The organism is Nocardiopsis oceanisediminis (genome assembly GCF_048595525.1).
GTDB lineage: Bacteria > Actinomycetota > Actinomycetes > Streptosporangiales > Streptosporangiaceae > Nocardiopsis_A > Nocardiopsis_A oceanisediminis.
Map to the genome: position 1 here is coordinate 1 of NZ_JAFMZJ010000001.1, position 104,109 is coordinate 104,109.

The 104,109-nt window shown below is 72.3% G+C and carries 143 protein-coding genes, 1 pseudogene and 1 riboswitch; of the genes and pseudogenes, 31 read left to right on the plus strand and 113 right to left on the minus strand.

Features of this window, described 5'->3' with window-relative positions; all coding sequences use genetic code 11:
* The coding region (locus J0910_RS00005; protein ID WP_420156464.1) for a hypothetical protein at positions 1 to 233 on the minus strand (233 nt) is incomplete at its 3' end.
* On the opposite strand from J0910_RS00005, the gene J0910_RS00010 reads away from it, so the two are divergent.
* Positions 223 to 612 carry a hypothetical protein gene (locus J0910_RS00010; RefSeq protein WP_420156465.1) on the plus strand — a complete coding sequence of 130 codons (390 nt, stop codon included), beginning with the start codon at positions 223 to 225 and terminating at the stop codon, positions 610 to 612. The two genes, J0910_RS00005 and J0910_RS00010, sit on opposite strands and share 11 nt — an antisense overlap.
* On the opposite strand, the gene J0910_RS00015 is transcribed toward J0910_RS00010, so the two are convergent.
* From J0910_RS00015 to J0910_RS00170, 32 genes are all read right to left on the minus strand, one after another.
* Positions 571 to 855: a hypothetical protein gene (locus J0910_RS00015; RefSeq protein ID WP_420156466.1), complete on the minus strand. Its 285-nt coding sequence runs from the start codon at positions 853 to 855 to the stop codon at positions 571 to 573. The genes J0910_RS00010 and J0910_RS00015 overlap by 42 nt on opposite strands.
* 146 nt (positions 856 to 1,001) lie before the next feature.
* Positions 1,002 to 1,304, minus strand: coding sequence for an HNH endonuclease (locus tag J0910_RS00020; RefSeq protein WP_420161850.1), 303 nt, complete (start codon positions 1,302 to 1,304; stop codon positions 1,002 to 1,004).
* A 343-nt stretch (positions 1,305 to 1,647) separates the two neighbouring features.
* Positions 1,648 to 1,863: a hypothetical protein gene (locus J0910_RS00025; protein ID WP_420156467.1), complete on the minus strand. Its 216-nt coding sequence runs from the start codon at positions 1,861 to 1,863 to the stop codon at positions 1,648 to 1,650.
* 202 nt (positions 1,864 to 2,065) lie between these two features.
* Positions 2,066 to 2,827 carry a DUF3800 domain-containing protein gene (locus tag J0910_RS00030; RefSeq protein WP_420156468.1) on the minus strand — a complete coding sequence of 254 codons (762 nt, stop codon included), beginning with the start codon at positions 2,825 to 2,827 and terminating at the stop codon, positions 2,066 to 2,068.
* A gap of 85 nt (positions 2,828 to 2,912) precedes the next feature.
* Entirely contained in the window at positions 2,913 to 3,788 is an 876-nt protein-coding gene (locus J0910_RS00035) for a hypothetical protein (RefSeq protein ID WP_420156469.1), read from the minus strand.
* Positions 3,789 to 3,934: 146 nt separating this feature from the next.
* Positions 3,935 to 4,270, minus strand: a complete 336-nt coding sequence (locus tag J0910_RS00040) for a PadR family transcriptional regulator (protein ID WP_420156470.1) — start codon at positions 4,268 to 4,270, stop codon at positions 3,935 to 3,937.
* A gap of 162 nt (positions 4,271 to 4,432) precedes the next feature.
* On the minus strand, positions 4,433 to 5,146 hold the full coding sequence (locus tag J0910_RS00045; RefSeq protein WP_420156471.1) for a hypothetical protein: 714 nt from the start codon (positions 5,144 to 5,146) through the stop codon (positions 4,433 to 4,435).
* 85 nt (positions 5,147 to 5,231) lie between these two features.
* On the minus strand, positions 5,232 to 5,642 hold the full coding sequence (locus J0910_RS00050; RefSeq protein ID WP_420156472.1) for a hypothetical protein: 411 nt from the start codon (positions 5,640 to 5,642) through the stop codon (positions 5,232 to 5,234).
* Positions 5,639 to 5,794 carry a hypothetical protein gene (locus J0910_RS00055; protein ID WP_420156473.1) on the minus strand — a complete coding sequence of 52 codons (156 nt, stop codon included), beginning with the start codon at positions 5,792 to 5,794 and terminating at the stop codon, positions 5,639 to 5,641. Before J0910_RS00055 ends, J0910_RS00050 begins: the two co-directional genes overlap by 4 nt.
* Entirely contained in the window at positions 5,794 to 5,955 is a 162-nt protein-coding gene (locus tag J0910_RS00060; RefSeq protein WP_420156474.1) for a hypothetical protein, read from the minus strand. Before J0910_RS00060 ends, J0910_RS00055 begins: the two co-directional genes overlap by 1 nt.
* Positions 5,942 to 6,268: a hypothetical protein gene (locus tag J0910_RS00065; protein ID WP_420156475.1), complete on the minus strand. Its 327-nt coding sequence runs from the start codon at positions 6,266 to 6,268 to the stop codon at positions 5,942 to 5,944. The genes J0910_RS00060 and J0910_RS00065 overlap by 14 nt, the downstream gene beginning before the upstream one ends.
* Positions 6,265 to 6,810 (minus strand): DUF6248 family natural product biosynthesis protein, encoded by a 546-nt coding sequence (locus tag J0910_RS00070; RefSeq protein WP_420156476.1) that lies wholly within the window; start codon positions 6,808 to 6,810, stop codon positions 6,265 to 6,267. Before J0910_RS00070 ends, J0910_RS00065 begins: the two co-directional genes overlap by 4 nt.
* Positions 6,807 to 7,106, minus strand: a complete 300-nt coding sequence (locus J0910_RS00075) for a hypothetical protein (protein ID WP_420156477.1) — start codon at positions 7,104 to 7,106, stop codon at positions 6,807 to 6,809. The genes J0910_RS00070 and J0910_RS00075 overlap by 4 nt, the downstream gene beginning before the upstream one ends.
* On the minus strand, positions 7,103 to 7,405 hold the full coding sequence (locus tag J0910_RS00080) for a hypothetical protein (RefSeq protein ID WP_420156478.1): 303 nt from the start codon (positions 7,403 to 7,405) through the stop codon (positions 7,103 to 7,105). The genes J0910_RS00075 and J0910_RS00080 overlap by 4 nt, the downstream gene beginning before the upstream one ends.
* 327 nt (positions 7,406 to 7,732) lie before the next feature.
* Positions 7,733 to 8,017: a hypothetical protein gene (locus J0910_RS00085; RefSeq protein WP_420156479.1), complete on the minus strand. Its 285-nt coding sequence runs from the start codon at positions 8,015 to 8,017 to the stop codon at positions 7,733 to 7,735.
* Positions 8,014 to 8,595, minus strand: coding sequence for a hypothetical protein (locus tag J0910_RS00090; RefSeq protein WP_420156480.1), 582 nt, complete (start codon positions 8,593 to 8,595; stop codon positions 8,014 to 8,016). The genes J0910_RS00085 and J0910_RS00090 overlap by 4 nt, the downstream gene beginning before the upstream one ends.
* Entirely contained in the window at positions 8,583 to 8,897 is a 315-nt protein-coding gene (locus tag J0910_RS00095; protein WP_420156481.1) for a hypothetical protein, read from the minus strand. Before J0910_RS00095 ends, J0910_RS00090 begins: the two co-directional genes overlap by 13 nt.
* A 764-nt stretch (positions 8,898 to 9,661) precedes the next feature.
* Positions 9,662 to 10,174 (minus strand): hypothetical protein, encoded by a 513-nt coding sequence (locus J0910_RS00100; protein WP_420156482.1) that lies wholly within the window; start codon positions 10,172 to 10,174, stop codon positions 9,662 to 9,664.
* Positions 10,171 to 10,386: a helix-turn-helix domain-containing protein gene (locus J0910_RS00105; protein WP_420156483.1), complete on the minus strand. Its 216-nt coding sequence runs from the start codon at positions 10,384 to 10,386 to the stop codon at positions 10,171 to 10,173. The genes J0910_RS00100 and J0910_RS00105 overlap by 4 nt, the downstream gene beginning before the upstream one ends.
* Positions 10,386 to 10,982 carry a hypothetical protein gene (locus J0910_RS00110; RefSeq protein WP_420156484.1) on the minus strand — a complete coding sequence of 199 codons (597 nt, stop codon included), beginning with the start codon at positions 10,980 to 10,982 and terminating at the stop codon, positions 10,386 to 10,388. Before J0910_RS00110 ends, J0910_RS00105 begins: the two co-directional genes overlap by 1 nt.
* Positions 10,979 to 11,518 carry a hypothetical protein gene (locus tag J0910_RS00115; protein ID WP_420156485.1) on the minus strand — a complete coding sequence of 180 codons (540 nt, stop codon included), beginning with the start codon at positions 11,516 to 11,518 and terminating at the stop codon, positions 10,979 to 10,981. The genes J0910_RS00110 and J0910_RS00115 overlap by 4 nt, the downstream gene beginning before the upstream one ends.
* Positions 11,518 to 11,775 (minus strand): hypothetical protein, encoded by a 258-nt coding sequence (locus J0910_RS00120; RefSeq protein ID WP_420156486.1) that lies wholly within the window; start codon positions 11,773 to 11,775, stop codon positions 11,518 to 11,520. The genes J0910_RS00115 and J0910_RS00120 overlap by 1 nt, the downstream gene beginning before the upstream one ends.
* A complete protein-coding gene (locus J0910_RS00125; protein ID WP_420156487.1) occupies positions 11,772 to 12,491 on the minus strand; it encodes a hypothetical protein in 720 nt (239 codons plus the stop codon). Before J0910_RS00125 ends, J0910_RS00120 begins: the two co-directional genes overlap by 4 nt.
* Positions 12,492 to 12,639: 148 nt before the next feature.
* The gene (locus J0910_RS00130) at positions 12,640 to 12,888 is read right to left on the minus strand and encodes a hypothetical protein (protein ID WP_420156488.1); all 249 of its coding nucleotides are present in this window, start codon (positions 12,886 to 12,888) and stop codon (positions 12,640 to 12,642) included.
* 1 nt (position 12,889) lies between these two features.
* Entirely contained in the window at positions 12,890 to 13,099 is a 210-nt protein-coding gene (locus J0910_RS00135; protein WP_420156489.1) for a hypothetical protein, read from the minus strand.
* The gene (locus J0910_RS00140) at positions 13,096 to 13,731 is read right to left on the minus strand and encodes a hypothetical protein (RefSeq protein WP_420156490.1); all 636 of its coding nucleotides are present in this window, start codon (positions 13,729 to 13,731) and stop codon (positions 13,096 to 13,098) included. Before J0910_RS00140 ends, J0910_RS00135 begins: the two co-directional genes overlap by 4 nt.
* A gap of 5 nt (positions 13,732 to 13,736) precedes the next feature.
* On the minus strand, positions 13,737 to 14,459 hold the full coding sequence (locus J0910_RS00145; RefSeq protein ID WP_420156491.1) for a Rad52/Rad22 family DNA repair protein: 723 nt from the start codon (positions 14,457 to 14,459) through the stop codon (positions 13,737 to 13,739).
* A 203-nt stretch (positions 14,460 to 14,662) separates the two neighbouring features.
* Positions 14,663 to 14,830, minus strand: a complete 168-nt coding sequence (locus tag J0910_RS00150; RefSeq protein WP_420156492.1) for a hypothetical protein — start codon at positions 14,828 to 14,830, stop codon at positions 14,663 to 14,665.
* On the minus strand, positions 14,827 to 15,339 hold the full coding sequence (locus J0910_RS00155) for a hypothetical protein (protein ID WP_420156493.1): 513 nt from the start codon (positions 15,337 to 15,339) through the stop codon (positions 14,827 to 14,829). The genes J0910_RS00150 and J0910_RS00155 overlap by 4 nt, the downstream gene beginning before the upstream one ends.
* A complete protein-coding gene (locus J0910_RS00160; protein WP_420156494.1) occupies positions 15,339 to 15,572 on the minus strand; it encodes a BldC family transcriptional regulator in 234 nt (77 codons plus the stop codon). The genes J0910_RS00155 and J0910_RS00160 overlap by 1 nt, the downstream gene beginning before the upstream one ends.
* 63 nt (positions 15,573 to 15,635) lie before the next feature.
* Positions 15,636 to 15,920: a helix-turn-helix domain-containing protein gene (locus J0910_RS00165; protein WP_420156495.1), complete on the minus strand. Its 285-nt coding sequence runs from the start codon at positions 15,918 to 15,920 to the stop codon at positions 15,636 to 15,638.
* Positions 15,920 to 16,183 carry a helix-turn-helix domain-containing protein gene (locus tag J0910_RS00170; RefSeq protein ID WP_420156496.1) on the minus strand — a complete coding sequence of 88 codons (264 nt, stop codon included), beginning with the start codon at positions 16,181 to 16,183 and terminating at the stop codon, positions 15,920 to 15,922. The genes J0910_RS00165 and J0910_RS00170 overlap by 1 nt, the downstream gene beginning before the upstream one ends.
* 167 nt (positions 16,184 to 16,350) lie before the next feature.
* Here J0910_RS00170 and J0910_RS00175 point away from each other — a divergent pair, with 167 nt between their 5' ends.
* The 4 genes from J0910_RS00175 to J0910_RS00190 all read left to right on the plus strand — a co-directional run bounded on the left by J0910_RS00175 (position 16,351) and on the right by J0910_RS00190 (position 21,115).
* Complete coding sequence (locus J0910_RS00175; protein WP_420156497.1) at positions 16,351 to 16,782, plus strand: helix-turn-helix domain-containing protein; 432 nt, start codon at positions 16,351 to 16,353, stop codon at positions 16,780 to 16,782.
* An 84-nt stretch (positions 16,783 to 16,866) separates the two neighbouring features.
* Positions 16,867 to 17,733 carry a hypothetical protein gene (locus tag J0910_RS00180; RefSeq protein WP_420156498.1) on the plus strand — a complete coding sequence of 289 codons (867 nt, stop codon included), beginning with the start codon at positions 16,867 to 16,869 and terminating at the stop codon, positions 17,731 to 17,733.
* 62 nt (positions 17,734 to 17,795) lie between these two features.
* Entirely contained in the window at positions 17,796 to 19,568 is a 1,773-nt protein-coding gene (locus J0910_RS00185; RefSeq protein ID WP_420156499.1) for a hypothetical protein, read from the plus strand.
* Between the two features lie 314 nt (positions 19,569 to 19,882).
* Positions 19,883 to 21,115 carry an MFS transporter gene (locus J0910_RS00190; protein ID WP_420156500.1) on the plus strand — a complete coding sequence of 411 codons (1,233 nt, stop codon included), beginning with the start codon at positions 19,883 to 19,885 and terminating at the stop codon, positions 21,113 to 21,115.
* A gap of 61 nt (positions 21,116 to 21,176) precedes the next feature.
* On the opposite strand, the gene J0910_RS00195 is transcribed toward J0910_RS00190, so the two are convergent.
* Both J0910_RS00195 and J0910_RS00200 read right to left on the minus strand, forming a co-directional pair.
* Positions 21,177 to 21,608 carry a hypothetical protein gene (locus J0910_RS00195; protein WP_420156501.1) on the minus strand — a complete coding sequence of 144 codons (432 nt, stop codon included), beginning with the start codon at positions 21,606 to 21,608 and terminating at the stop codon, positions 21,177 to 21,179.
* 29 nt (positions 21,609 to 21,637) lie between these two features.
* A complete protein-coding gene (locus J0910_RS00200) occupies positions 21,638 to 22,183 on the minus strand; it encodes a phytanoyl-CoA dioxygenase family protein (protein WP_420156502.1) in 546 nt (181 codons plus the stop codon).
* Positions 22,184 to 22,446: 263 nt separating this feature from the next.
* Here J0910_RS00200 and J0910_RS00205 point away from each other — a divergent pair, with 263 nt between their 5' ends.
* Entirely contained in the window at positions 22,447 to 23,202 is a 756-nt protein-coding gene (locus tag J0910_RS00205) for a GntR family transcriptional regulator (RefSeq protein WP_420156503.1), read from the plus strand.
* Positions 23,203 to 23,354: 152 nt separating this feature from the next.
* A complete protein-coding gene (locus J0910_RS00210) occupies positions 23,355 to 23,915 on the plus strand; it encodes a hypothetical protein (RefSeq protein WP_420156504.1) in 561 nt (186 codons plus the stop codon).
* A 110-nt stretch (positions 23,916 to 24,025) separates the two neighbouring features.
* On the opposite strand, the gene J0910_RS00215 is transcribed toward J0910_RS00210, so the two are convergent.
* Both J0910_RS00215 and J0910_RS00220 read right to left on the minus strand, forming a co-directional pair.
* Complete coding sequence (locus tag J0910_RS00215; RefSeq protein WP_420156505.1) at positions 24,026 to 24,214, minus strand: DUF397 domain-containing protein; 189 nt, start codon at positions 24,212 to 24,214, stop codon at positions 24,026 to 24,028.
* A gap of 6 nt (positions 24,215 to 24,220) precedes the next feature.
* Positions 24,221 to 25,087: a helix-turn-helix domain-containing protein gene (locus J0910_RS00220; protein WP_420156506.1), complete on the minus strand. Its 867-nt coding sequence runs from the start codon at positions 25,085 to 25,087 to the stop codon at positions 24,221 to 24,223.
* Positions 25,088 to 25,218: 131 nt separating this feature from the next.
* Between J0910_RS00220 and J0910_RS00225 the strand changes: the two genes are divergently transcribed.
* From J0910_RS00225 to J0910_RS00250, 6 genes and pseudogenes are all read left to right on the plus strand, one after another.
* The gene (locus J0910_RS00225; protein WP_420156507.1) at positions 25,219 to 25,614 is read left to right on the plus strand and encodes a hypothetical protein; all 396 of its coding nucleotides are present in this window, start codon (positions 25,219 to 25,221) and stop codon (positions 25,612 to 25,614) included.
* Positions 25,614 to 25,850 (plus strand): hypothetical protein, encoded by a 237-nt coding sequence (locus tag J0910_RS00230; RefSeq protein WP_420156508.1) that lies wholly within the window; start codon positions 25,614 to 25,616, stop codon positions 25,848 to 25,850. Before J0910_RS00225 ends, J0910_RS00230 begins: the two co-directional genes overlap by 1 nt.
* Positions 25,850 to 26,242 (plus strand): hypothetical protein, encoded by a 393-nt coding sequence (locus J0910_RS00235; RefSeq protein WP_420156509.1) that lies wholly within the window; start codon positions 25,850 to 25,852, stop codon positions 26,240 to 26,242. Before J0910_RS00230 ends, J0910_RS00235 begins: the two co-directional genes overlap by 1 nt.
* Positions 26,223 to 26,366 (plus strand): annotated as a pseudogene (locus J0910_RS00240) (helix-turn-helix domain-containing protein); the annotation flags it as partial. The gene J0910_RS00235 and the pseudogene J0910_RS00240, both read left to right, overlap by 20 nt.
* A gap of 33 nt (positions 26,367 to 26,399) precedes the next feature.
* Positions 26,400 to 26,618: a hypothetical protein gene (locus tag J0910_RS00245; RefSeq protein WP_420162123.1), complete on the plus strand. Its 219-nt coding sequence runs from the start codon at positions 26,400 to 26,402 to the stop codon at positions 26,616 to 26,618.
* A complete protein-coding gene (locus tag J0910_RS00250; protein WP_420156510.1) occupies positions 26,618 to 26,866 on the plus strand; it encodes a hypothetical protein in 249 nt (82 codons plus the stop codon). Before J0910_RS00245 ends, J0910_RS00250 begins: the two co-directional genes overlap by 1 nt.
* Before the next feature lie 870 nt (positions 26,867 to 27,736).
* On the opposite strand, the gene J0910_RS00255 is transcribed toward J0910_RS00250, so the two are convergent.
* The 6 genes from J0910_RS00255 to J0910_RS00280 form a co-directional block, all read right to left on the minus strand.
* Positions 27,737 to 27,862, minus strand: coding sequence for a hypothetical protein (locus J0910_RS00255; RefSeq protein ID WP_420156511.1), 126 nt, complete (start codon positions 27,860 to 27,862; stop codon positions 27,737 to 27,739).
* Between the two features lie 203 nt (positions 27,863 to 28,065).
* The gene (locus J0910_RS00260; RefSeq protein WP_420156512.1) at positions 28,066 to 28,305 is read right to left on the minus strand and encodes a hypothetical protein; all 240 of its coding nucleotides are present in this window, start codon (positions 28,303 to 28,305) and stop codon (positions 28,066 to 28,068) included.
* 60 nt (positions 28,306 to 28,365) lie between these two features.
* Positions 28,366 to 28,686 (minus strand): hypothetical protein, encoded by a 321-nt coding sequence (locus J0910_RS00265; RefSeq protein ID WP_420156513.1) that lies wholly within the window; start codon positions 28,684 to 28,686, stop codon positions 28,366 to 28,368.
* 79 nt (positions 28,687 to 28,765) lie between these two features.
* The gene (locus J0910_RS00270) at positions 28,766 to 28,954 is read right to left on the minus strand and encodes a hypothetical protein (RefSeq protein ID WP_420156514.1); all 189 of its coding nucleotides are present in this window, start codon (positions 28,952 to 28,954) and stop codon (positions 28,766 to 28,768) included.
* A gap of 52 nt (positions 28,955 to 29,006) precedes the next feature.
* Positions 29,007 to 29,999, minus strand: a complete 993-nt coding sequence (locus tag J0910_RS00275) for a DUF932 domain-containing protein (RefSeq protein ID WP_420156515.1) — start codon at positions 29,997 to 29,999, stop codon at positions 29,007 to 29,009.
* Positions 30,000 to 30,092: 93 nt separating this feature from the next.
* The gene (locus J0910_RS00280) at positions 30,093 to 30,302 is read right to left on the minus strand and encodes a hypothetical protein (protein WP_420156516.1); all 210 of its coding nucleotides are present in this window, start codon (positions 30,300 to 30,302) and stop codon (positions 30,093 to 30,095) included.
* An 89-nt stretch (positions 30,303 to 30,391) separates the two neighbouring features.
* Here J0910_RS00280 and J0910_RS00285 point away from each other — a divergent pair, with 89 nt between their 5' ends.
* Positions 30,392 to 30,817 carry a hypothetical protein gene (locus J0910_RS00285; protein ID WP_420156517.1) on the plus strand — a complete coding sequence of 142 codons (426 nt, stop codon included), beginning with the start codon at positions 30,392 to 30,394 and terminating at the stop codon, positions 30,815 to 30,817.
* A 55-nt stretch (positions 30,818 to 30,872) separates the two neighbouring features.
* Here the strand turns inward: J0910_RS00285 and J0910_RS00290 are convergent, their stop codons facing one another.
* The 58 genes from J0910_RS00290 to J0910_RS00575 all read right to left on the minus strand — a co-directional run bounded on the left by J0910_RS00290 (position 30,873) and on the right by J0910_RS00575 (position 68,433).
* Positions 30,873 to 31,109, minus strand: a complete 237-nt coding sequence (locus J0910_RS00290) for a hypothetical protein (RefSeq protein WP_420156518.1) — start codon at positions 31,107 to 31,109, stop codon at positions 30,873 to 30,875.
* 11 nt (positions 31,110 to 31,120) lie between these two features.
* Positions 31,121 to 32,050, minus strand: a complete 930-nt coding sequence (locus tag J0910_RS00295) for a peptidoglycan recognition protein family protein (RefSeq protein WP_420156519.1) — start codon at positions 32,048 to 32,050, stop codon at positions 31,121 to 31,123.
* 119 nt (positions 32,051 to 32,169) lie between these two features.
* Positions 32,170 to 32,406 carry a hypothetical protein gene (locus J0910_RS00300; protein ID WP_420156520.1) on the minus strand — a complete coding sequence of 79 codons (237 nt, stop codon included), beginning with the start codon at positions 32,404 to 32,406 and terminating at the stop codon, positions 32,170 to 32,172.
* A complete protein-coding gene (locus J0910_RS00305; protein WP_420156521.1) occupies positions 32,403 to 32,882 on the minus strand; it encodes a hypothetical protein in 480 nt (159 codons plus the stop codon). The genes J0910_RS00300 and J0910_RS00305 overlap by 4 nt, the downstream gene beginning before the upstream one ends.
* An 8-nt stretch (positions 32,883 to 32,890) precedes the next feature.
* Positions 32,891 to 33,166 carry a hypothetical protein gene (locus J0910_RS00310; RefSeq protein ID WP_420156522.1) on the minus strand — a complete coding sequence of 92 codons (276 nt, stop codon included), beginning with the start codon at positions 33,164 to 33,166 and terminating at the stop codon, positions 32,891 to 32,893.
* Positions 33,167 to 33,175: 9 nt separating this feature from the next.
* Positions 33,176 to 33,715, minus strand: a complete 540-nt coding sequence (locus J0910_RS00315) for a hypothetical protein (protein WP_420156523.1) — start codon at positions 33,713 to 33,715, stop codon at positions 33,176 to 33,178.
* A gap of 11 nt (positions 33,716 to 33,726) precedes the next feature.
* Complete coding sequence (locus J0910_RS00320) at positions 33,727 to 34,275, minus strand: hypothetical protein (protein WP_420156524.1); 549 nt, start codon at positions 34,273 to 34,275, stop codon at positions 33,727 to 33,729.
* Positions 34,254 to 34,712 carry a hypothetical protein gene (locus tag J0910_RS00325; protein WP_420156525.1) on the minus strand — a complete coding sequence of 153 codons (459 nt, stop codon included), beginning with the start codon at positions 34,710 to 34,712 and terminating at the stop codon, positions 34,254 to 34,256. The genes J0910_RS00320 and J0910_RS00325 overlap by 22 nt, the downstream gene beginning before the upstream one ends.
* Before the next feature lie 14 nt (positions 34,713 to 34,726).
* A complete protein-coding gene (locus tag J0910_RS00330; protein WP_420156526.1) occupies positions 34,727 to 38,515 on the minus strand; it encodes a carbohydrate binding domain-containing protein in 3,789 nt (1,262 codons plus the stop codon).
* Positions 38,512 to 42,126, minus strand: coding sequence for a phage tail tape measure protein (locus tag J0910_RS00335; RefSeq protein ID WP_420156527.1), 3,615 nt, complete (start codon positions 42,124 to 42,126; stop codon positions 38,512 to 38,514). The genes J0910_RS00330 and J0910_RS00335 overlap by 4 nt, the downstream gene beginning before the upstream one ends.
* Positions 42,127 to 42,145: 19 nt before the next feature.
* Positions 42,146 to 42,409 (minus strand): hypothetical protein, encoded by a 264-nt coding sequence (locus tag J0910_RS00340; protein ID WP_420156528.1) that lies wholly within the window; start codon positions 42,407 to 42,409, stop codon positions 42,146 to 42,148.
* Positions 42,410 to 42,537: 128 nt separating this feature from the next.
* Positions 42,538 to 42,885 (minus strand): hypothetical protein, encoded by a 348-nt coding sequence (locus tag J0910_RS00345; protein ID WP_420156529.1) that lies wholly within the window; start codon positions 42,883 to 42,885, stop codon positions 42,538 to 42,540.
* 76 nt (positions 42,886 to 42,961) lie between these two features.
* A complete protein-coding gene (locus J0910_RS00350; protein WP_420156530.1) occupies positions 42,962 to 43,132 on the minus strand; it encodes a hypothetical protein in 171 nt (56 codons plus the stop codon).
* Positions 43,129 to 43,665, minus strand: coding sequence for a hypothetical protein (locus tag J0910_RS00355; RefSeq protein WP_420156531.1), 537 nt, complete (start codon positions 43,663 to 43,665; stop codon positions 43,129 to 43,131). Before J0910_RS00355 ends, J0910_RS00350 begins: the two co-directional genes overlap by 4 nt.
* The gene (locus tag J0910_RS00360; RefSeq protein ID WP_420156532.1) at positions 43,665 to 44,084 is read right to left on the minus strand and encodes a hypothetical protein; all 420 of its coding nucleotides are present in this window, start codon (positions 44,082 to 44,084) and stop codon (positions 43,665 to 43,667) included. The genes J0910_RS00355 and J0910_RS00360 overlap by 1 nt, the downstream gene beginning before the upstream one ends.
* A 3-nt stretch (positions 44,085 to 44,087) precedes the next feature.
* Positions 44,088 to 44,321: a hypothetical protein gene (locus tag J0910_RS00365; protein ID WP_420156533.1), complete on the minus strand. Its 234-nt coding sequence runs from the start codon at positions 44,319 to 44,321 to the stop codon at positions 44,088 to 44,090.
* Between the two features lie 10 nt (positions 44,322 to 44,331).
* Positions 44,332 to 44,979 carry a hypothetical protein gene (locus J0910_RS00370; RefSeq protein WP_420156534.1) on the minus strand — a complete coding sequence of 216 codons (648 nt, stop codon included), beginning with the start codon at positions 44,977 to 44,979 and terminating at the stop codon, positions 44,332 to 44,334.
* Positions 44,976 to 45,521: a class I SAM-dependent methyltransferase gene (locus J0910_RS00375; RefSeq protein ID WP_420156535.1), complete on the minus strand. Its 546-nt coding sequence runs from the start codon at positions 45,519 to 45,521 to the stop codon at positions 44,976 to 44,978. The genes J0910_RS00370 and J0910_RS00375 overlap by 4 nt, the downstream gene beginning before the upstream one ends.
* Entirely contained in the window at positions 45,487 to 46,002 is a 516-nt protein-coding gene (locus tag J0910_RS00380; RefSeq protein WP_420156536.1) for a hypothetical protein, read from the minus strand. Before J0910_RS00380 ends, J0910_RS00375 begins: the two co-directional genes overlap by 35 nt.
* A complete protein-coding gene (locus J0910_RS00385) occupies positions 45,999 to 46,451 on the minus strand; it encodes a hypothetical protein (RefSeq protein ID WP_420156537.1) in 453 nt (150 codons plus the stop codon). Before J0910_RS00385 ends, J0910_RS00380 begins: the two co-directional genes overlap by 4 nt.
* Positions 46,451 to 47,008, minus strand: coding sequence for a head-tail connector protein (locus tag J0910_RS00390; protein WP_420156538.1), 558 nt, complete (start codon positions 47,006 to 47,008; stop codon positions 46,451 to 46,453). Before J0910_RS00390 ends, J0910_RS00385 begins: the two co-directional genes overlap by 1 nt.
* Positions 47,009 to 47,011: 3 nt before the next feature.
* The gene (locus tag J0910_RS00395; protein ID WP_420156539.1) at positions 47,012 to 47,434 is read right to left on the minus strand and encodes an Lsr2 family DNA-binding protein; all 423 of its coding nucleotides are present in this window, start codon (positions 47,432 to 47,434) and stop codon (positions 47,012 to 47,014) included.
* Between the two features lie 56 nt (positions 47,435 to 47,490).
* Positions 47,491 to 48,936: a phage major capsid protein gene (locus tag J0910_RS00400; protein ID WP_420156540.1), complete on the minus strand. Its 1,446-nt coding sequence runs from the start codon at positions 48,934 to 48,936 to the stop codon at positions 47,491 to 47,493.
* Between the two features lie 66 nt (positions 48,937 to 49,002).
* The gene (locus J0910_RS00405) at positions 49,003 to 49,974 is read right to left on the minus strand and encodes an HK97 family phage prohead protease (RefSeq protein ID WP_420156541.1); all 972 of its coding nucleotides are present in this window, start codon (positions 49,972 to 49,974) and stop codon (positions 49,003 to 49,005) included.
* Complete coding sequence (locus tag J0910_RS00410; protein WP_420156542.1) at positions 49,971 to 51,386, minus strand: phage portal protein; 1,416 nt, start codon at positions 51,384 to 51,386, stop codon at positions 49,971 to 49,973. Before J0910_RS00410 ends, J0910_RS00405 begins: the two co-directional genes overlap by 4 nt.
* Position 51,387: 1 nt before the next feature.
* Positions 51,388 to 52,896, minus strand: a complete 1,509-nt coding sequence (locus J0910_RS00415) for a hypothetical protein (RefSeq protein WP_420156543.1) — start codon at positions 52,894 to 52,896, stop codon at positions 51,388 to 51,390.
* Positions 52,817 to 53,077, minus strand: a complete 261-nt coding sequence (locus J0910_RS00420) for a hypothetical protein (protein WP_420156544.1) — start codon at positions 53,075 to 53,077, stop codon at positions 52,817 to 52,819. The genes J0910_RS00415 and J0910_RS00420 overlap by 80 nt, the downstream gene beginning before the upstream one ends.
* Before the next feature lie 175 nt (positions 53,078 to 53,252).
* Positions 53,253 to 53,555, minus strand: a complete 303-nt coding sequence (locus J0910_RS00425; RefSeq protein WP_420161850.1) for an HNH endonuclease — start codon at positions 53,553 to 53,555, stop codon at positions 53,253 to 53,255.
* Between the two features lie 343 nt (positions 53,556 to 53,898).
* Positions 53,899 to 54,114, minus strand: coding sequence for a hypothetical protein (locus J0910_RS00430; protein WP_420156467.1), 216 nt, complete (start codon positions 54,112 to 54,114; stop codon positions 53,899 to 53,901).
* A gap of 202 nt (positions 54,115 to 54,316) precedes the next feature.
* Positions 54,317 to 55,078: a DUF3800 domain-containing protein gene (locus J0910_RS00435; protein WP_420156468.1), complete on the minus strand. Its 762-nt coding sequence runs from the start codon at positions 55,076 to 55,078 to the stop codon at positions 54,317 to 54,319.
* 336 nt (positions 55,079 to 55,414) lie between these two features.
* The gene (locus tag J0910_RS00440; protein WP_420156545.1) at positions 55,415 to 56,038 is read right to left on the minus strand and encodes a hypothetical protein; all 624 of its coding nucleotides are present in this window, start codon (positions 56,036 to 56,038) and stop codon (positions 55,415 to 55,417) included.
* A 146-nt stretch (positions 56,039 to 56,184) separates the two neighbouring features.
* A complete protein-coding gene (locus tag J0910_RS00445) occupies positions 56,185 to 56,520 on the minus strand; it encodes a PadR family transcriptional regulator (protein ID WP_420156470.1) in 336 nt (111 codons plus the stop codon).
* A gap of 162 nt (positions 56,521 to 56,682) precedes the next feature.
* Positions 56,683 to 57,396 (minus strand): hypothetical protein, encoded by a 714-nt coding sequence (locus tag J0910_RS00450; protein WP_420156471.1) that lies wholly within the window; start codon positions 57,394 to 57,396, stop codon positions 56,683 to 56,685.
* A gap of 85 nt (positions 57,397 to 57,481) precedes the next feature.
* A complete protein-coding gene (locus tag J0910_RS00455) occupies positions 57,482 to 57,892 on the minus strand; it encodes a hypothetical protein (RefSeq protein WP_420156472.1) in 411 nt (136 codons plus the stop codon).
* On the minus strand, positions 57,889 to 58,044 hold the full coding sequence (locus J0910_RS00460; RefSeq protein ID WP_420156473.1) for a hypothetical protein: 156 nt from the start codon (positions 58,042 to 58,044) through the stop codon (positions 57,889 to 57,891). Before J0910_RS00460 ends, J0910_RS00455 begins: the two co-directional genes overlap by 4 nt.
* Entirely contained in the window at positions 58,044 to 58,205 is a 162-nt protein-coding gene (locus J0910_RS00465) for a hypothetical protein (protein ID WP_420156474.1), read from the minus strand. Before J0910_RS00465 ends, J0910_RS00460 begins: the two co-directional genes overlap by 1 nt.
* Positions 58,192 to 58,518: a hypothetical protein gene (locus tag J0910_RS00470; protein ID WP_420156475.1), complete on the minus strand. Its 327-nt coding sequence runs from the start codon at positions 58,516 to 58,518 to the stop codon at positions 58,192 to 58,194. The genes J0910_RS00465 and J0910_RS00470 overlap by 14 nt, the downstream gene beginning before the upstream one ends.
* On the minus strand, positions 58,515 to 59,060 hold the full coding sequence (locus tag J0910_RS00475; RefSeq protein ID WP_420156476.1) for a DUF6248 family natural product biosynthesis protein: 546 nt from the start codon (positions 59,058 to 59,060) through the stop codon (positions 58,515 to 58,517). The genes J0910_RS00470 and J0910_RS00475 overlap by 4 nt, the downstream gene beginning before the upstream one ends.
* Complete coding sequence (locus J0910_RS00480; RefSeq protein WP_420156477.1) at positions 59,057 to 59,356, minus strand: hypothetical protein; 300 nt, start codon at positions 59,354 to 59,356, stop codon at positions 59,057 to 59,059. Before J0910_RS00480 ends, J0910_RS00475 begins: the two co-directional genes overlap by 4 nt.
* Positions 59,353 to 59,655: a hypothetical protein gene (locus tag J0910_RS00485; protein WP_420156478.1), complete on the minus strand. Its 303-nt coding sequence runs from the start codon at positions 59,653 to 59,655 to the stop codon at positions 59,353 to 59,355. Before J0910_RS00485 ends, J0910_RS00480 begins: the two co-directional genes overlap by 4 nt.
* 327 nt (positions 59,656 to 59,982) lie before the next feature.
* Positions 59,983 to 60,267 (minus strand): hypothetical protein, encoded by a 285-nt coding sequence (locus J0910_RS00490; protein ID WP_420156479.1) that lies wholly within the window; start codon positions 60,265 to 60,267, stop codon positions 59,983 to 59,985.
* Positions 60,264 to 60,845, minus strand: a complete 582-nt coding sequence (locus tag J0910_RS00495; protein ID WP_420156480.1) for a hypothetical protein — start codon at positions 60,843 to 60,845, stop codon at positions 60,264 to 60,266. Before J0910_RS00495 ends, J0910_RS00490 begins: the two co-directional genes overlap by 4 nt.
* Complete coding sequence (locus J0910_RS00500) at positions 60,833 to 61,147, minus strand: hypothetical protein (protein ID WP_420156481.1); 315 nt, start codon at positions 61,145 to 61,147, stop codon at positions 60,833 to 60,835. Before J0910_RS00500 ends, J0910_RS00495 begins: the two co-directional genes overlap by 13 nt.
* Positions 61,148 to 61,911: 764 nt before the next feature.
* Complete coding sequence (locus J0910_RS00505) at positions 61,912 to 62,424, minus strand: hypothetical protein (protein ID WP_420156482.1); 513 nt, start codon at positions 62,422 to 62,424, stop codon at positions 61,912 to 61,914.
* Positions 62,421 to 62,636, minus strand: a complete 216-nt coding sequence (locus tag J0910_RS00510; protein WP_420156483.1) for a helix-turn-helix domain-containing protein — start codon at positions 62,634 to 62,636, stop codon at positions 62,421 to 62,423. The genes J0910_RS00505 and J0910_RS00510 overlap by 4 nt, the downstream gene beginning before the upstream one ends.
* Positions 62,636 to 63,232, minus strand: coding sequence for a hypothetical protein (locus J0910_RS00515; RefSeq protein WP_420156484.1), 597 nt, complete (start codon positions 63,230 to 63,232; stop codon positions 62,636 to 62,638). Before J0910_RS00515 ends, J0910_RS00510 begins: the two co-directional genes overlap by 1 nt.
* Positions 63,229 to 63,768, minus strand: a complete 540-nt coding sequence (locus J0910_RS00520; protein WP_420156485.1) for a hypothetical protein — start codon at positions 63,766 to 63,768, stop codon at positions 63,229 to 63,231. Before J0910_RS00520 ends, J0910_RS00515 begins: the two co-directional genes overlap by 4 nt.
* Positions 63,768 to 64,025, minus strand: a complete 258-nt coding sequence (locus J0910_RS00525; RefSeq protein WP_420156486.1) for a hypothetical protein — start codon at positions 64,023 to 64,025, stop codon at positions 63,768 to 63,770. Before J0910_RS00525 ends, J0910_RS00520 begins: the two co-directional genes overlap by 1 nt.
* Positions 64,022 to 64,741 (minus strand): hypothetical protein, encoded by a 720-nt coding sequence (locus J0910_RS00530; protein ID WP_420156487.1) that lies wholly within the window; start codon positions 64,739 to 64,741, stop codon positions 64,022 to 64,024. The genes J0910_RS00525 and J0910_RS00530 overlap by 4 nt, the downstream gene beginning before the upstream one ends.
* A 148-nt stretch (positions 64,742 to 64,889) precedes the next feature.
* On the minus strand, positions 64,890 to 65,138 hold the full coding sequence (locus J0910_RS00535) for a hypothetical protein (RefSeq protein WP_420156488.1): 249 nt from the start codon (positions 65,136 to 65,138) through the stop codon (positions 64,890 to 64,892).
* A gap of 1 nt (position 65,139) precedes the next feature.
* Positions 65,140 to 65,349, minus strand: a complete 210-nt coding sequence (locus tag J0910_RS00540; RefSeq protein WP_420156489.1) for a hypothetical protein — start codon at positions 65,347 to 65,349, stop codon at positions 65,140 to 65,142.
* On the minus strand, positions 65,346 to 65,981 hold the full coding sequence (locus J0910_RS00545) for a hypothetical protein (protein ID WP_420156490.1): 636 nt from the start codon (positions 65,979 to 65,981) through the stop codon (positions 65,346 to 65,348). The genes J0910_RS00540 and J0910_RS00545 overlap by 4 nt, the downstream gene beginning before the upstream one ends.
* A gap of 5 nt (positions 65,982 to 65,986) precedes the next feature.
* Positions 65,987 to 66,709, minus strand: coding sequence for a Rad52/Rad22 family DNA repair protein (locus J0910_RS00550; protein ID WP_420156491.1), 723 nt, complete (start codon positions 66,707 to 66,709; stop codon positions 65,987 to 65,989).
* A 203-nt stretch (positions 66,710 to 66,912) separates the two neighbouring features.
* Complete coding sequence (locus tag J0910_RS00555) at positions 66,913 to 67,080, minus strand: hypothetical protein (RefSeq protein WP_420156492.1); 168 nt, start codon at positions 67,078 to 67,080, stop codon at positions 66,913 to 66,915.
* Positions 67,077 to 67,589, minus strand: a complete 513-nt coding sequence (locus tag J0910_RS00560; protein ID WP_420156493.1) for a hypothetical protein — start codon at positions 67,587 to 67,589, stop codon at positions 67,077 to 67,079. The genes J0910_RS00555 and J0910_RS00560 overlap by 4 nt, the downstream gene beginning before the upstream one ends.
* The gene (locus J0910_RS00565; protein WP_420156494.1) at positions 67,589 to 67,822 is read right to left on the minus strand and encodes a BldC family transcriptional regulator; all 234 of its coding nucleotides are present in this window, start codon (positions 67,820 to 67,822) and stop codon (positions 67,589 to 67,591) included. The genes J0910_RS00560 and J0910_RS00565 overlap by 1 nt, the downstream gene beginning before the upstream one ends.
* 63 nt (positions 67,823 to 67,885) lie before the next feature.
* Positions 67,886 to 68,170 (minus strand): helix-turn-helix domain-containing protein, encoded by a 285-nt coding sequence (locus J0910_RS00570; RefSeq protein WP_420156495.1) that lies wholly within the window; start codon positions 68,168 to 68,170, stop codon positions 67,886 to 67,888.
* Entirely contained in the window at positions 68,170 to 68,433 is a 264-nt protein-coding gene (locus J0910_RS00575; protein ID WP_420156496.1) for a helix-turn-helix domain-containing protein, read from the minus strand. Before J0910_RS00575 ends, J0910_RS00570 begins: the two co-directional genes overlap by 1 nt.
* Positions 68,434 to 68,600: 167 nt before the next feature.
* Here J0910_RS00575 and J0910_RS00580 point away from each other — a divergent pair, with 167 nt between their 5' ends.
* The 3 genes from J0910_RS00580 (at position 68,601) to J0910_RS00590 (ending at position 71,818) form a co-directional block, all read left to right on the plus strand.
* A complete protein-coding gene (locus J0910_RS00580; protein ID WP_420156497.1) occupies positions 68,601 to 69,032 on the plus strand; it encodes a helix-turn-helix domain-containing protein in 432 nt (143 codons plus the stop codon).
* Between the two features lie 84 nt (positions 69,033 to 69,116).
* Positions 69,117 to 69,983: a hypothetical protein gene (locus J0910_RS00585; RefSeq protein ID WP_420156498.1), complete on the plus strand. Its 867-nt coding sequence runs from the start codon at positions 69,117 to 69,119 to the stop codon at positions 69,981 to 69,983.
* Positions 69,984 to 70,045: 62 nt separating this feature from the next.
* Complete coding sequence (locus J0910_RS00590) at positions 70,046 to 71,818, plus strand: hypothetical protein (protein ID WP_420156499.1); 1,773 nt, start codon at positions 70,046 to 70,048, stop codon at positions 71,816 to 71,818.
* Here J0910_RS00590 and J0910_RS00595 read toward each other — a convergent pair.
* Both J0910_RS00595 and J0910_RS00600 read right to left on the minus strand, forming a co-directional pair.
* The gene (locus tag J0910_RS00595; protein WP_420156546.1) at positions 71,778 to 72,851 is read right to left on the minus strand and encodes a ribonucleotide-diphosphate reductase subunit beta; all 1,074 of its coding nucleotides are present in this window, start codon (positions 72,849 to 72,851) and stop codon (positions 71,778 to 71,780) included. The two genes, J0910_RS00590 and J0910_RS00595, sit on opposite strands and share 41 nt — an antisense overlap.
* A gap of 106 nt (positions 72,852 to 72,957) precedes the next feature.
* Positions 72,958 to 75,495, minus strand: a complete 2,538-nt coding sequence (locus J0910_RS00600; protein ID WP_420156547.1) for a ribonucleoside-diphosphate reductase subunit alpha — start codon at positions 75,493 to 75,495, stop codon at positions 72,958 to 72,960.
* 136 nt (positions 75,496 to 75,631) lie between these two features.
* Positions 75,632 to 75,892: riboswitch (cobalamin riboswitch) on the minus strand.
* A gap of 108 nt (positions 75,893 to 76,000) precedes the next feature.
* Here J0910_RS00600 and J0910_RS00605 point away from each other — a divergent pair.
* Positions 76,001 to 76,636, plus strand: coding sequence for an HAD family hydrolase (locus J0910_RS00605; protein WP_420156548.1), 636 nt, complete (start codon positions 76,001 to 76,003; stop codon positions 76,634 to 76,636).
* A gap of 99 nt (positions 76,637 to 76,735) precedes the next feature.
* Here J0910_RS00605 and J0910_RS00610 read toward each other — a convergent pair whose 3' ends face one another.
* The 3 genes from J0910_RS00610 to J0910_RS00620 all read right to left on the minus strand — a co-directional run bounded on the left by J0910_RS00610 (position 76,736) and on the right by J0910_RS00620 (position 80,748).
* Complete coding sequence (locus J0910_RS00610; protein ID WP_420156549.1) at positions 76,736 to 77,287, minus strand: hypothetical protein; 552 nt, start codon at positions 77,285 to 77,287, stop codon at positions 76,736 to 76,738.
* A 36-nt stretch (positions 77,288 to 77,323) separates the two neighbouring features.
* A complete protein-coding gene (locus tag J0910_RS00615) occupies positions 77,324 to 78,973 on the minus strand; it encodes an NYN domain-containing protein (protein ID WP_420156550.1) in 1,650 nt (549 codons plus the stop codon).
* Between the two features lie 101 nt (positions 78,974 to 79,074).
* Positions 79,075 to 80,748, minus strand: a complete 1,674-nt coding sequence (locus J0910_RS00620) for a sigma-70 family RNA polymerase sigma factor (RefSeq protein ID WP_420156551.1) — start codon at positions 80,746 to 80,748, stop codon at positions 79,075 to 79,077.
* 235 nt (positions 80,749 to 80,983) lie between these two features.
* On the opposite strand from J0910_RS00620, the gene J0910_RS00625 reads away from it, so the two are divergent.
* Positions 80,984 to 81,724 carry a hypothetical protein gene (locus J0910_RS00625; RefSeq protein ID WP_420156552.1) on the plus strand — a complete coding sequence of 247 codons (741 nt, stop codon included), beginning with the start codon at positions 80,984 to 80,986 and terminating at the stop codon, positions 81,722 to 81,724.
* A 421-nt stretch (positions 81,725 to 82,145) separates the two neighbouring features.
* Here J0910_RS00625 and J0910_RS00630 read toward each other — a convergent pair whose 3' ends face one another.
* Positions 82,146 to 82,508: a MerR family transcriptional regulator gene (locus tag J0910_RS00630; RefSeq protein WP_420156553.1), complete on the minus strand. Its 363-nt coding sequence runs from the start codon at positions 82,506 to 82,508 to the stop codon at positions 82,146 to 82,148.
* Positions 82,509 to 82,560: 52 nt separating this feature from the next.
* Here J0910_RS00630 and J0910_RS00635 point away from each other — a divergent pair, with 52 nt between their 5' ends.
* The gene (locus J0910_RS00635; protein WP_420156554.1) at positions 82,561 to 83,685 is read left to right on the plus strand and encodes an alkene reductase; all 1,125 of its coding nucleotides are present in this window, start codon (positions 82,561 to 82,563) and stop codon (positions 83,683 to 83,685) included.
* Positions 83,686 to 84,006: 321 nt separating this feature from the next.
* Here J0910_RS00635 and J0910_RS00640 read toward each other — a convergent pair whose 3' ends face one another.
* Both J0910_RS00640 and cutA read right to left on the minus strand, forming a co-directional pair.
* Positions 84,007 to 84,612, minus strand: coding sequence for a hypothetical protein (locus J0910_RS00640; protein WP_420156555.1), 606 nt, complete (start codon positions 84,610 to 84,612; stop codon positions 84,007 to 84,009).
* Entirely contained in the window at positions 84,609 to 84,959 is a 351-nt protein-coding gene (gene cutA, locus J0910_RS00645; RefSeq protein WP_420156556.1) for a divalent-cation tolerance protein CutA, read from the minus strand. The genes J0910_RS00640 and cutA overlap by 4 nt, the downstream gene beginning before the upstream one ends.
* Positions 84,960 to 85,014: 55 nt before the next feature.
* Between cutA and pyrE the strand changes: the two genes are divergently transcribed.
* Complete coding sequence (gene pyrE / locus J0910_RS00650; protein ID WP_420156557.1) at positions 85,015 to 85,548, plus strand: orotate phosphoribosyltransferase; 534 nt, start codon at positions 85,015 to 85,017, stop codon at positions 85,546 to 85,548.
* Between the two features lie 164 nt (positions 85,549 to 85,712).
* Here pyrE and J0910_RS00655 read toward each other — a convergent pair whose 3' ends face one another.
* Positions 85,713 to 86,108: a RodZ domain-containing protein gene (locus J0910_RS00655; RefSeq protein WP_420156558.1), complete on the minus strand. Its 396-nt coding sequence runs from the start codon at positions 86,106 to 86,108 to the stop codon at positions 85,713 to 85,715.
* A gap of 400 nt (positions 86,109 to 86,508) precedes the next feature.
* On the opposite strand from J0910_RS00655, the gene fbaA reads away from it, so the two are divergent.
* The 8 genes from fbaA to J0910_RS00695 all read left to right on the plus strand — a co-directional run bounded on the left by fbaA (position 86,509) and on the right by J0910_RS00695 (position 96,552).
* Complete coding sequence (gene fbaA, locus J0910_RS00660; protein WP_420156559.1) at positions 86,509 to 87,531, plus strand: class II fructose-bisphosphate aldolase; 1,023 nt, start codon at positions 86,509 to 86,511, stop codon at positions 87,529 to 87,531.
* Positions 87,532 to 87,744: 213 nt separating this feature from the next.
* Entirely contained in the window at positions 87,745 to 88,158 is a 414-nt protein-coding gene (locus tag J0910_RS00665) for a DUF3151 domain-containing protein (RefSeq protein WP_420156560.1), read from the plus strand.
* A 215-nt stretch (positions 88,159 to 88,373) separates the two neighbouring features.
* Entirely contained in the window at positions 88,374 to 89,657 is a 1,284-nt protein-coding gene (locus J0910_RS00670; RefSeq protein WP_420156561.1) for an adenylosuccinate synthase, read from the plus strand.
* Between the two features lie 82 nt (positions 89,658 to 89,739).
* Complete coding sequence (gene purD / locus J0910_RS00675) at positions 89,740 to 90,996, plus strand: phosphoribosylamine--glycine ligase (protein WP_420156562.1); 1,257 nt, start codon at positions 89,740 to 89,742, stop codon at positions 90,994 to 90,996.
* 125 nt (positions 90,997 to 91,121) lie between these two features.
* The gene (gene purB, locus J0910_RS00680; RefSeq protein WP_420156563.1) at positions 91,122 to 92,429 is read left to right on the plus strand and encodes an adenylosuccinate lyase; all 1,308 of its coding nucleotides are present in this window, start codon (positions 91,122 to 91,124) and stop codon (positions 92,427 to 92,429) included.
* Positions 92,426 to 93,334 (plus strand): phosphoribosylaminoimidazolesuccinocarboxamide synthase, encoded by a 909-nt coding sequence (locus J0910_RS00685; protein WP_420156564.1) that lies wholly within the window; start codon positions 92,426 to 92,428, stop codon positions 93,332 to 93,334. The genes purB and J0910_RS00685 overlap by 4 nt, the downstream gene beginning before the upstream one ends.
* A 386-nt stretch (positions 93,335 to 93,720) precedes the next feature.
* On the plus strand, positions 93,721 to 95,025 hold the full coding sequence (gene murA / locus J0910_RS00690; RefSeq protein ID WP_420156565.1) for a UDP-N-acetylglucosamine 1-carboxyvinyltransferase: 1,305 nt from the start codon (positions 93,721 to 93,723) through the stop codon (positions 95,023 to 95,025).
* Positions 95,026 to 95,301: 276 nt separating this feature from the next.
* Positions 95,302 to 96,552 (plus strand): transcriptional regulator, encoded by a 1,251-nt coding sequence (locus tag J0910_RS00695; protein ID WP_420161851.1) that lies wholly within the window; start codon positions 95,302 to 95,304, stop codon positions 96,550 to 96,552.
* Between the two features lie 78 nt (positions 96,553 to 96,630).
* On the opposite strand, the gene hisC is transcribed toward J0910_RS00695, so the two are convergent.
* The gene (gene hisC, locus J0910_RS00700; RefSeq protein ID WP_420156566.1) at positions 96,631 to 97,716 is read right to left on the minus strand and encodes a histidinol-phosphate transaminase; all 1,086 of its coding nucleotides are present in this window, start codon (positions 97,714 to 97,716) and stop codon (positions 96,631 to 96,633) included.
* A gap of 109 nt (positions 97,717 to 97,825) precedes the next feature.
* Between hisC and J0910_RS00705 the strand changes: the two genes are divergently transcribed.
* A complete protein-coding gene (locus J0910_RS00705; RefSeq protein WP_420156567.1) occupies positions 97,826 to 98,566 on the plus strand; it encodes a hypothetical protein in 741 nt (246 codons plus the stop codon).
* A gap of 1,388 nt (positions 98,567 to 99,954) precedes the next feature.
* Positions 99,955 to 101,214, plus strand: a complete 1,260-nt coding sequence (locus J0910_RS00710) for an ATP-binding protein (protein WP_474646585.1) — start codon at positions 99,955 to 99,957, stop codon at positions 101,212 to 101,214.
* A gap of 748 nt (positions 101,215 to 101,962) precedes the next feature.
* On the opposite strand, the gene J0910_RS00715 is transcribed toward J0910_RS00710, so the two are convergent.
* Together J0910_RS00715 and J0910_RS00720 are read right to left on the minus strand one after the other, a co-directional pair.
* Positions 101,963 to 102,925 (minus strand): MauE/DoxX family redox-associated membrane protein, encoded by a 963-nt coding sequence (locus J0910_RS00715; protein WP_420156568.1) that lies wholly within the window; start codon positions 102,923 to 102,925, stop codon positions 101,963 to 101,965.
* Between the two features lie 4 nt (positions 102,926 to 102,929).
* Entirely contained in the window at positions 102,930 to 103,883 is a 954-nt protein-coding gene (locus tag J0910_RS00720; protein ID WP_420156569.1) for a hypothetical protein, read from the minus strand.
* Positions 103,884 to 104,109 lie beyond the last annotated feature (226 nt).

Sequence of the window (104,109 nt, forward strand, 5' to 3'; positions counted from 1 at the left end):
CGCGCGCGCCGTACCCGGCTGATGACCTCGCACGGCGCCAGCTCCTTGTCCGGCGCCGAGGTGGTGTAGACGATCTGGGGGTTGGGGCGGGCGGACATGGTCGGCAGCAGCGCCGCCATGTGGTCGTCGCTCAGGTTGTAGGCCTCGTCGAGGATCACCCGGTCCGCGGTCAGGCCGCGGCCGCCGCCCCCGGCGGGTGGTGAACCGGATGCGCTGTCCTGAGTGCAGCTCAATGCCTTCCTCCCCCTTGGACAGCATCACCTGCTTGATCCGGGCCTTCAGCTTCCGTTCCGGTTGACCAGCCGACAGCCGCAGGAAGGCGTCCTTCGCGGTCCTGAACTCGTGCGCCGAGTGGATGATCAGCTGCTCTTCCCACACGAACAGCGCCGCGAGTTCGAGCGCTTCGAGGATGCTGCCCTTGCCGTTCTGCCGGGCCACGATCAGCCCCACCTCGTAGGCCGCCCACTGCCCGTCAGCCCGCTCCCGAGCCCTTCGGTGAGCACCAGCTTCTGCCACGGGTCCAGCACCAGCCCGCACGAAGCCGCGATGTCGATCGCGTCAGCGCCCGCGCTACTCGGCGCCGGCGGCGCCACCCTGATCCGCGGCACCTGAACGCCGAGCAGCCCGGCGCTTGGCGAGGTCGTCGACAATGTCGGCCTCCTCACCGGCGGACAGGGCATCGAGGTCGGCCAAGACCAGGCGGAGCTGCGTCGCCAGCGAGGCGGCTCCGGTCGCCGGCATCGGGGCGGCGGCGCGCCAGCTCGTCGCGCAGCGCCTCCAGCGCCGCGGCCCGGTCGCCCCGGCCACCGCCTCCGGCAGGTCCGCCATGGCCGCCTCCACCTCGGGGATTTTCACGGAGAGAAATGCGGTCAGGGGGCGGCGGGTCAGCCGGCACCTGTCCCCGTCGGAGGCCCCTCCCCCCGGTACGGGGGTGGTCCCGGCCCGGAGGTCAGTGGCGGGTCCGCGGCCCGGGTTCCCCGGGTGCCCGCGGTGCGTGGCGTTCACCAGGTGCGGCTGTTGGCCTGCTCAGGGAAGCGGGTGGTGGTGCGGTTGCCGCGGATCGAGTTGCACCGGCGGTGGGCTTCGCGGTGGTTGCTCGGGTCGAGTGCGAGGTCAGGTCGCAGGCTGAGCGGCATTGCGTGGTCGAGTGTCCATGACATCGGGTGGACGGTTGGCAGTGTGAGGTCGATGGGTCGGCCGCACAGCCAGCAGGTGTTGGAGCCTTCGCGCTTGAGCCTGGCCTTGGCGCGGGCGAGTGGCCGGCCGCTGCGTCCGCGCCGGTAGTTGAGCGAGGGCGAGGCCATGGTGTTCACCTCGCTGGTGGTGTGGGTCGGCGCGGTGCGTGGCCGCCAGCGGTGGTGTGGCGTTGTCGGGGTGGAGGCCGTGCGCGGGGCCGAGGTGGCCGTGTCCGCGTGTGCGCTGGAGCGCTCGGGGTGGAGGCGCGGTGGTGCGGGAGAGCGGGGCGGGCTCGGGCGGGGTGGGGGTGCGGGGCCCTTGTGCGGTGGTCCCGTTCAGGGTGGGCCCTGTCGGTGAGGGGCCCTGCTGCAGGGGAAGCCCCTTGCTCATGTGAGACGCCCGGGGCACATGGTGCGGCCGGGCGTCGAGTACATGAGTGGTGATCTTGAGACGACTGTAGGACACGCATGGTCAAGCGGGCAAGCGTGCGCCGGGGCGGCCGCGGATGCGGCGGGCCCGCATGGCCGCTTCGGTCTCGAACAGCTCGTGGGCGTTCACGTGCCCGAACTGGAGCTGAAGGTGGCCGGCGGCGATCCACCGGTTGAGGGTGCGCAGGGTGACGCCTGCGGCGTCGGCGGCTTCCGCCTTGGTGTACCAACGGCGGCGCGGATCCGGGTGGTCAAGCAACACTCTTCCCCCTGGAATAGGGCTTCACCTGTGGAGACTTGCGAAGTGGACACTCGAGAACCTGTGCCCTTCCCGGTGACCACAGCGCGTAGGACGCTTGTTAGAACAGACTCATACAGGTACCCTAAACACCAAGCGCTGACCCAGGGTGCATGCCTTGGTTAGGCACTTTCCCGCCCCCCAGCAGAGCTGGGGGGCCTTTTTAGTCCCTCAGGACAACGCCAGGGGGAGCCCCGTTCCGCTTGTAGCGGTTGACCACTGCATGGCAGGCGTCCCCGAGTTCACTCCACATCGTCTGAGGGCACACACGTTCGATGGCCTTCCCAGGAGGGATGATCGAGCGGAAAGCCGCGTAGGCCACGAGATCCGCATGCTGCACGAACAGGGAATGGTTGGACTGCCGCGGCATGGGGTCGTCGACCAACATGCGGGCCGGGTTGTTCAGCGACCCGGGACCATACATGCTTCCCGCGGTGAGGTGCCGACGAGCGCGGCGAGACCACCGGCGTACGCGATCGTTCTCCCCCTCATCATGGATGATCATGAACGTGCAGCGTTCATGGTAGCTCGTACGTTCCAGCCTCTGGAGCAGTGTTTCCCAGGCCAGGTCGAAGACTGCAGAGCCGCTCAGGCCGTTGCGCTTATCGACGACTACCGCGAAGGCACGGGCTTTGAGACCGTGCAGTGTCCGCATGTGCGCTCGATAGATCCTCCTTCGCGCTTCGGGGGAGAGCCCGAGGTCTCGTATGGACCCGCCTCCGCGGACGAGGTGGTTGGCCTTCAACTCGTCTCGGAGCAGGACGCCGAAGCGCTCCTTGATCCTGCGCCTGAAGGCCACCAGCTCATCGAACGAGGTCGGCCAGTCGTCAGCATCGACGAGTACGCAACCGAGGGTGTATGTGTGCGAGCCGTTACCGGAGACGGGCCCTGTGTCCCCTGACTCGTCGATGTACGCAAGCAGCATGTGTGGATTTTCTCGTCAACGACCGGTCTTCGCCACCTGAAGACGGTTCCCCGTGGACGACCAGCGTCAACCCTCGCCTCTCCTATCAGTAAGCCCGCTGGGTTTCTTCTGGCGCGTCCCTCGCCAGTCGCACCGTGTGCTGACTGCCCGCATGCCGTTCGTTCTGGCAGTGCTCGCTGTGGCTCATGGCCCCCTCCGGAGGTGCCGATTCACTCACAGCAAGGCACACCGCCCTGCCCGCTGGAGTGCCAGGACGTGAGGAGAGCGGGACCGCCTGACGCAGCCTCAGATGACGACCTGACTCCCCATCAAAGGGAACATCACCCCGGAGTCCTTTTAGCGTTTCCAGAAAATAATTCGCGGCCGCTTTGACAACTCCCACAAAAAACTGATCTTCGACAATCGCCACAAGTTCACTGTTCACGCGAAACCGGAGACGCTGAGAGAGCAGCACCTTATAGGCAAGTTGAGCACATTCCACACTTTCGTTTTCACTCACTTCGCCGTTTGCGTGTCGACGGTCGATGGCGGACACGGAAGCCTCCAACGTGTCCGTGTCATCCCGCAGGGCCTGGAGCCCCTTAAACAACGAGATAATTTCTTCTCTTTTTCGAATTACACGCAACCCCCACAGTGAATACCTCAAACTGCAGAGCGCCACCACCGTCCCCACCGCGCCAGTGATTATTCCGGCCGCAGGCCCCCAGTCATAACCAAGTCGAGAGAACGCAAAGGCGGCAAGCGACGCCGCGATACAGCAAGCATTCACAGCTGCAGCCTTGGCGACCAGCAGCCTAGCATCTGGAATAGCGGATCGAGTGGACTTATAGCAGGGTGCCGACCATGCGAGCCCTAGCGCGAAGCCGCTCCCCTTGATCAGGCGCGTGACAGGAACGGATTCGCTCCCATGTAGAAACTCATGCAACTCGGCGAGCCATTCACGAGACATGTCATCGCGCATCTCCTTTGGAAGACGAAGAACTGCCATCTTCACAAAGAGCCGGGGGACATAATCAAGACGGGCTCGGACTTCATCGCTGACCAGATCTGTACATACCCCTAGCAGTAAACCTCCCACAAGCCCCGCAACGGCGCCTAGGAATACACTCACGCGTGCTTCCCCCTCGGAGCCAGCCAGGACACGGGACCGTCGGCCCATATCTTCTGGTGGAGCTCGGCAAGCCCAAGGCGAGCGCGCTCGGCACCATCCGGGGTCATCGTGTAGAAACGGCGAGCGGGACGCCCTTCGGCCTGTTCGTCGATGTTCTCGAATTCAGCGGCGAGCCACCCCGCCCGCTGGAGGCGAGCGAGGATCGGGTAGAGGGTGCCGCTCGACAAGCCCGTGTCACGCATCAGGTCGAAGCCGTATCGCGGCTTGTCGAGGTCATCGAGGAAGGCTCTAAGGACGGCCGCGGTTGTAGTCGTGATCTTGATGTCGGCCATGTCGTTAGTCTACATAGACCTGAGTCGCAAGTCTACATAGGGCTCTAGAGGCCGCCGCGCACGGAGAAGTCGACGCTGCCGAGCAGATCGCTCTGCCGGTAGACCACCGTCGTCGCCTCGTAGAAGCAGGCGCCCGACCCACCGCGGACGATAGCTGCTGCATCATGAGGCCGTCTTCCTCGCCTGCTGGACGGCGTGTGCGTCGTATTCGTCGACAGTCATGACCCGGTTGCAGTCGGGGTTCTCGCAGCGCACCAGATCCCGGTCGTCCTCGAAGATCAGGGTGCGGCGGTCGCAGCGCGGACAGGGTGCCGGCTTTCGGCGGCCGGGCGGGCGGGCCTTGGCGGCGGCCTGGAGGCGACGCTGCCACCACAGCACGGACAGGCCGAAGGCGGGGCTACCGGGGTGGGCGAGGATGTCGGTCAGGTGGTGGCAGAGCCAGGCGATCACGGTGGTCAGGGCGGAGGCGCCGCGGCCGCGGGCTGGCCGCGGCCCGTAGCCGCAGACCTCGCGCCAGTCGGTTTCGACTTTGCTCAGGTCGCCGTACAGCTCATCGAGCAGGTCGGCGGCCGGGGACGGCGATGGGGCGGTCTTCGTCGAGCGGATGCGCCCGGTGTCGTCGGTGTAGCCGCGGTGCCCGTCGGAGGCGGCGGCGAGGAGCGCGGCGAGGTTGTCCAGGTCGGCGAGCGCGGCCCGTACGGCGCCGGCGCAGCGGCGGCACCACACGGGTTCGCCGGGGACCGGGGTGAGGTCGGGCGGGTCGGGTGCCTCTCCGCGGGTGTGGGGGTCGGCGGCGGCCCATTCGTCGATGGCGTCGGCGTGGGCGTCGCGGGCAGCCCGCCAGTGCCGGTTGCAGGGCCCTGGGCAGTCGGTCATGTAGTACCTCCGTTTTCAGGTAGTCCTTCGCACCGGGCCTCCACGGCGGCTGCGGTAAGCACCGCGAGGGCGATGGGCAGTCCCGTCACGGCCGCCTCCCGCACCGTTTCGGGGCGCGGGCCACGCTCAGGCGGCGCGGGTGGGGGCCGGGGCGGTGCCGTGCCCGCGGTGTCCGTTCGGGGCGGGGCACGAAGGCCCGCCACGCCTTGGGGTCGGGTTCCTGGCGGGGCGGGCGCGGCGGCACCAGGACGAGTTCCGCGCGGCGCCGGTCGTGTGCGGCGGCGAGGTGCCGGGCTGCTTCCAGGTAGGCGCCCCGGACCTGCTGGTAGGCGTCCCGGATCTGCTGCAGGGCCGGGGTGATGGCGGGCCGCACGCCCGCCCCCTCGGCGTCCGCGGAGGGCCCGCCCGGGACGGGTGTCCACCGCATGGCGTCGGCGGAGGTCTCCCGGTCGGCGGCGGCGCGGCCGATCTGGGCGAGGAGGGTGCTGGTGTTCACCGGCCGTCCTCCTGGGGCGGGCGCGGGCCGCCGGACATGACGCCGGCGAGGAGGTAGAGGGCCTCCCAGCGGGTGAACCCGGCGGCCCGCAGCTCGGTGTAGAACTCGTGCAGGCGCACGCAGTCACCGCGGAGCTGGCTGAAGCTGTCCATTACGTGTCCTCCGGTTCGAGGTCGTCGTCTCGGAGCGGGAGCCCGCTGGGGTCTATGCGGTCGACGTCGGCGGCCCGCCAGATCATGGCGTTGGTGCGGTGCTCCCACCCGGCTTCCATGCCGGCATTCAGCCAGCGGACGGTCTGCTCAGGTGTCGGCACGGCCGGGGTCCTTCCTGCGCCGCCAGGCGCCCCACCAGGCCAGGGGTGCGGGCGGTTTGGCCGGCGGTGCGCTGCCGGGAACCGGCACGTCGGGGTCGGGGCCGGTTTCACGGGCGAGGGAGGCGTACCTCCAGACGGGGTTGGCGTAGCCGTAGCGGTCGGCCACCTCGCCGGTGGTCATCGGTTCGGAGACCGGGGCCAGCTCAACGAGGCGGAGTTCGCCACGGCGGCGCACGACCTGGAGAACGTGCGGGGCGCGTTCGCCGGGGGCGACGTAAAGCTCGCCTTCGTACAGGTCGGGTTCGTGGCTCATGAGGCCTCCAGTTCGAAGAGCGGATCCATGTCGGGGCGGGCGGGCGGCCGCCGGGGGCGCACGGCGTCGGCGGGCGCGGCCTTCCGCTTCCAGGGCGGCGGGGGCGCCGGGCCGGTCTTGGGGCAGGGGCACCGGCACACCCATGCGCAAGGCCGCCCATCAGGGCGACGGATCACCTGAGCCAGGGCGCGGCCATCGAAGGCGAGCAGGTGGTCGGTGTTGTCGCAGACGTCGGGGCGCCCCTGCTGGCGGTGGACGCAGATGTCACACCGGTCAGAGAGGCAGTTCCAGCAGGTGCCCTTCTCGCAGTAGGACCACCGCCAGAACCCCCATGGGTAGCCGCGCTCGACGAACCGGTGGTGCGGCGAGAACACGTGCTCGCGCACCCACGCTCCCTCGTCTTCGGACATGGGCGAGAGGTTGGGCACCGGGTCGACGATCCCGAGCAGCAGGCACTTGTGGAGGGTGAGCAGGTCAATGCCGCAGACGACCTCCAGCTCCTTCTCGGTGAGCACGCGCTGCGGGCGTGCGGGCGCGGTCACCGGATCCCCGCCTTGCGCATGCGGCGGCGGAGGCGGCGGAGGCTGCGCAGCGCCGTCCGCCTGGTCCATCCGCGCCCGCACAGTGTTAGCCCTTCCGGCCACGGGTCGGGCTCGGCGAGGTAGCCGTTGAACGACTGGCGTAACGCGCGCCACCGCCGCTCCCGCACACATCTGGCCAGGTAGCGCCCCTCTGAGGCGAGGTGGTGCCGGGCCACATCCCAGCGCCCGCCGCGCACCCCGCGCACGGCCTTGTGGACGGCGGCGAGCACCCCGACGAGGTACACGTCGATCTTCATCGGGTGCCGCCTCCCGTCCAGGCCAGGGCTTCCTTGTCGAAGCCTTCAGGGGCTGCTTGGGTGGCGGGGTCGAAGGTGTGCGCGGCCCGGACGGTGCGCTGGAAGACGTCCCAGGTGCGGCCGAAGTAGCACCAGCCGCCTTCGAGGAGCATCGGGTGAGCCCGGTAAGAGATGGTGAGGCGCCAGTTGAAGATCATCTCCATCACCTCGATGCGCATCGGGCCGATGTCGCGAACGCGCCAGACGAGGGGGACGGCGGTGGAGGTCACGGTGAGCGGGTTTCCGTCAGCGCCGGGCACGGTCAGGGTGTCGTCTTCGTCAAGCTGGTGTCGCAGCTCGAAGCGCAGCCGGGGCGAACACCGGTCGTCTAAGGCGGTCATGGTGTCCTCGCCTTCACAGGTCCGGGATAGGTGGTGAGCATCCGGACACCCTCCAGGCCATCGCATGGTCTACTCCTTCTCCAGGCAGATGCACATCGGTCATGGGGCGCCCGGCCAGGCCGAGGCCGATGAGGTCGGTGATGGCGTCGTCGCCGGTGTGCGGGCGCGCCGGGTAGATCCGGGTGTGTCGGGGGCGCGCACCGCCCCTGCGCGGGGCGGTCGGCGTATCCGGGGGTGGTTCGTGCATCAGCTCTCCTCGTTGTCGTGGCCGCTTGGGCGGAGGCGGGCGCGGATCCCGGCGGCGTAGGCGCGGGCGGTTTGCGGGTCGGCCGGCTGGTGGCCGGGGCGCGGCTGCCAGGTGGTGGTGCGGGCCGCGGTGGGCCGCCATCCGAATCCGGCCAGTTCGGTGAGGACGGCGGCCGCCCACACCTCCGGGTCGGGCCGGTCATCTGTGGCCTGCTCGTCTCGTTCGACCAGGCGGCGGGCGATGAGCGCCACCCCGTCGCGGTGGGCCTGCTCGCGGGCGGTCACGCGGCGCTCCCGGAGGTGGCCGGGCCGCACACCGGGCACGGCACCCGCTCCAGGCCGCCCTCGGAGGTGAGGCGGGTGCGGGTCCGGGTGGTGTCGTTGCAGCGGCCGCACCAAGGGGTGGCCGACGCCAGCGGAGCGGGTTCGACCACCGGCCCCGGCGGTGCTGGGGCGGCGTGTGCGGCGCGGGCCGCGGTGTAGTCCTTGGTGGGCGGGGCCGGGGTCCGGTCTCCTGCGGTGAGGGCGCGGGGGAGGCTGCGGCCATCCGCCAGCGCCCGCAGGTGCTCACGCAGCCGGGGCCCGTAGTCCGCGGCGTCGGGGTCGGCCGGCGGCAGGGCGAGGTCGGCGTTGGCCAGCCGGTCGGCGCGCATCCGCTTCACCCGGGCCCGCAGGTGCGCAGGCTTGAGCCATTCGGTCGACTCGGCGTAGTGGTCGACGACGGCTCGCATCGCGTCGTCGTAGCCGAGGTCGCCGATCGCCTCCATCCAGGCGGCGAGCACGATGGGGTCCGGGCGGCGGCCGTCGAAGGCCGCGGCGCGGGCCAGCACCGCGCCCATCTGCTGTTCGGTCATGCGTGCCATGGGCCGTCCTCCTGGTGGCCGGTCGTGATCTCGCGGGCGGCCGCGGGCGGGGCGGCCGGTTCAGGGTCGCCGAGCGCGAGCCATCCGGCGACACGCTCGGAGGTGGTGGAGCGGGGCGGCGGGGTGCGGCCGCCGGTGGGGGCTCCGCGGTCGTTGTGGGCGCGGCGCATCCAGTTGCGCCAGGTCGCGGGCCAGTCGACCTTGCGCCCGGCCGCGCCCGGCTTGGATTTCCAGTAGTCCAGGAACGCTTCGTGGTCGGCGTCGCCACACGACGGCGCCTTCTCGCGGGCCCAACGCCGCATGTCCTCGGTGACGGGGAAACGCTCGGGGATCCGGGTGCCCTGGTCAGTCCTCTTCGGCTTGCCGTTCGTCGCGCCGGACGCGCCAGCGTCGGCGCTCCCCCCTGCACCCCCAGCAGACGTAGAGGGGTCCTGCTCACCTGAACCATTCAGGGCCGGGTCGGGTCGGGCCGGGGGATTCGGGGCCGAATCGGTCCCCCCATCGGGTACCCGATCGCTTCCTGATTCGGTATCCGATGAGTGTTTCTGCTGGCAGTAGAGGCATGCGGGGTCCGTGACACCTCTGGCTTCGTGCCACCTGCGGTGGTTGCCGATCGCTCCCCCCGATGACTGCCGATCGCGTGCGGCGATCGCCTCCGATCGGGTGGGGTTGTAGTCAGCGAAGTCGTGGAACCGGTATCCGCCCTTCGCCCGCCTCCACAGCCCTGTGGACACCAGCTCCTTCGCCAGCGGCCCGGAGTCTGGGATCAGCCGCGGCAAGGCGTGGTCTGGCACGAACCCTTCGGTGAGGTTCGCGCTCGACCACGCCCCAGCGACGACCCACAGCCCCAGGGCGGCGGCCGATGTCGCCAGCACCTTCGGGTGGGAGTGGAACGAGTCATCTACCTTGAACCACGTCATCAGGCATGGGCCCTTTCGTAGCGGGCCTTGCTGCGCTTCCGTTCAGCGATCAAGCACAGTTCGCAGGGCACCTGAGGCGCCTCCCTTATCTCGGGTTGGTCCGCGCCCGCCGCGGGCTCGGTGGCTCGCCACGGCGGGCGCGGGGTCTATAGGTCGCCGTCGTCGGCGCGGCCGCCGGTGAGGGCAGCGGTCAGTCCGTCGGCGACGGTGTGCAGCTCGTGGCGGATCTCGGAGAGCGTGAGGTCGTCGGCGGCCACGACCCGCCGGGCGTAGGCGGCCCAGTGCCGCAGCGCCGCGGTGAGGCGCGCGGTCTCGATCTGAGTGAGCAGGCCGGCGGTGAGGTTCAGCGTGTGGTCGTCCAGCTCCAGCTCTCCGTCTTCGGTGAGCGTCCCGGCGGCGGTGCGCTGCAGGTACAGGACCCGCATCGCTTCGCGGACGGCGCCTTCCTGGTCGGGGCCGGGCACCTCCAGGTGGGTGATCTTGCACTTGACCCACGCGGAGGCGTCGGAGTCGGCGGCCGGGACGTTCTTGTCGTCGTGCTTCAGCTCGGCGATGGCGAGCATCCGCATCCCGGAGCGGGCGTACAGCCGGGGGACGTGGGGCTCCAGTGCGGCTTCCGCGGCGGCGCCGAGCTTGGAGGCGATCTTGACGGTGGTCACCGGGCGCCTCCCTCGCGGGTGAGGGTCAGGCGGTAGCCCAGCGCCGCGGCGTAGTCGGTGGCGGCGTCCACGTTCGGTGTGGTGTCACCGGCCTCCCACTTGCTGAGGCTCCCGGGGGCGTAGCCGAGCCGGTAGGCCATCTCCTTGAGGGACATGCCGGCGTCGCGCCGGGCTCGGGCCAGCTCGGCGATCAGCGGATGCGGGACGGGCATCAGGAGGCCTCCTTGGTCATGGCGGTGTGCGGGACTGCGGCGGGGTCGTCGATGCTGTCGTCGTCCCATGCCAGCGGTGGCGCCCAGTTGCGGCGGGCGGCCTTGCCGCGGGTGACGGCCGCGCCGGGAGTGGCCAGGGGCCGCCGCATGGACAGCTGGTCGTAGGCCGCGACGATGGCGCGGTGGGTGGGGGCCTGGACGTGGCGGTGCCCGCCCCGGCGGATCTCGGCGATGGTGCTGGAGGCCAGGCCCGTGTGCGCGGCGGCGTCTTGGATGGTCCATCCGAGGGCGGCCAGGGCCTGCAGGCGGCGCGTCGCCCCGATGGCGGGCAGGTAGCCGGCTGACGCCGACCAGGGGTCGGCGGCCAGGATGGCGTCGGCGACGAACGCCTTGACCTGCCGGGCCTTAGGCGACATCAGGTGCTGCACGGTCTCGTCGGCGAGACCGGCGGCGGTTGCGATGGATCGGCGGGTGTGCCCGGCGGCTTCCAGGGCTCGGACGCGGGCGCGGACCTGCTCCAGGTCGCCCCATGGGCTCCAGCGGCCTTCGGCGATCCGGCGGCGCCGGTGCCGGGAGTAGACGGTCTTGGGGTTCATCGCTTGCCCCCTGTCGGCCAGTGGATCTTGTCCAGGACCGCCCGGTGGGCCTGCGGGAGCGCGACGGCGGGGTGGCCGAGGGCGTCCAGGCCCATGAGGCGCAGCCACGTGGCGTCGACCTGGTTGTCGTCACGGATGTCGGCGCCGGTGCGCTGGAAGAGCGCCATGCGCAGGTCGGGTTTGGGGGCGTTTCCGCGGCCGGTGGCGTACTTCTTAAGGCTGCTCGGCGGCACCAGGGCGTAGGGCACCCCGGCCTCGATGAGCATGGTGCGGACGACGCCGTGGACCATCCCGAGGACGGCGGTGGAGGCGGCCCGGACGGGCGGCACGTCTTCGAGGACCGCCAGGTCCACCCACCAGTTCGTGCCACGCGTCCCCTTGGGGCATCCGCCGGCGGCGAGCCGGACGGCGTCCCGGATCTCGCCGAGCCGGGCGTCCCCCTCCAGGTCGGGGGTGACGGTGTAGGTGCGGCCGTCCTTCCATGCGACCCCGGTCCCGGTCACCGATAGGTCGAGGCCGAGCACGCGCGGCGCCATCACCGTTCTCCTTCCGGCTCGTCCGCGGGCGGCGCCCATCCGAGCTGCAGCAGCGCCTCCCGGGTGGCCGGTGGCACGGTGACCTCCGCGTCCTCGATGTCGAGGTCGGTCCGCACAAGCATCAGTTCGAGTACGACCTGGGTCGGCTCGCCGGGCCGGGTTCGGATGTCCGCTCCGGTCGTCGCGGCGGCCACGTCCTGGCCGTCGATCCGGACGGTTCCGCGCCCGGCGCCGGGGAGGGTCATGGAGAACTTCATCGGGCCTGCTCCTTGCGGGTGCGCTGGGCGTCGCGGACGGCGCGCCGGCAGTCGGCGCAGGTCTGCTCGCCGCGGTAGAGGTGCTGGCGGTAGCCGCGCTCGGTGCCATGGGCGATGGGCTTGCGGCGGCGCGTCGAGGCGTATCCGTCGGCCTTCTGCGGCTTGGCGCGGTTGGCTTCGCGGCAGGGCCCGCAGGGGTCTTCGCGGCGCCGGAGGTGGCGCTGGTACCCGGCGTAGGTGCCGCACTCCACCGCGGTCTTCTGCTTCGCCGCCTTGGGCGGGGCCGCGGCGACCGGGGCGGGGCGCAGCGACGCCGGGACCGGGGGCCGCGCCGGGGCCGCCTCGGGCGGGGGCGTCGGGCCGGGGCGGGTAGGCGGCGGGACCGGCCCTCCGGCCGCGGCCCCGGTGACCCCGAGCATGTCCATCACCTCGCGGGCGGCAGCGGCATCGGAGGCGTGGCGCGGGTCGATGCACACGGGGTGGCGGGGGCTGCCGGGCTGGCACGGGCGGGCGCACCCGCACGCGGCGGCGCAGTCGTGGCGGTTGGCCAGGCGGCGCACCATCACTGCGGCTCCGGCCCGTTCCCGGTCGGCGATGGCGAGGGACCGGTCGTCGTCGTAGGTGTGCAGGAGGTGCTGGACGCGGGTCTCGGTGTCGTCCCGCTCTTTTGGTGACGGCCGCGCGGTGGCTCGGCGGATCTGAGATTCGAGGGCCATACCCCCTCCTCGGTGGTGTGGTCGGCGATGTAGGCGACCCGCGCCAGCTCGGCGGTGGTCGGAGAAGGAGGCGGCGGCGGGACCGGCCGAAGCCGTTCGGCCTCCAGGGCCCGCAGGCGGGCATCCAGCTCGTCGGGTTCCTCAGTGCTCACCGGGCCCACCCCGCTCGGATCGCCAGCTGCATGAGGCGGCGGGCGGCGGGATCCCCCTCTGCGACCACGGCGAGCATCAGCGCGTCGAAGTCGTCCTGGCCCTCGGGGTCGATGTCGGCGATGTGCTCGGGGTGGCCGGGGGTGTCCTCGATCAGGCGGGTGCCCAGCCAGGCGCGGCGGGCGCGGGCCGCGCGGCCGCGGAGTGCGATCTCGGCGTCGGCGACGAGGCGGTGCAGGGAGCGCATCTCACCAGGCCTCCTCCGCCGGGGTGCGGGCGGCGCCGCAGTGGCCGCACTCGCGGGAGAGGCGGGTGTTGACGGCGCGCAGCTGGCGGATGTGCCGCCACAGGCCCATGACCTCCAGGTCGCGAGCATCGGCCCGCCGGGCGGCGACGTACCAGGAGGCCCACGCTCCGGCCGCTGCTCCGGCGGCCGCGGCGGCGAGGATGGGGATCATGATGCGCCTCCTTGGGGGAAGGGCCCGGCCGGGGCGGACTCGGGCTCGGCGGGTTCCAGCTCGGCGGGCACCAGCGAGGCGCCGACCTCGGCGAGGGCGCCGGCGTGCCAGGCGTCCAGGACGGCCTGTTCGGCGTCGGCGGCACGGGTGTAGGAGAAGCGGCCCGAGGGGGCGGTGGTAGTGACCTCGGCGAGGGCGACCACTTCGCCCGTGCGGGGGTCGACGACGGTGCCGTCGGCGCTGAGCTGCTTGTCCAGGGCGGCGCGGTAGGCCGGGCGGACGGTGCGGCGCACCAGGTCGGGGCGGTGGGCGGCGATGAGGGCGCGCACTTCCTCGTCGTCCAGGGCGGCCGGGTCCACGGCCTCCACGACCTCGTGGGGGGCGGCGGTCTCGGCGTAGTCGACCAGGGCGGCCTCGTCCCACTCCACGATGCGCGCGCCTGCTCTGATGGAGATCGTTCCGGCGCTGGCACCGCCGGGCAGCAGCACGTCCAGCGACTTCACGCCGAGCTGGGCGCGGAGCCGGGCGAACTCCGGTTCGGCGTCCCGGCGCGCGGCCTCGTACTCGGAAGCGACGCGCTCGGCGAGGATCTTGAGTGCGGCCACGCGGGCCGCTGCGGTGAGTTCGGGCATGGTTGTCACCTCGTGTCGGGTGCTTCGGCGTCGGCGTCCTGGGCGGCCGCGGCCTTCTCCGGGGTCTCGGCGGCGATCTCAGCGAAGCGGGCCTGCAGCGCCTCGCGGACCTGGTCGGCCTCGTCGGTGGGCAGCCCTTCGGCTTCCTCGTCGGCGACGCGCGCCCACAGCCGGTTGAGCTGGTCGGTGCTGGAGGCCCCGGCCACCCGGCCCACCAACGCCTTGACGAGCGCGGCGTCGGGGTCGGTGGCGCCGGGCCCGACCCGGTCGGTGTCGGGCGCCTCAGCGCCGGGCGGCGGGTGGGCGGCCGACCACAGCACCACCGGGGACAGGTCGCCGTCCCGGTACAGCGACAGCCCGAACTGGTCGCCGAGGTTGGCGACGCACCGCTTCAGCGCTTGGGAGACGGCGGTCTTGGCGGCCTGGTCGTGGGCGGCCCCGTAGGCGGGCTGGCGGGCGGCCTCGCCCACCGCGGTGTCGTCGAAGGAGGTCAGGACCCGGCCGTCGGTGGTGCGCACGATGAGCCGCACCTGGGCCCGGTAGGCGACGGTCCACCGGAAGGTGGTGCCGTCTCGCTCCTTGGCCTCGCGGATGCAGGCCAGCTCCAGCGTCTGGTCGGCCCACCCCCCGAACCCGAAGACCCGGGTCAGGGTGCGCCTCACGTCCCACGCCTCCAAGTGGCTGTTCCCTCGGTGGACCTGCACCCGGTCGGCGGCGATACCGCGCATCAGCACCTTGAGCTGAACGTCGGTGAGGGCGTCGGGGCCCGCGTGCGCGTGGGGTGCGGCCGGGCCGGGCCCCCCTTGCCCCGGCCCGGCCGCGGGAAGGGACGCAGGCGGAGTCCTCGGCACTCCCCCCTGGGATGCCTCTCCCGCCTTGGCTCCCGCCGTGGCAGTGCGCGCGGCGGGCGGCTTTGACGTCCCGGACATGGTCAGTGCTCCTTCAGCGATTCGAGGGTGGTCGTCAGGAGGGCCAGCACCCGGGCGGTGTCATCCAGGGCGGCGTGGGTGCGCTCTCGACTCACGGGGGCCGCAACGGTGTCGTCGTCGGGCTCCGGGGCACGGCGGCGGCGCGGGCGCTGCTTGCGGATGGTCTTCATGCCGTGGCCTCCTCGATGCGCACGGTGGCGGTCAGCACCACGTCCACCCCGCCGATGCGCACAGCCACCTGCTGGAAAGCGGTGGTGGGGTCGGTCCGGCCGGTGTCTTGCACCTCGCCGTCCAGGGCGCGGGCCCACCCCGCCAAGGCCTGCTCGCAGCCATTGCGCCACAGCAGCCCGTGAACCCGGCGTGCTTCGGCGTCCACCGACCACTCCGGAGCGGGAAGCCCGGGATGGTCGGCGGCCAGCCGGGCGGCGGTGCGCAGTAGCCGGGCCTGCCGGTCAGCCACCTGCGGCTCGTATGAGGCGGCGGGGGTGCCGGTCACTGCGGCGATGAGTGCGCCGTACTCGCGGGCCGTCTCCGCGGCGGCCTCGGCCTGGCCCCAGTGCCGGTCGGCCTCGGCGTCGGCGGCGGCCGCGCGGTCGGTGCAGTCGGCAGCGCGGGAGGCAGCGCCGTCCCGGCAGTCGCGCAGGTGGTCCACGGTGCGGTCGCTGATCCCGGAGAGCATCACCGCTCACCGCCCGCCTGCTCGACGCTCAGAAGGCGCTCGAACTGGTCGGCGGGGTAGCGGCGGTGGCCTCCCAGCGTGCGGATCGCGGTGAGCTTGCCGGCCTTGGCCCACCGGGTCACCGTCTTGGGGTCCACCCGGAAGATCTGGGCGACCTCGGCAGGGGTGAGAAGGCGGTGCGCTTCGTCGCTAGAGGCGCTGGTGTCGCTGGTGGTGCGGATTACTATGGCCATGGCCCTGTCTCCTTCATGTGCGGGGCCTCGCCCCCGTCCGGGTCGCATCCGGCGGGGGCCTTGTCATGCGCGGCGGGCGCGCAGCGGACGGACCGGAGCCCGGGGGGCGGCAGCTGTGGCGGCCGCGGGGCGGCGGGGGCGGGCGGCCGCCGCGGGGCGCGGCGCAGCGGCGGGCGGGCGAAGCCGCTGCGCGACGATGGCCTCAAGGTCTTCAGGGGTCCAGGCGTAGGACCCGCCGATCAGCCTGACCGGGATCGCCCTGCGCGCGGCCTGCTTCTTCAGCCACGACGGCTTGCACTTCAGCACCTCGGCGGCCTCGTCGGCCCGGTAGACGGTGGGCGCCTCCATCACGCTGCCTCCGCCCCGCCACTGCCCCGGCGCTTCTTGCGCGGCGGGGCCTCCTCGCGTGCCTCCCGCAGCAGGGCCGGATCCACGTCCAGCGCCTGGCAGATGCGGATGTAGACCGGGGCGCTCGGCTCCTGGTGTCCCCGCTCCAAGTTGGTCAAGGTGCCGTCGGCGATGCCCACGGCGGCGGCGACCTCTCTGACGGTCAGGCCCCGCTCTTCACGGAGGCGGCGGGCGGTCGGCCCGCGGAAGCGGTAGGTCTTCATGACTCGATGATACGTAAACGTTCATGCATAGACAAGAACGAGCATGAACGTTCATCTACAATCTGAAGCTGGAAACCTGAACCGCTAGAGTGCATGCACGTTCTGCATACGGTCATGCATCCGCATAGATAGTCATGCAGGAGCATGACTCTGCGTACTATGGCGGCATGCCGACCCCACCTGAGCACGCAGAGCGACTGTTCAGACTCAGCCAGGAAGCCGCTGACGAGCAGGGCAAGACGCTGACCGACATCGCCCGCGAGGCCGACGTCTCTCCCCAGGCCGTCTACAAGTGGCGCAAGGGAAAGAGCGTGCGGGCCAAGACCGACCGGGCCATCAGCCGCGCCTTCGGATGGGAGGCCGGTTCCCGCGAGGCGATCCTGGCCGGCGGGGCCCCCACCCCCCTCCAGGGGGAACACCGGCCCCCGGCGCCGCCGCCCCGGGTCTTCGACGACTCACGCGAACAGGCGATCTGGGACCTGGAGGTACTGAGCGAGGCCGAGAGGCTTCACCTGATCACCGCGCTGCGCCAGCGCGACCAGCTCCTCGGAGAGGTCCGCGGCGACGACCAGGGCCTCGGGAGCGGCGCGGCAGGGTAACGGGCCGGAAAATACCGGCGCGTAGGCATGTAAAAAACCGCGGCCTGGGGGATCATTGCCCCACGGGGTCACAGGAGGGTAGCAATGGTGCTGCTCGTTTCTGCAGCGCTCTGCTGTGCAGTCCTGGCCGCGGTCCTCGTCTTGGCCGCCGTGCTGATGCGCACCAGGCGCCGCCTGGACGAGATGACCGAATACACCGACTACCTGACCGCCCGCATCGAGGCCCTGGAGAAGACCGCTGACGGCGCCTTCGCCGAACGCGAGCGGCGCCGTGTGGAAGCGCTCCTCCCCCCGCCCCGCGCCGAGGTCTCATGCCGGCGCGGTCACCTCGGGGTCATCCGCGGAGGCGGCGCCATCGCCGTGCTCGGCACCGCCGGCGCTTGGGTGCGCGAGACGGTGACGGGCCCGGGGGCCGCCACCGTCGCCACCATCGCCGTCACCGGCGGCGCCGTCGGGGTCCTCTACACCGAGCAGCCCCACGTAACCGAGCCTGCCCCTACCGCGCCGGCCACCTCCCAGGACCCGGCGCCGCCCCCCGCCCCGCGGGTCCCGGTCCGCCAGTCCACCCCGGCCTCGCTCCAGGCCGACGAGCGCATCGACCCCAGCCCCGCCCCTTCCTCCTCGGCTGGCGAAACCGACGCCGCCGAGATCGAGGAGGTCGGCGAAGACGAAGAGCAGGCCGCGGCGCCGCCCAGCCCCTCTTCCCGACCAAGTGAGCAGGAAGGCGAGCGCTCCCCTCAGAGAGGGGGAGCCTCCCCCGAACCCCCGGTCCGGGACGCCTCCCCCGAACCGCCGGCAGAACGCCCCTCCCGGCCGAACCCGGCCCCCGAACCTCCCGGCAGGCAGGATCCGCAGCGGTCCCAGCCCGCCGAGGAGCCCGGCCCAGGATCCCTGGCGCTGCCCAAGGGGCGCGTCCAGGTAGAGCCCTTGGCCGAGGTGTGCCTGCCCTAGGCGCGAAAGCGAACGCCCCCTCCGGATTGGAGGGGGCGCTCACCACCACCGGAAGGATACCCATGCCCTACCCCGAACAGCGATGGTCGAAGAAGGACGGCTCCTACTGGACCGTCCGCTACCTGGCCGCGGACGGGACCTGGCCCCGGGCCAGTCGCGACGAGAATGGCAACCGATGGCGCACCAAGAAGGCCGCCGAGCAGTGGGCGACCGACAAGGAGGCCCGCATCCGCATGGGCCTGGACGAGGAGTCCGCCCCCAGCGTCGCCGAGGCGGCCCGCCGCGCCCGCAAGCAGGAGGGAACCACCCTCGGCACATGGGCCAATGAGTGGTTCCCCAAGCAGGACGTCGGTATCTCCCACCAGAAGGGCCTGCGCACGACCCTGGAGAAGCACCTGCTTCCCCACCAGCCCAGCGGCTCCGGGCCGATGTGGGAGGAGACCTTGATGGACGACATCACCGAGCAGCAGGTCGTGGAGTTCAAGCGCACCAAGCGGGAGGCCGGCTACGCCGAGTCCACGATCCGGGGGTACTGCTCTACCCTCTACACCCTCTTCGCTGACGCGATGCGCGAAGGGGTCGCCACCTCCAACCCGGTCGCGACCAATTCTTCCAACCGCGGCCGGCGCAGCGGCACCGGCAAGAGGAAGGGCACCCGCGGCAAGGAGCGGGTGACCACCGATGCACTCGGCGCCCTGCTGCTGTCCGAGCGCATGGCGCTCCTGAGCGGTCGCGACGAGGAGTTCATCGCCGGAATCACGATGTACAACTCGGGACTCCGGTTCGGGGAGCTGGTCGGCCTGGAGCGGGAGTTCTGCCGCCCCGACGAAGGCACCATCCGGGTGGAGTGGCAGCTGTACGAGTCCGACGGGGACTGGTACCGGCAGGCCCCCAAGGACGACTCCTACCGGGACGTCCACATCCCTCGGTTCGTCGCCGAACTGCTGGAGCGCCAGCTGGCCGCTGTCCCGGACAAGCCGACTGCCGTGTGCGCCTGCCACCGGCCGCCGACTGTCCACCGGTTCCTCGTGGCCGCGCTCAAGCGCCAGGGGAAGTGGGACGAGGAGATGCAGGCCGCGCTCCTAGCCCACCCCAAGGAGCGCTCCCTGGAGGAACTGGGCATCGACGCCGACCTCGCCGAGCGGTTCGACGGGGACTTCATCCGCGGCAGCGCCGCACCGCCCCACCGCGGCGGGGTGTTCGTATTCACCGGCAGGGACGGTTCCCCCCACCACCGGCGCGGCTCCTACAAACCCTGGCTCATCGGGGCAGCCTCCACCGGCCGCTACCCGGGCTCCAAGACCGGGCAGGGCCACGTCCAGGAGGAGCGCCCCGTGCCGCTGCTCGCCGAGCCCTGGCCCGGCATCCCCGTCCGGGGCCGCTCCCCCCGCAAGCGGTCGGAGACCACGTGGGAGCCGATCGCCCCGGGGATCACCCCGCACGGGCTCGCCCGGCACTCCCACAAGCGGGCGATGATCGAGGGCCGTGTCCCGGAGGTTCTCCAGCACGAGCGCCTGGGGCACGAGATGGGCGGTATCGGCGCGGTCTACAGCCAGGTGACCCCCGCGATGGTCGAGGCCCTCCTGGGCCTGCTGACGGCCAACTGGACGGCGTCCCTGGAGGCGCGGGCGAAGATGCACCCGCACTCACCGGTGGCGGTCCTGGACGAACTGCTGGCGCCCTACCGGAAGCAGGGCGCCAGCGGGGAGAACTCCAAGATCATCTCCCAAATCTCTCCCAAAACGGCCCCCACCCCCCTCCGCCGACGGGGGGTGGGGGCCGTGTCTTCTCAGGTCAGTCCCAGTCCAGGCCGCCGCCGGTCTGGTACTCGATGACCCGGGTCTCGAATAAGTACAGCGCCTTTCTCCACCTGCGGAAACGGTTCAACCGCAGGTCGGAGGGGGTGCCTGGTGGAGCCTGACGGCGTCTGAAGGCGCCTGAAGGCGTCTCGCCGCTCCCAAAACGCTCCCAAAACGGGGCCCTCCGGAGACCGCTCCGGAGGGCCCCGTGCTGTGCTGGGGCAGACGGCCTGGGCGAGTGCCCTGCGGCTTCCGGGTCGGCTCCGGAGAGTCTTCTCGTATCCGCCTCCAGCGGCCGTGATCTTGCGGGACAGTGTGACTCCGGGGACTGCTGCGGAGGAGACGCACCGGTGGGGTATGCGAGGCTGCTGGCGACGCCGCGAATCGCCGGGCTGTGGGGGGCGCAGCTGCTCGCGGTGATGGGCGCCCGGCTGTACGCGCTGGCGGTGATGTGGCTGGTCTGGGAGACCACCGGATCGGCGTTTCTCATGGGCCTGGTCGCCGTGCTGGAGTCGGTGCCCTACATCGTGATGGGCGCCGCCGGCCGCGGGGTCCTCACCCGGGTCGCGACGCTGCGGCGCCTGGCCGCGGTGGAGGCGGCGCGCGCCGGGATCGTCGCGTGCCTGCCGCTGCTGTGGGCGCTACCGGAGGCGCGCGTCCCGGGGCTGCTGGCCGTGGCCCTGCTGCTCGGCATCACCGGCGCGGTGTTCGACCCGGTGCTGCCCGGCCTGATGCCCTCGCTGGTCGCCCCGGAGCAGGCCCGGCCGGTGATGGGACTGCTCGACCTGACCGGGCGGCTGGCCCGGATCCTGGGGCCCGGCTCGGCCGGCGCCCTGCTGCTGGTCGTCTCCGAGGTCCACTTCTACTGGATCACCGCAGCCGGGTTCGCGGTCTCGGCGGTGGCGCTCGCGGTGATCGGACGCACCGCAGGAGGCGGGGGGGCGCCCTCCGGCGGAGAGCCGGGGCCCGAGCGGAAGGTCCCTTCGGCGTGGCCGCTGCTGCGCGCCCATCCGGCGGTGGCCTTCGCGGTGTCCCTGCACGGTCTGGGCATCTGGGCGGGCACCGCAGCGGCGATCGGGGTGCCGATCCTGCTGACCGAGGTCTACGGTGCCGGGGCGGGCGCCTACGGGCTGTTCACCGCCGTCACCGCGGCCGGGGCGCTGCTGGGGAACCTGGCCGTGGGCAACGTGAAGATCCGCCTGGCGGGCGGGTTCCTGGGGGTGTACTGCCTGGCGTGGATCGCCGGCGGGGCGGCGCTGGCCGCGATGGGGTTGGCGCCCACGCTCGGGGTGCTGTGGGCGGTGGCGTTCTTGTCCGGAGCGGCCGCGCCGTTCTCCGGGGTCACCCTGCACGCCTGGCTGGCCGAGCGGTTCGGCCAGGCTGAGCGGGTGGCGGTCCTGGCTGCCGACCACATGGTCATCCGGAGCGCAGGCACGGTCGGGATGCTCGTGGTGCCGCTGTATGTGGCCGCGGCGCCGCAGGCGGCGTTCGCCCTGTCGGGGCTGGCGGTCATCGCCACCGCCGGCGTGGGGCTGGTGATGGCGCCGCGTTTGGTCCGGGTCCCGGCGGCGGCGCGGAGCTGAGCACGCAGGGGCGGGCCCGCCTTTTGAGGAGCGGGCCCGCGCAGGGAAGGGGTTCAGGCGATCAGGCGGCGTCGCGGCGCCAGTGCGTCACCTCGACGTTCTCCAGCGGCACGCCCAGCTCGGTGTAGATGCGCTTGTGCATCGCGCCGAACCAGGCGCCCTTGCGCTCGGTGTAGAAGTCCTCGTCGTACCAGGCCACCCCGAGCAGGACGGTGCCGCCGCCCTGGGGGTCGCCGGTCTCGGCCTCGAAGTAGGTGGACTGCCAGTCCCACAGCATCAGCTCTTCGGGGCGGGCGCGCAGCCGCTCGTCGGAGTCGCGCAGCGCCTCGATGACCCGCTTGGCGGTCTTGTGGTCGGGGCAGTAGTAGCGGCAGTCGGAGAAGGCGATGGCGGTCTTGCCGTCGCGGCGGGTCTCGTCGTCGTCCTCGCCGACCAGGACGCGGACGCGGGTCACCGGCTCCACGCCGGGGTCGTACATCGTGAGGGTGGACATTGCGGGGGTTCCTTTCTCTGGGGGGCCGGTCACCGGTCAGCGGCCGGCACGGGGGTGAGGTGGCCGGGGGCGGAGCCGTCGCGCATCCGGCACCCGCCCGGGGCGGCGTAGCGGATGTTCAGACCGACCCGGGGGGTGTCCGTGCGGTTGGGCGGGCTGGTGTGGATCAGCCGGGCGTCCATGAGCAGGCCGTGCCCGGCCTTCACCGGGACGCTCTCCCACCGGGAAGGAGCGGGGGCGTCGATGGTCAGCGGGCGGCCCGGCGCCTCGGCGCGGCGGGTGGGCAGGTAGCCGCCGGTCTGGGAGCCGGGGGCGATGCGCAGGCACCCGGAAGCGGGGGTGGCGTCGGTGAGGGCGAGCCAGACGGTGGCGGCGCGCTGGGGGTCCAGGAGGAGGCGGTCGTTGGTGCCGTCCTGGTGGGGCGGGACCTCCATGTCCGCGCGGGGCGGCTTGGTGATGAGGAAGGTGTTCTCCACGGCGATCCGGGGGCCCAGCAGAGCCCGGGCCGGAGCGGTCACCTCCGGGGAGAGCACCAGGGCGCGGATGGCGGGCAGGTGCTCATGCGGGTTGGACACGACCGGGGATTCCGGATCGAGGCCGCTGATAAGTCGCTGAATGTGATCAGCCTCGGCCCAAGGGCCGAAACGGGCGCACCCGATACGGATGAATTCATCCAGGTCAACGGGGAGGATTTCCGGGCGGGTGACCAATTCACCACCACCAAAGATCACTCTTCGTTAGGTTATGACGTAATCACTGTCACTCGCCGCCCTCCCTACGTCAATAGGTCATGACCTATCCTGGCGGCCACACAATCCCAACCCCGAAGGAGGCGGAAATGACCCGCTGGGAGGAAATCGCCCGCGAACTGCGCAATTCGATCACCAGCGGAGAAATTGCCCCCGGGGACGTGATCCCGCGCGAGGCCGACCTGCAGGAACGCTACGGCGCCTCCCGCATCACCGTCCGCCGGGCCGTCGACGAACTCCAACGCGAAGGCCTGGTCGACAAGATCCGCAAACGCGGCACCGTCGTGCGCGCCCATCCCCCGCGCCACCCGCTCACCCGCTCCCGGCGCGTCTTCCGCGACGAGCTGGGCTACTACTTCGACCCCCTCGCCCAAGGATGGCGCGCCCTGCGCACCCCGACCGTCACCGCGGCGCCGGCCCCCGCCGACGTCGCCCGGATCCTCGGCGTGGACCCGGGAGGCGAGGTGACCGTCCGCTCACGGGTCATGGGCGACCCCGCCACCGGCCAGGCCGCCCAGCTCGCGACCTCCTACCTCGCCCCCGACGCCGTCGCCGAGCTGCCAGTGCTCGCCGCGCCCGACACCGGCCCCGGCGGCATCTACGACCGCATGGAGGAGGCCGGGCACGGGCCGCTGGAGTGGGAGGAGGCGATCACCGCCCGGATGCCCGCGCCCGCCGAGGCCGAGCACCTCGCCCTGGGGCCGGGGATCCCGGTGCTGCGGATCGTCCGCACCACCCGCGGCGCCGACGGCCGCGTCCTGGAGGTCAACGAGACCGTGGTCAGCGCCGGCCGGTTCGAGGTGGGCTACCCCATCGAGCGGGACGCCGGCGCACTACCCGAATAGGCGGCAACCCGCCCGCCCTCAGCGAGAGGCTGCCTCCGCGCCTTGAGGTTGCCCGGGTTTCCGAAAGCGGCCTCATCCGGCATTCCGCCTCGTGTCCGGCACACCACGGCGTAGCCTCCCGGGGACATCCCCCTGACACCGAGGAGGCGCGTATGAAGCGCATCACCGTCCCCGCCGCTGCGGCTCTCGTTCTGTTCTCGGCGGGCTGCTCCGGGGCGGCGTCCGACCCGGAGCAGCCCACCCCGGAGGAGGCGCCGGTCGCTGAGGAAGCCGCAGGCGAGGAGGAGGCCGGCCCCGCGACGGTGGGCCTGGACGGGCCCCACGACTTCGGCGACGGGTTCACTGTCGAGATCACCGATCTTCGCCGGGAGGTCGACCCCGACGGCTTCAACAGCTCGACAGGGGAAGAGGGCGAACTTCCGTATGCGGCGTGGAAGTTCGAGATCACCAACACCAGCGGAGCCCCGCTGCACACTGGGTCCACGACGAGCGCGTGCTTCGTCGGAGACCCCTTGGAGGAGAGCGAGCAACCGGTCCTCGGCGAGTCGGTGAACCCACCGGACACGCTGGCCGACGGCCAGTCGGCGACCTGGGATGCCGACTGCTGGATGGGCGAGGAGGAGTCCCAGCTGCAGTACACGCTGGAGTTCTGGGACGAGGAAGGGGCGGAGCCGACCTACACGGTCACGTTCGCCGGCGAGGTCCCGCAGTGATGCGCACCTGGTGCGGCAGCCGCTAGCATTCTTCTGATGCTCTCCGGAGCACTCAGGTGCGCGTCGGCCCCCTCTCCCCTAGCTGGTGAGGGGGCCGACGTGTTTCCAGGTCAAAGGCGGTTCGCCTTGACGTCGCGGAGGAAGCAGCGCCACTCGGCGGCGGGGAAGGCCAGGTGGCCGTCCTGCCTGTTCTTCGTGTCGCGGATCGCGCCCGCGCCGGCCTCCAGGTCGGCGACTTCGACGCAGTTCTGGTTGCGGTTGCTATAGCTGCTCTTGCGGAACTCAGGTGTGGTGTTCATGGGCCGCTAGTCGCTTTCTTCGGAAATGATCTTTTCAATGAAGGCAGCACTCTGGACGGTGGTCAGGGCAGCCGCCTGGACATCGGCGAAGAGCGCTACGCAGTCGGCGACCTCGTCCGGGTCCTCCTCGAACAAGCCGCTTCCCACCGAGTCGGTGTAGACGATCGGCCGGTCCAGCGGGTCGGGAAACTCAAGGATGCTGATCGGGCTCCCCAGCGCGGCGTGCGCCCCGACGGAGAACGGAAGCACCTGAATGTCGATGTTCGGGAGCTGACCGACACGCAGCAGGTACTGGAACTGCTTGCGCATCACGTCCGCCCCACCGAGCGGGCGGCGCAGTGCGGCCTCGTCGATGATCGCCCACAGTCGCGGGGGCGCTTCGAACCGCGTCAAGATCTCTCGGCGCTCCATACGGGCGTCCACCTGCCGCTGCAGATGCCCCGGTGAAGTGAGCCGGCCTCCACGGAAGACCGCTTCGGCGTACTCCGGTGTCTGCAGCAGACCCGGGATGGTAGCGACCTCATATGTCCGGATCAGGCTCGCTTCAGCCTCGAAGTCAGGCAACGGCTCGGCGCCGAAGATGTCGCGGTACTTCCACCACCAGCCCTTCTGCTTCGCGTCGCGTGCGAGCTGGTGCATTGCTTCGCGGGCGGCGTCGTCCTCGACCCCGTACAGGCTCAGCATCGCGTCCAGGTCGGAGGGCTTGACGGTCTTCAGCTCGCTGGTCTCCACGCGCCCGACCTTCGCGCGGGCCCAGTCCAGCCGGTCAGCAGCCTGCTGGAGCGTGTATCCCGCCTGTTCGCGCAGTTGACGGAGCTGCGCGCCGAGTCGGCGGCGGCGCACCGAGGGGCTGTAGGACTGCGTGCGTGCCATGGGAACCAGTCTAGCCCGGAAGAAAAAAGAGAGAATCCCAGATAGTCTCTTGCAAAGAATGCACATCTGGTCTCATGATGGTGCCCACCTGAGTAGCCCAGCTCTATCGAGAGATTGGGAGAGCATCAAACATGAAAATCGTCAAAGTACGCACATCACGTAGTCGACCCTGCTCGGCGTCGGCTTCCCCGGAGGTGGCCGTGGCCGCACCCCAGGAGTTCGTACTGGCCGATGACGCCCTCTACAGCGATGGCCGCGAGCTGAGCGGGGCCGAGGTCGACACGATCGCCGCCCGGCTTGAGCGGGCCCGGCTGTCCACCTGGTGGCGCGAACTGCGCTTCACCTACCCCCTCGGCTGCCGTGTGCGCTGGGGCCGAGCCCAGCAGGCCACTGTCGTCGGCTACAGCCACGCTCCCGCCGGAACCGGCCCAGCCGAACACCGCCTGCGCGTCCGCACCCGCCGGGGAGACGAGATCCTGCTGCCCGTCAGCGAAGCCGTCCGGCTGCGCGCCTCGGAGGTGGAGTGATGACCGCCCGCTCCGCTGACGCCTCCCGCCAGCTCCTCGACGCCATCTCCGGCGTCCTCACCCCGGCTCCCGCAGCCAACGAGCTGTGGGCACGTGACCGCCTGGTCTCCGACCGGGCCGCGCACGTCGCCTCGGTGCTGGCCATGGCCGACGAGGTGAGCACGGAGGCCCTGACCGCCGGCGTCCGCCAGGCGGCCGCGTACTTCCCCGTCACCTACCGGGAGGCGGCGCTGTGATGATCACCTACACCCCGCCGCCACCGCCGAGCAGCGCCTACCAGCGCTTCGTCGACATCGCCCTGGACCACCGGGACTGGGACATCGGCTACCGCGCCGATGAGACCGGGACCGGCCGCTTCGAGGCACTGCACGGGTCCGGCCTGGCCATCAGCACTCCCGACTTGGGAGCTTTCGCCCTGCTGCTCCGGCTCAGCGACGAGCGGCTGTTGGACCTGGAGGACCCGCCTGCCCGGGTCCGCCCCTACCTCGTCGCCTGGGAGCGCGAGCAGGCCGAGCGCGAGGCCGAGGAGACTGCGGCACTGATGGTCATCGCCCGCCGCCACGGCGAAGCCTCGGACGTCGTCAACGAGGTCGACAGGAGGTGGGCCCGTGAGCGCGCCTTTGCTTAGCGCCAGCGCCGCCGCCGACCTCCTCGGCGTCTCCCCGACCACGATCGCCCGCTGGGTCAACTCAGGGAAGCTGGCGTACATGCGGACCCCCGCGGGTCACCGGCGATTCTCCCTGGAGGTCATCGAACAGCTTCGAGCCCCCGCAGAAGGAGGGGCCGTGTCTTCCTCCGCCGCTCACCACCGCATCATCAGAGCCCCCCACCCCGACATGGTCCAGGTCGAGGCCGACCCCGCCGGCACCGTCCTGATCCCGGCCCCCGGAGTGGAGGTCCTGCTCTCCCCGGGCGGATCCAGTGCGGCCTACCTGGCCCGGCTCAACGACGCCATCGCCGCCGCCCGCGAACTCCTGAACCGCTCTGCTTCGGGGAGGTCCTGATGCCGACCAAGGCCAAGCTCCTTCTTCCTCGGGTCCACCGCCCGGACCCGGTCACCGACCACGCCGACGGCCTCTACGACCGCCTCTCCGAGGCACTGCGCGAACGCGGCCGGACCGTCGCCGACCGGGCCCGGAACCAGAAGGCCGCCGACGAGGCGTTCACCGCGCTGGACAGGCACCTGCGGCGGGGCGGGCAGCTGCCGACCCCGTGGCGGGGGGCGTCCCAGCCTCCCGACCCGCGCCCCTGACCGCCGCGCCCCGGCCACCCGGCCGCTGAGGCCGGGGCGCGGCCACCTCGCCGGGCCGCCCGTTCCCGCCTCCTTCCCTGTACGGGCGGCCCGGCCCCACCGCGGAAGAGCACCCGGGGTGCTGCAGTCCCCCGCCCCACCGGGCCGGGGAGCGCCCCGGGCGGGCCACCGCCACCGCCACCGAAGACCACGGAGACCACAGTGCGCCGGTTTGGGAGACCCGGCGCTCCCGGGCGGTCCGCCTCTGCGTGCGGCGCCGCCGCCGGCCCCTCCCTGTCCCCGGCGGGGAGGGGTCGGCAAGATCGACCAGCATCGACCAGCGAGGAGGAGCATGCGCACCACCAGCGGAATGCCACCGCCTTCGAGGCCCGTTGCGGCCAATCCAGCCGATTCGGTGGCGTGGAGGGAGGCGGGTGTGGTGACGTCGGAGGCACCACCAGGGTGTCCCGCTCGCGCCCTCCCGCTGCCGCTGCTACGGCGTGGTGATCTGCAACCCGTGTAGAGACCCCCGCGCGTCTCTATTCCTATGACCCCGTGAGGCGCGCGGGCCAAGCCCCGGCCGGGGCCGGGCGGCACCGCAGAGGGGCGGTGCCCAGCGGGGCGGACCACCAGGTCCGCCCCGCTTCATCGTGCGGCGTGCTGTGGCGCGCACGCGGACCGGGATAGCGTGCCGGAGGCACCCTGGAAGGGGGCCGGAAGCGCGTGTGCTGCGCCCGCCCCGTCTCGGACGCGGGGCCGGGGTTCTGGCCGCCCGGGGCCGGAGGGGTGTGGCTTCCTCATCGCCCGAAGAGGAGAGGTCGTGCTGCACAGCGTCGGTCTCGGGTGCCGGGGAAGGCCGAAGGCCGCCCCCGGGGCTCGGGGGCGACGCGGTCAGTGCAGCATGGCCTCGACGATGAGGATCGCGATGAGGTGGGCCACGACCCCGAAGGCGACAGCAGCGGCCAGGTTCTCGGCACCGTGGAAGAGACGGATGAGGCGGGCGTAGTACTCGCGCATTTCGACCTCCTGTAAGGGTGACGCAGGCCGCGTGATCCCGGTCCGCGTGCGCGCGCAACCCCGCCCCGGAGCGCAGCGAAGGGGCGGGGTTGCCGAAGGTCGCTGGCGTCTGGCGCGGCGACGCCCCGGGGAAGATGTCACCCTTACCCCCGGGGCGTCTTCCCGCCGGGAGAGGTCGACCATCCCGGCGGGCGCCTTTGAGGCTACCCGGCCGCGCGCAGCTCGGCCCGGTAGGCCGAGGCGTGCATCCGGCGGCCGCGGCGGCGGGCGTCGCGGAGGCACAGCTCCTCGGCGACGTCGGCGGGCGGTTCGCCGTCGTCGTAGCCGGGCTCGACGAACATCCACCGGTCGATGGTCGTGATGCGCAGGCGGCGCCCCAGCAGGGCGCCCGCGTCGACGACCTGCTGCTCGTAGGTCTCCAGGCCGCGGTCCCGGGCGTCCATCGTGGTCTCCTTCCTCGGAAGTGCGGCCCGCCCCGTCCCCTCCTCGGGGCGGGCCGCGGTCTACAGGGTGAGCATGTCGCCGAAGACCGCGCGGGCCTCCGACTCACTCATCTCCTCCCTGGCCTGGCAGCGAGGGCAGGAAGAGGTGTGCAGCTCCTCCACCCGCTCCAACTGGGAGAGCGGGGTGCGGCCCTCGATGATGGCCAGGCAGGCGGCGTAGGCGCGGGCCTCCGCCATAGCGCCCTGCGCGCCGGGGCCCCACTGGGTGGGGTCGGTGCGGTCAGGCCACGACTCCCCGCGCTCGGCGAGGATGGCGGTCAAGTCGTGCCAGGCGGCCGCGGCGAGCTTGGCGATGGCGGTGCGTTCGGTGCGGGTGGACATCTGGGATCTCCTCAGGTGGTGGGGCCCGGGGCGGGAGCGAGTCGGACGGGCCGCATACCCGCCCCGGGCGGTCTTCGGGTCAGCCGCACAGGATGTGCCGGTAGACGGCGTCGATGGTCTTGGCGGCCTGGTCGTCGTCCATCTCGTCCAGGCGGAGCAGCGGCTCCAGGTCGACGTCGGCCCCGGCGGCGCGGGCGTCGGCGGCGGCCTGCAGGTAGGTCGTCCAGGTGGCGGCGGAGCAGCGGGCGGGGCGGTAGCGGACGGACATCGGTGCCTCCGAGAGGTAGGGGCGGGGCCGGGAGCGGGTCCGGCCCCGCCGGTCAGGCAGGGGTGAAGGCGTCGAAGGCGCGGGCCTTGAGGGCATGGGCGGTGCCGGAGGTCAGCACCCGCTCGGCGCGGGCGGAGTCGGCGTCGCCATCGCCCCGCACCGGGGCGACGTGGTCGAGGTACTCGGCGATGGCCTGGTAGCCCGCCCACGCGGTACCTCGGATCGCGGCGTTGGTGTCGGCGTCGGCGAACAGGGCGCCCACCTCGTTCTCCCGGCGGGCGCGGTAGGCGCGGGTGCGGGTGGTGGGGTCGTCGGGCATGGGCCACAGGTCGCGGACGATGTCCATGAACTGGCCGTCCGTCAGGCTGGCGTCGATCATCTTCTCGGCTTCGGTCTGGAAGCTCTCCAGGTAGCGCCAGGTGAGCCCGAGCGCCTGGCGGGCCTCTTCGATTCGGGCGGTCGCCCCGGCGGTGTGCCGGATGGACCAGGAGGCCCGAGCGCCGCGGAGGGCGGCGGCCTGCGTGTTCGCGCACACCACCCGGACCGGGGAGACGATGGTCCGCATGGGGGCGGTCCCGTCGTGGGCGTTCATCGCGGCGATGTACAGGTCGACCTGGTCGACACCGCCGACAGTCATGGTCTCGGGCAGGCGGAGCGTCACGAACACCTCGCGTCCCCGGCGGAGGCTGCCCGCGGTCTCGAAATGCGCGCCGGACTCATCGACCAGCGCGTCGAGGAAGTCAGCCAATGCCTCGTTCTGCACGGGGGTGTAGGCGGAGCCGACGACGCCGAGCACGTCCGGGGCGCCGCTGTCGGGGTGGGTGCGGACGGTCGCGTAGGAGCCAGGGACCTTCAGCTCGCGCCCGCCGACCTCGGTGGTGAGCGGGGTCTTGCGGACGTCCCAGCCGCCGAGCCGGGCGACGCGCATCGCAGTCGCGGCGTCGAAGGTGCCGGGGAGAGTGGTGCCGAGCTTGTGCCAGGCGTCGGTGCGAGCGGTGGCGAAGGCGGCGGAACCGTCGACGAACTGTTCGATCTGGTGGGCCATTGGGGGTCTCCTTCGTTGAAGCGATACCATTATTATACGCGCTAGCGAGTCATTTATTGAGGAAAAGGGGCTAACCTCCAGGTCAGACATCCCTTACTCGGACTTGCGCGGGCGCCCCCGCGGGCGGCGCGACGTCTTGAACGCCTCCACCGTGGAGGCGTACCACCACGGAGTGCGCTCGTCGTACCGCCCGTCCGGCTGCGGCGCCGACCCCCGGGACACCATCTTCCGCCACCCGCCCGGCGTCATCTCCGCCAGGCCGGCGGCCTCCTTCGTCGTCAGCCGGCGCTCTTCGGTGCTCACCTTGACACCTTAGCGCGTCGTTTTTCTGTATCTCCTGACAGGCGGAATTCCCGCGCCTACGCTGGAATCCCCATGTCGAGGAGCCCCCGATGCGCGTTCCGCTCATCCTCGCAGCGGCGGCCGCCCTGCTCATCCCCGCGGCCTCAGCCAGCGCCCTCCCCCACCGACCACCGGCCGCCGAAGACTCCGCGCCCGCGAAGGCCCCGGCCGCCTCTTCGCCCGCGCCGCGTGAGCTGCCGCCCGCAGAGCTGACGGCGACGGCGAAGGTCGCCGCCGAGCAGTACATCCCGTCGGAGCCCGCCCCGGGCGATCCGGCGCCGGACACCTCCTACAGCGAGTGCATGGAGATCTGGCAGGACGATTCCCTGTGCTCCGGCGGCGGCCCCGCCGAGCCGGCCCCGGACCCCCGCGGCGGGGAGGGAATCCCCTCGGTGGACGAGCAGATCGCCCAGTGCATCGCGCAGACCGGGCTGCCGAAGGAGTGCGAGGACAAGATCCGCTACGGCATCCCCTAGAACACGGCGAAGGCGCCCCGCCCTCTCGGGGAGGGCGGGGCGCCGGAAGACCGCATCATCTGGTGTAGGTCGGCTTGGCCTGAGTAAGCCCGGCCGACAGCATCAGCCTCCCCACCACCGGCGATACGTGTTCTTCGACCAGGCGGGCCAGCCCGTAGTAGGCGGCGGTCACCACCACGGTGACGATCTCGGCGAGGGCGCCCTCGGGCAGGTCCAGGCCGATGCGTGCGGCCTGGACGAGCAGGATCCCGACGACCACCGGGACGAGGGTGCGGACGATGGAGTCGTACATGCGGGTTCTCCTCATGTGATGGGCTTGGTCCACAGCAGCGGCCACGTCTTCGCGCCCACGAGGCCGTCGACGCCGCCGGTCTCGTGGCCTTCGCGCACGGCTTCGGCCTGGACGGCGCGGATCGTGCGGGCGAGTCCGGCGTCGTACCGGTCCCCGCGGGCCACCCGCCAGCCGCGCTCCCGGAGCCGGCCCCGGATCCGGCGCACGTGCGGCCGGTCCGCGGGCCAGTACCCGGAGTGGTTCCGCCGGTCCGGCGACTCCGGCCCGAACCAGTGGCCCGAGGCGAGCGGGAAGGCGGGCGCGTCCGGGCCGGTCTCCGGCGGATCGTCCGGGGCACCGGTGAGCCCGATGTGCCCGAGCGTCTGCGGACCGGCGATCCCGTCCACGTCCAGGCCGTGGTCGGCCTGGTACTCGCGCACGATCCGTTCCGTCTGCGGGCCGTAGAACCCGTCGGCGCCGATGGTGTAGCCGCGGTCGCGCAGCGCCCGCTGCAGCTCGGCGATCGCCTCGCCGTACTCGTAGGGCTCCAGGAGCCCATCTCGGTCTTCTCGCCGGTACTCCTGGCCGCCGGTGTCGGGAAGCCCGTCGAGAGGCATGCCGGCGCGCACCCAGGAGTAGAAGGCATCGCCGGGGCAGTCGGTGGAGTAGACGTCGCGGTGTCCGCGGACCGCCAGGCGGCGGCCTGCGCGCCGGTTCGCCTCCTCGTAGAGAGCGCGCACCGTGCGCAGCGCCGCAGCCGAGGGGCGCGCCCGGGAGTAGGAGCCGATCACGCAGATGCCGATCCCGGAGGTGTTGTGACCGGGGGCGTGGGCTCCCTGCACGGTCCACCCGCGGCCCTCGTAAGCGGTTCCGTCTGCGGCGACGAGGAAGTTGTAGCCGACGTCCGACCATCCGCGGGAGTCCATGTGGAAGTCCTGGATGGCGCGGGGCGTCTGGCTCACGGGGCCTTCGGAGTGATGGATCACGACCTCGGTGCGGCGCGACCAGGAGACGTAGGAGCGGGAGCGCGGAGCCCGTGCCCCCCACCTGGCGCGGCTGACGATGGAGACCAAGGTTCCTCCTAGGTGAGGGCGACGACGAGGGTGACGATCCCGCCGACGACGACCGCCACGACGGTGACGATCGCGATGGTGTGGGTGCGCATCGCCTTGAGGTCGTCGGCGGTGACGCACGTGGCGACCCGCTGGTAGAGGTCGCGGATGCGGGACTCGTGGTCGTCCTGGCGGGTCAGCGCCACATCCAGGCGGGTGCGGATCTCCACGAGCAGGTCCCGCGTCTCGCGGTCGGGATCGGTCATGGCGTGGCCACGCCGTCCTCGATGGCCAGCTTCAGCTGGGCGTGGATGACCTTCTTCGCCGAGGTGGCGTTGTGGCGGACCCGGATCGCGACCGGGGTGTCCGGGTGGACGAACAGGGCGTGGTGCTTGGCCCGGTACTGCCCGCCGGGGTTGGGCGCCTCGTGCTCGGTGCAGGTGGTGTCCGGGCCGCCGGCGAGGTTCAGCGGGTCGCGGATGTACTGGTCGCGGACCTCGGTGTAGTCGCCGCCCTCCCAGTGGATCATCGCGGTGAGCGTGCCCCACCCGGTGACGGCCGGCCAGATCAGGGCGGACCGGTCGTCGGGGTAGGTGGAGCATGCCCCGTCGGGCTGACCGGCGTCGTGCATCCCCCAGGGGTCGTAGGATTCGCCAACGTAGGGGAATTTCAGCAGCGTGTAGGCGTCCGGCTGGATCTCCTGGTCGTCGTTGTTGATCAGCGAGCACACGTACAGGGCCACGGCATCTCCTAGGAGATCGGGGACTGGAGGACGGCGACACCGGTCACGAACAGGGCTGAGGAGTCGTCGGCGGTGGTGTCGGTCCACTTCGTGACGCGGACCCCGTGCTCGGTGGTGAGCACGTGCTGTTCGGCGGCGGTGCGGGCGGTCTCCCACGTGTCGGCGTCCAGTTCGGTCTCGCCGATCCGGAACAGGCCGTCGCCGCCGCGGTTCACCGTGACCGGCGTGTGCGGGAGGAACACCTCTGTAGCCCGGTCGAGGGCGTAGCGGTAGGGGTCGATCACCTCGGCTCCTCAGTAGGGCAGGACGATCAGGCGGCGGCGCTGGAACGTGGCCGTCCCGGAGCTGGTGCGGTACTTCATGGTCCAGGTGTTCTCGCCGGGGGTGAGGTCGTCGAAGAACACCGCGTGGCTGCTCTGGTGCCGGCCCTCGGCGCCGGTGGAGTTCGTGAGGGCGCGGACGTCGTTGCCGGCGATGTTGGAGGCGCCGGTGACGTCCACGGTGACCCGGCACGTCGTCGGCTCCGAGTTGCTGGACCGCATCTCGCAGGACCACAGGGCCAGCGCCAGTTCCCCCGTCTGCACGGTGACGGTCGGCCCTTGGGTGGCCAGGTCGTCATATGAGGTGGAGGTGGTGGTCTCCTCGGTGACGATGGTCTGCCGCCGGCCGACGCGCTCGACGATGCGGTGAGCGGAGTCGGTGACGAAGTATCCGCCCTGCTCAGTGGCCTTCGCGGCCGCGCTTTCCAGCAGGTTGTCGCGGAGGTGGGTGTTGAGCTGGGCGGCGGTCAGGACCGACCCGGCGACGAAGGTCATGGGCGCTGTCCACGCCATTGGGAGGCCTCCTAGAACGGGATCACGACGATTCGGCGGGACAGGAATTCCCCGGTGCCGCTGGAGCAGCGGTACTTGGCCGTGAACGTGTTCGACCCGGGGGTGAGCGGCAGGCTCGCCGCGGTGTGCAGGGCGACTCCGGAGCAGACCACTGCGGCCCCTTGCGCGCCGACGATGCCGATGCCGCGGTTGTCGGCCGGGGATATCGCGGTCGCCCCCGCCACCTCGTAGGCCATCCGCGCCGACCCGCTGGTCCCGGTGTTGCTGGCCACCCCGTGGACCATGACCAGGGCGCCCACTCCGGTCTCCACCGTCACCGACGGGCCGAAGGTTTCCAGGTCGGTGTAGCTGGTGGAGGTGGTGGTCTCGGTGACCAGGACCGCGTCCGCCGCGCCGAGGCGTTCCGCGATCTCGTTCGTCCCGGTTACCGCGAAGTGGCCGCCTGCGGTGGTGGCCTTTCCGGCCGCGGTCTCCAGCAGGTTGTCCCGCACGGACGCGTTCCAGGCGGCGGCGGTCAGGGCCGTTCCGGCGACTGCGGTCAGCGGAGCAGACCACGCCACGGTGTCCCCCCTTCCAGGCTGGAGGGCGCACCGCCGGAGGTGATCTCGTGGGCGTGCTCGGCGGCCTCGGCGTACAGCTCGGTGGGTGTCTGGCCGTGCGGGGCCCCGTACCGCACGGCCAGTGGGTGCCCGGCCGGGTACCAGTTCCTCGTCTGCGGGACGGGCCGCTCCGCGAGGGCCTGCCAGATCTCGGCGGCGTCCGGCGGCCACTCCACCGGCGCGACCAGCTGGCAGTTCCCGCACTGGATGACCGTCTGCCGCGGCCGGAGGAGTTCGGCGCCGCCGCAGTAGGGGCGGATGCAGTCGGCGACCCACCGGCCGTGGTTGACGTAGGCCCGCGCCGGTTCGACCGTGAGCTGGCCGGGCGCGGGCGCCCACCGGGCCGGATCCTCACCCGGCGGTGGAATCGGGCGGTGGCCGCGAAGCCGCGCGTTCAAGGCGCTGAACAGTTTCAATGTCCCATCAGCCCTTCGTCGAGAGTGGACTGGTCGAGCACGAAGAGGCGGTCCGGGTCGTCGATCCCGGGCAGGGCGAACACTCCTTCGTCGAAGCCCTTCGTCTCGTCGTCGAAGACCAGCGCGTCCGCGTGCTGCTCACGCACCCGCTCGCACCCGAAGGCGGCCTGGTGGTCGTGGCCGACATCGGCGATGGAGTGCTCGATGCGCTCCACGAAGTGGTCGTGGTCGGTGAAGGTCTCCGGCTCGATGATGCGGACCCGGTCGGACAGGTCCCGGCGCAGGATCTGGTCCATGCGCTGGGTGTGGCCCCTGCCGACGACGGTGATGGTCATGATCGGCAGCCGGTCGGCGCGCTGCCCCAGGATGATCTGGGCGATGTCGGCGACGTCATGCACACCGGCCAGGTCCAGGTCCCCTTCGTAGGAGCGGCGGCCGTGGACGGCGATGGACTGCTCGTCCTCGGCGCGCACCTGCACAGTGCGTACCACCGGTACCGGTGTCGCCCTCAGCCTCAGGCCGCGGATCGTCGCACCGGCGGGCCCGGCCTCCATGCGGATCTCGGTGGACTGGCCGCTGGTGCGGGACAGCGCCACGGTGACTTCCCCGGAGAGGACGACGTAGTCGTAGTCAGCGGGGACGATCAGCTCCTGGTCGGCCGAGGTGATCCGGTGGCCGGCGACCGGGGAGACCGCGTACAGGAAGGGGTCGTCGGCCTGTACCCGGATCGTGCGCTGCTCGGAGGCGGCCAGCGTGAGGACGCCTTCGTCCTCCCACACGACCTCTTGGTAGACGGGCGCGCGTTCGGCGACATCAACCTCGATGGAGTTGACGATGTCCTTCCACCCGATGTCGTATTCGACCGGGCGGGAGAAGACCGGTTCGGCGCCGGTGTCGCGGAAGGCGGCCTGCACGCTCAGCGAGGCCTCGCGCTGGAGCCGGTGGTGCCGGTCGCGGAACACGAAGTCGCCGCTGCTGGAGACGAACGCGAACGCTGCAGGCCCTTCGGCCTCGACGACTTTGGACAGCACGTCGAAGGCGTCACCGTACTCGCCCCACCACCAGCGCAAGGTGGTGGCGCCGGCGTCCAGGTCGCGGCGGTCGGCCGGCCATCCGATCGCGTCCAGCAGCACCCCGATCGCCTCGCCGGTGCGCAGGGACGGGTACAGGCGGGTGGAGATCTTGGCGTTGCGGAGCCGGGCCAGGGTGTCCAGTGCGGTGAACTGCACCGAGCGGGACTCGCGCACCGGGTCCAGCTCGTAGTCGTCCAGGAACCCGCGGAAGAGCGAGTAGATCTTGCCTTGCCAGGTGGCGCGGATCAGCACAGGGCGGCCCGGCCCCACCTGCCCGGCCAGAGACGAGGCCGGGTTGTCCGGAGAGTAGTCGTGCGATCGGTTGTCGATCTCGAACCCGGTCTGGCCTGGAGCGATCGCGGACAGGTTGCGGGCCTGGTCGCGCCCGTAGGAGATGTCGACGGCGGTGCGCAGGCCCAGTACCCGGCCGGTGATGTCCTCGCCTTCGCCGAGCAGCTGTACCACGTCGACATAGACCTGCTCACCGCCCGAGGTCGCTGCGGCGGGCTCGATGCGCAGGTCTCCGGTGGGGGCCGAGGCGGTGAAGGCGACGCCGATCTGCTCCCACTGCTGGCTGCCGGTGGAGGCCGTACCGGTCTCGCCCCCGGCAGCCAGCCGCACCGCGGCACCGCCCGAGGTCACCCATACCCACGCCGATGCCGTGTAGGTCCGCCCCTCGATGAGCCCTGTCAGCTCCCGGAACGCGTACTGGGTGGCGCCGTCCGACCAGGTGATCAGCATCGATGCGTCACCGGAGTAGGCCTGGCCCGTCGACCGCTGGAGGGTCGGGGACTCGTCCGGCTCCGGGATCGGCTGCAGGGAGGCGACGGCGACCGTGATCCCGTGGGCGCGGGCGTAGGTGTGGGCGGCGGTGAAGGTGTGCGTCGTGCTCGTCTCGCTGCTGGTGAGCTGGCGGGTCGCCAAGGAGCCGCCGGTGAAGTCGTTGCTGGACTGCTCGGAGCGTTGGGTGAATCCGGTCGGCGCGGTGATGCTGATCGGCTGCGACCCGGCGGTGGTGTAGGTGACCCGCAGCCGCGGCCGCTGGCTGCTGCTGGCGTTGTACCCGCGGAAGTACCCGTAGTCGTTGCGGTCCCCGGCCGAGGGGCGGCCGGTGGTGATGCCCTTGGCGGTGTTGTCGCGCAGCTCCTCGCCGACCGCCACGGGCAGGTCCACGTACTTCGTCTCGCCCTTGTTCCACGAGTGGCTGCTGCGGTTGAACGTGCCGTCCGTCGACGTGCTGCCGCCGGGCTCGGCGGCGTTGTTGTGGGTGCCGAAACGGGCGGTCAGCCCCGAGCTGAACCAGGAGTGCTCGTTGGAGAGCCGCAGTTCGACACGGTCGATGGCGGAGCCGGCCAGGTCGGACTGGATGGTGGCGTGGTCGAACCCGGCCTTGCCGTACTGCTTGCCGGTGCCGTCGCCCAGCAGGGTGTCTCCCTGGTAGAGCCGTGTGCCGCTGCGCTTCCCGAACCCGTACCAGGACGCGGACCAGACCGCGTCGTAGGTTTTCGTGAACTGCTGAGGCGGCGGGTCCTCGTACTGCGCCGCTGCCCACCGCAGTTCCACATCGTCTGCGTGCGTCGGGGTGATCCCGGGCGTGGGGATCAGCGTGTCGCCGGCGAACGGAGCGAAGCTCGCGACGACCGGGGTGACCGCGCCGTCCGCGCCCTGAACGGCCGCGATGCTCACCACGCTGTTCGCGCCGGTCCCGTGGGTGAACACGTAGTCCGCGGGCTCACTGGAGGCAACCCGCCACCACACCTTCGTGTGCAAGCTGCCGGTGCCTCCCGTGACGGTCTCCAGCAGCGTCCACCCCGACGGGGTGGTCAGGTCGGTGTCGTCGCCGAGGTCGGCGGACTGCACCGCCACGAGCACGTCGCCGTCGGCCACCCCCGCCGGGACCGGGCACGTGAACGACCCCGCCTCGGCGGACTCCGCCGAGGACACGGAACGGATGCTGGCCGGGGTGGGCTCGGGCGGCGCCGGCGGTTCAGGGACCCGTCCCCACCCGTCCAGGCCCGCCTCGAAGTCGCCGAGCCCCAGACCTTCGTCGGTGTCCCAGTCGACGAAGAACTCGTAGGAGGCGCGCCTTTCCGCGCCGTTGGGTTCGGGGCCCGGTCCGGGATCCTCGCCTTCGGGCTCCAGGAGCACGGCGGCCGCCGCCATGCGCCCCGAGCTGGACGAGGAAACCGTGTGCGTGGTGGTGGGCCCGTCAGCGGTGATGGGTTCCTGCGCCGCGGCGGAGATGGTCGCCTGCGTGATGAGGGTGTCCATGGCAGCGGGGAAGGTCGGCTCGGTGCCGGCGGCGCCGGACCAGTGGAACCCGAACCCCACCAGCATGTCGTCGGTGGCCGCCGTCAGGGACGGCATGTCCACGGAGGTGACGCCCTCGGCAGAGGCCACCCCGTGGTCGCGCACTGCGGCCGCCCCGCGCCAGGTCGACAGGATCGCGTGGTGCTGGTGGGAGGCGTTCCACTCCCAGGTGTAGGAGGCCGGTTCGTTGTCGGCGGTGCGCGTGTACAGCCACACGGCGGTGCCGGTACCGATCTGGTGGCGGAACAGCTGCGTCCACCCGGCGGGCGGCGTCAGGGTGTCGGCGTCGTTCGCGCTGAGCCAGGCGAGCACCAGGTCGCCGTCGGCCGTGCCGGAGGGAACGTCCACGGTGACCGAGGCCTGGAACCCGCCCGCGGACGCCGCGGCAACGTGGGTGATCACCGGCGCACCCTCACTGTGCCGCGGGTGACCCGGCCCTTGCGTTCGGCGGCCGACAGCGCCTCTACCACCAGGTCCTCCGCGTGCTTCTTCGAGGTGATGACCGACCCGCGCAGGTCGATGATGATCTGCTGCGGCGGCCGCTCGTAGTCCGCGCGCGTCAGCGGCTCCGGGCGCCCGAGCCGGTTGTCGAGCAGGTTGAGCCCCGGCGACAGCACAGCCCCCTTGTCGGCGATGCTGGCACCCCCGGGCCCCCGGACGGGGTTAGCAGGGCGGTCGCGGCGGACAGGCGCGAACCCGTACCTGTACGGGAACAGGCCGGAGTGGGATCCGCGGGCGCCCCGGCCCACGATGACGCCACGCGATCCGCGGCTCTCGACGTTGACGCCCATCAGTGTTCCGGCGGTGTGGCCGACGCCGGCATGGGTGATGCCGACCTGGAACGGTGACCGGAGGTTGCGCACCCACCCGGGCGGGGCGCCGCCGCGGAAGCTGTGCGTGCTGTACCTGCGGAAGTAGGGGCCGACCCCGCGGATACTGTTCTCGATGGCCCCCATGAACCCCGAGCAGTCGTACCCGCCGGGCCCCGCGCCTCCCCACACATAGGGCTTGCCGTGCTGGGCGCGCGCGAACTTCGCGGCGCGGCGCAGCCGCTGGCTGGCGCTCTCCAGGCCTGCCCACCCGGCGGCCCCGCCGACCATGGACGCGGCGTAGTCGTCGTCGGCCTTGCCGAACCGGTCGAGAACCTTCTTCTTGATCGCCTGGAACGCCCTGTAGGGGATGCCCGCGAAGTCGTCGCCCTTGCCGAACCGGTTGGCCAGGCTGTCGCTCAGGGCGTTCAGCGGCTTGGTGGCCCACTCCTTGACCTTGCCGACGATGGAGTCCCACTTGTCGGACAGCCACCCGACGATGCCGCCGCGGGCGAACCCGGCCTCCTGGGAGAAGGAGGAGAAGGAGGCGGTGGCGTCCCTGGGGGCTTGGCCGAGGCCGAGCGCGTTGGTGCGTTCGGACAGGCGGCGCACCGCCTGGACGCCGCCGGAGTTGCCGACCCGGTTGAGGGCGTGCACGAAGCCGGCGCCCAGGCCGCGGACGACCTCGGGGACCAGGACGCCCTCACCGGACCGCATCGGGGTGAGCACGTCGTCGCGCTTGGCCACCTGGTAGCCCGGGATGACGCCGCCGCGCCGGAATCCCTTGGGGGGGTTCATCGAACCGAGCGTCGACAGGCCCGGGACCTTCTCGGCGATTTTGTTCCACAGCTTGCGGAGACCATCGTTGTAGACGGTCTCGATCAGGAACTTGACGGGGTCCTTCGCGATCTCCTTGAGCTTGTTCCACGCCTTCTTCACACCGTCGCGGGCGCGCTCGAACGCGCTCACGACCTTGGAGCGCAGGGTGTTGATGGCGCTGGAGACGCTGTCGCGCAGCGACCGGGCCCGCGAAACGACCCAGTTCTTTACGGAGTCCCAGATCGCCCGAGCCTTGTCGCGGACGGCGATGAACGCGGACAGCACCTTGATGCGCAGGGTGGTGACGGCGATCAGGGCCAGCAACCGCATCTGGTTGACGCGGGCGACGATCCAGTCCCGCACCACAGCGAAGATCGCCGCAGCCCTGTCCCGAAGCGAGGTGAACCAGCCGATGACCCCGTTGACGAGGTCGGGCACCAGGCTGTTGCCGACGAGCCAGTTGTAGATCCACCGGAACGGGGCGCTGATCGTGGTGATCAGCCCGGTGACGATTCCGGACAGGATCGTCACAGCGCCGTTGAAGATGCCGACGACAGCGGTCCACAGTCCGGAGAAGACGGCCTTGACGCCTTCCCACATCCTCGACCAGTCGCCGGTGAACAGGCCGATGAAAATGTCGAGGAGGCCCGAGATGACCGACAGGGCCCCGGAGAAGATCCCGGTGACCATCTGCCAGGCGCCTGAGACGATGCCGGCGACCATCTGGAAGGCGCCGCGGAAGTTGGCGACCACGACCGTCTGCAGGAAGTCGACGACCGTCATGATCGTGTCGCCGTGCTCTTCCCAGACGCCCTTGATGACCCCGACGGCACCGGAGACGATCTCGGCGATCTGACCGAAGATCTTCTCGAACTTCGGGCGGACCTCGGCGATGAAGTCCATGACCGCGCCGAAGGCACTCAGCGCGGTGGCCTTGATCTTGGGCCAGGTCGCCGACCACCACGCGACCAGGGCCTCCAGGCCGGGGCGGAGGACGCCGTCCCACAGCGCCGACCAGCCGGCCTTGATGGCCTCCCAGGTGGCGACCACACCGGCGCGGAAGGTGTCGGAGCGCTTCCAGGCCATCCAGACCGCGATCCCGAGGGCTGCGATCCCGGCGACGACCGCGGCGACCACGCCCACGACGGGGGTCATGACGCCGGCGATCGCGCCGACCGAGGTGATCAGCATCCCGACGACGATCAGCAGCGGCCCGATCGCCGCAGCGACGATGCCCAGGACAACGCCGATCTTCAGCAGCCACGGGTTCGTCTCGGCCAGCGCCTGCGTCCACTCGGTGACCTTGGAGATGATCGCGGTGGCCCACTCCAGCAGGCCGCTCTCAGCGACCGCGATCGCCAACCCTTCCAGAGCGGACTGCAGCTCCTTGACGCCGCCGTTGAACCCCTCCATCTGCGTGGCGGCGATCTCGGAAGCGGTTCCGCCCGCGTCGCGCAGGTCTCCGGTGAGGGTGCTGAGGGCATCCGCCCCCTGGGACACGAGGGCCTGCATGGCCGGCCCGGCCTCCACGCCGAAGATCGTCATCATGTCGGCCGTCGAGGCCCCGGCGCCTTCGAGCTGGCCGATGATGTCGACCAGCGGCAGGAGCTGGCCCTTGGAGTCGGTGACGCTGACGCCGAGTTCAGCGAGCTTGGAGGTCACCTCGGCGGTCGGTGAAAGCAGGCGGGCGATGGACCCGCGCAGCGCCGTGCCGGCCTCCGACCCCTGGATGCCGGCGTTGCCGAGCAGGCCGATCGCCGCCGAGGTCTCCTCGATGGACAACCCCGCTGAGGCGGCCACGGGGGCGACGTACTTGAACGACTCGCCCAGCATCGACAGGTCGGTGTTCGTCGAGGTGAACGTCTTGGCGAGGATGTCGTTGAGCCGTCCGACCTCGGCGGCCTCCATCCCGTAGCCGGACAGGATGTTGCTCGCGACGTCGGCGGCAGTGCCCAGGTCGACCGCCCCGGCGGCGGCGAGGTTGAGCACACCGGGCAGGGCGTCCATGGTCTCCGAGGCGGAGAACCCCGCCATGGACAGGAACTGCATGCCTTCGGCAGCCTCCGACGCGGAGAACTGGGTGGTGGACCCAAGGTCCTTCGCCATCTCGCGGAGCTGGTCGAACTCGGCGCCGGTCGCGCCGGAGACAGCCTTGACCCGCTGCATGGACGCCTCGAAGTCGCCGGCCGTCGTGATGGCCATGCCGCCGATCGCAGCCAGGGGCGCGGTGACCGAGGCGGTCATCGTCTGGCCGACCCCGCGGACCGCCGACCCGGTGGACTGCATCTTCGTGGCGAAGCCGTCGATGTCCTTGACGGCGTCCCGGACGCCTTTCCCGACGTACTTGGCGAAGATGTTGAAGCCGAGGGAGGTGACAGCCGCCACGGGCCACCTCCCCGCTGGGTCAGCCGTTCTCCGGCTCGTCGTGTTCAGGTATGGCCGGTCTGGGCACGTGCTCGATGCCGTCCGGGAGCTGGTGCCGTTTCTTGGCGTCGGTGTTCACCCGCACGTAGGTCAGCCGCAGCGCACGCAGCTCCTCGACCACTTCGGCGAGCAGTTCCACCTGCTCGGTCCAGTCCGCCAGCGCCCGGCCGCCGGCCCTCACCGCGTAGGTGGCAGAGCCGTGCGGGAGTCGGGAGACCAGGACGTGCAGGCGGCGGATGGTCATGTCGCCGCGGAGGAAGGCGTCGAGCTGGTCCTGATCCCGCGGGTAGTAGCGGGCGAGATCGGCCTCCAGATCCTCGGAGTGCTCGCTGACGAGAGCGGCGAGGACGAGGAGGTCGTCGGGGATGAGGGTCAGGACTCCTTCGAGTCCTGGGACTTTCCCGTCAGGGTCTCCCCGAGGCGGCGGATCGCTTCCTCGAACTCTTCCTCGGTGACGTCGGCGTCCTCCAGGCGCTCCAGCTGCTCCTCGGAGAACCCGACGGTCTCGATGGCGCCCCACAGGTCGCCCTGGGACATGCGCCGCATGAACTTGAAGCGCTTCCAGCGGCGCGGCAGCACCAGTTCCAGGGTCTCGCCATCGCCGAGCGGCATCCGGAACACGATCTGTCGCCCGGTCGCCTCTGCGTCGGCGGTCTCCGCCGCGTCGCCGGTCTCGCCGAGCTTCATACCGGTGATCTCGACGGGCTTCTTGCTGGCCATCAGGGTCTCCTTCGGGTCGGTCGGGTCTTGGGAGCGGGGTGGGGCGGCCGGAGACCCGAAACCGGCCGCCCCACGTTCAGATGTCGGCGCCGTCCATCAGGAGCGACGCCAGGGCCAGCCAGGTGCCGGCCAGGTCGGTGTAGCGCTCCATCAGGCCGCGGTCGGTTTCCGTCTCGGCGGTGCGGAGCAGCCGGGCGGCGGAGCCCAGGGCTTCCTCTCGGGTGGGGATCGGCGCCTCCGTGCTCACCCGGTACCGCCGGCCTTGGCGACCTGGTCGGCGGCCTTGTCGAGGACGGCGTGGATGTTGCGCATGACCTGTGGCTGCTCCTCGGCGAGCGGTTCCAGGAACCAGGAGGCGCCCTGCTGGTTCACCCACACGTCGCGGTTGCCGAACACGGGGTGCCGCCACCCGCCGCCGGCGTGCCGGGTGCGGGAGTCCAGGCCGCGCGGGATCACCGACTGCTCGGCGTCGGGCATCGCGGTGACGATGCGCATCCCGGTCTTGGTGGAGGCGCGGACGCGCACCCCGCGGGCGACCGTGCGGCGCAGCTGCCGCGGCCGGTGCGGGTGCTTGCCAGTGCCGCCGCGGCGCCCCTTGACCGCCAGCGCTTTAGCTTCGCGCTTGACGCGCTGCACACCGGTCTTCGCCGCGCCCCGCAGTTCCCGGCGGAGCTTGGTCGGCAGCGTCTTGTCGACCGCGCGCAGCTGGTCGGCGACCCGGCGGACCTCGCGGCCGACCTCGATCTCCACATCCATGCCGCTGGCACCGGAGGCAGCCATCAGGTGGCCGTGCTCCGGATGATGCCCTCCCGCTGGGCCGGGAAGGTCACGGTGGTCTCCGACAGTTCACCGACCGCGCCGGCCAGCGGCGTGTACTCCAGCAGGATCACGGTCCCGGAGTACTCGGGGTTGGTCTCGGAGACCGGGTCGGAGGTGGGGCGCACGACGACCTGGAACTCGGTCTCGCCGTCCCACAGCGGGTACAGGGTGGCGTCCACCGACGCGGCGTCGAAGTCCTGCTGGAAGTTCAGCTCGAAGTTGTCGTCCTTCAGCCCGTGGGCACGCTCACGGCCGCTCCCGCCGAAGTTCGTGGTGTCGATCTCGTCCTTGCTGAGCGTGACGGTCACGCTGGAGATGTGGTCGGAGAAGTTCACCGAATCAATCTCGATGAAGCAGTTCCTGAGCACGAGCTTCGCCATGGCCTACTCCTCTTCCTTCGCGGCCGCGGCGGCCGACTCCTGGACATGCACAAGCCCCGGGGTTTCCCGGGGCTTGTGGGTCTTCTTCACCGTGCGCTTCGGTGCGGGCGGCGGGTCGGGGGCGACGTGGCCGGCGCGCATCAGCCGTGTCGCGTGGTCGTCTTCGAGGTACACGTGCTCGCCGCGCTTCCGGTCGAGGACCGGCTGCTTGCCGACCACCACGTAGCGCTGTGCCATCTCGTCTCCTTCAGCGGCGTCTCTTCACGGAGTCCTTGGTGACCACGGGCCCGTGCCAGTCGACGTCCAGCGCGGAGGCGTCCTCACCGATGAACGCCGCCGCCCGTCGGGGCGGCAGGACAGTGTCGGGCTTGGTGAGCGAGGGCAGGTCACCGTGCTCCACCAGGCTCGGGACGGTGAACAGGGTCTTGACGCGCATCTGCGCGTAGGCCTGGCTGCCCCGGGTGTCGTCCTGCTTGATCCCGGGCAGGAGCCGGTAGCGGGCGATCAGCTCCGGGAGCAGCGGCACCGGGTGCGCGCAGGCGACCCCCCACCGCGGGCCGTCGAACTCGATCCACGGCGCGCCGGTGGCCAGGGCCATCTCCAGCAGCGGGGCCATCCGGTCCCGAGGCCGGAGCGCGCCGAGGTACAGCCCGATCGGCCGGTTCCCGGCCACCTGGGAGGCGCGGGCGAGCCCGGCCAGCAGGTCCCCGCACACCACCGCGTCGTCCTGGAGGATGACGTGGTGGGAGGCAGCCGGGTCGTAGGCCTCTAGGGCGCGCAGGCACGTATCGGCGACCTGCCCATTGCGGTCCCACACAATCGGAGCCCCCACCTGCTCGGCGAGCAGGGCGGCGTGTTCGCGGCGGTCCGGGTGCGCCATCACGGCGACGCTCACCGCAGGCAGATCGCTCTCAGCTCCCGGGGGGTCGTACTGCGGTACCCCGCGGTCCGGGTGAGCACCTGCCCTCCCAGGCGTTCCACGGCCGCCGCCAGGGCCGGGGTGTGCGCGGCCGCCCGCGGCAGGTGTTCGGAGGGATCCGGGGTCTCCAGGTACAGCAGCGTCGAGCGTCGACACACGACCTCCAGGATTCGGCGCCAGTTCGGCGCGTGGTGCAGTACCGACAGCAGCAGCACGGCGTCGAAGTCGCCGAGCGCGTCGATCTGGTCGGCGTTCATCCGGTGGTTGATGACCGTGATGCGGTCGCTCGCGGCCTTCCGCAGGGGCGGGTGGTCGTCTACCGCGACGACGTGGGCATCGAAGTCCTCGACGAGCCGCACGGCGAAGTACCCGGCGTAGGCGCCCAGATCCAGTACGCGCAACGGGCCGTCTGGGTGGTGGGCCCGTAGGTGGTCGCGGATGGCTTCGTAGCGGGTGCCGCAGTCGCGGTCGGCCTGGCCGACGTCACGCCCGTTGACCCGCTGGGGCTGGTACGGCATCGGCACCTCCCCACTGCCGCCCGATGGCGAGTGACTGCGTCGACCACCACCACTGCGGGGCGAGGCGCGCGTGGATGTCCGGGGCCGGCACACCGGAGGCGGCCGGGCCCACCAGGTCGTAGGAGGCGAGGGCGGGCCACCAGATGACGGTCTCCCAATCGATCAGCCGCGGAGACCCGTCGGCGGCGCGCACGACGTTGCCGACATGCACGTCCCGGTGGTGGAACCCGTGCTCCAGCAGCGCGGCGAGCAGCTCGGTGAGCTGCCCGGCAGGCCGCCACCCGGGGTGGTCGATGGCCACGGGCAGGGTTTCGATCACCAGGCGCCGATCGCCGTCGAAGTCGACCAGCCGCGGGCACGCCCACGGCAGATGCTCATAGATCCACGCCTCCCGGCGGGCGACCATCGGATCGGCGAAGGTCTTGACCGTGTGCTCGGGGCCGGCGTCCACCACCGCCCGGGTGTGGCGCGGGCGGTTCACCTCGCCAGGACCTCGACCAGCAGGTCAGCGCCGAAGTACTCCACCCCGCCCCAGCTGATGACCCCGTAGTGCGACACGCCGGGCACCTGGGCGTACTCAGCGACCACGTCGCCCTCGTGGACCAGCGCTTCCAGGCCCGACTCGACCGCGGCCTTGACCGACAACGCGCCTTCGGAGTCCAGGTAGGCGTCCAGCACCTCCTGGCCCGACTCGTCATGCGCCGCTGAGACGGCGAGCTTGACCAGGAAGTGCATCTTGTGGGAGCCGCCGCGGAACGACTTGTCGTACTCGACGGCGAGGCGGCTGGTCGACGATTCCGGGCCGAGCCCCGGCAGGATCGCGGCCGCCGGCGGGGTGATCGATCCGGGCACCGTAGCGCTCACCCGCAGCCCGCCGATGGCGTCCAGGCGCCCGGCGAGCACGCGGCGAATGCGGCTGATGGAGGCCATCACGCCACCGCCACGACGCGGCGCTGGTAGGGCGCGAGCAGCTGGGAGACGCGGTGGTTCTCCCGCAGGCGGATGAAGCCCATGTCGGCCACCCCCTGGATGCCGAAGGGGGCGTCGCCGAGCTTGAAGACCTCGGCTGCGGTGACCAGCGCGGCCTCTGTGATGGAGGCGGGCACGGCAGCCCACCCCCAGCGGGCGGTCACCTCGACGCGGCCGGAGAACCCGCCGCGGATGCGCCAGAACGGCCACCCTGGTTCACCGTCGACCACACCGCCGAGCGGTTCCAGGGCGAAGTCGCCGTCGGCGAAGGCGGTCCCGTCGATGCTCAGGTCGTCGGTGGTGTGGAAGTCGTCCACCAGCAGCAGCCCCGTGGACAGCGCCTGGAAGGTTCGCGCCTCCGCGGTGTCGGTGCGCTGGAACTGGCGGCCGCAGAACTGGTTCACGGCCCTGCTCGCCGCGGCGAGCGCCCCGTTGAGCGCGGCATCGTCGTCGGTGTCGACGATGTTCAGCCGCTCTTTCAGCTCCTCCAGCGAGCCGTAGGGGTCACCGATCGGCACGGGTCACCAGCCCTCTCCGTGGGCCCGCTTGTAGGCGGCCACCAGATCCTCGGGCAGCTTGCCGCGGGCGGGTACATCCAGCCCTGACGCCTTCGCCCACTCCCGTACTTCCTTCGCCGACGGCTCCACTGCGACCTCTCCGCCGCCGGGCCCGGGGCCCTCCTGCTCGTTCTGGGGCTCCGGCTCGGGATCGGCCTGCTCGACGAAGACCTCGACGGTCCGGCGTTCGCCGGGGTCGGCGGTGGCCCGCTCGATCGCCGGCGCCGCGGCGCCGAGGTAGGGCACCCGCAGCGGCTCGAACATGTGCTCACGCCCGGCCACGATGGGGTCGTCGGCGTTCACCACCGTGTCGCCCCTGCGGATGCGCACCCGGCGGCGGCCGACGTGGATCACCGCGGATGTCCGGGCGACCAGCAGATCACTCATGCCTGTTCCTCTCCTGGGGGCCGGGGCCGACCTCGGCGGGCCGGCCCCGGTTCCGGTCAGGTCGTCGGGTCGACCAGGACGCGGAAGGCGTTGTCGACGAGGATCCGGGAGCTGTTGCGCCAGATCGCGACGATGGCCCGCTGCCCGGTCCATCGCCGGTTGGTCGCCCCGAGCACGTGCGGCTGGAGTTCGACCTGCATCCCCAGTCGGTCCACGATGAGGAACTGGCTGAAGTCGCCGAACAGCAGGACGCGGCCGTCGGTGTCGCCGACGGAGTCCATGGCGGACGCCTCGTGCGCCGCATACCCCAGCAGCTCCGAGGGCTGCCCGGAGGCCAGCCGCACCCACAGGTCACCGCCGTCGGAGCCGGTGGACAGCGCGCGGACGTGGTTGTAGGTCGACTTGTTGGCCAGGAACCGCGCCCGGGAGCGGAATCGCACGGGCAGCTCGGACTCCAGGTTGTACAGGTCGTCCACGTCCAGGGTGCCGGCGGCGCCCATCGGCACCTCCGAGCCCGCCGCCAGGGTGGATGCCACACCGAACGGGTTGTCGCCGGTGCCGTCGCCGACCACGAAGGAGGAGTCCTCCTCGCGCTCCTTGGCGTCCATCAGCAGGCGGCTGAGTTCGCTGCGGAGCTGCGGCCAGTCCTGGTCGATTTCCACTGAGAACTGGACGTCGGCGATGACGCGGGTCGGGCTGACCTCAGGCTGGCCGACGGAGAACGAGTTGTCGCCGGACTCGACCGCCTCGCCCGACCGGGTCACCGTCACACCGCTGGAGGTGATGCCCTGCCAGGTCTTGGAAGTGATCTGCTCGACCCGGGCGATCTGCCGCAGCGGCGAGGTGGACCCGTCGCTCGTCAGCAGCACCGTCGGGTCCAACTGGAACGGCACCGCGAACCCGCCCGCCGGGTCCGGGGACAGCGCCATCGCGCGCTGCTCCTCAGCGGTCCACGTGTGCGGCCCGGCCATGACCGCCTTGCCGAACGCCCTGTCGTAGACGGGGTGGCCGGTGGCGAGGATGCGCCGGGCCAGCCAGGAGTCCTTGCCGTCGACCCGCTCCAGCAGGTCCTCGACGTGCTCGGCGGTGCGCTCCCGCGACTGGCCGGCCACCGTCGGGAACGCGGCCCGCTCGATGGCGCGCTTGGCGTTGTCGCGGACCTTCTGCCGGTACTCCTCCTCGGAGTGCGCCTCCGCGCGGATCTGCCGCTCGTCGTAGATGTCCACCCCGCGGGACTTGATGAACGCGGGCGCGGGGCTGTCTCCGCGCTCGGTGGCCGCGGGCTGCCCCGCGATCTGGCGCAGCCGCTCCCGGCGCGCCTCCATCTCGCGCACCGCGCCGGCGTGGCCGTCCCGCTCCTCGTTGAGGGCGTTCCACTCCTCGCGGGCCTCCGGCGACATCACGGTGCCGGTGAACTCGGCGTCCAGCTCGCCGATCCTGCTGTCGATCTCCTTGATGCGGTCCTTGCGGTCCTCGATGGACCGGGGCTCTTCGGGGCCCATGGCTGCCTCCCCAGGCATGCAAAAACCCCGCGCCTTTCAGGTCGCGGGGTTCGTCGGTCGGCGCCCTCAGTACAGGCGCGGTTCAGGTCCCGGCAGGTACCAGGTCGGGGCCTGGCGGGTGCCGGTGTAGACCGAGTGCGTGCCGGCCGGAGGCGCCGCCGGGGCGGGTGCCTGCTCGGTGGGTTGCGGCTCGTTCGTCTCTTCGGTGTGGCGCTGTTCGGGGGCCTTGTGCCCGTCGGCCGGTTCCGCGTCGTCGTCGCGGTCGCCGGTGGCGGGCGGCGTCGCCTCGTCTTCGGGCGCCTGTTCGACCGCGTCGGCCAATAGGACGGCGCGGGCGAGGTCTCGTCTGGTCTCGGGTTCGTGGATCTTGCCGAGGTCGATGACGGTGGAGCGCACGCCCACCGAGGTGTCCATGTAGGCGGGCCACACGACCGGGCCGACCTCGGGGACCCGCAGCTCCTTCAGGTCGCGCAGGATCAGCTCTTCGTCGGGGACGTCCTCCATCCACGAGCGGAAGAGCGCCTCCATGAGCTGGTCTTCGTCCTTGATCTCCTTGCCGGAGGCGTCGTACCAGCGCTGGCGGACCACACCGAAGCGGAAGCTCATGCCGTTCACGGACTGCGAGGCGATCGCGTCGCGGACGGGTTCGATCAGCCAGTTGTCGTGCAGCCGCCCGACGACGTGGGCGCCGCCCTCCGGCGCCAGCTCCTCATCGGTCTCCTCAGCGATCCGCTCCAGCGACGCGATCGGTATCGACCCGATCAGCGGGTGCCTACCGTGGTCGAACTGGATGCGCGGCGGGTTCTCCCGGAAGCTCTTCTTCATCGCCCCCGGGGAGATCTTCTCCCGGAACCGGCCCTCCCAGGAGTCGACGATGGTCTCCCGGTTGAACACCGCGGCGAACCCGTCCAGCGTCAGCCCGTCCCCGGCCGCATCGCCGTCGTCGGCAGCGCGCAGCGCGAACGGCGCCTCACGCAGAACGTCCTGGTCCGGCGGGACCGCGGCGCGCTCCCGGCGCCTGTTCGTCACCTGGCTCATGTGCCACCTCCGGCCGGCGCAGGGCCGGGCTCTCCGTCTCCGTCATCCGGGTCGCTGCCGTCGTCGCCGCTGGTGTTCTGATCGTCGCTGGACATGGGCGGTTGGAGCTGCACGCTCATCAGCGGCCTGCCCTGCTCGTCGGTGTGGGGCTGAAGCCGTGTCCAGTCCCGGTTGATGACCGCGTCCACCGCGCTCGCGTGGGTGAAGCCGTCCTTGACCAGGGTCACGATCGTGCTGGCTTCCTGGGACTGCACGGCCGCCTGGTCCTGGGCGTCCATTGCAAGGAACGGCATGCCCCTGGTCGCGAACCACAGCGAGGCGCGCTCATCCGGCGGGGTGAGGATGACCTCCAGGGACGCCGCAGCGTTCGCCCAAAGGTGCTGGAGCGTCCCGTCCCCGAACCGGCGGCGCGCGCTAGTGAAGTTGCCCGCGTTCAGCGCGCTGCCTTGCAGCCCCTCGCTGAAGCCGACCCACGACGGCGGGACCCCGGCAGCGGCGGCGAGCCGGGATTCGGCCTTGCCTTGAGTGACAGCGAAGTCGAGCTGCTGGAAGTCCTTGCCGATCACCGTCATGTCCGCGCCACCGCCGAGGAAGAGCGTCTTGTAGGCGTTGGCCGCCCCCTGGTGTTCAGCCTCGAACAGCTCCTTGAACTCCTTGACCTGCTCCAACGTCACGCTGGCGTCGAACTTGATCAGCCCGTTCGGGGTCGCCGCGTTACGCAGGAACGCGCGCTTGTGGTCAGTCTGAAGCTGATCCCCGAGCACATCCTTGACCACCGGAGTCGCCCACGACATCCCCAGGAACACCTGGTCAGGGTCGGGGTAGGGCGCGAAGTGGCACACCTCGTCCGGCTCCAGGATCACCATCCGGTCGCCGCGGCTGCCCCGCGGCATGTACGCGTACCCCAGCAGCTCGACGTCGGCGGCCTCCGCCGGATGGTCGGCGTCCTCGGTCGATCCGAGGATGATCGTCACCCAGTCCGGCCGCAGCCGCACCAGCCGCGAGGTGCGGCCCCGCCGCAGGCGCCGGGTGTAGGAGTTGCCTGCGGCCGTGACGTCCAAGTCCATCCGGGCGAGCAGGTCGGCGGTCGTCCCGCCCGGCCACGGCCGTTCCAGGACGGCCAGATCCGGCGACCCGAACAGGTCGCCGACTTCGCCGCGGGTGAACCGGGTCCACTGGAACCGGGCCTGGGAGAACACCTGCATGCGGGCCATCGTCAACGCCCACATGGGCCCGTTGCTTTTGACCAGCCCCGACAGGGTCGCCCCGACCTGCTCCTCATCCAGGGTACCCATGGTCGTGCGCAGGAACCCGGCCTCCTGGGCAGCGAGCACCGCGTCCACCCAGTCCTGGGTGGTGCCGCGCATCTCTGCCGGGCGGCGCCCGAGCAGCCGCTCCCACCAGCGGGCCATGTCAGTCCCCCACCAGTGCGAAGGGCGCGACCGGCGTCTTCGCCCCGAACTTCCGGAACCCCCACAGGGCCTGGGAGGCGGCGACCAGCGGGCAGATGTCCGCGCTCATCGTGTCCCGTCCCCACAGGAACGCCCCGTCCCGGCCGACCTGCTGCTTGGTGGCCGCCGCCACCGCTGAGGTCAGCGGCCCCTGCCCGATGTGCCGCACGCTCGCCCGCCAGGAAGCGGGCGCGGAAGCAGGGCGCACGCACCCGTCCACGAACCCGCCAGCGGCCGCCGCGCGTTCGCCCATCGACGCCTTGATCACGGTGATGTCCTTCGCCTCCAGGTCGGGGATGAGCGAGGCCGCGGGGCCGAAGTTGCCGATCACCACCGCCGCCGGCCTCCACTTGGCGACGAGGGCGGCCATGCGGTCGACCATCCACGTCACGCCGGGCAGGTGGTCGATGACCTCGACGTGGTACAGCCCGTCCGGGCGGATCCCGGCGGCGGCGATCGCCCCCATGGACCGTTCGGGGTTCACGTCAAGGGAGAAAGCGACCGGGTTGCGGGGCTGCGAGCCGGGGTCGGCCAGCGCCTCCCACGCCTCTTCACTAATGGCCTGCCAGCCGGTCCCCTCGCTGGGGTAGTTCCCGACGCTCAGCACCTCGCGGGCGAACGCCCGCGGGCTCAGCGCCTTGAGCTGCCCTGCGGTCTTCTCCCCGGACAACCGGATCCCGAGCCCCGGGTTGGTCTTCGCCCACACCTGGGGGTCCGCCGGGTCGTCGTGCTCGATGCACTCCGGCGGGCACCAGTCGGTATGCACATCCGCCGACCACTCGAAATAGGCGAGCCGGTCGTGGTCGCCGTCCAGCGCGCGGCGCCGTACCCGGCTGATGACCTCGCACGGCGCCAGCTCCTTGTCCGGCGCCGAGGTGGTGTAGACGATCTGGGGGTTGGGGCGGGCGGACATGGTCGGCAGCAGCGCCGCCATGTGGTCGTCGCTCAGGTTGTAGGCCTCGTCGAGGATCACCCGGTCCGCGGTCAGGCCGCGGCCGCCGCCCCCGGTGCGGGTGGTGAACCGGATGCGCTGTCCTGAGTGCAGCTCAATGCCTTCCTCCCCCTTGGACAGCATCACCTGCTTGATCCGGGCCTTCAGCTTCCGGTTCCGGTTGACCAGCCCGACCAGCCGCAGGAAGGCGTCCTTCGCGGTCCTGAACTCGTGCGCCGAGTGGATGATCAGCTGCTCTTCCCACACGAACAGCGCCGCGAGTTCGAGCGCTTCGAGGATGCTGCCCTTGCCGTTCTGCCGGGCCACGATCAGCCCCACCTCGTAGGCCGCCCACTGCCCGTCAGCCCGCTCCCCGAGCCCTTCGGTGAGCACCAGCTTCTGCCACGGGTCCAGCACCAGCCCGCACGAAGCCGCGATGTCGATCGCGTCAGCGCCCGCGCTACTCGGCGCCGGCGGCGCCACCCTGATCCGCGGCACCTGAACGCCGAGCAGCCCGGCGCTTGGCGAGGTCGTCGACAATGTCGGCCTCCTCACCGGCGGACAGGGCATCGAGGTCGGCCAAGACCAGGCGGAGCTGCGTCGCCAGCGAGGCGGCCTCCCGGTCGCCGGCATCGGGCAGGCGGCGCGCCAGCTCGTCGCGCAGCGCCTCCAGCGCCGCGGCCCGGTCGCCCCCGGCCACCGCCTCCGGCAGGTCCGCCATGGCCGCCTCCACCTCGGGGATTTTTCACGGAGAGAAATGCGGTCAGGGGGCGGCGGGGTCAGCCGGCACCTGTCCCCGTCGGAGGCCCCTCCCCCCGGTACGGGGGTGGTCCCGGCCCGGAGGTCAGTGGCGGGTCCGCGGCCCGGGTTCCCCGGGTGCCCGCGGTGCGTGGCGTTCACCAGGTGCGGCTGTTGGCCTGCTCAGGGAAGCGGGTGGTGGTGCGGTTGCCGCGGATCGAGTTGCACCGGCGGTGGGCTTCGCGGTGGTTGCTCGGGTCGAGTGCGAGGTCAGGTCGCAGGCTGAGCGGCATTGCGTGGTCGAGTGTCCATGACATCGGGTGGACGGTTGGCAGTGTGAGGTCGATGGGTCGGCCGCACAGCCAGCAGGTGTTGGAGCCTTCGCGCTTGAGCCTGGCCTTGGCGCGGGCGAGTGGCCGGCCGCTGCGTCCGCGCCGGTAGTTGAGCGAGGGCGAGGCCATGGTGTTCACCTCGCTGGTGGTGTGGGTCGGCGCGGTGCGTGGCCGCCAGCGGTGGTGTGGCGTTGTCGGGGTGGAGGCCGTGCGCGGGGCCGAGGTGGCCGTGTCCGCGTGTGCGCTGGAGCGCTCGGGGTGGAGGCGCGGTGGTGCGGGAGAGCGGGGCGGGCTCGGGCGGGGTGGGGGTGCGGGGCCCTTGTGCGGTGGTCCCGTTCAGGGTGGGCCCTGTCGGTGAGGGGCCCTGCTGCAGGGGAAGCCCCTTGCTCATGTGAGACGCCCGGGGCACATGGTGCGGCCGGGCGTCGAGTACATGAGTGGTGATCTTGAGACGACTGTAGGACACGCATGGTCAAGCGGGCAAGCGTGCGCCGGGGCGGCCGCGGATGCGGCGGGCCCGCATGGCCGCTTCGGTCTCGAACAGCTCGTGGGCGTTCACGTGCCCGAACTGGAGCTGAAGGTGGCCGGCGGCGATCCACCGGTTGAGGGTGCGCAGGGTGACGCCTGCGGCGTCGGCGGCTTCCGCCTTGGTGTACCAACGGCGGCGCGGATCCGGGTGGTCAAGCAACACTCTTCCCCCTGGAATAGGGCTTCACCTGTGGAGACTTGCGAAGTGGACACTCGAGAACCTGTGCCCTTCCCGGTGACCACAGCGCGTAGGACGCTTGTTAGAACAGACTCATACAGGTACCCTAAACACCAAGCGCTGACCCAGGGTGCATGCCTTGGTTAGGCACTTTCCCGCCCCCCAGCAGAGCTGGGGGGCCTTTTTAGTCCCTCAGGACAACGCCAGGGGGAGCCCCGTTCCGCTTGTAGCGGTTGACCACTGCATGGCAGGCGTCCCCGAGTTCACTCCACATCGTCTGAGGGCACACACGTTCGATGGCCTTCCCAGGAGGGATGATCGAGCGGAAAGCCGCGTAGGCCACGAGATCCGCATGCTGCACGAACAGGGAATGGTTGGACTGCCGCGGCATGGGGTCGTCGACCAACATGCGGGCCGGGTTGTTCAGCGACCCGGGACCATACATGCTTCCCGCGGTGAGGTGCCGACGAGCGCGGCGAGACCACCGGCGTACGCGATCGTTCTCCCCCTCATCATGGATGATCATGAACGTGCAGCGTTCATGGTAGCTCGTACGTTCCAGCCTCTGGAGCAGTGTTTCCCAGGCCAGGTCGAAGACTGCAGAGCCGCTCAGGCCGTTGCGCTTATCGACGACTACCGCGAAGGCACGGGCTTTGAGACCGTGCAGTGTCCGCATGTGCGCTCGATAGATCCTCCTTCGCGCTTCGGGGGAGAGCCCGAGGTCTCGTATGGACCCGCCTCCGCGGACGAGGTGGTTGGCCTTCAACTCGTCTCGGAGCAGGACGCCGAAGCGCTCCTTGATCCTGCGCCTGAAGGCCACCAGCTCATCGAACGAGGTCGGCCAGTCGTCAGCATCGACGAGTACGCAACCGAGGGTGTATGTGTGCGAGCCGTTACCGGAGACGGGCCCTGTGTCCCCTGACTCGTCGATGTACGCAAGCAGCATGTGTGGATTTTCTCGTCAACGACCGGTCTTCGCCACCTGAAGACGGTTCCCCGTGGACGACCAGCGTCAACCCTCGCCTCTCCTATCAGTAAGCCCGCTGGGTTTCTTCTGGCGCGTCCCTCGCCAGTCGCACCGTGTGCTGACTGCCCGCATGCCGTTCGTTCTGGCAGTGCTCGCTGTGGCTCATGGCCCCCTCCGGAGGTGCCGATTCACTCACAGCAAGGCACACCGCCCTGCCCGCTGGAGTGCCAGGACGTGAGGAGAGCGGGACCGCCTGACGCAGCCTCAGATGACGACCTGACTCCCCATCAAAGGGAACATCACCCCGGAGTCCTTTTAGCGTTTCCAGAAAATAATTCGCGGCCGCTTTGACAACTCCCACAAAAACTGATCTTCGACAATCGCCACAAGTTCACTGTTCACGCGAAACCGGAGACGCTGAGAGAGCAGCACCTTATAGGCAAGTTGAGCACATTCCACACTTTCGTTTTCACTCACTTCGCCGTTTGCGTGTCGACGGTCGATGGCGGACACGGAAGCCTCCAACGTGTCCGTGTCATCCCGCAGGGCCTGGAGCCCCTTAAACAACGAGATAATTTCTTCTCTTTTTCGAATTACACGCAACCCCCACAGTGAATACCTCAAACTGCAGAGCGCCACCACCGTCCCCACCGCGCCAGTGATTATTCCGGCCGCAGGCCCCCAGTCATAACCAAGTCGAGAGAACGCAAAGGCGGCAAGCGACGCCGCGATACAGCAAGCATTCACAGCTGCAGCCTTGGCGACCAGCAGCCTAGCATCTGGAATAGCGGATCGAGTGGACTTATAGCAGGGTGCCGACCATGCGAGCCCTAGCGCGAAGCCGCTCCCCTTGATCAGGCGCGTGACAGGAACGGATTCGCTCCCATGTAGAAACTCATGCAACTCGGCGAGCCATTCACGAGACATGTCATCGCGCATCTCCTTTGGAAGACGAAGAACTGCCATCTTCACAAAGAGCCGGGGGACATAATCAAGACGGGCTCGGACTTCATCGCTGACCAGATCTGTACATACCCCTAGCAGTAAACCTCCCACAAGCCCCGCAACGGCGCCTAGGAATACACTCACGCGTGCTTCCCCCTCGGAGCCAGCCAGGACACGGGACCGTCGGCCCATATCTTCTGGTGGAGCTCGGCAAGCCCAAGGCGAGCGCGCTCGGCACCATCCGGGGTCATCGTGTAGAAACGGCGAGCGGGACGCCCTTCGGCCTGTTCGTCGATGTTCTCGAATTCAGCGGCGAGCCACCCCGCCCGCTGGAGGCGAGCGAGGATCGGGTAGAGGGTGCCGCTCGACAAGCCCGTGTCACGCATCAGGTCGAAGCCGTATCGCGGCTTGTCGAGGTCATCGAGGAAGGCTCTAAGGACGGCCGCGGTTGTAGTCGTGATCTTGATGTCGGCCATGTCGTTAGTCTACATAGACCTGAGTCGCAAGTCTACATAGGGCTCTAGAGGCCGCCGCGCACGGAGAAGTCGACGCTGCCGAGCAGATCGCTCTGCCGGTAGACCACCGTCGTCGCCTCGTAGAAGCAGGCGCCCGACCCACCGCGGACGATAGCTGCTGCATCATGAGGCCGTCTTCCTCGCCTGCTGGACGGCGTGTGCGTCGTATTCGTCGACAGTCATGACCCGGTTGCAGTCGGGGTTCTCGCAGCGCACCAGATCCCGGTCGTCCTCGAAGATCAGGGTGCGGCGGTCGCAGCGCGGACAGGGTGCCGGCTTTCGGCGGCCGGGCGGGCGGGCCTTGGCGGCGGCCTGGAGGCGACGCTGCCACCACAGCACGGACAGGCCGAAGGCGGGGCTACCGGGGTGGGCGAGGATGTCGGTCAGGTGGTGGCAGAGCCAGGCGATCACGGTGGTCAGGGCGGAGGCGCCGCGGCCGCGGGCTGGCCGCGGCCCGTAGCCGCAGACCTCGCGCCAGTCGGTTTCGACTTTGCTCAGGTCGCCGTACAGCTCATCGAGCAGGTCGGCGGCCGGGGACGGCGATGGGGCGGTCTTCGTCGAGCGGATGCGCCCGGTGTCGTCGGTGTAGCCGCGGTGCCCGTCGGAGGCGGCGGCGAGGAGCGCGGCGAGGTTGTCCAGGTCGGCGAGCGCGGCCCGTACGGCGCCGGCGCAGCGGCGGCACCACACGGGTTCGCCGGGGACCGGGGTGAGGTCGGGCGGGTCGGGTGCCTCTCCGCGGGTGTGGGGGTCGGCGGCGGCCCATTCGTCGATGGCGTCGGCGTGGGCGTCGCGGGCAGCCCGCCAGTGCCGGTTGCAGGGCCCTGGGCAGTCGGTCATGTAGTACCTCCGTTTTCAGGTAGTCCTTCGCACCGGGCCTCCACGGCGGCTGCGGTAAGCACCGCGAGGGCGATGGGCAGTCCCGTCACGGCCGCCTCCCGCACCGTTTCGGGGCGCGGGCCACGCTCAGGCGGCGCGGGTGGGGGCCGGGGCGGTGCCGTGCCCGCGGTGTCCGTTCGGGGCGGGGCACGAAGGCCCGCCACGCCTTGGGGTCGGGTTCCTGGCGGGGCGGGCGCGGCGGCACCAGGACGAGTTCCGCGCGGCGCCGGTCGTGTGCGGCGGCGAGGTGCCGGGCTGCTTCCAGGTAGGCGCCCCGGACCTGCTGGTAGGCGTCCCGGATCTGCTGCAGGGCCGGGGTGATGGCGGGCCGCACGCCCGCCCCCTCGGCGTCCGCGGAGGGCCCGCCCGGGACGGGTGTCCACCGCATGGCGTCGGCGGAGGTCTCCCGGTCGGCGGCGGCGCGGCCGATCTGGGCGAGGAGGGTGCTGGTGTTCACCGGCCGTCCTCCTGGGGCGGGCGCGGGCCGCCGGACATGACGCCGGCGAGGAGGTAGAGGGCCTCCCAGCGGGTGAACCCGGCGGCCCGCAGCTCGGTGTAGAACTCGTGCAGGCGCACGCAGTCACCGCGGAGCTGGCTGAAGCTGTCCATTACGTGTCCTCCGGTTCGAGGTCGTCGTCTCGGAGCGGGAGCCCGCTGGGGTCTATGCGGTCGACGTCGGCGGCCCGCCAGATCATGGCGTTGGTGCGGTGCTCCCACCCGGCTTCCATGCCGGCATTCAGCCAGCGGACGGTCTGCTCAGGTGTCGGCACGGCCGGGGTCCTTCCTGCGCCGCCAGGCGCCCCACCAGGCCAGGGGTGCGGGCGGTTTGGCCGGCGGTGCGCTGCCGGGAACCGGCACGTCGGGGTCGGGGCCGGTTTCACGGGCGAGGGAGGCGTACCTCCAGACGGGGTTGGCGTAGCCGTAGCGGTCGGCCACCTCGCCGGTGGTCATCGGTTCGGAGACCGGGGCCAGCTCAACGAGGCGGAGTTCGCCACGGCGGCGCACGACCTGGAGAACGTGCGGGGCGCGTTCGCCGGGGGCGACGTAAAGCTCGCCTTCGTACAGGTCGGGTTCGTGGCTCATGAGGCCTCCAGTTCGAAGAGCGGATCCATGTCGGGGCGGGCGGGCGGCCGCCGGGGGCGCACGGCGTCGGCGGGCGCGGCCTTCCGCTTCCAGGGCGGCGGGGGCGCCGGGCCGGTCTTGGGGCAGGGGCACCGGCACACCCATGCGCAAGGCCGCCCATCAGGGCGACGGATCACCTGAGCCAGGGCGCGGCCATCGAAGGCGAGCAGGTGGTCGGTGTTGTCGCAGACGTCGGGGCGCCCCTGCTGGCGGTGGACGCAGATGTCACACCGGTCAGAGAGGCAGTTCCAGCAGGTGCCCTTCTCGCAGTAGGACCACCGCCAGAACCCCCATGGGTAGCCGCGCTCGACGAACCGGTGGTGCGGCGAGAACACGTGCTCGCGCACCCACGCTCCCTCGTCTTCGGACATGGGCGAGAGGTTGGGCACCGGGTCGACGATCCCGAGCAGCAGGCACTTGTGGAGGGTGAGCAGGTCAATGCCGCAGACGACCTCCAGCTCCTTCTCGGTGAGCACGCGCTGCGGGCGTGCGGGCGCGGTCACCGGATCCCCGCCTTGCGCATGCGGCGGCGGAGGCGGCGGAGGCTGCGCAGCGCCGTCCGCCTGGTCCATCCGCGCCCGCACAGTGTTAGCCCTTCCGGCCACGGGTCGGGCTCGGCGAGGTAGCCGTTGAACGACTGGCGTAACGCGCGCCACCGCCGCTCCCGCACACATCTGGCCAGGTAGCGCCCCTCTGAGGCGAGGTGGTGCCGGGCCACATCCCAGCGCCCGCCGCGCACCCCGCGCACGGCCTTGTGGACGGCGGCGAGCACCCCGACGAGGTACACGTCGATCTTCATCGGGTGCCGCCTCCCGTCCAGGCCAGGGCTTCCTTGTCGAAGCCTTCAGGGGCTGCTTGGGTGGCGGGGTCGAAGGTGTGCGCGGCCCGGACGGTGCGCTGGAAGACGTCCCAGGTGCGGCCGAAGTAGCACCAGCCGCCTTCGAGGAGCATCGGGTGAGCCCGGTAAGAGATGGTGAGGCGCCAGTTGAAGATCATCTCCATCACCTCGATGCGCATCGGGCCGATGTCGCGAACGCGCCAGACGAGGGGGACGGCGGTGGAGGTCACGGTGAGCGGGTTTCCGTCAGCGCCGGGCACGGTCAGGGTGTCGTCTTCGTCAAGCTGGTGTCGCAGCTCGAAGCGCAGCCGGGGCGAACACCGGTCGTCTAAGGCGGTCATGGTGTCCTCGCCTTCACAGGTCCGGGATAGGTGGTGAGCATCCGGACACCCTCCAGGCCATCGCATGGTCTACTCCTTCTCCAGGCAGATGCACATCGGTCATGGGGCGCCCGGCCAGGCCGAGGCCGATGAGGTCGGTGATGGCGTCGTCGCCGGTGTGCGGGCGCGCCGGGTAGATCCGGGTGTGTCGGGGGCGCGCACCGCCCCTGCGCGGGGCGGTCGGCGTATCCGGGGGTGGTTCGTGCATCAGCTCTCCTCGTTGTCGTGGCCGCTTGGGCGGAGGCGGGCGCGGATCCCGGCGGCGTAGGCGCGGGCGGTTTGCGGGTCGGCCGGCTGGTGGCCGGGGCGCGGCTGCCAGGTGGTGGTGCGGGCCGCGGTGGGCCGCCATCCGAATCCGGCCAGTTCGGTGAGGACGGCGGCCGCCCACACCTCCGGGTCGGGCCGGTCATCTGTGGCCTGCTCGTCTCGTTCGACCAGGCGGCGGGCGATGAGCGCCACCCCGTCGCGGTGGGCCTGCTCGCGGGCGGTCACGCGGCGCTCCCGGAGGTGGCCGGGCCGCACACCGGGCACGGCACCCGCTCCAGGCCGCCCTCGGAGGTGAGGCGGGTGCGGGTCCGGGTGGTGTCGTTGCAGCGGCCGCACCAAGGGGTGGCCGACGCCAGCGGAGCGGGTTCGACCACCGGCCCCGGCGGTGCTGGGGCGGCGTGTGCGGCGCGGGCCGCGGTGTAGTCCTTGGTGGGCGGGGCCGGGGTCCGGTCTCCTGCGGTGAGGGCGCGGGGGAGGCTGCGGCCATCCGCCAGCGCCCGCAGGTGCTCACGCAGCCGGGGCCCGTAGTCCGCGGCGTCGGGGTCGGCCGGCGGCAGGGCGAGGTCGGCGTTGGCCAGCCGGTCGGCGCGCATCCGCTTCACCCGGGCCCGCAGGTGCGCAGGCTTGAGCCATTCGGTCGACTCGGCGTAGTGGTCGACGACGGCTCGCATCGCGTCGTCGTAGCCGAGGTCGCCGATCGCCTCCATCCAGGCGGCGAGCACGATGGGGTCCGGGCGGCGGCCGTCGAAGGCCGCGGCGCGGGCCAGCACCGCGCCCATCTGCTGTTCGGTCATGCGTGCCATGGGCCGTCCTCCTGGTGGCCGGTCGTGATCTCGCGGGCGGCCGCGGGCGGGGCGGCCGGTTCAGGGTCGCCGAGCGCGAGCCATCCGGCGACACGCTCGGAGGTGGTGGAGCGGGGCGGCGGGGTGCGGCCGCCGGTGGGGGCTCCGCGGTCGTTGTGGGCGCGGCGCATCCAGTTGCGCCAGGTCGCGGGCCAGTCGACCTTGCGCCCGGCCGCGCCCGGCTTGGATTTCCAGTAGTCCAGGAACGCTTCGTGGTCGGCGTCGCCACACGACGGCGCCTTCTCGCGGGCCCAACGCCGCATGTCCTCGGTGACGGGGAAACGCTCGGGGATCCGGGTGCCCTGGTCAGTCCTCTTCGGCTTGCCGTTCGTCGCGCCGGACGCGCCAGCGTCGGCGCTCCCCCCTGCACCCCCAGCAGACGTAGAGGGGTCCTGCTCACCTGAACCATTCAGGGCCGGGTCGGGTCGGGCCGGGGGATTCGGGGCCGAATCGGTCCCCCCATCGGGTACCCGATCGCTTCCTGATTCGGTATCCGATGAGTGTTTCTGCTGGCAGTAGAGGCATGCGGGGTCCGTGACACCTCTGGCTTCGTGCCACCTGCGGTGGTTGCCGATCGCTCCCCCCGATGACTGCCGATCGCGTGCGGCGATCGCCTCCGATCGGGTGGGGTTGTAGTCAGCGAAGTCGTGGAACCGGTATCCGCCCTTCGCCCGCCTCCACAGCCCTGTGGACACCAGCTCCTTCGCCAGCGGCCCGGAGTCTGGGATCAGCCGCGGCAAGGCGTGGTCTGGCACGAACCCTTCGGTGAGGTTCGCGCTCGACCACGCCCCAGCGACGACCCACAGCCCCAGGGCGGCGGCCGATGTCGCCAGCACCTTCGGGTGGGAGTGGAACGAGTCATCTACCTTGAACCACGTCATCAGGCATGGGCCCTTTCGTAGCGGGCCTTGCTGCGCTTCCGTTCAGCGATCAAGCACAGTTCGCAGGGCACCTGAGGCGCCTCCCTTATCTCGGGTTGGTCCGCGCCCGCCGCGGGCTCGGTGGCTCGCCACGGCGGGCGCGGGGTCTATAGGTCGCCGTCGTCGGCGCGGCCGCCGGTGAGGGCAGCGGTCAGTCCGTCGGCGACGGTGTGCAGCTCGTGGCGGATCTCGGAGAGCGTGAGGTCGTCGGCGGCCACGACCCGCCGGGCGTAGGCGGCCCAGTGCCGCAGCGCCGCGGTGAGGCGCGCGGTCTCGATCTGAGTGAGCAGGCCGGCGGTGAGGTTCAGCGTGTGGTCGTCCAGCTCCAGCTCTCCGTCTTCGGTGAGCGTCCCGGCGGCGGTGCGCTGCAGGTACAGGACCCGCATCGCTTCGCGGACGGCGCCTTCCTGGTCGGGGCCGGGCACCTCCAGGTGGGTGATCTTGCACTTGACCCACGCGGAGGCGTCGGAGTCGGCGGCCGGGACGTTCTTGTCGTCGTGCTTCAGCTCGGCGATGGCGAGCATCCGCATCCCGGAGCGGGCGTACAGCCGGGGGACGTGGGGCTCCAGTGCGGCTTCCGCGGCGGCGCCGAGCTTGGAGGCGATCTTGACGGTGGTCACCGGGCGCCTCCCTCGCGGGTGAGGGTCAGGCGGTAGCCCAGCGCCGCGGCGTAGTCGGTGGCGGCGTCCACGTTCGGTGTGGTGTCACCGGCCTCCCACTTGCTGAGGCTCCCGGGGGCGTAGCCGAGCCGGTAGGCCATCTCCTTGAGGGACATGCCGGCGTCGCGCCGGGCTCGGGCCAGCTCGGCGATCAGCGGATGCGGGACGGGCATCAGGAGGCCTCCTTGGTCATGGCGGTGTGCGGGACTGCGGCGGGGTCGTCGATGCTGTCGTCGTCCCATGCCAGCGGTGGCGCCCAGTTGCGGCGGGCGGCCTTGCCGCGGGTGACGGCCGCGCCGGGAGTGGCCAGGGGCCGCCGCATGGACAGCTGGTCGTAGGCCGCGACGATGGCGCGGTGGGTGGGGGCCTGGACGTGGCGGTGCCCGCCCCGGCGGATCTCGGCGATGGTGCTGGAGGCCAGGCCCGTGTGCGCGGCGGCGTCTTGGATGGTCCATCCGAGGGCGGCCAGGGCCTGCAGGCGGCGCGTCGCCCCGATGGCGGGCAGGTAGCCGGCTGACGCCGACCAGGGGTCGGCGGCCAGGATGGCGTCGGCGACGAACGCCTTGACCTGCCGGGCCTTAGGCGACATCAGGTGCTGCACGGTCTCGTCGGCGAGACCGGCGGCGGTTGCGATGGATCGGCGGGTGTGCCCGGCGGCTTCCAGGGCTCGGACGCGGGCGCGGACCTGCTCCAGGTCGCCCCATGGGCTCCAGCGGCCTTCGGCGATCCGGCGGCGCCGGTGCCGGGAGTAGACGGTCTTGGGGTTCATCGCTTGCCCCCTGTCGGCCAGTGGATCTTGTCCAGGACCGCCCGGTGGGCCTGCGGGAGCGCGACGGCGGGGTGGCCGAGGGCGTCCAGGCCCATGAGGCGCAGCCACGTGGCGTCGACCTGGTTGTCGTCACGGATGTCGGCGCCGGTGCGCTGGAAGAGCGCCATGCGCAGGTCGGGTTTGGGGGCGTTTCCGCGGCCGGTGGCGTACTTCTTAAGGCTGCTCGGCGGCACCAGGGCGTAGGGCACCCCGGCCTCGATGAGCATGGTGCGGACGACGCCGTGGACCATCCCGAGGACGGCGGTGGAGGCGGCCCGGACGGGCGGCACGTCTTCGAGGACCGCCAGGTCCACCCACCAGTTCGTGCCACGCGTCCCCTTGGGGCATCCGCCGGCGGCGAGCCGGACGGCGTCCCGGATCTCGCCGAGCCGGGCGTCCCCCTCCAGGTCGGGGGTGACGGTGTAGGTGCGGCCGTCCTTCCATGCGACCCCGGTCCCGGTCACCGATAGGTCGAGGCCGAGCACGCGCGGCGCCATCACCGTTCTCCTTCCGGCTCGTCCGCGGGCGGCGCCCATCCGAGCTGCAGCAGCGCCTCCCGGGTGGCCGGTGGCACGGTGACCTCCGCGTCCTCGATGTCGAGGTCGGTCCGCACAAGCATCAGTTCGAGTACGACCTGGGTCGGCTCGCCGGGCCGGGTTCGGATGTCCGCTCCGGTCGTCGCGGCGGCCACGTCCTGGCCGTCGATCCGGACGGTTCCGCGCCCGGCGCCGGGGAGGGTCATGGAGAACTTCATCGGGCCTGCTCCTTGCGGGTGCGCTGGGCGTCGCGGACGGCGCGCCGGCAGTCGGCGCAGGTCTGCTCGCCGCGGTAGAGGTGCTGGCGGTAGCCGCGCTCGGTGCCATGGGCGATGGGCTTGCGGCGGCGCGTCGAGGCGTATCCGTCGGCCTTCTGCGGCTTGGCGCGGTTGGCTTCGCGGCAGGGCCCGCAGGGGTCTTCGCGGCGCCGGAGGTGGCGCTGGTACCCGGCGTAGGTGCCGCACTCCACCGCGGTCTTCTGCTTCGCCGCCTTGGGCGGGGCCGCGGCGACCGGGGCGGGGCGCAGCGACGCCGGGACCGGGGGCCGCGCCGGGGCCGCCTCGGGCGGGGGCGTCGGGCCGGGGCGGGTAGGCGGCGGGACCGGCCCTCCGGCCGCGGCCCCGGTGACCCCGAGCATGTCCATCACCTCGCGGGCGGCAGCGGCATCGGAGGCGTGGCGCGGGTCGATGCACACGGGGTGGCGGGGGCTGCCGGGCTGGCACGGGCGGGCGCACCCGCACGCGGCGGCGCAGTCGTGGCGGTTGGCCAGGCGGCGCACCATCACTGCGGCTCCGGCCCGTTCCCGGTCGGCGATGGCGAGGGACCGGTCGTCGTCGTAGGTGTGCAGGAGGTGCTGGACGCGGGTCTCGGTGTCGTCCCGCTCTTTTGGTGACGGCCGCGCGGTGGCTCGGCGGATCTGAGATTCGAGGGCCATACCCCCTCCTCGGTGGTGTGGTCGGCGATGTAGGCGACCCGCGCCAGCTCGGCGGTGGTCGGAGAAGGAGGCGGCGGCGGGACCGGCCGAAGCCGTTCGGCCTCCAGGGCCCGCAGGCGGGCATCCAGCTCGTCGGGTTCCTCAGTGCTCACCGGGCCCACCCCGCTCGGATCGCCAGCTGCATGAGGCGGCGGGCGGCGGGATCCCCCTCTGCGACCACGGCGAGCATCAGCGCGTCGAAGTCGTCCTGGCCCTCGGGGTCGATGTCGGCGATGTGCTCGGGGTGGCCGGGGGTGTCCTCGATCAGGCGGGTGCCCAGCCAGGCGCGGCGGGCGCGGGCCGCGCGGCCGCGGAGTGCGATCTCGGCGTCGGCGACGAGGCGGTGCAGGGAGCGCATCTCACCAGGCCTCCTCCGCCGGGGTGCGGGCGGCGCCGCAGTGGCCGCACTCGCGGGAGAGGCGGGTGTTGACGGCGCGCAGCTGGCGGATGTGCCGCCACAGGCCCATGACCTCCAGGTCGCGAGCATCGGCCCGCCGGGCGGCGACGTACCAGGAGGCCCACGCTCCGGCCGCTGCTCCGGCGGCCGCGGCGGCGAGGATGGGGATCATGATGCGCCTCCTTGGGGGAAGGGCCCGGCCGGGGCGGACTCGGGCTCGGCGGGTTCCAGCTCGGCGGGCACCAGCGAGGCGCCGACCTCGGCGAGGGCGCCGGCGTGCCAGGCGTCCAGGACGGCCTGTTCGGCGTCGGCGGCACGGGTGTAGGAGAAGCGGCCCGAGGGGGCGGTGGTAGTGACCTCGGCGAGGGCGACCACTTCGCCCGTGCGGGGGTCGACGACGGTGCCGTCGGCGCTGAGCTGCTTGTCCAGGGCGGCGCGGTAGGCCGGGCGGACGGTGCGGCGCACCAGGTCGGGGCGGTGGGCGGCGATGAGGGCGCGCACTTCCTCGTCGTCCAGGGCGGCCGGGTCCACGGCCTCCACGACCTCGTGGGGGGCGGCGGTCTCGGCGTAGTCGACCAGGGCGGCCTCGTCCCACTCCACGATGCGCGCGCCTGCTCTGATGGAGATCGTTCCGGCGCTGGCACCGCCGGGCAGCAGCACGTCCAGCGACTTCACGCCGAGCTGGGCGCGGAGCCGGGCGAACTCCGGTTCGGCGTCCCGGCGCGCGGCCTCGTACTCGGAAGCGACGCGCTCGGCGAGGATCTTGAGTGCGGCCACGCGGGCCGCTGCGGTGAGTTCGGGCATGGTTGTCACCTCGTGTCGGGTGCTTCGGCGTCGGCGTCCTGGGCGGCCGCGGCCTTCTCCGGGGTCTCGGCGGCGATCTCAGCGAAGCGGGCCTGCAGCGCCTCGCGGACCTGGTCGGCCTCGTCGGTGGGCAGCCCTTCGGCTTCCTCGTCGGCGACGCGCGCCCACAGCCGGTTGAGCTGGTCGGTGCTGGAGGCCCCGGCCACCCGGCCCACCAACGCCTTGACGAGCGCGGCGTCGGGGTCGGTGGCGCCGGGCCCGACCCGGTCGGTGTCGGGCGCCTCAGCGCCGGGCGGCGGGTGGGCGGCCGACCACAGCACCACCGGGGACAGGTCGCCGTCCCGGTACAGCGACAGCCCGAACTGGTCGCCGAGGTTGGCGACGCACCGCTTCAGCGCTTGGGAGACGGCGGTCTTGGCGGCCTGGTCGTGGGCGGCCCCGTAGGCGGGCTGGCGGGCGGCCTCGCCCACCGCGGTGTCGTCGAAGGAGGTCAGGACCCGGCCGTCGGTGGTGCGCACGATGAGCCGCACCTGGGCCCGGTAGGCGACGGTCCACCGGAAGGTGGTGCCGTCTCGCTCCTTGGCCTCGCGGATGCAGGCCAGCTCCAGCGTCTGGTCGGCCCACCCCCCGAACCCGAAGACCCGGGTCAGGGTGCGCCTCACGTCCCACGCCTCCAAGTGGCTGTTCCCTCGGTGGACCTGCACCCGGTCGGCGGCGATACCGCGCATCAGCACCTTGAGCTGAACGTCGGTGAGGGCGTCGGGGCCCGCGTGCGCGTGGGGTGCGGCCGGGCCGGGCCCCCCTTGCCCCGGCCCGGCCGCGGGAAGGGACGCAGGCGGAGTCCTCGGCACTCCCCCCTGGGATGCCTCTCCCGCCTTGGCTCCCGCCGTGGCAGTGCGCGCGGCGGGCGGCTTTGACGTCCCGGACATGGTCAGTGCTCCTTCAGCGATTCGAGGGTGGTCGTCAGGAGGGCCAGCACCCGGGCGGTGTCATCCAGGGCGGCGTGGGTGCGCTCTCGACTCACGGGGGCCGCAACGGTGTCGTCGTCGGGCTCCGGGGCACGGCGGCGGCGCGGGCGCTGCTTGCGGATGGTCTTCATGCCGTGGCCTCCTCGATGCGCACGGTGGCGGTCAGCACCACGTCCACCCCGCCGATGCGCACAGCCACCTGCTGGAAAGCGGTGGTGGGGTCGGTCCGGCCGGTGTCTTGCACCTCGCCGTCCAGGGCGCGGGCCCACCCCGCCAAGGCCTGCTCGCAGCCATTGCGCCACAGCAGCCCGTGAACCCGGCGTGCTTCGGCGTCCACCGACCACTCCGGAGCGGGAAGCCCGGGATGGTCGGCGGCCAGCCGGGCGGCGGTGCGCAGTAGCCGGGCCTGCCGGTCAGCCACCTGCGGCTCGTATGAGGCGGCGGGGGTGCCGGTCACTGCGGCGATGAGTGCGCCGTACTCGCGGGCCGTCTCCGCGGCGGCCTCGGCCTGGCCCCAGTGCCGGTCGGCCTCGGCGTCGGCGGCGGCCGCGCGGTCGGTGCAGTCGGCAGCGCGGGAGGCAGCGCCGTCCCGGCAGTCGCGCAGGTGGTCCACGGTGCGGTCGCTGATCCCGGAGAGCATCACCGCTCACCGCCCGCCTGCTCGACGCTCAGAAGGCGCTCGAACTGGTCGGCGGGGTAGCGGCGGTGGCCTCCCAGCGTGCGGATCGCGGTGAGCTTGCCGGCCTTGGCCCACCGGGTCACCGTCTTGGGGTCCACCCGGAAGATCTGGGCGACCTCGGCAGGGGTGAGAAGGCGGTGCGCTTCGTCGCTAGAGGCGCTGGTGTCGCTGGTGGTGCGGATTACTATGGCCATGGCCCTGTCTCCTTCATGTGCGGGGCCTCGCCCCCGTCCGGGTCGCATCCGGCGGGGGCCTTGTCATGCGCGGCGGGCGCGCAGCGGACGGACCGGAGCCCGGGGGGCGGCAGCTGTGGCGGCCGCGGGGCGGCGGGGGCGGGCGGCCGCCGCGGGGCGCGGCGCAGCGGCGGGCGGGCGAAGCCGCTGCGCGACGATGGCCTCAAGGTCTTCAGGGGTCCAGGCGTAGGACCCGCCGATCAGCCTGACCGGGATCGCCCTGCGCGCGGCCTGCTTCTTCAGCCACGACGGCTTGCACTTCAGCACCTCGGCGGCCTCGTCGGCCCGGTAGACGGTGGGCGCCTCCATCACGCTGCCTCCGCCCCGCCACTGCCCCGGCGCTTCTTGCGCGGCGGGGCCTCCTCGCGTGCCTCCCGCAGCAGGGCCGGATCCACGTCCAGCGCCTGGCAGATGCGGATGTAGACCGGGGCGCTCGGCTCCTGGTGTCCCCGCTCCAAGTTGGTCAAGGTGCCGTCGGCGATGCCCACGGCGGCGGCGACCTCTCTGACGGTCAGGCCCCGCTCTTCACGGAGGCGGCGGGCGGTCGGCCCGCGGAAGCGGTAGGTCTTCATGACTCGATGATACGTAAACGTTCATGCATAGACAAGAACGAGCATGAACGTTCATCTACAATCTGAAGCTGGAAACCTGAACCGCTAGAGTGCATGCACGTTCTGCATACGGTCATGCATCCGCATAGATAGTCATGCAGGAGCATGACTCTGCGTACTATGGCGGCATGCCGACCCCACCTGAGCACGCAGAGCGACTGTTCAGACTCAGCCAGGAAGCCGCTGACGAGCAGGGCAAGACGCTGACCGACATCGCCCGCGAGGCCGACGTCTCTCCCCAGGCCGTCTACAAGTGGCGCAAGGGAAAGAGCGTGCGGGCCAAGACCGACCGGGCCATCAGCCGCGCCTTCGGATGGGAGGCCGGTTCCCGCGAGGCGATCCTGGCCGGCGGGGCCCCCACCCCCCTCCAGGGGGAACACCGGCCCCCGGCGCCGCCGCCCCGGGTCTTCGACGACTCACGCGAACAGGCGATCTGGGACCTGGAGGTACTGAGCGAGGCCGAGAGGCTTCACCTGATCACCGCGCTGCGCCAGCGCGACCAGCTCCTCGGAGAGGTCCGCGGCGACGACCAGGGCCTCGGGAGCGGCGCGGCAGGGTAACGGGCCGGAAAATACCGGCGCGTAGGCATGTAAAAAACCGCGGCCTGGGGGATCATTGCCCCACGGGGTCACAGGAGGGTAGCAATGGTGCTGCTCGTTTCTGCAGCGCTCTGCTGTGCAGTCCTGGCCGCGGTCCTCGTCTTGGCCGCCGTGCTGATGCGCACCAGGCGCCGCCTGGACGAGATGACCGAATACACCGACTACCTGACCGCCCGCATCGAGGCCCTGGAGAAGACCGCTGACGGCGCCTTCGCCGAACGCGAGCGGCGCCGTGTGGAAGCGCTCCTCCCCCCGCCCCGCGCCGAGGTCTCATGCCGGCGCGGTCACCTCGGGGTCATCCGCGGAGGCGGCGCCATCGCCGTGCTCGGCACCGCCGGCGCTTGGGTGCGCGAGACGGTGACGGGCCCGGGGGCCGCCACCGTCGCCACCATCGCCGTCACCGGCGGCGCCGTCGGGGTCCTCTACACCGAGCAGCCCCACGTAACCGAGCCTGCCCCTACCGCGCCGGCCACCTCCCAGGACCCGGCGCCGCCCCCCGCCCCGCGGGTCCCGGTCCGCCAGTCCACCCCGGCCTCGCTCCAGGCCGACGAGCGCATCGACCCCAGCCCCGCCCCTTCCTCCTCGGCTGGCGAAACCGACGCCGCCGAGATCGAGGAGGTCGGCGAAGACGAAGAGCAGGCCGCGGCGCCGCCCAGCCCCTCTTCCCGACCAAGTGAGCAGGAAGGCGAGCGCTCCCCTCAGAGAGGGGGAGCCTCCCCCGAACCCCCGGTCCGGGACGCCTCCCCCGAACCGCCGGCAGAACGCCCCTCCCGGCCGAACCCGGCCCCCGAACCTCCCGGCAGGCAGGATCCGCAGCGGTCCCAGCCCGCCGAGGAGCCCGGCCCAGGATCCCTGGCGCTGCCCAAGGGGCGCGTCCAGGTAGAGCCCTTGGCCGAGGTGTGCCTGCCCTAGGCGCGAAAGCGAACGCCCCCTCCGGATTGGAGGGGGCGCTCACCACCACCGGAAGGATACCCATGCCCTACCCCGAACAGCGATGGTCGAAGAAGGACGGCTCCTACTGGACCGTCCGCTACCTGGCCGCGGACGGGACCTGGCCCCGGGCCAGTCGCGACGAGAATGGCAACCGATGGCGCACCAAGAAGGCCGCCGAGCAGTGGGCGACCGACAAGGAGGCCCGCATCCGCATGGGCCTGGACGAGGAGTCCGCCCCCAGCGTCGCCGAGGCGGCCCGCCGCGCCCGCAAGCAGGAGGGAACCACCCTCGGCACATGGGCCAATGAGTGGTTCCCCAAGCAGGACGTCGGTATCTCCCACCAGAAGGGCCTGCGCACGACCCTGGAGAAGCACCTGCTTCCCCACCAGCCCAGCGGCTCCGGGCCGATGTGGGAGGAGACCTTGATGGACGACATCACCGAGCAGCAGGTCGTGGAGTTCAAGCGCACCAAGCGGGAGGCCGGCTACGCCGAGTCCACGATCCGGGGGTACTGCTCTACCCTCTACACCCTCTTCGCTGACGCGATGCGCGAAGGGGTCGCCACCTCCAACCCGGTCGCGACCAATTCTTCCAACCGCGGCCGGCGCAGCGGCACCGGCAAGAGGAAGGGCACCCGCGGCAAGGAGCGGGTGACCACCGATGCACTCGGCGCCCTGCTGCTGTCCGAGCGCATGGCGCTCCTGAGCGGTCGCGACGAGGAGTTCATCGCCGGAATCACGATGTACAACTCGGGACTCCGGTTCGGGGAGCTGGTCGGCCTGGAGCGGGAGTTCTGCCGCCCCGACGAAGGCACCATCCGGGTGGAGTGGCAGCTGTACGAGTCCGACGGGGACTGGTACCGGCAGGCCCCCAAGGACGACTCCTACCGGGACGTCCACATCCCTCGGTTCGTCGCCGAACTGCTGGAGCGCCAGCTGGCCGCTGTCCCGGACAAGCCGACTGCCGTGTGCGCCTGCCACCGGCCGCCGACTGTCCACCGGTTCCTCGTGGCCGCGCTCAAGCGCCAGGGGAAGTGGGACGAGGAGATGCAGGCCGCGCTCCTAGCCCACCCCAAGGAGCGCTCCCTGGAGGAACTGGGCATCGACGCCGACCTCGCCGAGCGGTTCGACGGGGACTTCATCCGCGGCAGCGCCGCACCGCCCCACCGCGGCGGGGTGTTCGTATTCACCGGCAGGGACGGTTCCCCCCACCACCGGCGCGGCTCCTACAAACCCTGGCTCATCGGGGCAGCCTCCACCGGCCGCTACCCGGGCTCCAAGACCGGGCAGGGCCACGTCCAGGAGGAGCGCCCCGTGCCGCTGCTCGCCGAGCCCTGGCCCGGCATCCCCGTCCGGGGCCGCTCCCCCCGCAAGCGGTCGGAGACCACGTGGGAGCCGATCGCCCCGGGGATCACCCCGCACGGGCTCGCCCGGCACTCCCACAAGCGGGCGATGATCGAGGGCCGTGTCCCGGAGGTTCTCCAGCACGAGCGCCTGGGGCACGAGATGGGCGGTATCGGCGCGGTCTACAGCCAGGTGACCCCCGCGATGGTCGAGGCCCTCCTGGGCCTGCTGACGGCCAACTGGACGGCGTCCCTGGAGGCGCGGGCGAAGATGCACCCGCACTCACCGGTGGCGGTCCTGGACGAACTGCTGGCGCCCTACCGGAAGCAGGGCGCCAGCGGGGAGAACTCCAAGATCATCTCCCAAATCTCTCCCAAAACGGCCCCCACCCCCCTCCGCCGACGGGGGGTGGGGGCCGTGTCTTCTCAGGTCAGTCCCAGTCCAGGCCGCCGCCGGTCTGGTACTCGATGACCCGGGTCTCGAAGAAGTTCTTCTCCTTGTTGAGGTCCATCATCTCCGACATCCACGGGAAGGGGTTCTCCGAGTTGCCGAAGATCGGGGCCAGGCCGATCTGCTCGGCGCGGCGGTCGGTGATGAAGTGCATGTACTGCTCGCACAGCTCGGCGTTGAGGCCGAGGATGCCGCGCGGCATGGTCTCCCGGCCGTAGGCGATCTCCAGCGCGCAGGCCTCGGTGAGCATGGTGCGCACCTCCTCCTGGAACTCCGGGGTCCACAGGTGGGGGTTCTCCAGCTTGATCTGGTTGATCACGTCGATGCCGAAGTTCAGGTGGATCGACTCGTCGCGCAGGATGTACTGGTACTGCTCGGCGATGCCGACCATCTTGTTCCGCCGGCCCAGCGAGAGGATCTGCGCGAAGCCGGTGTAGAACCACATGCCCTCGAAGATCACGTAGAACGCGACCAGGTCGCGGAGGAAGGCCTGGTCCGCCTCGGGGGTGCCGGTGGCGAAGTCCGGGTTCTCCAGGTTCTGCGTGTACTTCAGCGCCCAGGCGTCCTTCTCCGTGATGGAGGGGATCTCCCGGTACATGTTGAACAGCTCGCCCTCGTCCAGGCCGAGGCTCTCGCAGATGTACTGGAAGGTGTGCGTGTGCACGGCCTCCTCGAAGGCCTGGCGGAGCAGGTACTGGCGGCACTCCGGGTTGGTCAGCTGCCGGTAGACCGCGAGCACGATGTTGTTGGCGACGAGGGACTCCGCGGTGGCGAAGAAGCCCAGGTTCCGCTTGAGCATCAGCCGCTCGTCCTCGGTGAGGCCGTCGGCCGACTTCCACAGGGCGATGTCGGCCTGCATGGACACCTCGGTGGGCATCCAGTGGTTGTTGCAGCCCGCCAGGTACTTGTCCCAGGCCCAGTGGTACTTGAGCGGCAGCAGCTGGTTCACGTCCGCGCGGGCGTTGATCATCGCCTTGTCGCCGACGCTGACGCGAGCGGCGTCGCGGGCGATCTCGCCGAGTCCGGTGCTGTCCGTCTCCGGGGCCGTCGTCATGAGTGTGACCGTCGTCTTTCCAAGTCGGTGGTGGTGCGCCAGGGGGCCGGGCGGGGCGGGCGGCGCCCCTCGGAGGGGTGCGCCGCCCTCGCCCCGCGGGGCCGCGCTACTGGCAGGCTTCGCAGTCCGGGTCGTCGATCGAGCAGAGCGCGCCGGCGTCCGGGTCGATCTCCGGAGCGGTGGACGCGGGCGCCTCGGCGGAGGGCCGGGCGGCCGGGGACGGCGCCGGGGACGGGGCCGCCGCGGGGGCGGCCGCCGGGGCCGCGGCCGGGGTGGCCGAGACCGCGTTGAGCCGGCCGTCGGTGCCCTTCAGGGTCGACTTCTCCACGTGCGTCGCGCTCTGCGCGCGCAGGTAGTAGGTGGTCTTGAGGCCCTTGCGCCAGGCCCGCCGGTACAGCGTGTCCAGCTTCTTGCCGCTCGGCGCCGCCATGTACAGGTTGAGCGACTGCGCCTGGTCGATCCACTTCTGGCGGCGGGCCGCGGCGTCCACCAGCCAGGTCGGGTCGAGCTCGAACGCGGTGGCGTAGAGCTCCTTCAGGTCGTCGGGCACCCGGGCGATCGGGCCGAGGCTGCCGTCGTGCAGCTTGAGCTGGGTGACCATGTCGGCGTCCCACAGGCCGCGCGCCTTGAGGTCGCGGATCAGGTAGGGGTTGACCACGGTGAAGTCGCCGGACATGTTCGACTTCACGAACAGGTTGCGGTAGATCGGCTCGATCGACTGGCTCACCCCGGTGATGTTGGCGATGGTCGCGGTCGGCGCGATCGCCATCACGTTGGAGTTGCGCATCCCCTGGGTGCGCACCTTCTCCCGGAGCGAGTCCCAGTCCAGCCGGGAGGAGTAGTTGGCGTCCAGGTCGCCGTCGCGGGCCTCGGCCACGGTGCGCAGCGAGTCCAGCGGGAGCACGCCCTTGCTCCACAGCGAGCCCTCGAAGGACTCGTAGGAGCCGCGCTCGGCGGCCAGCTCGGAGGAGGCCGCGATGGCGTGGTAGGAGATCAGCTCCATCGACTCGTCGGCGAACTCCACCGCCCGCTGCGAGCCCATCGGCAGGCGCAGCTCGAAGAGGGCGTCCTGGAAGCCCATCAGACCCAGGCCGACCGGGCGGTGCCGCATGTTGGCCCGCTCCGCCTCGGGGATGGTGTAGAAGTTCACGTCGATGACGTTGTCCAGCATCCGGACGGCGGTGCGCACGGTGCGCTCCAGCCGCTCGGTGTCCAGCCGGCCGCCCTCGACGTGCTGGGCCAGGTTGACCGAGCCGAGGTTGCAGACCGCCACCTCATCGCCGGCCTTGGTGTTCAGGGTGATCTCGGTGCACAGGTTGGACGAGTGCACCACGCCGGCGTGCTGCTGCGGCGAGCGCAGGTTGCACGGGTCCTTGAAGGTGATCCACGGGTGGCCGGTCTCGAACAGCATGGTCAGCATGCGCCGCCACAGGTCGACCGCGGGGACCTTGCGGAACACCTTGATCTCGCCGGCCTCGGCGGCCCGCTCGTAGGCCTCGTACCGCTCGGCGAACGCCTTGCCGTACAGGTCGTGCAGGTCCGGCACCTCGTCCGGGGAGAACAGCGTCCACTGGCCGCCGGCCTCGACCCGCCGCATGAACAGGTCCGGCACCCAGTTGGCGGTGTTCATGTCGTGCGTGCGGCGGCGCTCGTCGCCGGTGTTCTTCCGCAGGTCGAGGAATTCCTCGATGTCGATGTGCCAGGTCTCCAGGTAGGCGCAGACCGCGCCCTTGCGCTTGCCGCCCTGGTTGACCGCGACCGCGGTGTCGTTGGCGATCTTGAGGAACGGGACCACGCCCTGGCTCTGGCCGTTGGTGCCGCGGATCCGGGCGCCGATGCCGCGGATCGGGGTCCAGTCGTTGCCCAGGCCGCCGGAGTACTTGGAGAGCAGGGCGTTGTCGGAGATGCCCTTGAAGATCGACTGCAGGTCGTCGTCGACGGTGGTCAGGAAGCAGGACGACAGCTGGGAGTGGCGGGTGCCGGAGTTGAACAGGGTCGGCGTGGAGGCCATGAAGTCGAACGAGGAGAGCAGCTCGTAGAACTCCACGGCGCGGGCGTCCCGGTCGTCCTCGTTGAGCGCCAGGCCCATCGCGACCCGCATGAAGAACGCCTGCGGCAGCTCGTAGCGGGTGCCCTCGCTGTGCAGGAAGTAGCGGTCGTAGAGGGTCTGCATGCCGAGGAAGGTGAACTGCAGGTCGCGCTCGGGGCGGAGCGCGGCCCCCAGCCGGGCCAGGTCGAACTTCTCCAGCCGCGGGTCGAGCTGCTCCAGCTGCACGCCGCGCGCCACGTAGCCGGCGAAGTAGTCCGCGTAGCGGAGCGCCATCTCGCCCTCGCTCGCGGAGTCCGCCGCCCCGGAGATGAAGGTCAGCGCCTCGCGCCGGAGCGCGCCGAGCAGCAGCCGGGCGGCCAGCGGGGAGTAGTCGGGGTCCTCCTCGACGTGGCTGCGCGCCGCCATGATCAGCGCGAGCTCCAGCTCCTCGTCGGTGATGCCCGGGTAGAGGCCCTTGCGCGCCTCCGCGATGACCGCCTCGGGGCTGACCCCGGCCAGTCCGGTGCTCGCCTCGCGGACCACGTCGCCGATCCGCTCCGCCGGGTCCGGGCTGTTCGCCTCCGGAACCGCGACGGGCTCGGTGTCGAGGGTCATCTGCTCGCTCCAACCAGGTAGTCGTCGACCGGTTGGGGTTCCGAAGGCCGGAGCGCGCGAACCAGGGGAGCGCCCACGACCGTCGAGCCCCCCTATGCCCACGGCGGCCCGCCCACGAGGCCCCGTTTCGTTGTGCGCCGGGCGCACACCGGTGGCAGGTCTTCGGACTCGCGGGCGACGTCCGGCTGAGCGCCGTCCGGCCTACTCGCCGCCGCTTCCCGGGAGCCTGAGCGCCCAGTGCCGTGGCGACTTTCGGAAGCGCGCCGCCCGGTTCCCCCCGGGGGCCGGCGCGCCGCTTCCCGCTTACCGCTGCGGGGCAGTCCCGGAGTTCCACCGGGTTCCCTCTTGCCCCACCCGGAGCATCCGCCCCAGGTGAACCACCAGTGGAAGAGATACTACATCTGGTGGCACCCGAGCGCGACCACCGCAAGATAGCCGTGTTTCACATGCGACGCGCCCGCTCCGGCCGTTGTCCGCAACGCGCTGCGGAGATAAGCTCCGCGCGATGACGCGACTACACATCTTCGACCTGGACGGCACCCTGCTGCACGGAACCAGCGCCCCCCTGGAGATCGCCCGCGTCACCGGGACCGGGCCCCGGCTGACCGAGCTGGAGCACCGCTTCTCCGCAGGCGAGCTGGACAGCCGCGGCTTCGCCGCGGAGCTCTTCTCGCTCTGGGGGCACCTCACCGAGGAGCACGTGGACGAGGCGTTCGCCGGCAGCCCGTTCCTGGAGGGGATCGCCGAGGTCTGCGCCGACATCCGGAAGCGCGGTGAGCGCTCCCTGGTCATCACGCTCTCCCCGGGGTTCTACGCGCGCCGGTTGCACGCCTTCGGCTTCGACGAGATCGTCGCCTCGGACTTCCCCGACCCGCCCTTCCCCGGACCGCCGGACCCGGAGCGCATCCTACGCCCGCAGGACAAGGTCCGCATCGCGGAGGAGGCGCGCGCCGCCGCCGGAATCCCGCTGGAGATGTGCACCGCCTACGGCGACTCGCTCTCCGACGCGCCGCTCTTCGGGCACGTGGGCGGATCGGTGTCGGTCAACGGGGACCACCACGTGGCCGCCCTCGCCACCGCCGCCTACACCGGGCGGAGCCTGCCCGAGGCCTACGCCCTGGGCCGCTCCCTGGCCGCCTGAGGCCCTGCGGGGCGGGGACGGGAGGGCGCCGCGGACCCGCCGGGCGGCGGCCGCGGATGTTGCGGACCTCTCAGTGCGGCCCGGCCGGACCGGGCCGGGTCAGTCCAGCATCCGGTCCAGGGCGTCCTCGGGCAGGCCGAGGTCGACCCGGACCCGGTAGCGGATCCGGAGCAGCTCCATCAGCAGGTCGTGCACGTAGGGCGAGACGTCCTGGTGGCGGAAGCGCTCCACGCCGAGGGTGGCCCACGACTGGGCGGCCTTCAGGTCGCCGTGCGCCTGCAGGGTCTCCGCGATGTGGATGTAGGTGGGCAGGTTGCGCGGCCCCTCGGCGCGCAGCCGCTCCAGCTGGGCGTAGGCGTCGTCGACCAGGTCCAGTTCGAGCAGCGCCCCGGCGAGCAGGGCGCGCGCGTCGATGATGGTGATGCCGCCGTCGTCGATGGCACGCCGGTAGGCGCGCGCGGCGAGCTCGAACTCCTGGGCCATCTCCCACTGCTCGCCGGCCCGGACGAACAGCTCGGCCCGGGAGATCTCGCTGTCGGCGTCCACGCTGTCGGCCAGCCCGAGGAGTTCCGCCGCCACCTCTGCATGGTCGCCGGACTGGACGGCCCGGAATTCCAGGCGGTCCAGATCGGCCGTCGTCACTCGGGTCACTGCCAGCCTCCCTCGGTGCTCACCGCTGCGCCGCGCTCACTCCCGGGCGCGCTCCAGCGCCTCCCAGAACCCCTGCCGCAGCGCCTCGCGCACCTCGTCGCGGAGCAGGTAGTCGATCGGCAGCGCCGAGCCCTGGAGCAGCCGCGCCTCCAGGTCCGAGGGCATCCGGGGGCGGCGCACCAGCACCGCCTCCAGCCACAGCGCCGGCGCGTCGCGGGCGATGGACTCGGCGAAGTCGTTCCCCTCTCGGCGCGCGACATTCACCGCCTCCTCGATCGTCCGCGCGGCCGACGCCCCCGCGTAGTCCGCGCTCGGGACGGGATCGGTGTAGGGCCCGTGCTGGACCCTGGGTCGGAGCCTGGGACCAGTAGCGTCCGGGGGGCGGACCCCCGGGGCGCCTCCCCGCGGGGAGTCACCCTCCGTACTGGTCCCAAAAGTAGGGTTTGGCCCGGTACCCCCTCCGAAACCCGGGTTCTCCCCGGTGGTCGGTCCGTACCGGGGGTCCGGCGGGGCCGGTGCTCTGCCGGGCGGCGCTTCGTGCTCGTAGCCGGCCGGCTGCTGGTGGCGCGGGCCCGCCGGGTGGCCGGGAGCGGCCATCGGCGCGTGCGCCCCGGTCTGCGCCTGCTGCGGCGGCTGGGCGGGCTGCACCGGCTGCTGCGGCACGGGCTGCGGCGGAGCGCCGTAGGCCGGCTGCGGCCCGGTCGCCGAGGAGGCCGCGAAGCCGCCGTGCGCACCGGTGGCCGAGGCGCCCGGCGAGGCGTCGCGGAGGCTCTGGTGCGCACCGGTGGCGGACGGGGCGTGCGAGGCGCGCGGCCCGGTGGGGAAGCCGTTCGCGTCGATCGGCCCGGACGCGGAGCGCGGCGGCTCCGCCCCGGCCTGCGGGGCGAGGTGGTCGCCGCCGCGCTGCTGGGCGATGCTGCGCCGCATGGCGCGCAGCTGGTCCATGGCGCTGCCGTTCATCGGCTGCTGGGCTCCGGTCCCGGCGAACACCGGCTCCATGCCGGGGGCGGGGGCCGCCGGGGGCGCCGGCTCCACCCGCTCCGACTCCGGGCTCGCGGTGACCGGCCGGCGCTCGGTCTCGGGGGCCGAGCGGCCGTGCCCGTTGGCCAGCGGCGCGGTGGTCTCCGCCGCCGACTCGGCGGCGGCCGCCCCGGAGAGCAGGGTGACGTAGGGGCGCAGGTGTCCCGCGCCGATCTCGATCAGGTCGTCGCACTCCCGGCGCAGCGCCCGCGAGATGGTCCAGTTGCCCTCCACCGAGACGTGCACGACGGTGACCCGCACCCCGAGGTCCTGCACGTCGGCGACCACTTGGGCCATGTCCTCGTCCCCGCTGACCAGGACCGCCTCGCAGAGCGTCCCGGTCCGGGCGAGCGTGGTCAGATCCCGTTGGACATAGCTCTCGACTCCCTCGCGTCTGCCCGGACGGATGCGTGCGGCTCGGAACTTGATTCCGGGGATGTCCGCGATACCGTCCTGCTCCTGGCTGCGACGGCCGTCCGCCGTCGCCTCGTACCAGTAGCACCGCAGCAGTGGAAGCCCCGTACGGTCCCGCGCGACCTCTTCGAGAAGCCGGGCCAGGCCCGCGTAATCCCATGACACGGAATCCCGGTTCCGGGTCCCGTGCACCGCCATCGCACCGTCGGCGAGGAGGTAGCCGGCGTCGACGAACAGCGCGCTGCGATCCACCCGACACCGCTCCTTCCGTTGTTCGGCACCCCGGAGCCGGTGTTCCCGCACCGGGTCTGTCCAGCGATCGGCATCGGCCCGTGAAAAGGCCGGGCCACAGCCTAACCAAGTCTGTGCCGGTTTGCGTGCCGAGTGCCCGAGTCGGTATCGCGAACCGCGTGTTCACGGCCGCTCCGGGAACCGTTCCGCGGGCCGGAACCGGTGCCCCGCCGGGGCTGCGGCGCCCCGGCCCGCGGCGCCGGTGCGCCCGGGGCCCGGCGGAACCCGGTGGCCCGGTCAGCCGCCGGCCGGCGGTCCCGGCACCGCGGGCTCCTCCGGAGCGCCGGGGGCGCCGGGGACCTCCGGCACCTCGGGGGCGTCCGGGGCCCCGGGCGGCTCGGGCGGGTCCGGCCACTGCGGGTCGGACGGCCGCTCGACCCATCCCGGCGGCCGGGGCGTCTCGGGCCGGTCCGGCCAGTCCGGCCAGCCCGGCCACTCGGGCCACTCCGGCCAGACCGGCGGCTCCGGGATCTCCGGGGGCGCCGGCGGGTCCGGGATCTCCGGCGGTTCCGGGGGGTCCGGCGGCTCGGGGACCTCCGGCGGAGGCGGCTCCTCCTCCGGGGGCGCGGGCCGCTCCGGCGGGGGCGGCTCCTCCTCCGGCGGCTCCGGCGGCGGGGGCTCCTCCTCCGGAGGCGGCGGGGGCGGCTCCTCGGCCGGCGGGGGCGGGGGCTGCTGCTGCGGCGCGGCGGGGGGCGGGGCCGGCGGGTCGGCCGGAGGGGCCGCGGGGGATCCGCGGGCGGGTCGGCGGCCGGCGGCGGAGCGGGCTGCTGCGGCGCCGCGGCCTGCGGCGGCTCCGGCGGGGGCACCTGCTCCTCGTTGCTGACCAGGGCCAGCGCGGCCGCGGCGGCGACCGCCACGGTGGCGCCGCCGGCGGCCGCGGCCTGCTGCTGGCGCTTGGGCAGCCGCCCCCACCAGCCGCCGCCGAGCGCGGCTCCGCCCGGCAGGCTCGCCAGGTACCCGGCGGCGACCGGGCCGGCGAACAGCGGCAGGACCAGCCCGCGCAGCCCGACGTTGACGTCCATCAGCTCGGCGTAGACCTCGCGGCACTGGGAGCACTCGTCCAGGTGCCGGTCGACCGTCCTGGTGTCGCGCTTGGCCAGCCCGCCGCGGACGTAGCCGCCGAGCAGCTCCAGCGCCGGGCGGCAGCTCTCCGCCGCCGCCCCGCCGGCCAGGTGCATCTGCAGGTAGGCGCGGCGCAGCCCTTCGCGGGCGCGGTAGGCCAGCGCGGCGACGGTGTTCGGGTCGCGGCCGAGGATCCCGGCGGCCTCGGCGGGCTTGATGCCCTCGATCTCGGTGTACCAGAGCACCGACTGCCAGTCCGGGCGGAGCGAGAGGAAGGCCCGCGCGATCAGCGACCGCTCCAGCCCCTCGACGGCGGGGTCGACGAACGGCTCGCCGCTGTCGAAGCGCTCCATGTCGTCCGTGACGACCTGCCGCCGGTCCTTGCGGGCCCGGTCGTAGACGCAGTGCCGCAGCGCGGTGAGCAGGTAGGGGCGGAAGCCGTCCCGGGGGCCGCCGCCGCGGCGCACCACGTCGAGCACCCGGGTGAAGGTGTCCGCCACCGCGTCCTCGGCCTCGGCCTCGCCCCGGACCAGCTGCCGGGCCAGGCCGCGGGCCGCGTCCACATGCCGCTCCCACAGCGTTCCGAAGGCCGCGGTATCGCCCCCGCGCACCTGCGAGAGCAGCTCATCGTCACCCGTCTGCGACTCTGCGTCCTCCTGCTGCACGTCGGTCATCCGTCGCCCCCTTCCGCCGTCCCGCCGGCCGCGTCACCCGGCGCCCGCGGAAACCCGCCGGACACCGCTCCGCCCCTCCGCTGAGAAGAGGTCGGAAAAAAATATCCCGCAATCGCGTCATAGCCGCCACCGGAGTCCGTGATCAGGGGTGAAGGCGTTCCGGCGGGGCCCGCCGCAAACGGGGGCGCGGGCCCCTGCCGGAACGGCCTGACCAGCGAGGACAGGAGCTTCAGTGATGGAGGCACCCGAACAGGGCGGATCGGCGCCGGCGGACGAGGCCGCGCAGCGCCGCAGGCTGCGCACCCTCTGGTGCCGCAGGAGCAGACTCACCGGATGGGACCCGCCGGACGACTGGTGGACGCCGGTGGTGGACCACATCTGCGAGGCCGCGGTGCGCGGCGGCGACCTCGTCCCCGGCTGCCTCCGCTTCGGCCAGGCCCGGGCCCGGTCGGGGGTGGGCATCGGCGCGACCATCACCGACTTCGCCGCGCTCACCGACGTGCTCGGCTGGGCGGAGCCGCCGCTGCCGCTGGTGCGCGCGCTCGCCGAGGGGTGGGTGGACGGCGGCCGCTCCACCGAGGAGTGCCAGGACCCGCTGACCGGCCTGGCGACCGCGGCCTTCCTGCGCACCCGGATCGGCGAGCTGTACCGGGGCGGCGAGCAGTCCGGCGAGCACCGGCTGGTCATCGTGGCCCTGGACCCGACCGCCGACCCGTGGCGGCGCACCGCGCAGCTCATCGTCCTCGGCCACGAGCTGAACCGGTACTTCGTCCGCGCCGAGTCGATCGCGCTGCTGAGCCGGACCCGGCTCGCGGTGCTCACCCGGGCCTCCGCCGACCTCGGCGAGCGCGCCCGCCACCTGCGCGAGAACATCTGCCGCGAGCACGGCGCCGAGCTGTGGACGGTCCCGCTGCCCGACCGCCCGGAAGAGGCCCGCTCCCTGCTCAACGACATCGGGAGGCCCCTCTCCACCTGACCGCCGGCGGCCCGGGAGCCCTCCCGGGCCCGACCGGTCCGAAGCGCCGCCGGCGCCGAGCGGCCCCGCAGAGGGGGCGGGGCCCGGCGCCGGCGGCCGCCGGCCCGCGGCGCCCCGCAGAGGGGGCGGGAGCACCCGGGCCGGCGCCCACCGGGCACGCGCCCGGTGCGGGCCGCCCGGCCGACGCCGGGGAGCGCCTTCTGGCCCCGAGAGGGGCGGCCTCCCCGCCGGCCCCGGCGGCAGGGGGCGCACCCGCTTGGGGAGGCGGGCGCGCCCCCGCTGCTCTCCCGCCGGCCCGCAGGAGGACCGCCGCTTCCGCGGCGCCGCCCCTCCCCCGCGATGATCTTGACGTTGCGGGGCTGTCCAAGCCTGTTGATGGCCCCGCAACGTCAAGATCATCGCCCGGGGGGCGCCCGCCCGGTCAGTGCACCGCGAGGGCCTCGTCGATGACCTCGTCCAGGACGTCGCGGGAGCGGAGCAGGTCGCCGATCATCCGGTCGATCCGGGCCCGCTCCACCTGGAGCGCCTCGGCCAGTTCGGGTGTGGCGGTCTTCGCCGGGCCCTCGCCCGGGTCGTTCAGGCAGGGCAGCAGCAAGCCGATCTTCTCGCTGCACAGGCCGGCCGCGAACAGCTCCTGGATCCGGATGACCCGGCCCACCGCGGACTCGGGAAAGTCCCGGTGGCCGCCGGGGGTGCGCTCGGCCCCGATCAGGCCGAGCTTCTCGTAGTAGCGCAGCGACCGCTCGCTCACCGCGGTCCTGCGGGCCAGTTCTCCGATTCGCACGGCGCCTCCCGGGCTTGAATCTGACACCGGTGTCAGATCCTACGCTCCAGCCATGCCGAACAACGAGACCTCTCCGCTCCTCACCCCCTACACCCTCGGCTCCCTGGAGCTGCCCAACCGGATCGCGATGGCGCCGATGACCCGCTACCGCGGCGACGAGGACGGCGTCCCGCTGCCGATCGTCGCCGACTACTACGCCCAGCGCGCCGGCGCCGGGCTCATCGTCAGCGAGGGCATCTGGCCCTCCTTCAGCGGGCAGAGCGGATGGCGCATCCCCGGCCTGGTCACCGAGGACCAGGTGCGCGGCTGGCGGCGGGTGACCGACGCGGTGCACGCCGCCGGCGGCCGGATCGCCGCCCAGCTGATGCACGCCGGCCGGAACACCCACCCCGACTCCCGGATCGACGGCGGGCACCCGCTGGCCCCGTCCCCGGTACCGCAGCCGCTCCCGGTGCACACCCGGTACGGCAAGGCCGAGCCGCTGGTCCCCGCCGAGATGACCGCCGAGGACATCCGCGCGGCGGTGGCCGACCACGCCCGCTCCGCGCGCAACGCGATCCGGGCCGGGTTCGACCTGGTGGAGCTGCACGGCGCCAACAGCTACCTGATCCACCAGTTCCTCGCCGACAACACCAACCTGCGCACCGACGCCTACGGCGGCGCGGGGCGGGCCCGGTTCGCCGCCGAGGCGGTGCGCGCGGTGGCCGAGGAGATCGGCGCGGAGCGCACCGCGATCCGGCTCTCCCCCGGCAACACGCAGTTCGGGATGGCCGAGGCCGACCCGGCGCCGGTCTACCGCGCGCTCCTGGGCGAGCTGGACCCGCTGGGCCTGGCCTACCTGCACCTGACCGAGGCCGCCGGGTCCGGCTACGCCTCCCTGGCCGACCTGCGGCCGCGGTGGAGCGGGACGCTGATCGCCAACGTCGGCGAGAACGGGGAGGCCACCACCAAGGAGGCGGCCGAGGAGGTGCTCGGCTCCGGCCGCGCCGACCTGGTCTCCTTCGGCCGGGCCTTCATCAGCAACCCGGACCTGCCGCACCGGTTCGCCACCGGCGCGCCGGTGGCCCCGCCGGAGACCAAGGAGCCCGGAGCGAAGAAGCACTGGTACAGCCATGGCCCGGAGGGCTACACCGACTACCCGGTGTCCTCCGCCGAACCGCTCGCGGCCGCGCGGTGAGCCGGGCGAGCGCCTGGGCCGGGCCGCCGACCGGGCGGTCTGGCCCGGCCGCCTCCGGTGCTCTGCCCGCACCCGCACGGCGGGGCCGCCGAACGCAGCGGAAGAGGAGCGGTCTCGGCTGCGGGCAAGGCCCCGCCCCGGAGGGACACCGGTCCGACGGCCCTGCTCAGCGGCCTCCGGCGTCCCGCTCGCAGCCATGCGGTGAGCCCGATGGGCGCCCCGGCGAGGGCGGTGCCGCCGGAGGCCGGGGACCCCGCCCCGCAGAAGCACCGGCCCGGCCACCGGCCGCCGGCCCCCTGCTCAGCCCCCCGGCGGCCCCGTTCAGAGCCGGGCGATGAGGTCGGCGAGCGCCGCGGCCGGATCGGTGCCGGGGGCGGTGGCGTCGGCCACCGGCCAGCCGCGCATCCCGGCCAGGCGGGCGGTGGGGGCGTGCCGCGGGTCGGTGAGCAGGTAGCCGCAGGGGGCGTCCGGCCAGTCCGACACCTGGGGCAGCGGCTCGGTCCGGTACCCGGGCGGCGCCTGCGGACCGGCGAGCGGCTCCGCGTCCCCGTCCTCCGTGCCCTGTGCGCCCTGCGGGTTCTGCGCGGCGCGCAGCTCGTCGCGGGTGGTGCCGCCGGGCGCCGGCATCAGCGCGTCGACCAGGACGTACCCGGCCGGGGGCCGGTGCGCGGCGCGCTGCGCGGCGCCGATCGCGGCGGCCAGCGGACCGGCCTCGCCGACCGCCACCAGCAGCGGGTTCTCCGGGGCCGCGGCGGCGATGCGCAGCGAGGCGGCGGCCACCCAGCGGGCCGCGTACGGCGGGCCGCCGGGGCCGGGCGCCTCGACGACGAGGGGGGCCTCCAGCCCCGCGGCGAGCGCGCGCTCCCCCTCGCCGGCCCCGCCGAGCAGCAGCACCGGCGCGGCCGCCCGCGGCGGGCCCGGGCTCACCTGACCGGTCGGGTCTCGTCGACGACCCAGTCCAGGTACTCGGCGGAGCCGCCGGCCACCGGGACGGCGACGACCTCGGGCACGTCGTAGGGGTGCGCCTCGGTGAGGTGGGCGGTGAGGGCGTCCAGCCGGTCGGCGGCGGTCTTCAGCACGACCAGCCACTCCTCGTCGGCCCGGACCTGCTCCTCCCACCGGTAGAAGCTCGTGATCGGCCCGCCGACCTGGGCGCAGGCGGCCAGCCGGTGCTCGACGGCGGAGCGGGCCAGCGCCTCGGCGTCGGCCCTGCTCCCGGCGGTGGTCTCCACCCGGACGTGCTGGTGCCCGTCCACGGGCTCCGGCTCTGCCATGTCCACCCACTTCGGCTGCTCGGAACGGTGATCGACAGGTTCTAGGCTCACAGGCATGAGCGACCGCGAAGAACTCCTCCGACACGTCAACGATAAGGCCGTGGTGCACGGCCGCGTCACCCTGTCCTCCGGCCAGGAGGCCGACTACTACGTCGACCTGCGCCGGGTGACCCTGGACGGGGAGGCCGCCCCGCTGGTCGGCCGGGTGATGCTGGAGGCCACCGCCGACCTGGACTACGACGCCGTGGGCGGGCTGACCCTGGGCGCCGACCCGGTGGCGGCCTCGATGCTGCACGCCGCGGCGGCGTCCGGGCGGCGGCTGGACGCGTTCGTGGTGCGCAAGGCGGGCAAGGCGCACGGCCTGCAGCGCCGGATCGAGGGGCCGGACGTCGCCGGGCGCCGGGTGCTCGCCGTGGAGGACACCTCCACCACGGGCGGCTCGGTGCTCACCGCGGTGGAGGCGCTGCGCGAGGCCGGGGCCGAGGTGGTCGGGGTCGCGGTGATCGTGGACCGGGGCGCCCGGGACAAGGTGGCCGGCGAGGGGCTGCCCTACCGGGCCGCGTTCGACCTGTCCGACCTGGACGTCTGAGGTTCTTCCGCCGCCTCTTCCGCCCCGGGCGCCCGGGGCGGGTCCGGCCCGCTCCCGCGCCCGGGGGGCGGGCCGCCGCCTTTCCGATGATCTCGACGTTGCGGGGGTATCAGAGCGCTCTGATACCCCCGCAACGTCGAGATCATCGGGATGGGAGGGCGGGGCTATCCGGGGGAGCCGCCCTCCACCAGGAAAGACTTGCCGGCCTCCTGGCCGGCGAGGTCCTTGAGTTCGCCGTTCACGTAGACCTCGACGGCGTCCGGCTCGGAGACCGAGACGTCCATCGCGTCGTGGTCGTAGCTGAGGTACTGGCCCTGGGTCATGGTGGTGTCGGTGAGCACCTCGCCGCCCGGAATGCGCACCAGGACATCGCTGGAGTCGCCGACCACCTTGATGTAGAGCACGCTGTCGTCGGCGTCGCCCACCTCCTCCGCGCCGTCCGCGGCGGGCTCGGAGGGCTGCGCCGGCGCGGCGTTGCCCGGGAGCGAGTTGTAGAGGAAGAACCCGCCGAGCGCGACCAGCGCGACGAACAGCGCGATCGCCGCGGCGATCGCCGCCACCTGGCCTGCGCCTCTCGGGTCATTGCGATGTCGTCCCACGTGCCTGAATGTAGCGTGAATCACGCATGGCATTCGAGGGAGGGTGTCCTGATACACCCTTGATGAGAATTTTTCCTTCCGATATCCGGCTCTCCACCCGCGCCGCAGCGCCGATCAGGGCGCGTTGGCCGCATCCGGCCCACCGGTGCACGCGAGGCTCCGGACTCCCCCGTTCTTCGCATCGGCGGACACGGCACGCATACCGCCATTGGACTGGACATTTGGTCTAGACCTTTCCCGGGGCGAGGTCCGTTCGCGATACTGGGTCCGCACCCCCTCCCCCTCCCGGCGCCCCGCCGGGCCCTCCGGGAGGATGGGGGGAGACCGCTAAGGACATCCAGGCCGACCAGGGAGTCACACCATGCCCATCGCGACCCCAGAGGTCTACACCGAGATGCTGGCCCGCGCGAAGTCCCAGGGCTTCGCCTACCCGGCGATCAACGTGACCTCCAGCCAGACCCTGCACGCCGCCCTGCGCGGCTTCGCCGAGGCCGAGAGCGACGGCATCGTGCAGATCTCCACCGGCGGCGCCGAGTTCCTCTCCGGCGCGACGGTGAAGGACATGGTCACCGGCTCGGTCGCGTTCGCCGAGTACGCGCGGATCGTCGCCGACAAGTACCCGGTCAACATCGCGCTCCACACCGACCACTGCCCCAAGGAGAAGCTGGACGGGTTCGTCCGCCCGCTGCTGCAGATCTCCAAGGAGCGGGCGGCCGCCGGGCAGCAGCCGCTGTTCCAGTCGCACATGTGGGACGGCTCCGCGGTGCCGCTGGAGGAGAACCTGGAGATCGCCACCGAGCTGCTGGCCCTCTCCAAGGCCGCCGGCACGATCCTGGAGATCGAGGTCGGCGTGGTCGGCGGCGAGGAGGACGGCATCGTCGGCGAGATCAACGACAAGCTGTACACCACCCCCGAGGACGCGCTGCGCACCGCCGAGGCGCTCGGCCTGGGCGAGAACGGCTACTACATGACCGCGCTGACCTTCGGCAACGTGCACGGCGTGTACAAGCCCGGACACGTCAAGCTCCGCCCGGAGGTGCTCAAGGAGGCGCAGCAGGCCGTCGGCGCGAAGTACGACCGCACCCGCCCGTTCGACTTCGTCTTCCACGGCGGCTCCGGCTCCACCCTGGAGGAGATCCACGCCGCCATCGAGTACGGCGTGGTGAAGATGAACATCGACACCGACACCCAGTACGCCTTCACCCGCCCGATCGCGGACCACATGCTGAAGAACTACGATGGCGTGCTTAAGGTCGACGGCGAGGTCGGGAACAAGAAGCAGTACGACCCGCGCGCCTACGGCAAGGCCGCCGAGGCTGGCATGGCCGAGCGCGTCGCCGAGGCCAGCCGGCAGCTGAAGTCCGCGGGGAACAAGATGTCCTGACCCGCGCTCCGAGACCGGCCCCCGGTTCCCAGCGGACTCGGGGGCCGAGGTGCGCCCGGCCGCCTGCAATCCTTGGGCGGACGCAAACGGCCGGGCGCGCCGCCCGCCCCCTCCGGGGAGGGGCGGCGCGCGGCACCCGCGGAGGCGCCCCGCCCGCGGCGGAAGGGCTCCGCCCACCGCCCGCGCCCGGCCCCGCGCTGGCAGGATGGGGCCATGGATCCGCATCAGAACCTGCTCGGGGAGCCGCCGGCCACCCGCCTCCCCGACCTGACCGAAGCCCGCGAGGCGCTCGCCTCCGGCACCGACGCCACCGAGGTCGCCGCGCGCTTCCCGGCCTACTCCGCCGCCTGGGCCGCCCTGGCCGAGCAGGCGCTGGCCGAGTCCCGGCCGGTCGCCGCCTACGCCTACGCCCGCACCGGCTACCACCGGGGCCTGGACCAGCTGCGCCGGGCCGGGTGGAAGGGCCACGGCCCCGTCCCCTGGGAGCACGGGCCCAACCAGGGCTTCCTGCGCGCGCTGGCCGCGCTGGGCAAGGCCGCGGCCGCCATCGGCGAGGCCGAGGAGGCCGAGCGCTGCTCCTCCTTCCTGGCCGACAGCAGCCCCGAGGCCGCCCGCGAGCTGGCCTAGGCGCCACCGCGGGAGGGCGGCGGGCGGTCCGCGCAGGCCGGACCCCCGCCGGCCCGCGGAGCCGCGCCGAGAGCCGTACTGACCGGGCAATTCACCGCTTAACGAGCGGGCGGCGGTCGTGTACGCTCTAGACGCAAGGGCCCCTGTCGCTTTCTTGCGCCAGGGGCTTACCCGTGTCCGGGCCGCGGACCGAACGATTGAAGAGGTAGACCCGCATGCCGGCGATCACGCTCGTTGGGGCGCAGTGGGGAGACGAGGGCAAGGGCAAGGCGACCGACCTTGTGGGCGACCGCGTGGACTACGTGGTGCGCTACCAGGGCGGCAACAACGCCGGCCACACCGTCGTCATCGGAGACCAGAAGTACGCGCTGCACCTGCTGCCGTCCGGGATCCTCTCGCCGGACGTGGTGCCCGTCATCGCCAACGGGGTCGTCATCGACCCGGCCGTGCTCTTCGAGGAGCTCGGCGGGCTGCAGGCGCGCGGCGTCGACACCTCCAAGCTGCTGATCTCCGCCAACGCGCACCTGATCATGCCCTACCACCGGGAGCTCGACAAGGTCAGCGAGCGGTTCCTGGGCAAGGGGAAGATCGGCACCACCGGGCGCGGCATCGGCCCGACCTACGCCGACAAGATCTCCCGGGCCGGCGTGCGCGTGCAGGACATGTTCGACGAGAAGATCCTGCGCAAGAAGGTCGAGCTGGCGCTCAACGACAAGAACCAGGTCCTCACCAAGGTCTACAACCGGCGCGGCCTGGAGGCCGAGCGGATCATCGAGGACTACCTGGGCTACGCCGAGCGGATCCGGCCGCACGTCACCGACACCTCCCTGGTGCTGAACAAGGCGCTCGACGAGGGCAGGAACGTCTACCTGGAGGGCTCCCAGGGCACCCTCCTCGACATCGACCACGGCACCTACCCGTTCGTCACCTCCTCCTCCCCCACCTCCGGCGGCGCCTGCGCCGGCGCGGGCATCGGCCCCACCCGGATCACCAAGGTCGTCGGCATCCTGAAGGCCTACACCACCCGGGTCGGCTCCGGCCCGTTCCCGACCGAGCTGCACGACGAGTGGGGCGAGTGGCTGCGCACCCAGGGCCACGAGTTCGGCGTCACCACCGGGCGCAACCGCCGCTGCGGCTGGTTCGACGCGCCGATCGCCCGGTACGCCACCCGGGTCAACGGCATCACCGACTTCTTCCTCACCAAGCTGGACGTGCTCACCGGCCTGGAGAAGATCCCGGTCTGCGTCGGCTACGACATCGACGGCTCCCGGCACGACGAGATCCCGATGACCCAGACCGACTTCCACCACGCCGTCCCGGTCTACGAGGAGCTGGACGGCTGGAGCGAGGACATCACCGGGGTCCGCTCCTTCGCCGAACTTCCCAAGACCGCCCAGGCCTACGTGCGTACCCTGGAGGAGATGTCCGGCGCCCCGATCTCGGCCATCGGCGTCGGCCCCGGCCGCGACCAGACCCTGGAGCTGCGCTCCCTGGTCTGAGCGCTCCCCCGACCCGGCGGGCCGGCGTGCACCCGTCCCACCGCCCCTCCCCACGACGAACGACGAACAAAGGGTCCGATACGTGAAAGCCCTGGTACTCGGCGGCGGTGGCCGCGAGCACGCCCTCGTCCGCGCCCTCTCCCTCGACCCGGGTGTCACCGAGCTGCACTGCGCGCCCGGCAACCCCGGGATCTCGGCCCTGGCCGAGAACCACGTGATCAACGTGACCGACGGCCTGGCCGTCACCGAGCTGGCCGCCCGGATCCGGGCCGAGCTGGTGGTGATCGGCCCGGAGGCCCCCCTGGTCGCGGGGGTCGCCGACGCGCTGCGCGACCGCGGCATCCCGGTGTTCGGCCCGGACCGGGAGGCCGCCCGGATCGAGGGGTCCAAGGGCTTCGCCAAGGAGGTCATGGAGGCCGCGGGCGTGCCCACCGCCCGCGCCCGGCTGTGCACCAAGCCGGCCCAGGCGGCCGAGGCGCTGGACGCCTTCGGCCCGCCCTACGTGGTCAAGGCCGACGGGCTGGCCGCGGGCAAGGGCGTGGTGGTCACCGAGGACCGGGCCGCCGCCGAGCGGCACGCCCGGGACTGCGGCCGGGTGGTGGTCGAGGAGTTCCTGGACGGCCCCGAGGTCTCGCTGTTCGTGCTGAGCGACGGCGTGCACGCGGTCCCGCTGCCGCCCGCCCAGGACTTCAAGCGCGCGCACGAGGGCGGCACCGGTCCCAACACCGGCGGCATGGGCGCCTACGTCCCGCTGGGCTGGGCGCCCCCCGGCCTCACCGAGGAGGTCATGGCCTCGGTGGTCGGCCCGACCATCCGGGAGATGGCCAAGCGCGGCCACCGCTACCAGGGGCTGCTCTACGTCGGCCTGGCGCTGACCTCGCAGGGCCCGCGGGTGGTGGAGTTCAACGCCCGGTTCGGCGACCCCGAGGCGCAGGTGGTGCTGGACCGGCTGGCCACCCCGGTGGGCGCGCTGCTGCAGGCCGCCGACACCGGCGGGCTGGGCCGGATCACCTCGCTGGAATGGCGGAACGGCGCCGCGGTGACGGTGGTCGTCGCCGCGGAGGGCTACCCGTCCTCCCCGGCCGCCGGCGACCCGATCGGCGGCCTGGACGCGGCCGGGTCGGTGGACGGCGCCTACGTGCTGCACGCCGGCACCGCCTGGCGCGGCGAGCGGGAGATCGTGTCCAGCGGCGGCCGGGTGCTCAACGTGGTCGGCACCGGGGAGACGCTCGCCGCCGCCCGGGAGCGCGCCTACGAGGCGGTGGGCAAGATCGAGCTGCGCGGCTCCTTCCACCGCACCGACATCGCGGAGCAGGCGGCCGCCGAAGAGCAGGCATAGAGCACCCCGCCGGGAGGGGGCGGCCCCGCCGCCCCCTCCCGGCGGTCCGGTCCGGGGCCCTGCCGTGCGCGCACGGCGGGGCCCCGCCACTCCGCACCCTTCTGAGCTGCTGGAAAGATGGAACCGTGATCGAGCGCTACACCCTTCCGGAAATCGGGCGCGTCTTCAGCGACGCCCACAAGTACGAGCTCTGGTGCCGGGTCGAGACCCTGGTGATGGAGGCGCACGCGGCCGCGGGCACCATCCCGGCCGACTCCGTGGACCCCGTCCGACAGGCGCCCCCGCCCACCCCGGAGCGGGTGGCCGAGATCGAGGCGGTGACCCAGCACGACGTCATCGCCTTCCTGACCGCCTGGGCCGACAACACCGAGCCGCGCGAGGCGGCCAAGTGGGTCCACTTCGGCATGACCTCCTCCGACCTGCTGGACACCGCGCTGGCCGCGCAGCTGGTCGAGGCCACCGACATCCTGCTGGCCAAGGCCGACGCCCTGGTCGCCGTGCTGCGCGACCACGCCCTGGAGCACAGGGCCACGCTGCGGGTCGGCCGCACCCACGGCATCCACGGCGAGCCCGACGTGTGGGGCCACCGGGTCGCCGACTTCGCGTTCGGCATGGCGCGCTCCCGGGACCGGCTGCGCCGCGCCCGCGAGGCGGTCGGCGTGATGGCCATCTCCGGCCCGGTCGGCACCTACTCCAACATCGACCCGGCGGTCGAGGCCTACGTCGCGGAGAAGCTGGGCCTGCGCCCGGCCGACGTCTCCACCCAGGTGGTGCTCCGGGACGGGATCTCCGAGTGGGTCTCCGCGCTGGCGGTCATCGCCACCGTGTGCGAGGCGGTCGCCCTGGAGGTGCGGCACGGCCAGCGCACCGAGGTGCGCGAGCTGTGGGAGCCGTTCGGCAAGGGCCAGAAGGGCTCCAGCGCCATGCCGCACAAGAAGAACCCGATCATGTCCGAGCGGATCTGCGGCATGGCGCGCAACGTCCGCGCGCAGATCGTCCCGGTGATGGAGGGCATCCCGCTCTGGCACGAGCGGGACATCTCGCACTCCTCCACCGAGCGGATCTCGCTGCCGGACGCCGCGATCGCCACCGACTACCTGCTCAACCTGACCACGAAGCTGGTCGGCGGGCTGGTGGTGGACGCCGACCGGATGCGCGCCAACCTGGACTCCACGCACGGCCTGATCTACTCCTCCACCGTGGTCTCCGAGCTGATCGAGACCGGGATGTCCCGCGAGGACGTCTACGCGCTGGTGCAGACCGCCGCGATGCGCACCTGGGACGGCGGCACCCCGTTCCGGGAGACGCTGCGCGAGGAGGCCGCCGCCCGCGGCGCCGGCCTGGACGAGGCCCGGCTGGACGAGGTCTGCCGGCCGGAGCGGTTCGTGCGCCGCCTCTCCGGCGTGTTCGAGCGGCTGGAGAAGCTGGCGTGAGCGGATTCACCGTCAAGCCGGAGCCGGTGCGGGTCCCCGGCCTGACCCACCTGCACACCGGCAAGGTCCGCGAGCTGTACGCCACCGCCTCCGGCGAGCTGGTGATGGTCGCCACCGACCGGGTGTCCGCCTACGACTGGGTGCTGCCCACCGAGGTCCCGGACAAGGGGCGGCTGCTCACCGCGCTGTCGCTGTGGTGGTTCGAGCGCCTGGCCGACCTGGCCCCCTCGCACGTGCTCTCCGACACCCCGCCGGCCGGCGCCCCCGCCGACTGGAAGGGCCGCACCCTGGTCTGCCGCCGGCTGGACATGGTGCAGGTGGAGTGCGTGGCCCGCGGCTACCTGACCGGGTCCGGGCTGGCCGAGTACCGGGAGGGCGGCGCGGTGTGCGGGGTCCCCCTGCCCGCCGGGCTGGAGGACGGCTCCCGGCTGGACGAGCCGGTCTTCACCCCCGCCACCAAGGCCGAGGTGGGCGAGCACGACGAGAACGTCTCGTTCGAGGAGGTCTCCGCCCGGATCGGCGCGGAGCTCGCCGGCGAGCTGCGCGGGCTCACCCTGGCCCTGTACGGCCGGGGCCGGGAGATCGCCGAGGAGCGCGGCGTGCTGCTGGCCGACACCAAGTTCGAGTTCGGCCGGGACGCCGAGGGGCGGCTGGTGCTGGCCGACGAGGTGCTCACCCCGGACTCCTCCCGGTTCTGGCCGGCCGACGGCTGGGCCCCCGGGCGGGCGCAGCCCTCCTACGACAAGCAGATCATCCGCGACTGGCTGACCTCGGCGGAGTCCGGCTGGGACCGGGCCTCCGACACGCCGCCCCCGCCGCTCCCCGACGAGGTGGTGGAGCGCACCCGGGCCAGGTACGTCGAGGTGTACGAGCGGCTCACCGGCTCGCCGGTGCCGTTCGGCTGACCCGCTCCGGGCCCCGGCGCTCCGCGCCGGGGCCCGCGACACGCCGGGACCGGTGATCCCGGCCACGATGGCGCCGTCAGCCACGCAGAGCACTTACAGTGGTAGCGGTCCTTTGCCCGGCCCCGCCGATCGGCGCGCCACGCACGGGACGTCCGCACAACCGTCTGCACCGCGCACCGGGCGGCCGAGCCCGAGTCTTTTCCGCAACCGCCCCGCGTCCGAGGAGCCGTCCGCATCCGGGCGGGGTCGGACGCGTCGGCCCGGCCGGTGCGCAGGCGGGCGGTGCCGATCGGAGCGCCGGCCGGAACGAGCCGGGCGTTCGGCGCGTCTCACACCACGGGCGCGCCGCTGAGCACGACCCCTACATCCGCCTCACGAAGGAGCACATGAGCATGGGCCAGGAGGTTCGCTACCGCGTCCGCGGCGGCCGTCCCCTGAACGGGACGGCTTTCATCCAGGGCGCGAAGAACGCCGTGCTGCCGATGATCGGCGCCGCCCTGCTCGCGGCGAAGGGACGCACCGTACTGCGGAACGTCCCCACCATCGAGGACGTGCACCGCGCCCTGGAGCTCGCCGAGCACATCGGCGCCAAGGTCGAGTTCCACGAGGCGGAGCGGACCGTGGTGATCGACGCCTCCCGGCTCGGCGACGACCCGGAGCGGGCCGTGCTGCCCGCCGAGATCGCGGCCCGGTTCCGCGGCTCGGTGCTCTTCGTCCCGGCGCTCATGCACCGCATGGGCCGCGCCCGCATCGAGGGTGTCGGCGGGTGCAACCTGGGCAGCCGCAAACTCGACTTCCACTACCGCGGCTTCGCCCGGCTCGGCGCCGAGGTCACCGAGGACGAGGACCGCAACCACATCAACGTCAAGGCCGACAACCTGCGCGGCGGCCACCTCTACCTGGACACCCCCTCGCACACCGGCACCGAGAACCTGATCATGGCCGCGGTGCTGGCCCCGGGCACCACGGTGATCGAGCACGCCGCGCTGGAGCCCGAGGTCCTCGACGTCATCGAGTTCCTCTCCGCGATGGGCGCCAAGATCAGCGGCGGCGGCACCGGCTTCATCACCGTGGAGGGCGTCGAGGAGCTCACCGCGGTCGAGCACACCATCATGAGCGACCGGATCGACGCGGGCGTGTTCGCGATGGCGACCGCCGCGGCCGGCGGCGACGTCAGCCTGGTCGGCGCCAACCTGGAGCACCTGGGCGTGGCGCGCTGGAAGCTCGACCAGATGGGCGTCGAGTTCTCCCAGCAGGGCGCGGTGCTGCACGTCCGCCGCGACCCGTCGGTGCAGCTGCGCCCGATCAACGCGGTCACCTCGCCCTACCCGGGCTTCGCCACCGACCTGCAGTCGCCGCTGATGGCGCTGGCCACCCTGGCCGAGGGCGAGAGCTACCTGCACGAGAACATCTACGACGGCCGGTTCGCGCTGGCCGACGAGCTGAACAAGATGGGCGCCAAGATCGAGGTCGCCGGCACCCGCGCCATCGTGCACGGCCCGACCGACCTGCGCGGCACCGAGGTGGTCGCGCACGACCTGCGCACCGGTGCGGCGCTGGTCCTCGCCGGCCTGGTCGCCGAGGGCGAGACCGTCGTCTCGCCGGGCTACCTGGTCGACCGGGGGCACGCCCAGTTCGCCGACCGCCTGGCCGCCCTGGGCGCCGACGTGGTCCGCGAGGTCACCGAGTAAGGCGGCCGGGCCCCAGCTCACGCCGGGGTGGAAGGACCGCCTGCGCGGCGCTTCCACTCCGGCTTTCGATCATCTACGTGAAATGATCATCATCGGCCCCGCACAATGGGTACGATCGCGGCAATCATGCCGTGACAGAAAACAGGTTCGGGAACCAGTGGGCGCACATAGTGAAGAGCGTGGAATGGTAGCGGGGAGCAGCCCGAGGTGAGTGCGCAGCGAACCGGCGATTTGACCATCGGCGTCATCGGCCCGCATGAAGTCGTCGAGCGCGTCATGCTCATGGGTCCGGGGTCCACGGGGCCGCTCAACGCCAGACTCATCGCCGCCGCCTATCGAGATGAGCAAGAGGCGACCGACAAGGTACTGCGGCTGGGCTCCGCCATCGACGCGTACCTGTTCGCCAGCCCCGTCCCCTACGAGTTCGCGCGGAAGGCCGGCGTCCTCACGATGCCCGCCACCTACGTGCCGCTCGGCGGGGCCAGCCTGCACGAGGCTCTGCTGCGCGCCACCCTGGACGAGAGATTCGACCCGACCAAGGCCAGCCTGGACGTGCTCGGCCGGAGCGACGTGGTGGAGGCCTACTCCGAGGTCGACCTGCCCGTCGACGGCATCCACGTGCACGAGGAGCTCACCAGCACCGCCCAGCTGACCTCCTTCCACGAGGGCCTGTGGCGGCGCAAGGCCACCCGGATGGCGATCACCTGCGTGCGCGGCGTCGCCGAGCGGCTGGAGGCCATCGGGGTGCCGGTGATGCGGCTCCGCCCGACCAACGCCGGCGTGCGCAGCGCCCTGCAGACCGCCGGCCTGCTCGGCGCCCACCACCGGCTGGAGGAGGCCCAGCTCGGCGTCGTCATCGTGGACGTCCCGACGCTGCGCGACTCCACCCGCCGCTCCACGCCCCGCTACTGGCGCGACGAGCTGCGCCTGGCCCTGCACCGGCTGCTGCTCCAGGAGGCGCACCGGATCAACGCCACCGCGCACCCGGTGGACGACCACACCTTCATGGTCACCGCCACCCGGGGCTCTCTGGTCACCGCTACCGAGGGCTTCCGCCAGCCGCCGTTCGTCGACCGGATCAAGGCCGAACTGGGCATCGCCATCGAGGTCGGCATCGGCATGGGCCGGACCACCCAGGACGCCGAGACGCACGCCCGCGCGGCGCTGAGCCGGGCGCAGGCGACCCGGCAGAGCTTCGCGGTGGACCGCGAGGGCCGCTCCCTGGTCCCGGCGCAGCGGGCGCCGGCCCGCCAGGGCTCGGAGTCGCTGCGCAGCAAGGGCCGGGAGACGCTGACCCGGCTCTCGGAGCGGATCGCCGAGGAGGACGGCCCGCTGGTGGTGGACGCGGAGAACGCCGGCCGGATGCTCGGGGTCACCCCGCGCACCGCGCGCCGGCTGCTGCGCACCCTGGTCGAGGAGGGCCTGGCCTGGCCGCTCCCGCCCAACCGCACGCTGCAGCCGGGCCGGCCGCGCCAGCTCTACCGGCTGATCGTGGAGAAGCTCGACAAGGACAAGGCCGGCAAGTAGCGCCGGGACACGACGGAGAGGGGGCCCGCCGCGATGCCGCGGCGGGCCCCCTCTCCGTGTCGCGGCGGGGCCGCCCGGTCAGCCGTTGCGCCGCGGGAAGGCGTGCGCGGCGGCCAGGAAGGCGTCGTTCTCCTCCGGGGAGCCGATGCTCACCCGGGCGCCCTCGCCGGCGAACGGCCGCACCGACACCCCGGCGGCCGCGCAGGCCTCGGCGAACTCCGCGGTGTCGGCGCCCAGCCGCAGCCAGACGAAGTTGGCCTCGGTCTGCGGGACGGTCCACCCGTCGGCGAGCAGCGCCTCGCGGACCCGGACCCGCTCCTTGACGGTGCGCTCCACCCGGTCCAGCAGCTCGTCCTCGGCGCGCAGCGAGGCGACCGCGGCCGCCTGGGCCAGGTGGTTCACCGCGAACGGGACCATGGTCTTGCGCACCGCCTGTGCGACGTCCGGGTGGCCGATGAGGAAGCCGACCCGCAGCCCGGCCAGCCCGTAGGCCTTGGAGAAGGTGCGCAGCACGGCGACGTTGGGCCGGTCGGCGCGGAGCCGGATCCCGTCCGGGACCGCGGTGTCGCGCACGTATTCGCGGTAGGCCTCGTCCAGCACGACCAGCACGTGCTCCGGGACGCGGTCCAGGAAGGCGGCCAGCTCGGCCTCGCGCACCACCGTGCCGGTGGGGTTGTTCGGGTTGCACACGAAGACCATGCGGGTCCGCTCGGTGATCGCGGCGGCCAGCGCGTCCAGGTCGTGCGTTTCGTCCGCCAGCGGGACCGTCACCGGCGCGGCTCCGGAGAGCTCGGCCAGCAGCGGGTAGGCCTCGAAGGAGCGCCAGGCGTAGACCACCTCGGCGCCCGGCTCGGCGACGGCCTCCAGCAGCTGCTGCAGGATGCCGACCGAGCCCGCGCCGACCGCGACCTGCTCGGCCGGGACCGTGAAGCGGTCGGCGATCTCGGCGGTGAGCGCCTCGGCCCCGTTGTCCGGGTAGCGGTTGAGCTCGGCCGCCGCGGCGGCGACCGCCGCGGTCACCGAGGGCAGCGGGTCATAGGGGTTCTCGTTGGAGGAGAGCTTGACGGACCGCCCGTCCGGCCCCACCACCCTGCGCCCCGGCCGATAGGCGGGGATGTTCCCGAGGACAGCCCGGAAATATGGCGAATTCCGCTCCGACACCATTGTCCTTCCTCGATACTCAGTGCAAGGGACAGGCTACCCAGCGCAAGAATCCGCCGGATGGACGCCTGATTCCTCAGCGGAAATATCGCACAGAACAGGAAAAGGCACCATGGACCACTCCCGATCGGCACGGACGGCGGCGCTCACCTGGGCCGCCTGCGCGGTACTGCTCGCCGCCTCGGCCTGCGGCGGCGGGCAGGGCGCCGAGGAGGCCGGCGGCGCAGAGGGCGGGAAGGAGGAGGGCCCCGCCTCCGCGTCCGCGAAGAGGCTGGACGAGGCCCAGCTCGTCCAGTACGAGGACGCCAAGGTGGTCCCGGAGGCCGGGCAGAGCGGCGCCTACGGGGAGCTGTCCGGCGTCGCCCACACCAAGAGGCTCCGCGAGGAGACCGAGCTGGACAAGCCGGAGTGCGCCGACGCCACCGACCGCTGGGCCGCGGTGCCCGAGGTGGGCGACGCCCCGGCCTCGGTCGCGGTCTACGCCCGCGGCGACGACACCACCCTCTCGCACACCCTGCTGGCGCTGCCCGCCGACGCCGCGGACAAGGCCCTGGAGGCCGCGGTGCCCCCCGAGGAGTGCTCCTCCTACAAGGCCACCATGAAGGACGGCAGCACCTCCGCCTACGAGATCTCCGAGCTGGAGGCGGACGAGATCGCGGACGGCTCGCGCGCGTTCACCGTGAAGACCGAGACCCAGGGCGAGGAGGTCTGGCTGTACGCCCTGGTCTACCGGAACGGCGACCACCTCGCCTCGACCTCGGTCATCGGCCCCGACTCCGACGGGGACTACGCCGACCTCCTCACCGGCTTCAGCCAGGCCGCGGCGGAACGCGAGGACAAGGTCCTCACCTGAGCCCGCCACCGGGGGCCGCCGCGAGCGAGGGCCCTCACCGGCGGTCCCCGGGGCGCTGCTTTCCCCGCCCAGGGCACCTGCCCTCCGTCCTCCACCGATGGTCTTAACACCGCGACCCCGTCAGAGCGCCTCGTCGCCAAGTGGCCGCTGCGACGAGGAGGACGGGGAACTCGGAGAGGGACGAGGGGCTGAAGGCGCCCCGCCCAGGCGCGGCCCCTCGCAGGGTGGGGGTTCAAGCGGGCGACGACGGCGAGGGCAGGGCCAGGGCGAAGGCGGTCGCCCGAGCGCGGCATCTCGCGGGGTGAGGGTTCAAGCAGGCAGCGAAGGCAGGGGACCGGCCGGCCGGTCGGGTGCGGCGCCTCACGGGGCGGGGGTTCAACCGGGCGGCGAGGGCGGGAGCGGGGTGGGCGCCGTGTCCATCGGCCCCGGCGCGGATCGTGCTTCCGGCGGGAGGAGGCACCGTGCCGCTGAATGGGGCGGGCCCGCCTGTCCGGGCCCACCCGGGGGTTGTATCCCTGTATGCCGGGTTTGCGGCGGAGATCAGGGGGGCGGGGGCGCCCTGCGCACCTCCGCGACACCCCGAAGTACATCTACCGGCGAGTAGTAAGCCTCGAAGCCCCCGCCGCCCCCTCGTCGGTCACACAGAGTGGTCGAGGTGGGGCTTTCTGGGAGGACAAAAGCGACATCCCGCCCCCACCTCTGCCCTTCCTGGGTTTCGGCCCCCGCCTCCCGCCCCTTCCGGGCCGAGTGAATCCCCGATCGGCGCCGAAGACAGGGCCGCGCGGGCCCGGGGAGGCCCGATCCGGCCCGGGATGCGCACCCCGGAGTCGCCGGGGTGCTCTCGCGGTGCGCAGGGCACCCCACCCCACCATCACCCTGCGTATTCGCCTAGGTCAGGGGAGGCGGCGGTTCCCGGCGGTCGGCCACGCCGCCCGGGACGGCGTGGACCAGGCGATCCTGTCGCCCCTGCCCCGCCCCGACTGCCCTGACCCGCTCTGCCGCGCCCGACCGACCAGCCGGTCCCCCTCCCGGCCGTCGCCGCCCGCCTGAACCTTCACCCCGTGGGACGCCGCACCCGACCCACCGGCCGACCCCTTCTCTCCTCTGGCGTGCGATGTCGCCGTAGAGACTGGAAACCACCCGCTCTGAGAGGACCGCAGCGTCAAGATCATCGGCCTGCCGCCGGCCGGTGGGCCGACACGCCCGGTTCGGCGGGGGCGGTGGCGTGGCCCTCGGGAATCCACTAGAGTCTCCCTTGTTCGAACAGAGGTTCGATCGAAGGGGGTTTGGGGGGCATGGCCACGGCAGCGCAGGTCTCAGGTCATCGGGCGCCACGGTTCGGCGGAGCCGGGCGCGCCCCCCACTCCCCCGGCGAGGACCGGCACCTCATGCGCCGGCTGGACTGGGGCGCGCACTCCTCGGCCGCCTTCTACCGGTCGCTGGAGACCGCCCTGGAGGAGCCCGCCGGCCCGGTCCGGATGGACCCGGTGCGCAACCCCTACACCCCGGGCGCGGGCCTGCGCCCGCCCGAGCTCGCCGGGCGCGAGGACGAGCTCCGCCGCTTCTCCGTGGTGCTGGAGCGCGCCGCCCGCGGCCGGCCGGAGCGCGGCACGGTGCTCACCGGGCCGCGCGGCGCCGGCAAGACGGCGCTGCTCAACGCCTTCCGCTCGCTGGCCGTGCAGCGGATGTGGGGCACCGGCGGGTTCGAGGCCCGCCCCGGGCGGTCGCTGCGCGCCCCGCTGGCGGCCGCGCTGCACGGCGCGCTGCGCGAGCTGGCGCCCCGGCACCGCGCCCCGGACCGGGTCGAGTACGTGCTGGGCGTGCTCAAGTCGTTCGCCCGCACCGGCACCGCCCCGGGCGAGCGGCGGCACCCGGGCATCGACGCGGTCTCGGTCCGCGGCCGGGCCGACTCCGGCGACATCGGCACCGACCTGGCCGAGCTCTTCGCCGACGCCGCCTCCATCGCCACCGACCTGGGCACCGGCATCGCCCTGTTCATCGACGAGATGCAGGAGCTGGGCGCCGAGGACCTCTCCGCGCTCTGCACCGCCTGCCACGACCTGGCGCAGAGCGGCGGCCCGCTGCTGGTCGTCGGGGCCGGCCTGCCGCAGCTGCCCGCGGCGCTCTCCGCCGGCCGGGGGTACTCCGAGCGGCTGTTCCGCTACACCGGGGTGGACGGGCTGGGCCGGTCCGAGGCGCACCTCGCGCTGACCGCCCCGGCCGAGCCCGAGGGGGTCGCCTTCCGGGCCGAGGCGCTGGACGCGCTCTACCGGCTCTCCGGCGGCCACCCCTACCTGCTCCAGGCCTACGCCAAGGCCGCCTGGGACGCGGCCGAGCAGAGCCCGATCGGCGCGGAGGACGTCACCGCGGGCGCCGCCGAGGCCGAGGAGGAGCTCGACGCCGGATTCTTCGGCGGCCGCTACCGGTCCGCGGCACCCGCCGAGCGCACCGTGCTGCACGCCATGGCCGGCCTCGGCGACGGCCCGGTCCGCACCGAGGAGCTCGCCGCCGCGGCCGCGCTCCGCCCCGCGGCCCTGGCCGAGGCCCGCGCCTCCCTCGCCGAGAAGGGCCTGATCCACGAGGCCGGCCCGGACTCCCTGGCCTTCTCCGTACCGGCCTTCGCGCGCTTCCTCCGCCGCACCGCCTGACCGCGCCCCTCCCCTGCCGGGCCCCGGCCCCTCCTCCGGGGCCCGGCGCCCCCACCGGCGGACCCGCGGCGCCCGTCGGCGGCCCTGCGGAGCGCTCTCAGGACCGGCCTCCGCGTCCCCGCACCGGTACGCCGTCCGGGCCCGCCGGGCACCCCGGGCCGCCGCCGACTGAGCGGGCAGAGCCCCGCCGGTCCATGCGGCCCGCCGCCCCGCCCGCCGGACCGGCGGGTTCGCCGGAGGCCCCGCTCCGCCCGCCCCGGGCCGCACACGGCACCGGGAGCGCCCCGACCGGACCCGGCGCCCGGTGGCGGTGGAGCGCGACCGGGCCGGGACCGCCGGCGGCGAGATCAGGGGGGCGGGGCCGCCCGGTGGCAGGCCGCACGGGTCTTCTCCGCGCCGCCCGCTTCAGCTTGTTCTTCAACCTCGGGGGCGGCCGGAGCATCGAGGCGGCCGATGGGTGGACGTGTCCTGTGATCGCCGCCCGCACCTGGCTTCGCCCGGCCCGGCCCGCCCCGGCCGCCGAGGACCTGCGCCGCCCCTTGGGAGCGGCCCCGGACGCCCCCCCCCGGGGGGCGAAGAACCGGCGCCGGACACCGCACCATGACGCGGGAAAGGCGGTCGAACGCACCATGAGCCCGAAGGAGCACCACGCCCGCCCAGGTTGAAGAACAAGCTCAGCCCGGGACCGCCGCCGGGAACGGGGAAGGGGGAGGGAAAGCGCCCCTCCCCCTCCTTCCTCCTTCGCCGGTCAGCCGGGGCCGGTGTCCGCGGTGCGGTCGCGGGTGCGGCGGGCCGCGGGGATGTTCCGGCCCGGGAAGCGGCGGGACGCCCGGGGCAGCACGGTGTTGGTCGGCTGCGGGGCACCGTTCCGGGTGCGCGGGAGCGGGGTGCTGCCGTCGTCGGCGACCTCGCCCAGCACCGCCAGGGTGGCGCCGTTGCCGATGTCGATCACCGCGGCGCGCACCTGGGGGTCGCGCCCCCGCAGCTCCACCGCGAAGACCACGTGCACCGGACGGCCGTACCGGCGGCCGTCGAACCGGAACAGCCGCCAGCAGCCGTTCCGCCACACGTCCACCGGCTCCGGCCTCTCCGCGTCCAGCGTGGCCGGGACCGACCGCCACACGTCGCTCGCGCGCAGCCGGGCCAGGGTGCGGCGGACCGGGACCGGGCGGATCTCGCACGGCTCCCGGCGGGCGGTGCGCGCGACCGCCTCGTCCAGTTCCGGCGAGAGCGCCAGGATCGCCCCCAGCTCCACCGCGGCCAGGCCGGCCGCCGTCCAGGACGGCGCCGCGAGGGCCGCGGCCCCGGTGCCCGCCGCGCCGATGGCGGCGGCCGAGGCCGCCGCCAGCAGCCCGGCGCGGCCGATGCTCCGCCACCCCACCGGGGTGGTGCTCAGCCCGCCGAAGCAGCCGCACCCCATCCCCGGGTCGCGGCGGCGGACCAGCACGAGGGCGGCGGCCGAGGCGGCGAACAGCACCGCCGCGCCGCCGCGGGCCAGGTCGCCCAGCGGGCCGCCGAGCACCAGCAGCGCGACGGCGAGCAGCGCCTCCACCGCGACCGCGAACAGCCGGAACGGCCGCTGCAGCGGCCGGGGCAGCAGGGACGCCGGCCCCTGCCCGGCCGCGGAGCGGTCCGCGGCCTTGGCGGCGGCGCCGAGCAGCAGCATCAGCGCCACGATCGGCGGCTGGATCTGGAGCAGTGTCGCGAGCACGGGCTCACCCCACCCTCAGGGTCGCGGGAACGCAGCCGGCCTCGGGGCGCCCGCCCAGCGCCACGAAGCTCGGCAGGGTCAGTTCGGCCAGCCGGCCGCGCACCTCGGAACCGGAGTCCCGGCACCGGTCGCAGAACCGGCTCAGCGCCGAGGCGCAGTCGATCACCGGGACCGCGACGCGCTCCCCGGTCTCGTCGTTGCTCAGGGCCAGGGTGACCCCGATGGACAGCCGGGGCAGCGGCAGACAGGGATCGGTGCCGTCGCAGCCGGGGCCGCAGTCGTCGCCGGAGTCCAGCGCCGGGTAGGCGGCGCCCTGCAATCGGGCGCGCGGGTCGTCGTGCGCGGAGCGGCCGGCCGCGGGGTCGTACCAGGTGACGACGGCGGAGACGGCCTGCGGCATGGTGCGCGCCGGCGGCCGGCGCGGGCTCTGGTCCACCGGGTAGGGCGGCTGGGTGGTGGCCGGGACGGACGCCTCCACCGCGCCGTCCCGGCGCAGGCCGATCGCGTCGAACAGGCGGCCCGGCTCCAGGTGCGGGTGGCGGACGGCCATCCGGCCGGAGGCCCGGTAGGGGACGACGGCGACCGCCGCCGGGCGCCCGTGCCCGGGGTCGACCCGGACGGTCTCCCCGTCCACCTCGGTGATGGTTCCGGTGACCCGCCCGAGCTGCGCCCAGACGCGGTCGACCACCCAGCGCCCGCCGGGGGCGCACCGGGCCAGCACGTCGTCGCCGAGGCGCAGTTCGCGGGGGGCGGCCTCGCGGCCGCGCCAGAACCGGGTGGCCCCCTCGAACAGGAACCGCTCCTCCCCCTCCGGGGTGGCCAGCACGATCATGTGCTGGCTGACGTCCAGCAGCACCCCGCGCACCACCCGGGGCGACGGGCCGTCCGGCGGCGGCGCGGCCTCCTCGCCGAGCAGAGCGGAGGTGAACCTCCACCGATCACCTATATCGACCGACATCATCCCTCCTCACCCCGAGTGTCCCGACTGCCCGTTTTTCATTGTCGTCAAGCACCCCCGCCGGGACACTCCCCACGCCGACGAAGGCGTCATTCCGCCTGATTCCCCCACTTGTCCGGCGACACGCCTGGAACCTGCCGCCCCTCCCGCCCCCTCCGCACCGGGAACGCCTGCCCCGCAGCACGTCCGCATCATCCGGAGCCGCCCGGTTTGTCAGAACATGGTG

Bases quoted from the DNA above. Each gene is read 5' to 3' on its own strand.
- J0910_RS00020 (WP_420161850.1), bottom strand. From the start codon at position 1,304: ATGGCCTCGCCCTCGCTCAACTACCGGCGCGGACGCAGCGGCCGGCCA.
- J0910_RS00030 (WP_420156468.1), bottom strand. From the start codon at position 2,827: ATGCTGCTTGCGTACATCGACGAGTCAGGGGACACAGGGCCCGTCTCC.
- J0910_RS00035 (WP_420156469.1), bottom strand. From the start codon at position 3,788: ATGCGCGATGACATGTCTCGTGAATGGCTCGCCGAGTTGCATGAGTTT.
- J0910_RS00040 (WP_420156470.1), bottom strand. From the start codon at position 4,270: ATGGCCGACATCAAGATCACGACTACAACCGCGGCCGTCCTTAGAGCC.
- J0910_RS00045 (WP_420156471.1), bottom strand. From the start codon at position 5,146: ATGACCGACTGCCCAGGGCCCTGCAACCGGCACTGGCGGGCTGCCCGC.
- J0910_RS00055 (WP_420156473.1), bottom strand. From the start codon at position 5,794: ATGGACAGCTTCAGCCAGCTCCGCGGTGACTGCGTGCGCCTGCACGAG.
- J0910_RS00065 (WP_420156475.1), bottom strand. From the start codon at position 6,268: ATGAGCCACGAACCCGACCTGTACGAAGGCGAGCTTTACGTCGCCCCC.
- J0910_RS00075 (WP_420156477.1), bottom strand. From the start codon at position 7,106: ATGAAGATCGACGTGTACCTCGTCGGGGTGCTCGCCGCCGTCCACAAG.
- J0910_RS00090 (WP_420156480.1), bottom strand. From the start codon at position 8,595: ATGGCACGCATGACCGAACAGCAGATGGGCGCGGTGCTGGCCCGCGCC.
- J0910_RS00095 (WP_420156481.1), bottom strand. From the start codon at position 8,897: ATGCGGCGTTGGGCCCGCGAGAAGGCGCCGTCGTGTGGCGACGCCGAC.
- J0910_RS00105 (WP_420156483.1), bottom strand. From the start codon at position 10,386: ATGCCCGTCCCGCATCCGCTGATCGCCGAGCTGGCCCGAGCCCGGCGC.
- J0910_RS00110 (WP_420156484.1), bottom strand. From the start codon at position 10,982: ATGAACCCCAAGACCGTCTACTCCCGGCACCGGCGCCGCCGGATCGCC.
- J0910_RS00115 (WP_420156485.1), bottom strand. From the start codon at position 11,518: ATGGCGCCGCGCGTGCTCGGCCTCGACCTATCGGTGACCGGGACCGGG.
- J0910_RS00120 (WP_420156486.1), bottom strand. From the start codon at position 11,775: ATGAAGTTCTCCATGACCCTCCCCGGCGCCGGGCGCGGAACCGTCCGG.
- J0910_RS00125 (WP_420156487.1), bottom strand. From the start codon at position 12,491: ATGGCCCTCGAATCTCAGATCCGCCGAGCCACCGCGCGGCCGTCACCA.
- J0910_RS00130 (WP_420156488.1), bottom strand. From the start codon at position 12,888: ATGCGCTCCCTGCACCGCCTCGTCGCCGACGCCGAGATCGCACTCCGC.
- J0910_RS00135 (WP_420156489.1), bottom strand. From the start codon at position 13,099: ATGATCCCCATCCTCGCCGCCGCGGCCGCCGGAGCAGCGGCCGGAGCG.
- J0910_RS00140 (WP_420156490.1), bottom strand. From the start codon at position 13,731: ATGCCCGAACTCACCGCAGCGGCCCGCGTGGCCGCACTCAAGATCCTC.
- J0910_RS00145 (WP_420156491.1), bottom strand. From the start codon at position 14,459: ATGCGCGGTATCGCCGCCGACCGGGTGCAGGTCCACCGAGGGAACAGC.
- J0910_RS00150 (WP_420156492.1), bottom strand. From the start codon at position 14,830: ATGAAGACCATCCGCAAGCAGCGCCCGCGCCGCCGCCGTGCCCCGGAG.
- J0910_RS00155 (WP_420156493.1), bottom strand. From the start codon at position 15,339: ATGCTCTCCGGGATCAGCGACCGCACCGTGGACCACCTGCGCGACTGC.
- J0910_RS00160 (WP_420156494.1), bottom strand. From the start codon at position 15,572: ATGGCCATAGTAATCCGCACCACCAGCGACACCAGCGCCTCTAGCGAC.
- J0910_RS00165 (WP_420156495.1), bottom strand. From the start codon at position 15,920: ATGGAGGCGCCCACCGTCTACCGGGCCGACGAGGCCGCCGAGGTGCTG.
- J0910_RS00170 (WP_420156496.1), bottom strand. From the start codon at position 16,183: ATGAAGACCTACCGCTTCCGCGGGCCGACCGCCCGCCGCCTCCGTGAA.
- J0910_RS00175 (WP_420156497.1), top strand. From the start codon at position 16,351: ATGCCGACCCCACCTGAGCACGCAGAGCGACTGTTCAGACTCAGCCAG.
- J0910_RS00180 (WP_420156498.1), top strand. From the start codon at position 16,867: ATGGTGCTGCTCGTTTCTGCAGCGCTCTGCTGTGCAGTCCTGGCCGCG.
- J0910_RS00185 (WP_420156499.1), top strand. From the start codon at position 17,796: ATGCCCTACCCCGAACAGCGATGGTCGAAGAAGGACGGCTCCTACTGG.
- J0910_RS00195 (WP_420156501.1), bottom strand. From the start codon at position 21,608: ATGTCCACCCTCACGATGTACGACCCCGGCGTGGAGCCGGTGACCCGC.
- J0910_RS00205 (WP_420156503.1), top strand. From the start codon at position 22,447: ATGACCCGCTGGGAGGAAATCGCCCGCGAACTGCGCAATTCGATCACC.
- J0910_RS00210 (WP_420156504.1), top strand. From the start codon at position 23,355: ATGAAGCGCATCACCGTCCCCGCCGCTGCGGCTCTCGTTCTGTTCTCG.
- J0910_RS00215 (WP_420156505.1), bottom strand. From the start codon at position 24,214: ATGAACACCACACCTGAGTTCCGCAAGAGCAGCTATAGCAACCGCAAC.
- J0910_RS00220 (WP_420156506.1), bottom strand. From the start codon at position 25,087: ATGGCACGCACGCAGTCCTACAGCCCCTCGGTGCGCCGCCGCCGACTC.
- J0910_RS00225 (WP_420156507.1), top strand. From the start codon at position 25,219: ATGAAAATCGTCAAAGTACGCACATCACGTAGTCGACCCTGCTCGGCG.
- J0910_RS00230 (WP_420156508.1), top strand. From the start codon at position 25,614: ATGACCGCCCGCTCCGCTGACGCCTCCCGCCAGCTCCTCGACGCCATC.
- J0910_RS00235 (WP_420156509.1), top strand. From the start codon at position 25,850: ATGATCACCTACACCCCGCCGCCACCGCCGAGCAGCGCCTACCAGCGC.
- J0910_RS00250 (WP_420156510.1), top strand. From the start codon at position 26,618: ATGCCGACCAAGGCCAAGCTCCTTCTTCCTCGGGTCCACCGCCCGGAC.
- J0910_RS00255 (WP_420156511.1), bottom strand. From the start codon at position 27,862: ATGCGCGAGTACTACGCCCGCCTCATCCGTCTCTTCCACGGTGCCGAG.
- J0910_RS00260 (WP_420156512.1), bottom strand. From the start codon at position 28,305: ATGGACGCCCGGGACCGCGGCCTGGAGACCTACGAGCAGCAGGTCGTC.
- J0910_RS00265 (WP_420156513.1), bottom strand. From the start codon at position 28,686: ATGTCCACCCGCACCGAACGCACCGCCATCGCCAAGCTCGCCGCGGCC.
- J0910_RS00270 (WP_420156514.1), bottom strand. From the start codon at position 28,954: ATGTCCGTCCGCTACCGCCCCGCCCGCTGCTCCGCCGCCACCTGGACG.
- J0910_RS00275 (WP_420156515.1), bottom strand. From the start codon at position 29,999: ATGGCCCACCAGATCGAACAGTTCGTCGACGGTTCCGCCGCCTTCGCC.
- J0910_RS00285 (WP_420156517.1), top strand. From the start codon at position 30,392: ATGCGCGTTCCGCTCATCCTCGCAGCGGCGGCCGCCCTGCTCATCCCC.
- J0910_RS00290 (WP_420156518.1), bottom strand. From the start codon at position 31,109: ATGTACGACTCCATCGTCCGCACCCTCGTCCCGGTGGTCGTCGGGATC.
- J0910_RS00300 (WP_420156520.1), bottom strand. From the start codon at position 32,406: ATGACCGATCCCGACCGCGAGACGCGGGACCTGCTCGTGGAGATCCGC.
- J0910_RS00315 (WP_420156523.1), bottom strand. From the start codon at position 33,715: ATGGCGTGGACAGCGCCCATGACCTTCGTCGCCGGGTCGGTCCTGACC.
- J0910_RS00340 (WP_420156528.1), bottom strand. From the start codon at position 42,409: ATGACCATCCGCCGCCTGCACGTCCTGGTCTCCCGACTCCCGCACGGC.
- J0910_RS00345 (WP_420156529.1), bottom strand. From the start codon at position 42,885: ATGGCCAGCAAGAAGCCCGTCGAGATCACCGGTATGAAGCTCGGCGAG.
- J0910_RS00355 (WP_420156531.1), bottom strand. From the start codon at position 43,665: ATGGCTGCCTCCGGTGCCAGCGGCATGGATGTGGAGATCGAGGTCGGC.
- J0910_RS00360 (WP_420156532.1), bottom strand. From the start codon at position 44,084: ATGGCGAAGCTCGTGCTCAGGAACTGCTTCATCGAGATTGATTCGGTG.
- J0910_RS00365 (WP_420156533.1), bottom strand. From the start codon at position 44,321: ATGGCACAGCGCTACGTGGTGGTCGGCAAGCAGCCGGTCCTCGACCGG.
- J0910_RS00375 (WP_420156535.1), bottom strand. From the start codon at position 45,521: ATGCCGTACCAGCCCCAGCGGGTCAACGGGCGTGACGTCGGCCAGGCC.
- J0910_RS00385 (WP_420156537.1), bottom strand. From the start codon at position 46,451: ATGGCCTCCATCAGCCGCATTCGCCGCGTGCTCGCCGGGCGCCTGGAC.
- J0910_RS00395 (WP_420156539.1), bottom strand. From the start codon at position 47,434: ATGAGTGATCTGCTGGTCGCCCGGACATCCGCGGTGATCCACGTCGGC.
- J0910_RS00400 (WP_420156540.1), bottom strand. From the start codon at position 48,936: ATGGGCCCCGAAGAGCCCCGGTCCATCGAGGACCGCAAGGACCGCATC.
- J0910_RS00405 (WP_420156541.1), bottom strand. From the start codon at position 49,974: ATGAGCCAGGTGACGAACAGGCGCCGGGAGCGCGCCGCGGTCCCGCCG.
- J0910_RS00410 (WP_420156542.1), bottom strand. From the start codon at position 51,386: ATGGCCCGCTGGTGGGAGCGGCTGCTCGGGCGCCGCCCGGCAGAGATG.
- J0910_RS00420 (WP_420156544.1), bottom strand. From the start codon at position 53,077: ATGGCGGACCTGCCGGAGGCGGTGGCCGGGGGCGACCGGGCCGCGGCG.
- J0910_RS00425 (WP_420161850.1), bottom strand. From the start codon at position 53,555: ATGGCCTCGCCCTCGCTCAACTACCGGCGCGGACGCAGCGGCCGGCCA.
- J0910_RS00435 (WP_420156468.1), bottom strand. From the start codon at position 55,078: ATGCTGCTTGCGTACATCGACGAGTCAGGGGACACAGGGCCCGTCTCC.
- J0910_RS00440 (WP_420156545.1), bottom strand. From the start codon at position 56,038: ATGCGCGATGACATGTCTCGTGAATGGCTCGCCGAGTTGCATGAGTTT.
- J0910_RS00445 (WP_420156470.1), bottom strand. From the start codon at position 56,520: ATGGCCGACATCAAGATCACGACTACAACCGCGGCCGTCCTTAGAGCC.
- J0910_RS00450 (WP_420156471.1), bottom strand. From the start codon at position 57,396: ATGACCGACTGCCCAGGGCCCTGCAACCGGCACTGGCGGGCTGCCCGC.
- J0910_RS00460 (WP_420156473.1), bottom strand. From the start codon at position 58,044: ATGGACAGCTTCAGCCAGCTCCGCGGTGACTGCGTGCGCCTGCACGAG.
- J0910_RS00470 (WP_420156475.1), bottom strand. From the start codon at position 58,518: ATGAGCCACGAACCCGACCTGTACGAAGGCGAGCTTTACGTCGCCCCC.
- J0910_RS00480 (WP_420156477.1), bottom strand. From the start codon at position 59,356: ATGAAGATCGACGTGTACCTCGTCGGGGTGCTCGCCGCCGTCCACAAG.
- J0910_RS00495 (WP_420156480.1), bottom strand. From the start codon at position 60,845: ATGGCACGCATGACCGAACAGCAGATGGGCGCGGTGCTGGCCCGCGCC.
- J0910_RS00500 (WP_420156481.1), bottom strand. From the start codon at position 61,147: ATGCGGCGTTGGGCCCGCGAGAAGGCGCCGTCGTGTGGCGACGCCGAC.
- J0910_RS00510 (WP_420156483.1), bottom strand. From the start codon at position 62,636: ATGCCCGTCCCGCATCCGCTGATCGCCGAGCTGGCCCGAGCCCGGCGC.
- J0910_RS00515 (WP_420156484.1), bottom strand. From the start codon at position 63,232: ATGAACCCCAAGACCGTCTACTCCCGGCACCGGCGCCGCCGGATCGCC.
- J0910_RS00520 (WP_420156485.1), bottom strand. From the start codon at position 63,768: ATGGCGCCGCGCGTGCTCGGCCTCGACCTATCGGTGACCGGGACCGGG.
- J0910_RS00525 (WP_420156486.1), bottom strand. From the start codon at position 64,025: ATGAAGTTCTCCATGACCCTCCCCGGCGCCGGGCGCGGAACCGTCCGG.
- J0910_RS00530 (WP_420156487.1), bottom strand. From the start codon at position 64,741: ATGGCCCTCGAATCTCAGATCCGCCGAGCCACCGCGCGGCCGTCACCA.
- J0910_RS00535 (WP_420156488.1), bottom strand. From the start codon at position 65,138: ATGCGCTCCCTGCACCGCCTCGTCGCCGACGCCGAGATCGCACTCCGC.
- J0910_RS00540 (WP_420156489.1), bottom strand. From the start codon at position 65,349: ATGATCCCCATCCTCGCCGCCGCGGCCGCCGGAGCAGCGGCCGGAGCG.
- J0910_RS00545 (WP_420156490.1), bottom strand. From the start codon at position 65,981: ATGCCCGAACTCACCGCAGCGGCCCGCGTGGCCGCACTCAAGATCCTC.
- J0910_RS00550 (WP_420156491.1), bottom strand. From the start codon at position 66,709: ATGCGCGGTATCGCCGCCGACCGGGTGCAGGTCCACCGAGGGAACAGC.
- J0910_RS00555 (WP_420156492.1), bottom strand. From the start codon at position 67,080: ATGAAGACCATCCGCAAGCAGCGCCCGCGCCGCCGCCGTGCCCCGGAG.
- J0910_RS00560 (WP_420156493.1), bottom strand. From the start codon at position 67,589: ATGCTCTCCGGGATCAGCGACCGCACCGTGGACCACCTGCGCGACTGC.
- J0910_RS00565 (WP_420156494.1), bottom strand. From the start codon at position 67,822: ATGGCCATAGTAATCCGCACCACCAGCGACACCAGCGCCTCTAGCGAC.
- J0910_RS00570 (WP_420156495.1), bottom strand. From the start codon at position 68,170: ATGGAGGCGCCCACCGTCTACCGGGCCGACGAGGCCGCCGAGGTGCTG.
- J0910_RS00575 (WP_420156496.1), bottom strand. From the start codon at position 68,433: ATGAAGACCTACCGCTTCCGCGGGCCGACCGCCCGCCGCCTCCGTGAA.
- J0910_RS00580 (WP_420156497.1), top strand. From the start codon at position 68,601: ATGCCGACCCCACCTGAGCACGCAGAGCGACTGTTCAGACTCAGCCAG.
- J0910_RS00585 (WP_420156498.1), top strand. From the start codon at position 69,117: ATGGTGCTGCTCGTTTCTGCAGCGCTCTGCTGTGCAGTCCTGGCCGCG.
- J0910_RS00590 (WP_420156499.1), top strand. From the start codon at position 70,046: ATGCCCTACCCCGAACAGCGATGGTCGAAGAAGGACGGCTCCTACTGG.
- J0910_RS00595 (WP_420156546.1), bottom strand. From the start codon at position 72,851: ATGACGACGGCCCCGGAGACGGACAGCACCGGACTCGGCGAGATCGCC.
- J0910_RS00600 (WP_420156547.1), bottom strand. From the start codon at position 75,495: ATGACCCTCGACACCGAGCCCGTCGCGGTTCCGGAGGCGAACAGCCCG.
- J0910_RS00605 (WP_420156548.1), top strand. From the start codon at position 76,001: ATGACGCGACTACACATCTTCGACCTGGACGGCACCCTGCTGCACGGA.
- J0910_RS00620 (WP_420156551.1), bottom strand. From the start codon at position 80,748: ATGACCGACGTGCAGCAGGAGGACGCAGAGTCGCAGACGGGTGACGAT.
- J0910_RS00625 (WP_420156552.1), top strand. From the start codon at position 80,984: ATGGAGGCACCCGAACAGGGCGGATCGGCGCCGGCGGACGAGGCCGCG.
- J0910_RS00635 (WP_420156554.1), top strand. From the start codon at position 82,561: ATGCCGAACAACGAGACCTCTCCGCTCCTCACCCCCTACACCCTCGGC.
- cutA (WP_420156556.1), bottom strand. From the start codon at position 84,959: ATGGCAGAGCCGGAGCCCGTGGACGGGCACCAGCACGTCCGGGTGGAG.
- pyrE (WP_420156557.1), top strand. From the start codon at position 85,015: ATGAGCGACCGCGAAGAACTCCTCCGACACGTCAACGATAAGGCCGTG.
- fbaA (WP_420156559.1), top strand. From the start codon at position 86,509: ATGCCCATCGCGACCCCAGAGGTCTACACCGAGATGCTGGCCCGCGCG.
- J0910_RS00665 (WP_420156560.1), top strand. From the start codon at position 87,745: ATGGATCCGCATCAGAACCTGCTCGGGGAGCCGCCGGCCACCCGCCTC.
- J0910_RS00670 (WP_420156561.1), top strand. From the start codon at position 88,374: ATGCCGGCGATCACGCTCGTTGGGGCGCAGTGGGGAGACGAGGGCAAG.
- murA (WP_420156565.1), top strand. From the start codon at position 93,721: ATGAGCATGGGCCAGGAGGTTCGCTACCGCGTCCGCGGCGGCCGTCCC.
- J0910_RS00695 (WP_420161851.1), top strand. From the start codon at position 95,302: ATGCTCATGGGTCCGGGGTCCACGGGGCCGCTCAACGCCAGACTCATC.
- hisC (WP_420156566.1), bottom strand. From the start codon at position 97,716: ATGGTGTCGGAGCGGAATTCGCCATATTTCCGGGCTGTCCTCGGGAAC.
- J0910_RS00705 (WP_420156567.1), top strand. From the start codon at position 97,826: ATGGACCACTCCCGATCGGCACGGACGGCGGCGCTCACCTGGGCCGCC.
- J0910_RS00710 (WP_474646585.1), top strand. From the start codon at position 99,955: ATGCGCCGGCTGGACTGGGGCGCGCACTCCTCGGCCGCCTTCTACCGG.
- J0910_RS00720 (WP_420156569.1), bottom strand. From the start codon at position 103,883: ATGTCGGTCGATATAGGTGATCGGTGGAGGTTCACCTCCGCTCTGCTC.